The sequence below is a fragment of the Variovorax sp. P1_G12 genome (genome assembly GCF_056405555.1).
In genome coordinates, this window is the sequence record NZ_JBFUBW010000002.1 from 111377 (window position 1) to 225449 (window position 114073).

100 protein-coding genes, 1 tRNA gene and 1 pseudogene (2 of these 102 cut by a window edge) are annotated in these 114073 nt (G+C 66.9%); 34 read left to right on the top strand and 68 right to left on the bottom strand.

What is annotated here, in order from left to right; genetic code table 11:
* From AC1D2O_RS02700 to AC1D2O_RS02815, 24 genes are all read right to left on the bottom strand, one after another.
* Positions 1-80, bottom strand: the 5' end (the start) of a protein-coding gene (locus AC1D2O_RS02700; RefSeq protein ID WP_478087716.1) for an NUDIX domain-containing protein. 511 nt of this gene lie to the left of the window's left edge; 80 of the gene's 591 nt are visible here — the first part of the coding sequence; its start codon is at positions 78-80; the stop codon falls past the left edge of the window.
* 1 nt (position 81) lies between these two features.
* Entirely contained in the window at positions 82-414 is a 333-nt protein-coding gene (locus AC1D2O_RS02705; protein ID WP_478087717.1) for a DUF2818 family protein, read from the bottom strand.
* Positions 415-422: 8 nt separating this feature from the next.
* Positions 423-1910 (bottom strand): NADH-quinone oxidoreductase subunit NuoN, encoded by a 1488-nt coding sequence (gene nuoN / locus AC1D2O_RS02710; protein ID WP_478156127.1) that lies wholly within the window; start codon positions 1908-1910, stop codon positions 423-425.
* Between the two features lie 9 nt (positions 1911-1919).
* Positions 1920-3395 (bottom strand): NADH-quinone oxidoreductase subunit M, encoded by a 1476-nt coding sequence (locus tag AC1D2O_RS02715; RefSeq protein WP_478087719.1) that lies wholly within the window; start codon positions 3393-3395, stop codon positions 1920-1922.
* Positions 3396-3419: 24 nt separating this feature from the next.
* On the bottom strand, positions 3420-5435 hold the full coding sequence (nuoL, locus tag AC1D2O_RS02720) for an NADH-quinone oxidoreductase subunit L (RefSeq protein ID WP_478087721.1): 2016 nt from the start codon (positions 5433-5435) through the stop codon (positions 3420-3422).
* A 13-nt stretch (positions 5436-5448) separates the two neighbouring features.
* Positions 5449-5757, bottom strand: a complete 309-nt coding sequence (nuoK, locus tag AC1D2O_RS02725) for an NADH-quinone oxidoreductase subunit NuoK (RefSeq protein ID WP_286532244.1) — start codon at positions 5755-5757, stop codon at positions 5449-5451.
* Positions 5754-6404 carry an NADH-quinone oxidoreductase subunit J gene (locus AC1D2O_RS02730; protein ID WP_442281527.1) on the bottom strand — a complete coding sequence of 217 codons (651 nt, stop codon included), beginning with the start codon at positions 6402-6404 and terminating at the stop codon, positions 5754-5756. The genes nuoK and AC1D2O_RS02730 overlap by 4 nt, the downstream gene beginning before the upstream one ends.
* A 39-nt stretch (positions 6405-6443) precedes the next feature.
* A complete protein-coding gene (gene nuoI / locus AC1D2O_RS02735) occupies positions 6444-6986 on the bottom strand; it encodes an NADH-quinone oxidoreductase subunit NuoI (RefSeq protein ID WP_286529791.1) in 543 nt (180 codons plus the stop codon).
* 11 nt (positions 6987-6997) lie between these two features.
* Entirely contained in the window at positions 6998-8074 is a 1077-nt protein-coding gene (nuoH, locus tag AC1D2O_RS02740) for an NADH-quinone oxidoreductase subunit NuoH (RefSeq protein ID WP_478087722.1), read from the bottom strand.
* Positions 8071-10215 carry an NADH-quinone oxidoreductase subunit NuoG gene (gene nuoG, locus AC1D2O_RS02745; RefSeq protein WP_478156129.1) on the bottom strand — a complete coding sequence of 715 codons (2145 nt, stop codon included), beginning with the start codon at positions 10213-10215 and terminating at the stop codon, positions 8071-8073. Before nuoG ends, nuoH begins: the two co-directional genes overlap by 4 nt.
* Before the next feature lie 20 nt (positions 10216-10235).
* Positions 10236-11576, bottom strand: a complete 1341-nt coding sequence (gene nuoF, locus AC1D2O_RS02750; RefSeq protein WP_478093602.1) for an NADH-quinone oxidoreductase subunit NuoF — start codon at positions 11574-11576, stop codon at positions 10236-10238.
* Positions 11576-12109: an NADH-quinone oxidoreductase subunit NuoE family protein gene (locus tag AC1D2O_RS02755; protein WP_478156131.1), complete on the bottom strand. Its 534-nt coding sequence runs from the start codon at positions 12107-12109 to the stop codon at positions 11576-11578. Before AC1D2O_RS02755 ends, nuoF begins: the two co-directional genes overlap by 1 nt.
* A gap of 8 nt (positions 12110-12117) precedes the next feature.
* The gene (locus AC1D2O_RS02760) at positions 12118-13371 is read right to left on the bottom strand and encodes an NADH-quinone oxidoreductase subunit D (protein WP_478093605.1); all 1254 of its coding nucleotides are present in this window, start codon (positions 13369-13371) and stop codon (positions 12118-12120) included.
* Positions 13371-13979, bottom strand: a complete 609-nt coding sequence (locus tag AC1D2O_RS02765) for an NADH-quinone oxidoreductase subunit C (protein WP_478156132.1) — start codon at positions 13977-13979, stop codon at positions 13371-13373. Before AC1D2O_RS02765 ends, AC1D2O_RS02760 begins: the two co-directional genes overlap by 1 nt.
* Before the next feature lie 12 nt (positions 13980-13991).
* Positions 13992-14471, bottom strand: a complete 480-nt coding sequence (locus AC1D2O_RS02770) for a NuoB/complex I 20 kDa subunit family protein (RefSeq protein ID WP_021008163.1) — start codon at positions 14469-14471, stop codon at positions 13992-13994.
* 15 nt (positions 14472-14486) lie between these two features.
* Positions 14487-14846, bottom strand: coding sequence for an NADH-quinone oxidoreductase subunit A (locus tag AC1D2O_RS02775; RefSeq protein ID WP_442281535.1), 360 nt, complete (start codon positions 14844-14846; stop codon positions 14487-14489).
* A 58-nt stretch (positions 14847-14904) separates the two neighbouring features.
* A tRNA-Leu gene (locus tag AC1D2O_RS02780) sits at positions 14905-14989 on the bottom strand.
* A 120-nt stretch (positions 14990-15109) separates the two neighbouring features.
* A complete protein-coding gene (secG, locus tag AC1D2O_RS02785) occupies positions 15110-15538 on the bottom strand; it encodes a preprotein translocase subunit SecG (protein WP_478091431.1) in 429 nt (142 codons plus the stop codon).
* Positions 15539-15578: 40 nt separating this feature from the next.
* Positions 15579-16331: a triose-phosphate isomerase gene (gene tpiA, locus AC1D2O_RS02790; protein WP_478091429.1), complete on the bottom strand. Its 753-nt coding sequence runs from the start codon at positions 16329-16331 to the stop codon at positions 15579-15581.
* Between the two features lie 11 nt (positions 16332-16342).
* Positions 16343-17341, bottom strand: coding sequence for an NAD(P)H-quinone oxidoreductase (locus AC1D2O_RS02795; RefSeq protein WP_478091427.1), 999 nt, complete (start codon positions 17339-17341; stop codon positions 16343-16345).
* A gap of 84 nt (positions 17342-17425) precedes the next feature.
* On the bottom strand, positions 17426-19753 hold the full coding sequence (pnp, locus tag AC1D2O_RS02800; protein ID WP_478091425.1) for a polyribonucleotide nucleotidyltransferase: 2328 nt from the start codon (positions 19751-19753) through the stop codon (positions 17426-17428).
* A 207-nt stretch (positions 19754-19960) separates the two neighbouring features.
* Positions 19961-20227 (bottom strand): 30S ribosomal protein S15, encoded by a 267-nt coding sequence (gene rpsO, locus AC1D2O_RS02805; RefSeq protein ID WP_007837783.1) that lies wholly within the window; start codon positions 20225-20227, stop codon positions 19961-19963.
* A 241-nt stretch (positions 20228-20468) separates the two neighbouring features.
* Positions 20469-21737 carry a pyridoxal phosphate-dependent aminotransferase gene (locus AC1D2O_RS02810; RefSeq protein WP_478091424.1) on the bottom strand — a complete coding sequence of 423 codons (1269 nt, stop codon included), beginning with the start codon at positions 21735-21737 and terminating at the stop codon, positions 20469-20471.
* A complete protein-coding gene (locus tag AC1D2O_RS02815) occupies positions 21643-22923 on the bottom strand; it encodes a branched-chain amino acid ABC transporter substrate-binding protein (protein ID WP_478091423.1) in 1281 nt (426 codons plus the stop codon). The genes AC1D2O_RS02810 and AC1D2O_RS02815 overlap by 95 nt, the downstream gene beginning before the upstream one ends.
* A gap of 125 nt (positions 22924-23048) precedes the next feature.
* Between AC1D2O_RS02815 and AC1D2O_RS02820 the strand changes: the two genes are divergently transcribed.
* Both AC1D2O_RS02820 and AC1D2O_RS02825 read left to right on the top strand, forming a co-directional pair.
* A complete protein-coding gene (locus AC1D2O_RS02820; RefSeq protein WP_478091422.1) occupies positions 23049-23420 on the top strand; it encodes an Hsp20/alpha crystallin family protein in 372 nt (123 codons plus the stop codon).
* Between the two features lie 538 nt (positions 23421-23958).
* Positions 23959-24750, top strand: a complete 792-nt coding sequence (locus AC1D2O_RS02825) for an alpha/beta hydrolase (protein WP_478094667.1) — start codon at positions 23959-23961, stop codon at positions 24748-24750.
* On the opposite strand, the gene tsaD is transcribed toward AC1D2O_RS02825, so the two are convergent.
* Positions 24698-25747, bottom strand: a complete 1050-nt coding sequence (gene tsaD, locus AC1D2O_RS02830; RefSeq protein WP_478094665.1) for a tRNA (adenosine(37)-N6)-threonylcarbamoyltransferase complex transferase subunit TsaD — start codon at positions 25745-25747, stop codon at positions 24698-24700. The genes AC1D2O_RS02825 and tsaD overlap by 53 nt on opposite strands.
* Positions 25748-25947: 200 nt before the next feature.
* Between tsaD and AC1D2O_RS02835 the strand changes: the two genes are divergently transcribed.
* From AC1D2O_RS02835 to AC1D2O_RS02850, 4 genes are all read left to right on the top strand, one after another.
* Entirely contained in the window at positions 25948-27225 is a 1278-nt protein-coding gene (locus AC1D2O_RS02835) for a nitrate- and nitrite sensing domain-containing protein (RefSeq protein ID WP_478087962.1), read from the top strand.
* Between the two features lie 323 nt (positions 27226-27548).
* Positions 27549-28793 (top strand): CmpA/NrtA family ABC transporter substrate-binding protein, encoded by a 1245-nt coding sequence (locus tag AC1D2O_RS02840; protein ID WP_478087961.1) that lies wholly within the window; start codon positions 27549-27551, stop codon positions 28791-28793.
* A gap of 10 nt (positions 28794-28803) precedes the next feature.
* A complete protein-coding gene (gene ntrB, locus AC1D2O_RS02845) occupies positions 28804-29715 on the top strand; it encodes a nitrate ABC transporter permease (RefSeq protein ID WP_478087959.1) in 912 nt (303 codons plus the stop codon).
* Entirely contained in the window at positions 29712-30521 is an 810-nt protein-coding gene (locus AC1D2O_RS02850) for an ABC transporter ATP-binding protein (RefSeq protein ID WP_478087957.1), read from the top strand. The genes ntrB and AC1D2O_RS02850 overlap by 4 nt, the downstream gene beginning before the upstream one ends.
* A 70-nt stretch (positions 30522-30591) precedes the next feature.
* On the opposite strand, the gene AC1D2O_RS02855 is transcribed toward AC1D2O_RS02850, so the two are convergent.
* Positions 30592-31887 carry an ANTAR domain-containing protein gene (locus tag AC1D2O_RS02855; protein ID WP_478087956.1) on the bottom strand — a complete coding sequence of 432 codons (1296 nt, stop codon included), beginning with the start codon at positions 31885-31887 and terminating at the stop codon, positions 30592-30594.
* Between the two features lie 254 nt (positions 31888-32141).
* Between AC1D2O_RS02855 and AC1D2O_RS02860 the strand changes: the two genes are divergently transcribed.
* Positions 32142-33410 (top strand): MFS transporter, encoded by a 1269-nt coding sequence (locus AC1D2O_RS02860; RefSeq protein ID WP_478087955.1) that lies wholly within the window; start codon positions 32142-32144, stop codon positions 33408-33410.
* Positions 33411-33523: 113 nt separating this feature from the next.
* On the opposite strand, the gene AC1D2O_RS02865 is transcribed toward AC1D2O_RS02860, so the two are convergent.
* Positions 33524-35233: a bifunctional protein-serine/threonine kinase/phosphatase gene (locus AC1D2O_RS02865; RefSeq protein WP_478087954.1), complete on the bottom strand. Its 1710-nt coding sequence runs from the start codon at positions 35231-35233 to the stop codon at positions 33524-33526.
* A gap of 64 nt (positions 35234-35297) precedes the next feature.
* Here AC1D2O_RS02865 and nirB point away from each other — a divergent pair, with 64 nt between their 5' ends.
* The 9 genes from nirB (at position 35298) to AC1D2O_RS02910 (ending at position 45308) form a co-directional block, all read left to right on the top strand.
* The gene (nirB, locus tag AC1D2O_RS02870) at positions 35298-37754 is read left to right on the top strand and encodes a nitrite reductase large subunit NirB (RefSeq protein WP_478087952.1); all 2457 of its coding nucleotides are present in this window, start codon (positions 35298-35300) and stop codon (positions 37752-37754) included.
* A gap of 20 nt (positions 37755-37774) precedes the next feature.
* Positions 37775-38155 (top strand): nitrite reductase small subunit NirD, encoded by a 381-nt coding sequence (nirD, locus tag AC1D2O_RS02875; RefSeq protein ID WP_478087950.1) that lies wholly within the window; start codon positions 37775-37777, stop codon positions 38153-38155.
* Positions 38156-38168: 13 nt separating this feature from the next.
* The gene (locus tag AC1D2O_RS02880) at positions 38169-40988 is read left to right on the top strand and encodes a nitrate reductase (protein ID WP_478087948.1); all 2820 of its coding nucleotides are present in this window, start codon (positions 38169-38171) and stop codon (positions 40986-40988) included.
* A gap of 25 nt (positions 40989-41013) precedes the next feature.
* The gene (ybiB, locus tag AC1D2O_RS02885) at positions 41014-41946 is read left to right on the top strand and encodes a DNA-binding protein YbiB (RefSeq protein WP_478087946.1); all 933 of its coding nucleotides are present in this window, start codon (positions 41014-41016) and stop codon (positions 41944-41946) included.
* The gene (gene cobA / locus AC1D2O_RS02890) at positions 41943-42731 is read left to right on the top strand and encodes a uroporphyrinogen-III C-methyltransferase (RefSeq protein WP_478087944.1); all 789 of its coding nucleotides are present in this window, start codon (positions 41943-41945) and stop codon (positions 42729-42731) included. Before ybiB ends, cobA begins: the two co-directional genes overlap by 4 nt.
* A 10-nt stretch (positions 42732-42741) precedes the next feature.
* A complete protein-coding gene (locus AC1D2O_RS02895) occupies positions 42742-43980 on the top strand; it encodes a BaiN/RdsA family NAD(P)/FAD-dependent oxidoreductase (RefSeq protein ID WP_478087942.1) in 1239 nt (412 codons plus the stop codon).
* 99 nt (positions 43981-44079) lie between these two features.
* A complete protein-coding gene (gene rpsU / locus AC1D2O_RS02900; RefSeq protein ID WP_007833691.1) occupies positions 44080-44292 on the top strand; it encodes a 30S ribosomal protein S21 in 213 nt (70 codons plus the stop codon).
* Positions 44293-44403: 111 nt separating this feature from the next.
* Positions 44404-44853: a GatB/YqeY domain-containing protein gene (locus AC1D2O_RS02905; protein WP_478087940.1), complete on the top strand. Its 450-nt coding sequence runs from the start codon at positions 44404-44406 to the stop codon at positions 44851-44853.
* A gap of 2 nt (positions 44854-44855) precedes the next feature.
* Positions 44856-45308 carry an NUDIX domain-containing protein gene (locus AC1D2O_RS02910; protein WP_478087939.1) on the top strand — a complete coding sequence of 151 codons (453 nt, stop codon included), beginning with the start codon at positions 44856-44858 and terminating at the stop codon, positions 45306-45308.
* Positions 45309-45438: 130 nt separating this feature from the next.
* Here AC1D2O_RS02910 and AC1D2O_RS02915 read toward each other — a convergent pair whose 3' ends face one another.
* Complete coding sequence (locus tag AC1D2O_RS02915; RefSeq protein WP_478087937.1) at positions 45439-46641, bottom strand: ammonium transporter; 1203 nt, start codon at positions 46639-46641, stop codon at positions 45439-45441.
* Positions 46642-47056: 415 nt separating this feature from the next.
* Positions 47057-48427, bottom strand: a complete 1371-nt coding sequence (gene pmbA, locus AC1D2O_RS02920) for a metalloprotease PmbA (protein ID WP_478093092.1) — start codon at positions 48425-48427, stop codon at positions 47057-47059.
* 58 nt (positions 48428-48485) lie between these two features.
* Between pmbA and yjgA the strand changes: the two genes are divergently transcribed.
* Complete coding sequence (gene yjgA, locus AC1D2O_RS02925; RefSeq protein WP_478093094.1) at positions 48486-49142, top strand: ribosome biogenesis factor YjgA; 657 nt, start codon at positions 48486-48488, stop codon at positions 49140-49142.
* Positions 49139-49732, top strand: a complete 594-nt coding sequence (mog, locus tag AC1D2O_RS02930; protein WP_478093095.1) for a molybdopterin adenylyltransferase — start codon at positions 49139-49141, stop codon at positions 49730-49732. The genes yjgA and mog overlap by 4 nt, the downstream gene beginning before the upstream one ends.
* Before the next feature lie 114 nt (positions 49733-49846).
* On the opposite strand, the gene AC1D2O_RS02935 is transcribed toward mog, so the two are convergent.
* Genes AC1D2O_RS02935 through AC1D2O_RS02955 form a run of 5 tightly spaced genes read right to left on the bottom strand, consistent with a single transcriptional unit; the run spans position 49847 to position 55444 of the window.
* Positions 49847-51283, bottom strand: coding sequence for an aldehyde dehydrogenase family protein (locus AC1D2O_RS02935; protein WP_478093097.1), 1437 nt, complete (start codon positions 51281-51283; stop codon positions 49847-49849).
* 13 nt (positions 51284-51296) lie between these two features.
* On the bottom strand, positions 51297-52226 hold the full coding sequence (locus AC1D2O_RS02940; protein ID WP_478085410.1) for a dihydrodipicolinate synthase family protein: 930 nt from the start codon (positions 52224-52226) through the stop codon (positions 51297-51299).
* Positions 52227-52234: 8 nt separating this feature from the next.
* On the bottom strand, positions 52235-53407 hold the full coding sequence (locus tag AC1D2O_RS02945) for an L-rhamnonate dehydratase (protein ID WP_478156134.1): 1173 nt from the start codon (positions 53405-53407) through the stop codon (positions 52235-52237).
* 26 nt (positions 53408-53433) lie between these two features.
* Complete coding sequence (locus AC1D2O_RS02950; protein ID WP_478085414.1) at positions 53434-54483, bottom strand: 4-hydroxythreonine-4-phosphate dehydrogenase PdxA; 1050 nt, start codon at positions 54481-54483, stop codon at positions 53434-53436.
* 4 nt (positions 54484-54487) lie between these two features.
* The gene (locus AC1D2O_RS02955; protein ID WP_478085507.1) at positions 54488-55444 is read right to left on the bottom strand and encodes a Bug family tripartite tricarboxylate transporter substrate binding protein; all 957 of its coding nucleotides are present in this window, start codon (positions 55442-55444) and stop codon (positions 54488-54490) included.
* Positions 55445-55561: 117 nt separating this feature from the next.
* Between AC1D2O_RS02955 and AC1D2O_RS02960 the strand changes: the two genes are divergently transcribed.
* The 7 genes from AC1D2O_RS02960 to AC1D2O_RS02990 all read left to right on the top strand — a co-directional run bounded on the left by AC1D2O_RS02960 (position 55562) and on the right by AC1D2O_RS02990 (position 66457).
* On the top strand, positions 55562-56509 hold the full coding sequence (locus tag AC1D2O_RS02960) for a LysR family transcriptional regulator (RefSeq protein WP_478085415.1): 948 nt from the start codon (positions 55562-55564) through the stop codon (positions 56507-56509).
* An 8-nt stretch (positions 56510-56517) separates the two neighbouring features.
* Complete coding sequence (locus tag AC1D2O_RS02965) at positions 56518-56718, top strand: putative 2OG-Fe(II) oxygenase (RefSeq protein WP_478085417.1); 201 nt, start codon at positions 56518-56520, stop codon at positions 56716-56718.
* A gap of 18 nt (positions 56719-56736) precedes the next feature.
* A complete protein-coding gene (locus AC1D2O_RS02970; RefSeq protein ID WP_478085419.1) occupies positions 56737-58479 on the top strand; it encodes a SagB/ThcOx family dehydrogenase in 1743 nt (580 codons plus the stop codon).
* A gap of 499 nt (positions 58480-58978) precedes the next feature.
* Positions 58979-59188, top strand: a complete 210-nt coding sequence (locus AC1D2O_RS02975) for a hypothetical protein (RefSeq protein WP_478085421.1) — start codon at positions 58979-58981, stop codon at positions 59186-59188.
* A gap of 262 nt (positions 59189-59450) precedes the next feature.
* Positions 59451-59669: a hypothetical protein gene (locus AC1D2O_RS02980; protein ID WP_478085422.1), complete on the top strand. Its 219-nt coding sequence runs from the start codon at positions 59451-59453 to the stop codon at positions 59667-59669.
* Positions 59666-64945 (top strand): glucoamylase family protein, encoded by a 5280-nt coding sequence (locus AC1D2O_RS02985; RefSeq protein ID WP_478156135.1) that lies wholly within the window; start codon positions 59666-59668, stop codon positions 64943-64945. Before AC1D2O_RS02980 ends, AC1D2O_RS02985 begins: the two co-directional genes overlap by 4 nt.
* A 564-nt stretch (positions 64946-65509) precedes the next feature.
* Positions 65510-66457, top strand: coding sequence for a cupin-like domain-containing protein (locus tag AC1D2O_RS02990; RefSeq protein ID WP_478085426.1), 948 nt, complete (start codon positions 65510-65512; stop codon positions 66455-66457).
* Positions 66458-66628: 171 nt separating this feature from the next.
* On the opposite strand, the gene AC1D2O_RS02995 is transcribed toward AC1D2O_RS02990, so the two are convergent.
* From AC1D2O_RS02995 to AC1D2O_RS03080, 18 genes are all read right to left on the bottom strand, one after another.
* A complete protein-coding gene (locus AC1D2O_RS02995; RefSeq protein ID WP_478156137.1) occupies positions 66629-67246 on the bottom strand; it encodes a sulfatase-like hydrolase/transferase in 618 nt (205 codons plus the stop codon).
* A 621-nt stretch (positions 67247-67867) separates the two neighbouring features.
* A complete protein-coding gene (gene acs / locus AC1D2O_RS03000) occupies positions 67868-69835 on the bottom strand; it encodes an acetate--CoA ligase (RefSeq protein ID WP_478156138.1) in 1968 nt (655 codons plus the stop codon).
* Between the two features lie 42 nt (positions 69836-69877).
* Positions 69878-70786 carry an acyltransferase domain-containing protein gene (locus tag AC1D2O_RS03005; protein ID WP_478085431.1) on the bottom strand — a complete coding sequence of 303 codons (909 nt, stop codon included), beginning with the start codon at positions 70784-70786 and terminating at the stop codon, positions 69878-69880.
* Positions 70783-71649: a triphosphoribosyl-dephospho-CoA synthase gene (locus tag AC1D2O_RS03010; RefSeq protein ID WP_478085433.1), complete on the bottom strand. Its 867-nt coding sequence runs from the start codon at positions 71647-71649 to the stop codon at positions 70783-70785. Before AC1D2O_RS03010 ends, AC1D2O_RS03005 begins: the two co-directional genes overlap by 4 nt.
* Positions 71646-72329, bottom strand: coding sequence for a malonate decarboxylase holo-[acyl-carrier-protein] synthase (gene mdcG / locus AC1D2O_RS03015; RefSeq protein ID WP_478085435.1), 684 nt, complete (start codon positions 72327-72329; stop codon positions 71646-71648). Before mdcG ends, AC1D2O_RS03010 begins: the two co-directional genes overlap by 4 nt.
* Before the next feature lie 14 nt (positions 72330-72343).
* Positions 72344-73045, bottom strand: coding sequence for a biotin-independent malonate decarboxylase subunit gamma (locus AC1D2O_RS03020; RefSeq protein WP_478085437.1), 702 nt, complete (start codon positions 73043-73045; stop codon positions 72344-72346).
* A 17-nt stretch (positions 73046-73062) separates the two neighbouring features.
* Complete coding sequence (locus AC1D2O_RS03025) at positions 73063-73944, bottom strand: biotin-independent malonate decarboxylase subunit beta (protein WP_478085438.1); 882 nt, start codon at positions 73942-73944, stop codon at positions 73063-73065.
* Entirely contained in the window at positions 73941-74276 is a 336-nt protein-coding gene (gene mdcC / locus AC1D2O_RS03030; protein WP_478085440.1) for a malonate decarboxylase acyl carrier protein, read from the bottom strand. Before mdcC ends, AC1D2O_RS03025 begins: the two co-directional genes overlap by 4 nt.
* Positions 74277-74288: 12 nt before the next feature.
* A complete protein-coding gene (gene mdcA / locus AC1D2O_RS03035; protein WP_478085441.1) occupies positions 74289-75971 on the bottom strand; it encodes a malonate decarboxylase subunit alpha in 1683 nt (560 codons plus the stop codon).
* A gap of 11 nt (positions 75972-75982) precedes the next feature.
* On the bottom strand, positions 75983-76747 hold the full coding sequence (gene madM, locus AC1D2O_RS03040) for a malonate transporter subunit MadM (RefSeq protein ID WP_478156140.1): 765 nt from the start codon (positions 76745-76747) through the stop codon (positions 75983-75985).
* A 5-nt stretch (positions 76748-76752) separates the two neighbouring features.
* On the bottom strand, positions 76753-77169 hold the full coding sequence (madL, locus tag AC1D2O_RS03045; RefSeq protein ID WP_478085445.1) for a malonate transporter subunit MadL: 417 nt from the start codon (positions 77167-77169) through the stop codon (positions 76753-76755).
* A 191-nt stretch (positions 77170-77360) separates the two neighbouring features.
* On the bottom strand, positions 77361-78275 hold the full coding sequence (locus tag AC1D2O_RS03050) for a LysR family transcriptional regulator (RefSeq protein WP_478085447.1): 915 nt from the start codon (positions 78273-78275) through the stop codon (positions 77361-77363).
* A gap of 455 nt (positions 78276-78730) precedes the next feature.
* Positions 78731-79117, bottom strand: a complete 387-nt coding sequence (locus tag AC1D2O_RS03055; protein ID WP_478085448.1) for a hypothetical protein — start codon at positions 79115-79117, stop codon at positions 78731-78733.
* A 100-nt stretch (positions 79118-79217) separates the two neighbouring features.
* Entirely contained in the window at positions 79218-80951 is a 1734-nt protein-coding gene (locus tag AC1D2O_RS03060; RefSeq protein ID WP_478156141.1) for an acetyl/propionyl/methylcrotonyl-CoA carboxylase subunit alpha, read from the bottom strand.
* Complete coding sequence (locus AC1D2O_RS03065; RefSeq protein WP_478156257.1) at positions 80948-82561, bottom strand: 5-oxoprolinase subunit B/C family protein; 1614 nt, start codon at positions 82559-82561, stop codon at positions 80948-80950. Before AC1D2O_RS03065 ends, AC1D2O_RS03060 begins: the two co-directional genes overlap by 4 nt.
* The gene (locus tag AC1D2O_RS03070) at positions 82561-83346 is read right to left on the bottom strand and encodes a LamB/YcsF family protein (protein ID WP_478085453.1); all 786 of its coding nucleotides are present in this window, start codon (positions 83344-83346) and stop codon (positions 82561-82563) included. The genes AC1D2O_RS03065 and AC1D2O_RS03070 overlap by 1 nt, the downstream gene beginning before the upstream one ends.
* A gap of 10 nt (positions 83347-83356) precedes the next feature.
* Positions 83357-84313 carry a DUF979 domain-containing protein gene (locus AC1D2O_RS03075; RefSeq protein ID WP_478085455.1) on the bottom strand — a complete coding sequence of 319 codons (957 nt, stop codon included), beginning with the start codon at positions 84311-84313 and terminating at the stop codon, positions 83357-83359.
* A gap of 2 nt (positions 84314-84315) precedes the next feature.
* Positions 84316-85053 (bottom strand): DUF969 domain-containing protein, encoded by a 738-nt coding sequence (locus AC1D2O_RS03080; RefSeq protein WP_478085457.1) that lies wholly within the window; start codon positions 85051-85053, stop codon positions 84316-84318.
* 190 nt (positions 85054-85243) lie between these two features.
* Here AC1D2O_RS03080 and AC1D2O_RS03085 point away from each other — a divergent pair, with 190 nt between their 5' ends.
* Positions 85244-85930, top strand: a complete 687-nt coding sequence (locus AC1D2O_RS03085) for a GntR family transcriptional regulator (RefSeq protein ID WP_478156143.1) — start codon at positions 85244-85246, stop codon at positions 85928-85930.
* Positions 85931-85964: 34 nt separating this feature from the next.
* Here the strand turns inward: AC1D2O_RS03085 and AC1D2O_RS03090 are convergent, their stop codons facing one another.
* The 9 genes from AC1D2O_RS03090 to AC1D2O_RS03130 form a co-directional block, all read right to left on the bottom strand.
* Positions 85965-86966, bottom strand: coding sequence for a Bug family tripartite tricarboxylate transporter substrate binding protein (locus AC1D2O_RS03090; RefSeq protein WP_478085461.1), 1002 nt, complete (start codon positions 86964-86966; stop codon positions 85965-85967).
* Between the two features lie 135 nt (positions 86967-87101).
* Entirely contained in the window at positions 87102-88730 is a 1629-nt protein-coding gene (locus tag AC1D2O_RS03095; protein WP_478085462.1) for a 3-(methylthio)propionyl-CoA ligase, read from the bottom strand.
* Between the two features lie 41 nt (positions 88731-88771).
* Positions 88772-90160, bottom strand: coding sequence for an MFS transporter (locus AC1D2O_RS03100; RefSeq protein WP_478085463.1), 1389 nt, complete (start codon positions 90158-90160; stop codon positions 88772-88774).
* 2 nt (positions 90161-90162) lie between these two features.
* On the bottom strand, positions 90163-91134 hold the full coding sequence (locus tag AC1D2O_RS03105; RefSeq protein ID WP_478085465.1) for a quinone oxidoreductase family protein: 972 nt from the start codon (positions 91132-91134) through the stop codon (positions 90163-90165).
* Between the two features lie 91 nt (positions 91135-91225).
* The gene (locus tag AC1D2O_RS03110; protein ID WP_478085467.1) at positions 91226-92284 is read right to left on the bottom strand and encodes a beta-keto acid cleavage family enzyme; all 1059 of its coding nucleotides are present in this window, start codon (positions 92282-92284) and stop codon (positions 91226-91228) included.
* A gap of 50 nt (positions 92285-92334) precedes the next feature.
* Positions 92335-93258: a TauD/TfdA dioxygenase family protein gene (locus AC1D2O_RS03115; RefSeq protein WP_478085469.1), complete on the bottom strand. Its 924-nt coding sequence runs from the start codon at positions 93256-93258 to the stop codon at positions 92335-92337.
* A gap of 178 nt (positions 93259-93436) precedes the next feature.
* Entirely contained in the window at positions 93437-96127 is a 2691-nt protein-coding gene (locus AC1D2O_RS03120) for a winged helix-turn-helix domain-containing protein (RefSeq protein ID WP_478085471.1), read from the bottom strand.
* 194 nt (positions 96128-96321) lie between these two features.
* Positions 96322-96768 (bottom strand): SRPBCC family protein, encoded by a 447-nt coding sequence (locus tag AC1D2O_RS03125; protein ID WP_478156144.1) that lies wholly within the window; start codon positions 96766-96768, stop codon positions 96322-96324.
* A 97-nt stretch (positions 96769-96865) separates the two neighbouring features.
* A complete protein-coding gene (locus tag AC1D2O_RS03130) occupies positions 96866-98095 on the bottom strand; it encodes an FAD-dependent oxidoreductase (protein ID WP_478085474.1) in 1230 nt (409 codons plus the stop codon).
* Positions 98096-98238: 143 nt separating this feature from the next.
* On the opposite strand from AC1D2O_RS03130, the gene AC1D2O_RS03135 reads away from it, so the two are divergent.
* Entirely contained in the window at positions 98239-98631 is a 393-nt protein-coding gene (locus tag AC1D2O_RS03135; RefSeq protein WP_478085475.1) for a hypothetical protein, read from the top strand.
* Between the two features lie 130 nt (positions 98632-98761).
* Here the strand turns inward: AC1D2O_RS03135 and AC1D2O_RS03140 are convergent, their stop codons facing one another.
* Positions 98762-99676 (bottom strand): AraC family transcriptional regulator, encoded by a 915-nt coding sequence (locus tag AC1D2O_RS03140; protein WP_478156146.1) that lies wholly within the window; start codon positions 99674-99676, stop codon positions 98762-98764.
* 130 nt (positions 99677-99806) lie between these two features.
* Between AC1D2O_RS03140 and AC1D2O_RS03145 the strand changes: the two genes are divergently transcribed.
* Positions 99807-100172 (top strand): nuclear transport factor 2 family protein, encoded by a 366-nt coding sequence (locus AC1D2O_RS03145; RefSeq protein WP_478085479.1) that lies wholly within the window; start codon positions 99807-99809, stop codon positions 100170-100172.
* A 125-nt stretch (positions 100173-100297) separates the two neighbouring features.
* On the opposite strand, the gene AC1D2O_RS03150 is transcribed toward AC1D2O_RS03145, so the two are convergent.
* Positions 100298-101134 (bottom strand): alpha/beta hydrolase, encoded by an 837-nt coding sequence (locus AC1D2O_RS03150; protein WP_478085481.1) that lies wholly within the window; start codon positions 101132-101134, stop codon positions 100298-100300.
* Positions 101135-101479: 345 nt separating this feature from the next.
* Positions 101480-102115 (bottom strand): Crp/Fnr family transcriptional regulator, encoded by a 636-nt coding sequence (locus tag AC1D2O_RS03155; RefSeq protein WP_478156148.1) that lies wholly within the window; start codon positions 102113-102115, stop codon positions 101480-101482.
* A gap of 224 nt (positions 102116-102339) precedes the next feature.
* On the opposite strand from AC1D2O_RS03155, the gene AC1D2O_RS03160 reads away from it, so the two are divergent.
* Positions 102340-104340, top strand: a complete 2001-nt coding sequence (locus AC1D2O_RS03160) for a lipoxygenase family protein (RefSeq protein WP_478156150.1) — start codon at positions 102340-102342, stop codon at positions 104338-104340.
* 31 nt (positions 104341-104371) lie between these two features.
* Here AC1D2O_RS03160 and AC1D2O_RS03165 read toward each other — a convergent pair whose 3' ends face one another.
* Positions 104372-108175, bottom strand: coding sequence for a serine/threonine-protein kinase (locus tag AC1D2O_RS03165; RefSeq protein ID WP_478085485.1), 3804 nt, complete (start codon positions 108173-108175; stop codon positions 104372-104374).
* Positions 108176-108296: 121 nt separating this feature from the next.
* Here AC1D2O_RS03165 and AC1D2O_RS03170 point away from each other — a divergent pair, with 121 nt between their 5' ends.
* The 5 genes from AC1D2O_RS03170 (at position 108297) to AC1D2O_RS03190 (ending at position 112394) form a co-directional block, all read left to right on the top strand.
* The gene (locus AC1D2O_RS03170; RefSeq protein WP_478085487.1) at positions 108297-110030 is read left to right on the top strand and encodes an FHA domain-containing protein; all 1734 of its coding nucleotides are present in this window, start codon (positions 108297-108299) and stop codon (positions 110028-110030) included.
* 401 nt (positions 110031-110431) lie between these two features.
* Positions 110432-110704 carry a hypothetical protein gene (locus AC1D2O_RS03175; RefSeq protein WP_478156151.1) on the top strand — a complete coding sequence of 91 codons (273 nt, stop codon included), beginning with the start codon at positions 110432-110434 and terminating at the stop codon, positions 110702-110704.
* 62 nt (positions 110705-110766) lie between these two features.
* The gene (locus tag AC1D2O_RS03180) at positions 110767-111192 is read left to right on the top strand and encodes a hypothetical protein (RefSeq protein WP_478085490.1); all 426 of its coding nucleotides are present in this window, start codon (positions 110767-110769) and stop codon (positions 111190-111192) included.
* An 85-nt stretch (positions 111193-111277) separates the two neighbouring features.
* Entirely contained in the window at positions 111278-111571 is a 294-nt protein-coding gene (locus tag AC1D2O_RS03185) for a hypothetical protein (RefSeq protein WP_478156153.1), read from the top strand.
* Between the two features lie 97 nt (positions 111572-111668).
* Positions 111669-112394 (top strand): hypothetical protein, encoded by a 726-nt coding sequence (locus AC1D2O_RS03190; RefSeq protein WP_478085493.1) that lies wholly within the window; start codon positions 111669-111671, stop codon positions 112392-112394.
* Here the strand turns inward: AC1D2O_RS03190 and AC1D2O_RS03195 are convergent.
* The 3 genes and pseudogenes from AC1D2O_RS03195 to AC1D2O_RS03205 form a co-directional block, all read right to left on the bottom strand.
* Positions 112346-112675 (bottom strand): annotated as a pseudogene (locus AC1D2O_RS03195) (IS3 family transposase); the annotation flags it as partial. The gene AC1D2O_RS03190 and the pseudogene AC1D2O_RS03195 overlap by 49 nt on opposite strands.
* A gap of 52 nt (positions 112676-112727) precedes the next feature.
* Positions 112728-113660 carry a dihydrodipicolinate synthase family protein gene (locus AC1D2O_RS03200; RefSeq protein ID WP_478085494.1) on the bottom strand — a complete coding sequence of 311 codons (933 nt, stop codon included), beginning with the start codon at positions 113658-113660 and terminating at the stop codon, positions 112728-112730.
* Positions 113661-113673: 13 nt separating this feature from the next.
* Positions 113674-114073, bottom strand: partial view of an IlvD/Edd family dehydratase gene (locus tag AC1D2O_RS03205; RefSeq protein WP_478156155.1) — the 3' end only. 1340 nt of this gene lie beyond the right edge of the window; the window shows 400 of its 1740 coding nt (coding positions 1341-1740); its start codon lies off the right edge, out of view; the stop codon is at positions 113674-113676.

Consider the following 114073-nt stretch of genomic DNA (forward strand, 5'->3'; position numbering starts at 1 on the left):
TCGCGCTTGGCGTGCAGGAAGTTGCCCTTGAACAGCAGTTCGCTCGCGGTGAGCTCTTCCCTCAGGTGCTTGTCGGTCATGTCAGTGTGCGTGGGGACGATGCATCCCGCCGTGTCGGTGCTTCAGGAGATAGCGCCAGGTGAACCCGGGAAAGGCCAGCACGATGAACAGCGCCCCCGTGACGGCATAGAACTCCCAGCCCTGCGACGCTATCTGGCCGACCCGGCGCTCGAACAGCAGGCCGATGCCGCCGGCCGCGACATAGAGCAGCACCAATTCGGCCAGCCGGACGGCGAGCGACTTGGCACGGGCCGGGAGCGGCACCAGCCCGAACAGGCGCTCGTTGAGGAAGGGCAAGTTGGCCGCCAGCAGCGCCACCCCCAGCACCATCCAGACCGACGCGCTTTGTGACACCGTCGCGCTCAGGTGGCCAAGGTGGCCACGATCGCTTTCGCACACAGCGTCATGAGACCACCGGGCAGGATGCCGAGCACCAGGATCAGGGCGCCGTTGAGCGTCAGCACGGTGCGCACGTCGGCCGGCGCCGAGACCGTGCTGGCCGTGACCGGCGCATCGAAGTACATCACCTTGACCACGCGCAGGTAGTAGAAGGCGCCGATCAGCGACATCATGACCGCGAACACGGCCAGACCGATATACAGGGCCTGACCCGAGGCGATCAACGCCTGCAGCACGGCCAGCTTGGCGTAGAAGCCGACCAGCGGAGGAATGCCGGCCAGCGAGAACATCGCGATCGCCATCACGCCGGCATAGAGCGGGCTGCGCTGGTTGAGACCGGCGAGATCGGTGATTTCCTCGCTCTCGAAACCCTCGCGCGCCAGCAGCAGGATGATGCCGAAAGCCGCCAGCGTGGTCAGCACGTAGGTCACGATGTAGAACATCGAGGCGCTGTAGGCGAACTGGGCGTTGTAGGTGTTCCCGTTGACCACGCCCGCCACCAGGCCCAGCAGCATGAAGCCCATCTGCGCGATGGTCGAGTAGGCCAGCATGCGCTTGAGGTTGGTCTGCGCGATGGCGGCCAGGTTGCCGACCAGCAGCGAGGCGATGGCCAGCAGTGCGAGCATCTGCTGCCAGTCGATCGCCAGCGGCAGCAGCCCCTCCACCAGCAGGCGGATGATGATCGCGAAGGCCGCCAGCTCCGGCGCCGCGCCGATCATCAGCGTGACCGCGGTCGGCGCACCCTGGTAGACGTCGGGCACCCACATGTGGAACGGCGCGGCACCGACCTTGAACGCCAGGCCGGCGACGATGAAGACCAGACCGAACACCAGCACCTGGTGGTTCACGTTGCGGCTGGCGATGGCCTTGAACACCTCGTTGATGTCGAGCGAGCCGGTGGCGCCGTACATCATCGACAGGCCGTAGAGCAGGAAGCCGCTGGCCATGGCGCCGAGCACGAAGTACTTCATGGCCGCTTCGCTCGCCACCGCGTTGTCGCGGCGCAGGGCCACCAGCGCATAGCTCGAGAGCGTCAGCAGTTCGAGGCCCAGGTAGATCAGCAGGAAGTTGCTGCCCGACATCATCACGAACATGCCCAGCAGCGCGAACAGGCTGAGCGTGAACAGTTCGCCGCCGCGCAGCATGCCGCGGTCGGCGGCATAGGGCCGGCCGTAGACCAGCGTCACCATCAGGGCCAGGGTCGCGAAGCACTTGAGCCAGCTGCCCATCGGATCGCTGACGACCATGCCGCCGAAACCGTAGATCGTCTTGCCCTCGGCGGCGTTGAAGCCGGTCAGCACCGCGACGATCGCGAGCGTGAGCAGGGTCAGCACATAGGTGCCGGTACGGCGCGCGCTGGTCGCGGACAGATCGACCAGCGCGATGATGCAGGCCATGATCAGCAGCACCGCCTCGGGGTAGATCGTCATCCAGCTGAGTTTGTCAATCATCTTGTTCTCTTACGGCAGCTTGGAGACGGACACGTGCTGCAGCAGCCCATCCACGGAGGCATTCATCACATCGGTGAAAGGTTTGGGATAGAGGCCCATCCACAGCACCGCGATCGCGAGCAGCGACAGCATGAGGAATTCGCGCGCATTGATGTCGCCGAGTTCCTTCACGTGGTCGTTGCCGACCGGGCCCAGGTAGACCCGCTTGTACATCCACAGCGTGTAGGCGGCGCCGAAGATCAGCGCGGTGGCGGCCCCCAGGCCGAGCCAGAAGTTGGCCTTGACCGCGCCGAGGATCACCATCCACTCGCCGACGAAACCGGCGGTGGCCGGCAGGCCGCAGTTGGCCATCGCGAACAGCAGCGCGAAGGCGGCGAACTTGGGCATGGTGTTGACCACGCCGCCGTAGTCGGCGATCTGGCGCGAATGCACGCGGTCGTAGAGCACGCCGATGCACAGGAACATCGCGCCCGAGACGAAGCCGTGGGCGATCATCTGAACGATGCCGCCGGCGACGCCGAGTTCGTTGAAGATGAAGAAGCCGAGCGTCACGAAGCCCATGTGGGCCACCGACGAATAGGCCACCAGCTTCTTCATGTCCTGCTGCACCAGCGCGACCAGGCCGACGTAGATCACCGCGATCAGCGACAGCGCGATCATGAGCCAGGCCCATTCGTGCGAGGCATCGGGCGCGATCGGCATCGAGAACCGCAGGAAGCCGTAGGCGCCGAGCTTCAGCATGATCGCCGCCAGCACCGCGGAGCCGCCCGTGGGCGCCTCGACGTGCACGTCGGGCAGCCACGTGTGGACCGGCCACATCGGCACCTTGACCGCGAAGGACGCGAAGAAGGCGAAGAACAGCAGGGTCTGCGCGGTGCCCGACAGCGGCAGCTTGTGCCAGCTCAGGATGTCGAAGCTGCCGCCCGACTGGTTGTACAGGTAGATCAGCGCGACCAGCATCAACAGCGAGCCGAGCAGCGTGTAGATGAAGAACTTGAAGGCCGCGTAGATCTTGTTCGGACCGCCCCAGATCCCGATGATCAGGTACATCGGGATCAGCGTGGCTTCGAAGAAGACGTAGAACAGCAGGCCGTCAAGCGCCGAGAAGCTGCCGATCATGAGCCCCGAGAGGATCAGGAAGGCGCCCATGTACTGGTTCACGCGCTCGGTGATGACTTCCCAGGCCGAGATCACCACGATCACGGTGATGAAGGCGGTCAGCAGCACCAGCCAGAACGAGATGCCGTCCAGGCCGATGTGGTAGTTGATGTTGAAGCGATCGATCCAGCGCTCCTTCTCGACGAACTGCATCGCGGCAGTTCCGTTCTGGAAACGCGACCAGAGCGGCAAGGTGACCAGGAAGCTCGCGACCGAACCGACGAGCGCAACCCAGCGCACGCCCCTCGCGTGTTCGTCCCGACCGAAGGCCAACAGCACGACGCCGAAGGCGATCGGCATCCAGATGGCAAGGCTCAACAAACCCATTTTTGTTTTTCTCCAGAGAGCCGCTTACCGCTTGAACCAGACGAAGTACGACATCAGAACGAAGATGCCGAGCAGCATCGAGAAGGCGTAGTGATAGATATAGCCCGACTGCAGCCAGCGCACTGCGCCCGCGACGCGGCCGACCAGCTTCCAGGAGCCGTTGACGATGGCACCGTCGATGATCCCCTGGTCGCCGCCCTTCCAGAGGCCGGTGCCCAGCGCGCGGGTGGCGCGGGCGATGACGTTCTCGTTGAACCAGTCCATGTAGTACTTGTTCTCGAGCAGGGTGTAGATCGGGCCGAAGGCGCGCTTGATCGCGGCCGGCACGGCCGGGTTGACCAGGTACAGGTACCAGGCCACCACCACGCCGCCGAGCGCGAGCCAGAACGGCGCCGCGGTCAGGCCGTGGATGGCCATCGCGAACGGGCCGTGGAAGGCCTCGGCCAGTTCCTTCATGGCGTGGTGATCTTCGCCGACGAAGATCGCGCCCTTGAAGAACTCGCCGAAGAGCATCGGCTGGATCGTCATGAAGCCGATCACGACCGACGGGATCGCCAGCGCCACCAGCGGCACCCAGACCACCCAGGGGGACTCGTGCGGCTCGTGGTGGTTATCGTGGCCGTGACCGTGGTCGTCGTGGTGCGCGTCCGGGTTCTGGTCGAAGCGCTCCTTGCCGTGGAACACCAGGAAATACATGCGGAACGAATACAGGGCGGTGACGAACACGCTCGCCAGCACTGCGAAGTAGGCGAAGCCCGAGCCCCAGAGGTGACTCTCGCGCACCGCTTCGATGATGCTGTCCTTGGAATAGAAGCCCGAGAAGAACGGCGTGCCGATGAGCGCCAGCGAACCCACCAGCGAGGTGATCCAGGTGATCGGCATGTACTTGCGCACGTTGCCCATCCAGCGCATGTCCTGGTTGTGGTGCAAGCCGATGATCACGGAGCCGGCGCCGAGGAACAGCAGCGCCTTGAAGAAGGCGTGGGTCATCAGGTGGAACACGGCGACCGAATAGGCCGAGGCGCCGAGCGCCACCGTCATGTAGCCGAGCTGGGACAGGGTGGAATAGGCCACCACGCGCTTGATGTCGTTCTGGACGACGCCCAGGAAGCCCATGAACAGCGCGGTGATGCCGCCGATCACGAGGATGAAGCTCAGCGCGGTGTCGCTCAGCTCGAACAGCGGCGACATGCGCGCCACCATGAAGATGCCGGCCGTGACCATGGTCGCGGCGTGGATCAGCGCCGAGATCGGGGTCGGGCCTTCCATCGAGTCGGGCAGCCAGACGTGCAGCGGGAACTGCGCGCTCTTGCCCATCGCGCCGATGAACAGGCAGATGCAGATCACGGTGATCAGCAGCCACTCGGTGCCCGGGAAGGTGATCTTGGCCAGCGCGTCGGCCTTGGCGAAGGCTTCGCCGTAGTTCAGCGTGCCGGCGTAGGCGGCGATCAGGCCGATGCCGAGGATGAAGCCGAAGTCGCCCACGCGGTTGACCACGAAGGCCTTCAGGTTGGCGAAGATCGCGGTCGGCCGGTTGTACCAGAAGCCGATCAGCAGATAGGACACCAGGCCCACCGCCTCCCAGCCGAAGAACAGCTGGAGCATGTTGTTGCTCATCACGAGCATCAGCATCGAGAAGGTGAAGAGCGAGATGTAGGCGAAGAAACGGTTGTAGCCGTCGTCTTCCTGCATGTAGCCGATGGTGTAGACGTGCACCATCAGCGACACGAAGGTCACGACGCACATCATCATCGCGGTCAGGCCGTCGACCAGGAAGCCGATCTCCATCTTCAGGCCGCCGACGGTCATCCATTCATAGATGGTGGCGTTGAAGCGCGCGCCGTCGTTCACGACGCTGTTGAGCGTCATGGCGGAGATGATGAAGGACACCAGCACGCCGAGGATGGTCAGCGAGTGGGTGACGCGGCGGCCGATGTGGTTGCCGCCGAACTTCGTGCCGAACAGGCCGGCGACGACGGCGCCGACCAGCGGCGCGAGCGGGACGGCCAGGAGGGTGGATGCGGAAAGAGTAGCGCTCATGAGTAAACCTTCTTCAGCCCTTCAGCGCATTCAGTTCGTCGACGTTGATGTTCGACTTGTTGCGGAACAGCAGCACCAGCAGCGCCAGCCCGATGGCCGACTCGGCCGCCGCGACCGTCAGGATGAAGAAGACGAAGACCTGTCCGTGCATGTCGCCGAGGAAGTACGAGAAGGCGACGAAGTTCATGTTGACCGCGAGCAGCATCAGCTCCACGCACATGAGCAGCACGATCAGGTTCTTGCGGTTCAGGAAGATGCCGATGACAGACAGCGCGAAGAGCATCGCGCCGAGCGAAAGGAAGTGTCCGAGCGTGAGCGTCATGCCTTGGTCTCCGCAGCAGCCGCGGGTTGCTCCGCGACCGGTTCAGCCTGGCGCGTGACGGGCACCTGGACGATGCGCACGCGGTCGCGCGCCTTCACGCGGACCTGGTCGGCCGGATTCACATACTTGCTGTCCTTGCGCCTGCGCAGCGTCAGCGCGATGGCGGCGACGATCGCGACCAGCAGGATCACCGCGGCAATCTCCAGCGGATAGAGGTATTGGGAATAGAGCAGCTTGCCGAGCTCGAGCGTGTTCGAGGTCTCCGGCCCCTGGATCGCCGACAGCGTCTTCGGCGAGGTCAGGCGGAAACCGCCCATCAGCACCGCGGCCATCTCGAGCGCGATCAGCGCGCCGACGCCGGCGGCCAGCGGGAAGTGCTTCCAGAAGCCCTCGCGCAGGCCCTCGACATTGATGTCGAGCATCATGACCACGAACAGGAACAGCACCATCACCGCCCCCACGTAGACGAGCACCAGCGTGATGGCCAGGAACTCGGCGCGCAGCAGGAGCCAGATGGCCGATGCCTGGAAGAACGCCAGCACCAGGTAGAGCGCCGCATACACGGGGTTGCGCGCGGTGATGACGCGGAAAGCTGCGAACAGCAGTACCGCGGCAAACAGATAGAACAGACCGGTCTTGACGTCCATGGGTCGGATTCGTTTTCTTCGAGGTTCGGGCCAACCGCCTCAGCGGTACTTGGCGTCCGCCGCCTTGTTGGCGGCGATTTCTTTTTCGTAGCGGTCGCCGACGGCGAGCAGCATGTCCTTGGTGAAGTACAGGTCGCCCCGCTTTTCGCCGTGGTATTCGAAGATGTGGGTCTCGACGATCGAGTCGACCGGGCAGCTCTCTTCGCAGAAGCCGCAGAAGATGCACTTGGTCAGGTCGATGTCGTAGCGCGTGGTGCGGCGCGAGCCGTCGTCACGCACCTCGGATTCGATCGTGATCGCGAGCGCCGGGCAGACAGCCTCGCAGAGCTTGCAGGCGATGCAGCGCTCTTCGCCGTTCTCATAGCGGCGCAGCGCATGCAGGCCGCGGAAGCGCGGCGACAGCGGCGTCTTCTCTTCCGGGAACTGCACGGTGATCTTGCGGCTGAAGGCGTACTTGCCGGTCAGCGCCAGGCCCTTGAACAGCTCGACCAGCATGAAGCTGGACAGGAAGTCCTTGAGCGAGAAAGGCGCGGACGCGGTCGTCGAGGAGCGCGCAAGCGCGCTGGCGGAGGGCGCAGTCATGGCAGTTCCTGTTATTTCCAGATGTTGAAGGGGGTCTGCATCCAGGCGCCCACCACCACCAGCCACACCAGCGTGACCGGAATGAAGATCTTCCAGCCCAGCCGCATGATCTGGTCATAGCGAAAGCGCGGGAAGGTCGAGCGGACCCAGAGGAACATCGTGACCACGCAGAAGGTCTTGAGGCCGAGCCAGATCCAGCCCGGGATGAAGGCCAGGAAGTCGAACGGGGGCAGCCAGCCGCCGAGGAACAGCACCGCGCACAGGATCGAGACCAGCCACATGTTGGCGTACTCGGCCAGGAAGAACATCGCGAAGCTCATGCCCGAGTACTCGATCATGTGGCCGGCGACGATCTCCGATTCGCCTTCGACGACGTCGAAGGGGTGGCGGTTGGTTTCGGCCAGGCCGGAGATGAAGTAGACGACGAAGATCGGCAGCAGCGAGAGCCAGTTCCACGACAGGAAGCCGACGCCCATCGAGGCGAAGTGGCCCCTGCCCTGCCCCATCACGATGTCCGTCATGTTGAGGCTGGCCGAGACCATCAGCACCACGACGAAGCAGAAGCCCATCGCGATTTCGTAGCTGACCATCTGCGCCGAGGCGCGCAGCGCGCCGAGGAAGGCGTACTTCGAATTCGAGGCCCAGCCGGCGATGATCACGCCGTAGACCTCCAGCGAGGTGATGGCCATCACGAACAGCAGGCCGGCGTTGATGTTGGCCAGCGCGACCTCGGGACCGAAGGGAATGACCGCCCAGGCGGCCAGCGCCGGCATGATGGTCATGATCGGCCCCAGCAGGAACAAGCCCTTGTTGGCGACCGTCGGCAGGATGATTTCCTTGGTCAGCAGCTTGAGCGCGTCGGCGATCGGCTGCAGCAGGCCCAGCGGGCCGACGCGGTTGGGGCCGATGCGGATCTGCGTGAAGCCGATGGCCTTGCGCTCCCACAGCGTGAGGTAGGCGACCGCGCCCATCAGCGGGATCACGACGACGATGATCTTGATCAGGGTCCAGATCACCGGCCAGAGGACGCCTGTCCACCAGCCGGCAGACACCAGGCCGAGGCCGAAGCCGTGCAGTGCGTCGATCATGCCGACACCTCCTGTGCGGCCGCTGCCTGGCGGGCATCGGCGGTGAGCTGCAGCGACGGTGCGCGGCGCACGATCGAGTCGAGCTGGTAGATGCCAGCGACCACCGGTGCCGGCTGCGCCGCGTCGCTGGTGTCGATCGCTGCGCGGGTGGTGTTGGCCAGCTTGTCGGCTGCCACCTGGGCGGGCGAACCGAGGTCGGCCAGCACGTCGCCGGTCGACTCGAAAGCGAAGCCCGGCAGGCCCAGCAGGTTGGCCAGCACGCGCAGCACCTTCCAGGCCGGTCGCGCCTCGCCCTGCGGCTTGACGACCGCATGGAAGCTCTGGACACGGCCTTCGGCGTTGACGAAGGTGCCGGGCGTTTCGGTGAACGGGGCGATCGGCAGCAGCACATCGCTGATTTCGAGGTTCGCCTTGAACGGGCTCAGCGTGACAACCATCTGCGCACGCGCGAGGCCGTCGAGCGCGGACTCGCCAGCGGCCGAGTCGAACGCCGGCTCGGTGTTGAGCAACAGCGCAGCCTTGAGGCCGCCCGCGAGCATCTGGCCCGCGTTCAACCCGCCCTGCCTGGGCAGTGCGCCGACCAGCTGCGCGCCCACCGTGTTGGCGGCTTCGGTCAGGTAGCCGACGCTGGCGCCGGTCTGGGCGCCGATCCAGTTGGCCAGCGCCAGCAGGCTGCCGGCACGCGGATGGTGAGCCGCGGCATTGCCGAGCAGGATCGCCTTGCGCTCGCCGCCGAGCAGCGAGGCGGCCAGGGCCTTCGCGGCGTCGCCGGCGGCGCCGTTGCGCGCCACCGGTGCGGTGGCGCCGGTGGTCTCGGCGATCGCGCCGGCGAGTTCGGCCAGGGCGTCGACCCACTGGTCGGCCGGCACGCGCACCGCCTGGGCGAGCGGGATGGCCCAGGCGTCGGCGTCGGCCAGCAGTTCAGGCGAGGTGATGGCGCTCAATGCGCCGCCCTTGCGCACCGACTGGCGGATGCGCTGCGCGAACAGCGGATGGTCCTTGCGCAGGTTCGAACCGACCACCAGCACGCGCTGGAGCTGCGACAGCGAGGCGATCGAAGTGCCGAGCCAGCGGATGCCTTCGGCCGCGCCGAACTCGGCGTTGCGCAGGCGGTAGTCGATGTTGCCGCTGCCAAGGCCGTGCGTCAGCAGCTTGGCCAGGTGAAGCTCTTCGAGCGTGCTGTGCGGGCTGGCCAGCGTGCCGATGCTCTGGGCACCGTGGTCGGCCTTGATCTGCTTCAGGCCGTTGGCGACGTATTCGAGCGCGGTCTGCCAGTCGACCTGCTGCCAATGGCCGCCCTGCTTGAGCATGGGCTGCGTCAGGCGTTCGGGGCCGTTCAGCGCCTCGTACGAGAAGCGGTCGCGGTCGGCGATCCAGCATTCGTTGACGTCTTCGTTCTCGAGCGGCACCACGCGCATCACGCGGTTGTTCTTGACCTGGACGATCAGGTTGGCGCCGGTGGAGTCGTGCGGGCTGACCGACTTGCGGCGCGACAGCTCCCAGGTGCGGGCGCTGTAGCGGAAGGGCTTGCTCGTGAGCGCGCCGACCGGGCAGATGTCGATCATGTTGCCCGACAGCTCGGAGTCGACCGAGTCGCCGAGGAAGGTCTCGATCTCGGCGTGCTCGCCGCGGTGCGACATGCCGAGCTCCATCACGCCGGCCACTTCCTGGCCGAAGCGGACGCAGCGCGTGCAATGGATGCAGCGGCTCATCTCTTCCATGCTGATCAGCGGGCCGACGTCCTTGTGGAACACCACGCGCTTTTCTTCCTCGTAGCGGGAAGACGAGGCGCCGTAGCCCACGGCCAGGTCCTGCAGTTGGCATTCGCCGCCCTGGTCGCAGATCGGGCAGTCGAGCGGGTGGTTGATCAGCAGGAACTCCATCACCGACTGCTGGGCCTTGATGGCCTTGTCGCTCTTGGTGCGGACGATCATGCCCTGCGTCACGGGCGTGGCGCAGGCCGGCATCGGCTTGGGCGCCTTTTCGACGTCGACCAGGCACATGCGGCAATTGGCCGCGATGCTGAGTTTCTTGTGATAGCAGAAGTGCGGGATGTAGGTGCCCGCCTTGTCGGCCGCATGCATGATCATGCTGCCTTCGACGATGTCGACCTTCTTGCCGTCGAGTTCGATTTCAACCATATGTTTTTCTCAGCGCCTCATCAGGCCTTGGCCGGCGTCGGCTGGACGTAGCCCGGAATCAACGCCTCGAACTCGTGGCGGAAGTGCTTGATCATGGCGCGCACCGGCATCGCGGCGGCGTCGCCCAGCGCACAGATGGTGCGGCCCTGGATGTTGTCGGCGACCGAGTTCAGCAGGTCCATGTCGGACGCCCTGCCCTTGCCGTTGTGGATGCGGTCGACCACGCGCCAGAGCCAGCCCGTGCCCTCGCGGCAGGGCGTGCACTGGCCGCAGGATTCGTGCATGTAGAAGTACGAAAGCCGCTTGAGCGACTCGACCATCGAGCGGCTGTCGTCCATCACGATGACGGCGCCCGAGCCCAGCATAGAGCCGGCCTTGGCGATGGAGTCGTAGTCCATCGTGCACTCCATCATGATCGCGGCCGGCAGCACCGGCGACGACGATCCGCCGGGGATCACCGCCTTGAGCTGGCGGCCCTTGCGCACGCCGCCCGCGAGTTCGAGCAGCTTGGAGAACGGCGTGCCCATCGGCACTTCGTAGTTGCCGGGCAGCTCGACGTCGCCGCTGACCGAATAGATCTTGGTGCCGCCGTTGTTCGGCTTGCCGCACTCGAGGTAGGCCACGCCACCGTTGTTGATGATCCACGGCACCGCCGCGAAGGTCTCGGTGTTGTTGATCGTGGTCGGCTTGCCGTAGAGGCCGAAGCTGGCCGGGAACGGCGGCTTGAAGCGCGGCTGGCCCTTCTTGCCTTCGAGCGATTCGAGCAGCGCGGTTTCCTCGCCGCAGATGTAGGCGCCGAAGCCGTGCGCGGCGTGCAGCTGGAAGTTGTAGCTGCTGCCCATGATGCCGTCGCCGAGGTAGCCGGCGGCGCGCGCCTCCTCGAGCGCTTCCTCGAAGCGGTCGTAGGACTGGAAGATCTCGCCGTGGATGTAGTTGTAGCCCACGCTGATGCCCATCGCGTAAGCCGCGATGGCCATGCCCTCGATCACGATGTGCGGGTTGAACTGCAGGATGTCGCGGTCCTTGCACGTGCCCGGCTCGCCCTCGTCCGAGTTGCAGACCAGGTACTTCTGGCCCGGAAACTGGCGCGGCATGAAGCTCCACTTGAGGCCGGTCGGGAAGCCCGCGCCGCCACGGCCGCGCAGGCCCGAGGCCTTGACTTCGGCGATCACCTGGTCGGGCGTCAGGCCCTCGCTGAGGATCTTGCGCAGCGCCTTGTAGCCGCCGCGCGCCTCGTAGTCGGCCAGGCGCCAGTTGGTGCCGTTCAGGCCGGCGTAGATCTGCGGCTCGATGTGGCGGTCGTGGAAGCAGGTCTGGACCCCGGTGGCCTGGAACTGCGAGAGCACTTGCTCGGGCGACATCATTGGGCTCCCTTCGCGGCCGCGCCGCGCAAGCCGTCGATCAGCTGGTCGAGCTTCTCGTTGCTCATGAAGCTGCACATGGTGCGGTCGTTGACCAGCAGCACGGGCGAATCGGCGCAGGCGCCCAGGCATTCGCTCTGCTGCAGCGTGAACATGCCGTCGGGCGTGGTCTCGCCCATGCGGATGCCGAGCTTCTTCTCGAGGTGGGCCAGCGCCACGGCGCCGTCGCGCAGCTGGCACGGCAGGTTGGTGCAGACGTTGAGCTTGTACGCACCCAGCGGCCGCTGGTTGTACATGTTGTAGAAGGTCGTGACCTCGTGCACCGCGATTGGCGCCATGCCGAGATAGGCCGCGATCTCGCGCTCGCGCTGCTCGCTGACGAAACCCTCGTCCTGCTGCACGATGGCCAGGCAGGCCATCACGGCCGACTGCCTGCCCGCCGGCGGATACTTGGCGACCTCGCGGGCGAACCGCTCCAGCGTGGCGGCCGACAGCGGCGCCTGGCTGCTGTGGGAAGAAGTGTCGGAATGCATGGGTTGGCTCATCGATCGATCTCGCCGAACACGATGTCCATGGTGCCGATCACGGCGACCGCATCGGCAATCATGTGTCCGCGCGCCATTTCGTCCAGGGCCGCCAGGTGCGGGAAGCCCGGTGCGCGGATCTTCAGACGGTAGGGCTTGTTGGCGCCGTCGCTCACCAGGTAGATGCCGAACTCGCCCTTCGGGTGTTCGACCGCCGCGTAGGCCTCGCCTTCGGGCACGTGGAAGCCTTCGGTGAAGAGCTTGAAATGGTGGATCAGCTCCTCCATGTTGGCCTTCATCGATTCGCGCGCCGGCGCCGCCACCTTGTGGTTGCTGGTGATGACCGGGCCCGGGTTGGCGCGCAGCCAGGCCGAGCACTGCTGGATGATCTTGTTGGCCTGGCGCATCTCCTCGACGCGAACCAGGTAGCGGTCGTAGCAGTCGCCTGTGACGCCGATGGGGACGTCGAACTCCATGCGGTCATAGACGTCGTAGGGCTGCTTCTTGCGCAGGTCCCAGGCGATGCCCGAGCCGCGCAGCATCGGGCCGGTGAAGCCGAGGTTCAGGGCGCGTTCGGGCGTGACCACGCCGATGCCGACCGTGCGCTGTTTCCAGATGCGGTTGTCGGTGAGCAGCGTCTCGTACTCGTCGACCATCTTCGGGAAGCGCTTGCAGAAGTCGTCGATGAAATCGAGCAGCGAGCCCTGGCGGTTCTCGTTGAGCCGCTCGATCGCCTTCGCGTTCTTGATCTTGCTGACCTTGTACTGCGGCATCGCGTCGGGCAGGTCGCGGTAGACGCCGCCCGGTCGGAAATAGGCCGCGTGCATGCGCGCACCCGACACCGCCTCGTACATGTCGAACAGGTCTTCACGCTCGCGGAAGCAGTAGATGAGCATGTTCATCGCACCGCAGTCGAGGCCGTGCGCGCCGAGCCACAGCAGGTGGTTCAGCAGCCGGGTGATCTCGGCGAACATGACGCGGATGTACTGCGCGCGCAGCGGCACGTCGAGACCCATGAGGCGCTCGATCGCGAGGCAGTACGCGTGCTCGTTGCTCATCATCGACACGTAGTCGAGACGGTCCATGTAGGGCAGCGACTGGATGAAGGTGCGGGACTCGGCGAGCTTCTCGGTCGCGCGGTGCAGCAGGCCGATGTGCGGGTCGGCGCGCTGGATGACTTCGCCGTCGAGTTCGAGCACGAGACGCAGCACGCCGTGTGCTGCGGGGTGTTGCGGGCCGAAGTTCAGCGTGTAGTTTTTGATCTCAGCCATCAGTGCAAGCCACCGTAGTTGTCTTCACGGATCACCCGGGGAGTGATTTCGCGCGGCTCGATCGAGACCGGCTGGTAGATCACGCGTTTCTGTTCCGGGTCGTAGCGCATCTCGACATGCCCCGACACCGGGAAGTCCTTGCGGAACGGATGGCCGATGAAGCCGTAGTCGGTCAGGATGCGGCGCAGGTCGTCATGGCCCTCGAACACGATGCCGTAGAGATCGAAGGCTTCGCGCTCGAACCAGCCGGCGCCATTCCAGACGCTGGTCAGCGAATCGACGACCGGCAGGTCCTCGTTGGGCACGAACACCTTGAGGCGCACGCGCTGATTCAGGCTGACGGACAGCAGGTGGGTGACGACGCAGAAACGCTCGCCCTGCCACTCGCCTTCGCGGTAATCGGAATAGTCCATGCCGCAGAGATCGATCAACTGCTCGAAGCGGCAGCCGGGGGCGTCGCGCAGCAGGGTCGCGGCTTCGAGGTAGTCGGCAGCAGCCACCACCACCGTCACCTCGCCCAGCGCGAGCGTGACGCTCCTGGCCTTGGGTCCAAGCGTTTCGGTGATCTGGGTCTGCAGCGCCTCGGGAGAAATGGCAAAGTCGGTCATGTCTCTCGCTCTTCAGGCGCGCGCGATCGTGTTGGTACGGCGGATCTTCTGCTGGAGCTGGATGATTCCGTACAGAAGCGCCTCGGCGGTCGGCGGGCAGCCCGGCACATAGACGTCGACCGGCACGATGCGGTCGCAGCCGCGCACGACCGAGTAGCTGTAGTGGTAGTAACCGCCGCCATTGGCGCACGACCCCATCGAGAGCACCCAGCGCGGCTCGGGCATCTGGTCGTAGACCTTGCGCAGCGCCGGCGCCATCTTGTTGCACAGCGTGCCGGCCACGATCATCAGATCGGACTGGCGCGGGCTGGGGCGGAACAGCATGCCGAAGCGGTCGATGTCGTAGCGGGCGGCGCCCGCGTGCATCATCTCCACGGCACAGCAGGCCAGACCAAAGGTCATGGGCCACAGTGATCCGGTCTTGGCCCAGTTCACCACCGAGTCGTAGGTGGTGGTGACGAAGCCTTCCTTCATGACGCCTTCAATGGCCATTTTGCGGATTCCTTGTCATTCCCAATCGAGCGCGCCCTTTTTCCACTCGTAGACGAAGCCCACGACGAGGATGGCCAGGAAGATCATCATGGCCCAGAAGCCGACGGCACCGATCTCCTTGAGCGCGATGGCCCAGGGAAAGAGAAAAGCGATTTCGAGATCGAAAAGAATGAAGAGAATCGCGACCAGGTAGTACCGGACGTCGAACTTCATGCGCGCATCTTCGAAGGCTTCGAAGCCGCATTCGTAGGGGGAATTCTTTGCTGCGTCGGGCCGATTGGGGCCGAGGATGTAACCCAGAACCTGCGGAGCGACGCCGACACCGACACCGACCAGGATGAACAGCAGGACGGGGAGGTAGGAATCGAGGTTCATCAGGGGGTTCAATCACCGCTTGACACCGGCAGGAAGTGCTTTTCCTGCCGGTGAGATTTGGTGCGGTCGGCGAGACTCGAACTCGCACAGCTTTCGCCACTACCCCCTCAAGATAGCGTGTCTACCAATTTCACCACGACCGCGGTTTTTGCTGCCCGGATGGCATGAGGAACCTTGTAAGGTTTTGGCTTTCCGGAACAGCTTTAGAGTTTACCCTGAAAAACAGCCGTTTTCACTCACGGCTGAAGAGATCTCGACTGGATTTACTTGGACGGGATCTGCCCCGCACCTGCCGCAGGCGCAGCCGGTGCCGAAGCCGCGGCGGCCGGAGCCGCCGGCGCGCTGCCGCTGGGGATCTGCGCCGCGGAATCCGAGGCCGCGGGCGCCGGTGCCGGCACGGCCGCCGGTGCGCCGATCGCCGCGCGCTCCAGCAGGCTGCCGCCGCCGGCCGGCCGTGCGTGGCCGAAATAGGCCAACAACAAGGTGCAGGCGAAGAACACCGCCGCCAGCACCGCAGTGGTACGCGACAGGAAGTTCGCGCTGCCGCTGGCGCCGAACAGGCTGCCGGCACTGCCGCTGCCGAAGGCGGCGCCCATGTCGGCGCCCTTGCCGTGCTGGATCAGGATCAGCCCGATCATCGCGAGTGCGGTGAGCATCTGCACGCCCACCAGGATATTGAGGACCACGTTCATTCGTTCTAACTCCTAAGTTCTTTCTTCGGGCACGCGCGTTTCAGCGGGCCGCTGCAATGATCTGCAGGAAATCCGGGGCCTTGAGGGAGGCGCCGCCGATCAGGCCGCCGTCGATGTCGGCTTCGGCGAGCAATTCGGCCGCATTGGCCGCGTTCATGCTGCCGCCGTAGAGGATGCGGATGCCGGCGGCGTGTTCGCTCGCCGCGTGGTGCAACTGGGCGCGCAGCACCGCATGAACGGCCTGCGCCTGCGCCGGGGTCGCGGTCTTGCCGGTGCCGATGGCCCAGACGGGCTCGTACGCGACCACGATCTCGCTGATGCAGTGGCCGTTGACGTGGATCACCGCGGCCAGCTGGCGCTTGACCACCTCCTCGGTGTGCCCTGCCTCGCGCTCTGACAGCGTTTCGCCGACGCAGACGATCGGCGTGATGCCGTTGGCCAGCGCAGCGGCGGTCTTGGCGGCGACCAGCTCGTCGGTCTCGCCGTGGAACTGGCGCCGCTCGGAGTGCCCGACGATGGCGTAGCGCACGCCGAACTCCTTCAGCATCGCAGCCGATTGCTCGCCCGTGAAGGCGCCTTGCGGCTGGGCCGAGAGATCCTGCGCGCCGAGCGCGACCGGCGAGCCGGCCACCAGCGACTGCACCTGCGCCAGGTAAGGCGCCGGCACGCAGACCGCGATCTCGCACGCCGGGGTGCCCACGCCGGCCAGCAGGGCCTTCAGCAGCGCCTCGTTGGCAGGCAGGCTGCCGTTCATCTTCCAGTTGCCTGCGATCAGCTTCTTTTGGGTCGTCATGTCTGTCTAGTTCACCAGGTCAGCACGATCTTGCCGATGTGCTGGTTCGATTCCATCAGGACGTGCGCCTGCGCAGCGCCGCTGGGCTCCCCGAGTGCGGCGAAGCGGCTGTGGATGATCGGCTTGACCGCGCCGCTTTCGAGCAGCGGCCAGACCTTCTCGCGCAGCGCCTTGGCGATCGCGCCCTTGAAGGCGATCGGCCGCGGCCGCAGCGTCGAGCCGGTCACCGTGAGCCGCCGTCGCAGCACCAGTCCGGCGTTGATCTCGGCCTTGGCGCCGCCCTGCACGGCGATGATCACCAGCCGGCCGTCCTCGGCCAGGCAGTCGATCTCGCGCGCCACGTAGGCGCCGGCGACCATGTCGAGAATCACGTCGACGCCCTTGCCGCCGGTGAGGCGCTTGGCCTCCTCGGCGAAATCGGCGTTTCTGTAGTTGATCGCATGGTCGGCGCCGAGCTTCAGGCAGGCCTCGCACTTGTCGTCGCTGCCCGCGGTCACGATCACGGTGGCGCCGAGCGCGCGGCCGAGCTGGATCGCGGTCACGCCGATGCCGCTCGAGCCGCCCTGGATCAGCAGGGTCTCGCCCTTTTGAAGCCGGCCCCGCTCGAACACATTGCTCCAGACGGTAAAGAATGTTTCAGGCAAGGTAGCGGCTTCGACGTCGCTCCAGCCCTTCGGAACCGGCAGGCATTGCACGACGGGCGCCACGCAGAGTTCGGCATAGCCGCCGCCGGCGACCAGCGCGCAGACGTGGTCGCCGAGCTTGAAGCCGGCCTCGGCCAGGGCCTTGTCGTCGCCCGCGACGATCTCGCCCGCGACTTCCAGGCCCGGCAGGTCCGAGGCACCCGGAGGCACCGGATAGTTGCCGGTGCGCTGCAGCACGTCGGGCCGGTTGACGCCGCTCGCGGCAACACGGATCAGCAGTTCGCCGGGGCCGGCGACCGGCGCCGGACGTTCCGCCACGCGCAGCACCTCGGGGGCGCCGAACGATGTGATCTCAATGGCTTTCATGGTCTCTTCCTGAATGCGGCGCGCACCGTGCGGCGCGCGCCGACCGACTCGCAATCGCGATGGCGTCGCCGCCATCGCGGCTCGTCAAGCGGAATGATCGCCGCCGCGGCCGCTTTCCTGCAGCGGCAGTTGCTCGGCCATCTGCTCGGGCTGCTGCTCGCCGCCGCGGTCGTTGCTCTCGAAGCGGGGCGCACGTTCGGCGCGCGGCGGACGATCGCCACGATCGCCACGGTCCGAACGCTCGCGGCGCTCGCCACCACGATCGCCGCGGTCGCCCCGGTCTTCACGCGGCGCACGCTCGCTGAATTCCATGCCGGCCGGACGCTCGGTCAGGGCCTTCATGGACAGCTTGACGCGGCCCTTCTCGTCGGTCTCGAGCACCTTGACCTTGACGATCTGGCCTTCGCTCAGGTAGTCGGTCACCTTCTCGACGCGCTCGTGCGCGATCTGGCTGATGTGCAGCAGGCCGTCCTTGCCGGGCAGCAGGTTGATCAGCGCGCCGAAGTCGAGGATCTTGGTGACCGGGCCTTCGTAGACCTTGCCGATTTCCACTTCCGCGGTGATCTGCTCGATGCGCCTCTTGGCCGCCTCGGCCTTTTCCGGATCGGTCGACGCGATGGTGATGGTGCCGTCTTCGTCGATGTTGATCGTCGTGCCGGTTTCTTCCTGCAGGCCGCGGATGACCGAGCCGCCCTTGCCGATCACGTCGCGGATCTTCTCGGGGTTGATCTTCAGCGTGGTCAGGCGCGGCGCGAAGCTCGAGACTTCGGCCTTGGCCTCGCCCATGGCTTCCTGCATCTTGCCGAGGATGTGCATGCGCGCTTCCTTGGCCTGGGCCAGTGCGACCTGCATGATTTCCTTGGTGATGCCCTGGATCTTGATGTCCATCTGCAGCGCCGTGATGCCGTTGGTCGTGCCGGCCACCTTGAAGTCCATGTCGCCCAGGTGATCTTCGTCGCCCAGGATGTCGGTCAGCACCGCGAAGCGGTTGTCTTCCTTGATCAGGCCCATGGCGATGCCGGCCACGTGGGCCTTCATCGGCACGCCGGCGTCCATCATCGAGAGGCAGCCGCCGCAGACCGAAGCCATCGACGAGGAGCCGTTCGACTCGGTGATTTCAGACACCACGCGGATCGTGTAGGGGAACTCTTCCTTGTTCGGCAGCACCGCGACCAGCGCGCGCTTGGCCAGGCGGCCGTGGCCGATTTCGCGGCGCTTGGTCGAACCCATGCGGCCGACTTCGCCGGTGGCGAACGGAGGCATGTTGTAGTGGAACAGGAAGCGGTCTTCGTACTCGCCCATCAGCGCGTCGATGCGCTGCGCGTCGCGCTCGGTGCCGAGCGTGGTGATGACCAGCGCCTGCGTTTCGCCGCGGGTGAACAGGGCCGAGCCGTGAGTGCGCGGCAGCACGCCGTTGCGGATCTCGATCGGGCGCACGGTGCGCGTGTCGCGGCCGTCGATGCGGGGCTCGCCGGCCAGGATCTGGCTGCGGACGATTTTCGATTCGATCGCGAACAGCAGGTCGTTGACCTTGCCGGCGTCGAAGGGTTCGCCGCTTTCCTTGAGCGACGCCATCACGCTGGCGTTGGCTTCGCGCAGGGCTTGCGTGCGGGCCTGCTTGCTGCGGATCTGGTAGACCGCGCGCAGCTTTTCTTCGGCCAGGCCCTTGACCTTGGCGACGAAGGCTTCGTCTTCGACCGGCGGCTGCCAGTCCCAGACCGGCTTGCCGGCGTCACGCACGAGTTCGTGGATCGCGTTGATCGCGATGTTGGCTTGCTCGTGGCCGAAGACCACGCCGCCGAGCATGATTTCTTCGCTCAGTTGCAGGGCTTCGGACTCGACCATCAGCACGGCGGCTTCGGTGCCGGCGACGACCAGGTCCATCTGCGAATCCTTGCGTGCCGTCTGGCCCGGGTTCAGCACGTACTGGCCGTTGATGTAGCCCACGCGGGCGGCGCCGATCGGGCCGCTGAACGGGATGCCGGAGATCGACAGCGCGGCGCTGACGCCGATCATGGCGGCGATGTCGGCGTCGACTTCGGGGTTGAGCGACAGCGTGTGGATGACCACGTGCACTTCGTTCAGGAAGCCTTCAGGGAACAGCGGACGGATCGGGCGGTCGATCAGGCGGCTGGTGAGCGTTTCATGCTCGCTGGGCTTGGCTTCGCGCTTGAAGAAGCTGCCGGGGATCTTGCCTGCGGCGTACGTTTTCTCGATGTAGTCGACGGTCAGCGGGAAGAAGTCCTGGCCGGGCTTGGCCGACTTCGAGGCCACCACGGTGGCCAGCACCACGGTGCCGTCGATGTCCACGGTCACGGCACCGCCGGCCTGGCGAGCGATCTCGCCGGTGGTCAGGACGACGGTCTTGTCGCCCCACTGGAAGGACTTGGTGACTTTGTTGAAGAGGCTCATGGTGTGCTCCTGTTTTGATAGCGGCTCGACCCGTGACGACCACAGGCCCCGCGGGGGCTGGAGCGCTTTTCAGAACACGATGCCATTCCAGGGAAGCTCGGGGAGAACCTCTCTGGAATGACACAGCTTCGCTCTGTTTTGGCGGCTCCGAAGTAAAAAACGCCTGAGCTAGCGGACTAACCCAGGCGTTTTTGCATGCGATTCGACTTACTTGCGCAGGCCCAGCTTGGCGATCAGCGCGGTGTAGCGGTCGGCGTCCTTGGACTTGAGGTAGTCCAGCAGCTTGCGGCGGCGGCTCACCATGCGAAGCAGGCCGCGGCGACCGTGGTGGTCCTTGGCGTGCGTCTTGAAGTGAGGCGTGAGCTCGTTGATGCGGGCGGTCAGCAGTGCGACTTGCACTTCAGGACTGCCGGTGTCGTTGGCGGCGCGGGCGTTGTCCTTGACGACTTCGGCCTTGATGGAGGCTGCGATCATTGTGTTTTCCTTGGTTCCGACCCGAGGTCTTCGGGATGTTTGACTTGCGGTGGGCACTGGAACTGCACCCACCGTGCGCTTGCACGATGCAAAGCTTGTGGATTATAGCTCGCCCCCAGGTTGGGCTCACTGCGTGTAGCCCGCCCACCCCCTGCCGGGGGCAACACCAGAGGCCCGGCGAAGCCGGTTCCTCGGTGTTTCACCAAGGGGCCGGGCTTCGCCGGCCAATTGCTACCGATTGTTATTGTGCGGCGAGCCAGCGCTTGAGGCGGTCGACGCCTTCGACCAGGCGGCCGGGGTCCTTGGAGGCGAAACACCAGCGCAGCCAGCCCTGGGCTTCGGGGGCGAAGGCGTTGCCGGGGGCCAGGCCCAGGCCGGCCTCGACCACCAGGCGCTTGGCGACTTCGAGGGAGTCGCCGAAGCCTTCGAGCTTGAAGAAGGCATACATGCCGCCACTCGCCGAAGCGACTTCGACGCCCGGGATGTCGGCCAGCAAGGGCACCAGCGTGTCGCGGCAGGCCTTGAGGTGGGCGACGATCTTCGGCGTGATCTCCTTGCCATGCGCCAGCGCGGCAATGCCGGCGCGCTGCGTGAACACGCTGGCGCACGAGGTGTTGAACTCGATCAGCTTGCCCATGCCGTCCATCAGGGCCGCAGGCAGCACCAGCCAGCCCAGCCGCCAGCCGGTCATCAGGAAGCTCTTGCTGAAGCTGTGGGCGACCACCAGGCGGTCGTCGGCCTTCGCCACGTCGAGGAAGCTCGGCGCGCAGCCGTTCGGCGTCGGCTCGTAGTAGAGCCGCTCGTAGACCTCGTCGGCCAGAATCCAGGTGCCGGTGGCGCGGCAGTGGTCGAGGATCGCCTGCTGCTCGGCGCGCGTCAGCGTCCAGCCGGTCGGGTTGTTGGGCGCGTTGACGATCAGCAGCTTGGTCGCCGGCGTGACCGCCGCGCGCAGCGCCTCCAGGTCGAGGGTCCACTGCCCTGCCCTCGGCACCAGCGACACGCAGCGCACGTGTGCGCCCAGGATCGCGGGCTGCGCCGTGAGGTTCGGCCACACCGGGGTGATCGCCACCACTTCGTCGCCGGCGTCGACCAGCGCCTGCACCGCCAGCATCAGCGCGCTGACCCCGCCCGAGGTGATCGCGATGCGCGAAGCCTCGATCTTCGGATGCAGGCCGCTCATGTACGCGGCGACGGCTTCGCGCAGTTCGGGCAGGCCCAGGTTGTGAGCGTAGAAGGTCTCGCCGCGCTGCAGCGAGTCGATGGCCGCGTGTCGGATCACCTCGGGCGTGACCTCGTCGCTCTCGCCGAACCAGAAGGCCAGCACGTCGCTGCGGCCGAGGCCGGCATTGGCCACCTCGCGGATCTTGGAGGCTTCGAGGTCTTGGATCGCTTGGCGCATGTCTTGTCCTTGGGGTTCAGGGGCGCTGCATCTTGCAGCTCGAAGGCATTTCGGCACGACTCGCGGGGATCGTCTTGATGACCCGGAAGCCGTAGCCCGAGCCCTCGACATCGAACTTGACGCCGGGCGCTCCCTGCCGGTCCATGACGCCGACCACGAGCTGCTGCTGGAACTGATGGTCCTCGGCGCGCATATGGCCGCGCTGGCCGGCCAGCGTGACGTCGGCCTTCTCGAGGGCCCGCGCCACGGCCACCGTGTCGACGCTGCCGGCCCGCTCGATGGCCTCCGCCAGCGCCTCGATCAGCAGCTGCATGCGCATGTGGACATAGTCGTCGGAGGCCTTGGGGAAGCGGGTGCGGAAGTCGCGGTAGAAGGCTTCGCTCTGCGGCGTCTGCACGTTCGGCAGCCAGTCGGCCACGGCGACCACGCGGCCGATGCCGGCGTCGCCGATGGCCGCCGGCGCGCCCAGGGCATTGCCGTAGAAGGTGTAGAAGCTGCCGGTGAACCCCGCCTCGCGCGCGGCCTTCACGAGCAGGGTCAGGTCGTTGCCCCAGTTGCCGGTGATGACGCCCTGCGCACCGCTGGCCATGATCTTGTTCGCATAGGGCGCGAAATCCTTGACTCGGCCCATCGGGTGCAGTTCGTCGCCGACGATCTGCACGTCGGGACGCGCGGCGCCGAGCTGCCGCCGCGACTCGCGCAGCACCGACTGGCCGAAGCTGTAGTCCTGACCGATCAGGTAGACGCGCTTGAGCGACTTGTCGTCCTGCAGCACCTGCATCAGTGCGGTGACGCGCATGTCGGCGTGGGCATCGAAGCGGAAGTGCCAGAAGCTGCAGCGCTCGTTGGTCAGCACCGGGTCGACCGCCGAGTAGTTGAGAAACAGCACGCGCCGGGCCGGGTCGCGCTCGTTGTTCTTGTCGATCGCATCGATCAGCGCCGCCGCCGTGGCCGACGAATTGCCCTGCAGCACGATGCGCGCGCCGTCGTCCATCGCGGCGCGCAGCGCGGAGAGGGCCTCCTCGTTCTGTCCCTTGCTGTCGTAGCGATCGAGCTGCAGGAAGCGGTTGCCGCCCGGCAGCTTGACGCCGCCGCGCGCGTTGACCCGCTCCACCGCCCACAGCAGGTTGCGGAACACGGCCTCGCCGGTGTTGGCGAAGGGGCCGCTCATGCTCTCGATCAGGGCCAGCCGGATCGGCGGCGCGGCCTGTGCGTGCACCGGCGGCAGCGCCGAGGCGCATAGCGCCAGCGCCGCGAATTTCAAGGCCCTGCGGCGCCAAATAAAGCTGGAGATCATTGTCTTGAAACGCCTTTTGCAGTGCCTAGATGGGATGGCATGCGGCACGCGACTTCTGTTGAACGGCCGCGCAGTGTAAGGGACACACATTCTTGTCCCGTGGTCATCACTCAGGAGTCCTCATCATGTTCTTTGCACCCGCCGTCCGCACCGCCCGCTTCGTTCCGCGCTCGCACGATCGCAGCCTGGAGCGCTTCGTCAACGAGGCTTTCTCCGGCGCGCAACGCTCGCTCAACGTCGAACAGGACGACAAGACCTGGACCCTCACGCTCGACGTGCCCGGCCTGTCGCGTGACGATCTCACGATCGGTATCGAAGGCGCCGTGGTCCGCATCGAGAGCAAGGCCGAAGCCAAGCGCCAGCTCAAGGCCGCCTACGAGCTGCCGCAGGACATCGACGTCGCGACCAGCGAGGCCAAACTCGAGAACGGGGTCCTGAGCCTCAAGCTGGGCAAGCTGGTTCCGGTCAGCAACGTCGCGCAACTGCAAATCAACTAAAGCTCGCCCTGGCTGAAGCTCGCCCCCAGGTTGCCCGCACTTCGTGTCGGGCGCCCACCCCCTACCGGGGGCGCAGTCAGCGGCCCGGCGAAGCCGGTTCCGCGACTGCCACCAACAGGCGCGCTGCGCGCAGCCGTAGAAAACCCCCAGCGCCGATGGCTTTGGCCGGCGCAGCCAGGCCTGTTGGTGAAACACCGCGGAACCGRCTTTGCCGGGCCGCTGGTGTTGCCCCCGGTAGGGGGTGGGAGGGCTACACGCAGTGAGCTCGACCTGGGGGCGAGCGATAGTCGCCGGGCCGCTGGTGTTGCCCCCGGTAGGGGGTGGGCGCCCGGACACGAAGTGCCGGGCAACCTGGGGGGGCGAGCAAAAAAAGTTCATCGAGTAACTTTTTTGCTACCTGTCCGACTTGTTTCTGACTCACAATAAGTGCGAAATTCGTCACGTTCTGTGACGACTTTTTCAATGCTTTCTTCTTAAATCGCGCCTGAATTCGTCGAACTGCAGCGGCAGCCGGCAGCGGCGCCCGATCGAAGCGCCCATGAAAACGCACTTGAAGTTTGCACAGAGCCATGCCCGGTCCGACACGCTGCTGGTGTTTCTTCCCGGGGCTTTCCTGAAACCGGAGGAATTCGAGCGCGAAGGATTCATCGACGCCGTCAGGGAACGCAAACTCGCGGCCGATGCCCTGCTGGTCGATGCCGATGTCTCTTATTACTACGACCAGACCTTCATCGAGCGGCTGCAGAACGACGTGATCCGGCCCCAGCGCGCACTGGGCTATGCGTCGATCTGGCTGGTGGGCATTTCGATCGGCGGCTTCGGGGCCCTGATCCACGAGTTGGCGACACCGGGCACGGTCGACGGCATCGTCGTCCTGGCGCCCTACCTGGGGCGCCGGCCCATCGGCGCAGAAATCCACAAGGCCGGCGGCCTGCGCGCCTGGAAGGCGCCCGGAGGACCGCCGCCGGACGAGGAGGTCGACCGCAAGCTGTGGCCTTGGCTCCAGCAGTACGCGTCGCCGCGGCAGGCCAAGCACCTGCCGCCGCTGTATCTGGGCTTCGGACTCAGCGACCGCTTTGCGTCCAATCACCATCTGCTGGCCGATGCGCTGCCGGCCGGCCGCGTGTTCACCACCGAAGGCGGCCACGACTGGCCGCAGTGGTCGCAGCTCTGGCGCAAGGTGCTCGACGTGCTGCCGCTGCCGACCCTGGCAACCCGGGAAGGCTCTCAGACCGACGCCAGGCGCACTCGAAGCGAGGCTGCGTGTGGGCGACGCATCACGCGCCCTGCTGTGGCCCGCTCAGCGAGGCCAATGGCCATCGCGGCTTGACGTCGAAGGCATAGTGCCCGGTCGGCGCCTGCACGCCGGCCTGAAGCCGCATCGCCGCGGCCATCGCAATCATGGCGCCGTTGTCGGTGCACAGGTGCAGTTCGGGGTAGTGCACGCGCACGCCGCGCTTCGCGCAGGCCACGTCGAGCTGCTGGCGCAGCATCCGGTTGGCGCCGACGCCGCCCGCGACCACGAAGCGGTCGAGGCCGGTCTGTTCGAGCGCGGCCAGCGATTTCTTCAGCAGCACGTCGACGATCGCGGCCTGCGTCGAGGCGGCGAGATCGGGCTTGCGGGCTTCGAGCTGATCGCCGAGCTTCTTGGCCTGCGTCAGCACCGCGGTCTTGAGTCCGGCAAAGGAGAAATCGAGATTGCCGCTGTGCAGCAGCGGGCGCGGCAGCTTGAAGGCCTCAGGGTCGCCCTGCTCCGCCAGCTTCGCGAGCCACGGGCCGCCGGGATAGGGCAGCCCCATCAGCTTGGCGCTCTTGTCGAAGGCTTCGCCGGCGGCGTCGTCGATGGTCTCGCCGAGCAGCGCGTAGCGCCCCACCCCGTCGACCCGCATCAGCTGGGTATGTCCGCCTGACACCAGCAGCGCGACGAAGGGAAACTCGGGCGGGTCGGCGCTCAGGAAGGGCGAAAGCAAGTGGCCCTCGAGGTGATGCACGCCGAGCACCGGTTTGCCGAGCGCGGCGCCCAGCGCGCACGCCACGCCGGCGCCGACCAGCAAGGCGCCCGCCAGCCCCGGCCCCCGCGTGTAGGCGACCACGTCGACATCGGCCAGCCGCCGGCCAGCCTCGTCGAACACCGCCTGCGTGAGCGGCAGGACGCGGCGGATGTGATCCCGGCTCGCAAGCTCGGGCACCACGCCGCCATAGGCCTGGTGCATCGCGATCTGGCTGTGCAGCGCGTGCGCGGCCAGCCGAGGCAGCCCGCTGGCGCCGGCCTCGACCAGCGCCACGCCGGTCTCGTCGCAGGAGGATTCGATTCCCAGTACATGCATCCAGCGAGTGTAGGTGGCGTCCGTCCCGAGGGCACGGATGTTGCTCAATGAGCTCGCCCCCAGGTTGGCTCACTGCGTGTCGCTGCCCACCGCCGGCCGGGGGCAACACCAGCGGCCCGGCGAAGCCGGTTCCGCGGTGTTCCACGAAAAATCCGGCCTGGGTCGTCATGCAACACAGAGAGCAAACTCGAAGAGTCACGATGAAATCCGCTTTGAGCTTCCTGGTCGGCGCCCTGCGATGCGAGATCGACGCGCTGGAGCAGCTCGCGCGCACCAGCGAGCTGGTGGCGACGATCGCCCGGCTGGTCCATGCGCTGCAGCGGGAGCGCGGCATCTCCAATGTCTTTCTGGCATCGGGCGGCCGGCGCTTCGCCTCGCAGCGCAAGGAACAGATCGCCGACTGCCTGCGGCACGAGGAAGCCGTGCGCCTGGCCTTCGACCAGCTCGAGGCCGAAGGCGGCCGGGTCGGCAACGGCGCGCGCCTCTTCAGCCGCATCGCCTGGGTGCTGCCCGGGCTGGACGCCCTGCCCGCGCTGCGGCAGCGCATCGGCGCGATGGAGCTCGATGCCGGCCGTTCGACCGCGGCCTTCGTCAAGCTGGTCGCCGGTCTCATCGCGGTGGTCTTCGAGGCCGCCGACGGCGCCACCGACCCCGAGATCTCGCGCCGGCTGGTGGCGCTGTTCAATTTCATGCAGGGCAAGGAGTTCGCGGGCCAGGAACGCGCCTGCGGCGCCGCGGCCTTCGCCTCGGGCTACAACGACAGCGCGCGCCAGCAGCAATGGCTGCACCTGATCGCCTCGCAGGAACATTGCTTCCAGCGCTTTGCCGAGTTCTCGGCATCCGGCCTGGGCGAGCTCTGGGCCTCGGTCAGGGCGCCGGCGCAAGTCGCCGAACAGGAGCGCCTGCGCCGCATCGCCTGCGCCGCGCCGGCGGGCGTGTGGCTCGACACCGAGTTGAGCCAGGTCTGGTTCGACTGCTGCACGCGCCGCATCGACGCCATGCAGGCGGTCGAGGAGCGGTTGACCGCCGACCTGCGGCAGCTCTGCGAACAGAAGACGGCGCAGGCTCGCGCCGAGCTGCAGGCGCACGAGGCGCTGCTGGCCAGCCTGCAGGATACCGGCGGCGCCGCGGCGGACTTCTTCCTCGATGCGGTGGCGACGCCGGCCGCCGCGGCCACGCCGGCCGCCAGTGCGCCTTACGGCAAGCAACTCGAACGCTCCATTCTCGACATGGTGCAGGAGCAGTCGCGCCGGCTGCAGGCCATGGGCGACGAACTCGAGACCGTGCGCGCCGCCCTCAACGAGCGCAAGCTGGTCGAGCGCGCCAAGGGGCTCCTGATGGCGCACCGGCGCATCAGCGAGGAGGAAGCGCACAAGATGCTGCGCCGGACCGCGATGAACCAGGGCCGGCGGCTGGTCGAGGTCGCCGAATCGGTGCTCGCGATGGCCGAGTACCTGCCCGACGACAGGGCTTCCTGAGTGCGTCGCAGGCCCGGAATGGTGCACTGCACAAGCGATGCGCAGCGCATGCGTTTCGCTCCAGATCCGGTGGATGGCAAGCCCCGGTGAACCATTGACGCTCTCTTTTTCATAGCGCCACGGTTGCTGGCACGCTGCTTGCAATCGCTCGAGGCATAGACCGACGAAGGTCTTCAGGCAGGTGGCATCCAACGGCGGGTGCGGCCCACCGAACCGGACAAAGGCGTCCTTACCCCGCAGGGGCTCGACTTCGAGCGGCCCGTGCGCGGCGAGGACGCCTTTTCGTTTTTCCGAATCGACTTTTCATCTCCGGAGTTCGCCCCATGACCGATGCGCTGAAACCAAAACTGAGTCGCCGCCGTGTGTTGCAGGCCGCCGCCGCGGGCGTGGTCGGGCTCGATCCCGCGCTGCGCGCCGCCGTCTGGGCCCAGGGCTCGGACAAGCCCGAGAAGGAGGAAGTCAGGATCGGCTTCATCCCGCTGACCGACTGCGCCAGCGTCGTGATGGCCTCGGTGCTCGGCATCGACAAGAAGTACGGCGTCAAGATCGTGCCGAGCAAGGAAGCCAGCTGGGCCGGCGTGCGCGACAAGCTGGTCAACGGCGAACTCGACTTCGCCCACGTGCTCTACGGCCTGGTCTACGGCGTGCACCTGGGCATCGGCGGCCCGAAGAAGGACATGGCCGTCCTGATGACGCTCAACAACAACGGCCAGGCGATCACGCTGTCGAAGAAGCTGGCCGACAAGGGCGCGGTCGACGGCGCCTCGCTGGCCAAGGTGATGGCCGGCGAAAAGGCCGAGTACACCTTTGCCCAGACCTTCCCCACCGGCACCCATGCGATGTGGCTCTACTACTGGATGGCGGCCAACGGCATCAACCCGCTCAAGGATGCCAAGGTGATCACCGTGCCGCCGCCGCAGATGGTGGCCAACATGCGCGTGGGCAACATGGACGGCTACTGCGTCGGCGAACCCTGGGGGCAGCGCGCGATCATGGACGGCATCGGCATCACGGCCATCACCACCCAGGACATCTGGAAGGACCATCCGGAGAAGGTGCTCGGCACCACCGGCGAGTTCGTGAAGAAGTATCCGAACACGGCGCGCGCCGTGACCGCCGCGATCCTCGAGGCCGGCAAGTGGATCGACGCCGGCCTGCAGAACAAGAACAAGATGGCCGAGACCATCGCCGACAAGAGCTACGTCAACACCAGCGTGGACGCGATCAACCAGCGCATCCTGGGGCGCTACACCAACGGCCTCGGCAAGAGCTGGGACGACCCGAACTACATGAAGTTCTACGCCGACGGCGCGGTCAGCTACCCGTACCTGTCGGACGGCATGTGGTTCCTCACGCAGCACAAGCGCTGGGGCCTGCTGAAGGAACATCCGGACTACCTGCAGGTGGCAACGCAGATCAACCAGATCGACATCTACAAGCAGGCCGCCGCCGCCACCAGGACCGCGGTGCCGAAGGAGACGATGCGCAGCAGCAAGCTGTTCGACGGCGTCGTCTGGGACGGCAAGAACCCGAAGCAGTATGCCGATTCGTTCAAGGTCCACGCCTGAGGAGCCCACCATGGTCAGTGCCGTCTTCCACTCCCCGCTCGAAGCCAAGCCGGTGATGCCGCCGGCATCGAAGAGCGTCGCCAGGCCGGCGGCGTCGCTCTTCGCCGCCGCGGTCGAGCCCACGCCCCGCGTGCCTCGCGACTTCCGCGCCGTCTGGCTGCGCGTGCTGCCGCCGCTGCTGGGCTTCGCGCTGCTGGTCCTGGTCTGGGAACTGGTGGCGCTCAGGAGCACCACCGGTTTTCCGTCGCCGCTCGCAACCTGGCAGCAGGCGCTCACGGTCTTCAGCGATCCGTTCTACAGCAAGGGGCCGAACGACCAGGGCGTGGGCTGGAACGTGCTCTCGTCGCTGCAGCGCGTGGCGCTGGGCTTCGGGCTGGCGGCCGCGGTCGGCATACCGGCCGGCTTCGCGATCGGACGCTTCGAGTTCCTCTCGCGCATGTTCAATCCGCTGATCAGCCTGCTGCGGCCGGTGTCGCCGCTGGCCTGGCTGCCGATAGGCCTGCTGGTCTTCAAGGGCGCCAATCCGGCCGCCATCTGGACCATCTTCATCTGCTCGATCTGGCCGATGATCATCAACACCGCGGTCGGCGTGCAGCGCGTGCCCAGCGACTACATGAACGTCGCCCGGGTGCTGAATCTCAGCGAGTGGAAGATCTTCACCAAGATCCTGTTCCCCGCCGTGCTGCCCTACATGCTGACCGGCGTGCGTCTGGCGGTCGGCACCGCCTGGCTGGTGATCGTCGCAGCCGAGATGCTGACCGGCGGCGTCGGCATCGGCTTCTGGGTCTGGGACGAGTGGAACAACCTCAACGTCGCCAACATCATCATCGCGATCTTCGTCATCGGCATCGTCGGCCTGGTGCTCGAGTTCGCGCTCATCAGGATCGCCACCGCGTTCACGTTCGAAGAGGTCAAGCAATGAACGACGACAGCAAGTACATCGCGGTCCAGGGCGTCGAGCAGCGCTTCAAGACCGCCAAGGGCAGCTTCCTGGCGCTGCGCGACGTCAACCTGAACGTCGCCAAGGGCGAGTTCATCACGCTGATCGGCCACTCGGGCTGCGGCAAGTCGACGCTGCTGAACCTGATCGCCGGGCTGACGACGCCGACCCAGGGCGTGCTGCTGTGCGCCAACCGCGAGATCAAGGGGCCGGGCCCGGAGCGCGCGGTGGTGTTTCAGAACCACTCGCTGCTGCCCTGGCTGACCTGCTACGAGAACGTCTACCTCGCGGTCGAGCGCGTGTTCGCGGCGACCGAGAACAGGGCGCAGCTCAAGGCCCGCACCGAAGCGGCGCTGGCACTGGTCGGCCTGACGCCGGCGGCACAGAAGCGGCCTGGCGAGATCTCGGGCGGCATGAAGCAGCGCGTCGGCATCGCCCGCGCGCTGTCGATGGAACCCAAGGTGCTGCTGATGGACGAGCCCTTCGGCGCCCTCGATGCGCTCACGCGCGCCAAGCTGCAGGACGAACTGCTGGCCATCGTGCAGAAGACCCGCAGCACGGTGGTCATGGTGACGCACGACGTCGATGAAGCCGTGCTGCTGTCGGACCGCATCGTGATGCTGACCAACGGCCCGGCCGCCACCATCGGCGAGGTGCTGGCGGTCGACATCGCGCGGCCGCGCAACCGCGTGGAACTGGCCGAGGACCCGGTGTACGTGCACGCGCGCAAGGCCGTGATCGACTTTCTCTACACGCGCCAGGCGCATGTGGAAAAGGTCGCGGCCTGAGCGGTCCCTCTCACGGTCCCTCTCACGGCCCCTCGCACGGCCTCTCGCACGGCCTCTCGCGCACCGGGAGTCACGACATGATGACCTGCAGACTGTGCTCGTACGAGGCCGTGAGCTGCTCGAAGGTGTCGACCAGCGCATCGCTGGAGCGCACCAGCGATGCGCGCCCCTCGGCGCTGTCGAGGCCGCGCACGCCGCGCATGAGGTGGAGCCATTCGTCGCGCGCGATCGCCAACGCGGCACGGATCTCGGGCGAGCTCAGCGGCGCCTGTTCGAGTTCCCGCAGCGCGGCTTCGAATTCGTCCATGGTCGGCGCCAGCCGCTCCTGCGATCGCGCCGCGGGCAGCATCGACGCCAGCAGCGCGTCCTTCGCCAGCCGCTGCGCACGCATGCGCTGGCGGCCGCAGAGGTTGACGATGCGCAGCCCCCGGCGCGCGCCGGAGGCTTCGAGCGCGTCGGTCAGCGCTTCGGCGGCCAGGAGCAGGCCCTCGGCCCGCGCATCGATCCCGAGCAGCGCGGGCGCCGCCAGCCGCGCCGACAGTGCCGTTTCCAGGTCTTGCCAGGCGCTGCGCACCCGAGCCAGCGCCCCGGTGCCGGCCTCGCCCAGCGCCAGGGTGGCGAGATGATCCAGGTTGTGCTGCACCCGCTCGACGGATTGCGTGCGCAGCACCCGGGCGCGCCGCGCATCGATGCCGGCCAGTGCCTGCGCCGCCACCCGCACCAGCCGCTGCGACAGCATGCGCAGCTGGCCGGCGCGGTTGATCGCATCGGCCCACTGCGCGGCCTCGAGCACCGAGCGCGAGACCTCGCCGAGCCGCAGGTTGGCATGCATCGCGGCGCCGCGCAGGAGGCCGAAGGCCTCGTCCTCGCCGATGCCGCGCGCCGACATCAGCAGGCCCTTGGCGCGGTCGATCCACTTGCGCTCGTCCAGGCGGGTGCGAAAAGCATCCATCTCGGTGCGCAGCGCGGCCTCGCGCTGCCAGCGGGCCCGGGCACGAACCAGCAACGCAGCCAGCGTTGGCGCATCGAGCCGCTCGACCGGCGTCCAACCGTGCACGCCGAGCGCCACCAGTTGCTCGTGCACGCCGGCGTCCAAGGGCGCGCTGACCAGGCTCAGGGCGCAAGGCGGCCCGCCCGACCAGGCACGCAGCGCCCCGAGCAGCGCTTCGGGCAGCGCTTCGGGCGCACATGCGGGCAGCCAGATCAGGATCTGTCGCGGTGCCGATGCCTCGGCCTGGCGCACCATGTCGCCGCAAGCGACGCAGGCGACGGGCGCGATGCCGCACCCGGCCAGCGCCTGTGCGAGCGCCGCAGGCAGCGCGCCATCGATGGTTTCGGGGGGCAGGACGACAAGAAGTGGGTTCACGGTGGGGCAGGGAAAGCGATGCAAAGCATAGGCCAGGCCAGCAGGCGATTGCTGGCACGCCCCTTGCTTGATTCAAGGCGCGGTGTAACGAAGCACCGCCTTGGTGAAGCGGCAGGATCCTGCCCGCAGTCCGGCAACGCCAAGGCCGGGCACACCCGTCAGGCCACCGGCTGTCGCCGCGGCCACATCTCCCCAACCCTGTCCGACGACACGGCCCTCGCACGGCCGGGCCGCGGCATTTCGCACTGAACACGATGTCCAGCTTCAAGACCTTTCTGCATTCAGGCCACGGCCCGACGCTGTTCGCGGCCTTCCTGTACTTCTCGTTCTCGTGCTGCATCTGGGTGCTCAACGGCGCCATGGCGCCCTTCATCGGCGAGACCTTCGACCTCTCGCCGGCGCAGAAGGGGCTGATGCTGTCGGTGCCGATCATCGCGGGCGCGCTGATGCGCTTTCCGCTCGGCATCCTGTCGCAATACATCGGCCGCAAGAACGCGACCCTGGTCGAGATGGGACTGATCGCGGTGGCGATGCTGTTCGGCTTCTTCATGGTGAAGAGCTTCAACGACCTGCTCGCCATGGGCGTGCTGCTGGGCATCGCGGGCGCCAGCTTCGGTGTCGCGCTGTCGCTGGGTTCGGGCTGGTTCCCGCCGCAGCACAAGGGCCTCGCGATGGGCCTGGTGGGTGCCGGCAACGTCGGCACCGCGGTGTCGGTGCTGGTGGCGCCGCCGCTGGCGCAGTGGCTGGGCTGGCAGAGCGTCTACGGCGTCGCGGCCGGCGCGATCCTGCTGCCGATGATCGTGATGATCGTGTTCGCCAAGGAACCGCCGGACATCGACAGCCACGCCAGCTTCCGCGAGCACATCGCCTGCCTGTTCGAGAAGGACGGCTGGGTGTTCAGCCTGATCTACGGCGTCACCTTCGGCGGCTTCATCGGCCTCACCACCTTCCTGCCCTCCTACTACTACGACCAGTTCGGCGTGAGCAAGGTGCAGGCCGGCCAGCTGACCATGCTGGCCGCATTCATGGGCGCCGCGGTGCGGGTGATCGGCGGCTGGATCTCCGACCGCTGGGGCGGCGTCAACACGCTGACCCTGGTGCTGGCGGTGGTGGCAGTCGGCCTCGTGCTGGTGGGCCTCTCGTCGGCATCGCTGGTGCTCACCACGCTGCTGCTGATCGTCTGCTTCGCGGCGCTGGGCGCGGGCAACGGCGCGCTGTTCCAGCTGGTGCCGCTGCGCTGGCCGGCCAGCACCGCGGTGGCCGGCTCGATGATCGGCGAGATCGGCGCCCTCGGCGGCGGCCTGGTGCCCAACGCGATGGGCCTGTCCAAGCAATACCTGGGCAGCTACACCTGGGGCTTCGTCTTCTTCGCTGCGCTGTCGCTGGTGATGCTCGGCGTGATGCGCGCGATGCAGATCCGCTGGACCCGCACCTGGGCCGAAAAAGGCGGCCGCGCGCGGGTCGTGGCGCATCCACCGGCGGCTGCGAATGCCCCGAAGTCTCCCAAGGCCCGAAACGCATGAACCGCACCATCCTGATGCCAGAGATACCGCGGAACCGGCTTCGCCGGGCCGCTGGCATCGCCCCCGGCGAGGGGGTGGCGAGCGACACGCAGTGCGCGAGCCTGGGGGAGTGCCTATTTCGGCAGGAACAGCAGCCAGAACACGAGCAGTGCGTTGAACAGCAGCGACACGGCCAGCGCGATCTTGAGGAGCGCAGCCGGATCGCGGCGGATCAGGGGCGTGGCGCCCGGCGCACCGATCGGGCGCGAGGCGCCGCGCTCCAGCGCCAGCAGCAGTTCCTCGGCAGTCTCGAAGCGCTGGCGGGGATCGCGCGCCACCGCCTTGCACACCAGGTGGTCGAGCCAGACCGGCACGTCGGGGCGGATGCGCGAGAGCGCGGCCGGGTCGCGCCGGTACCGTGCCAGCTGGTAGGGCTCGATCTCGCCGTAGGGCAGGCGTCCCGCGAGCCATTGGTAGAGCGTGACGCCAAGCGCAAACAGGTCGCTCCCCGCATCGGCGCCGGCGTCCTCCCACTGCTCCGGGTTGATGTAGCTCGGCGTGCCGGCATGCAGTTCGCGCTGCGCGGCACCCTCGCGGCCGGACAGCGCCACGCCCAGGTCCAGGATGCGCCAGCGGCCGTCCTCGCCCAGGTGCAGGTTGCCCGGCTTGATGTCGCGGTGCACCACACCGTGACGGTGCAGCCGGCCCAGCGCCTTCGCGACGGCGATGGCCGCGGCAACCACCTCGGCGGCACTGCTGCGGTGGCCGGATTTCTGCAACTGCTCGAGCGTCCGGCCGCCGTGCCAGTCGAACACGATGTAGAGCGCGCTCGCATCCTCGGCACGTTCGTGCACGCGCACGAAGCCGCTGTCGGCGCGCGCGCTGACGCGCAGGCCCAGCCAGGCCTCGTGCGCCAGCATGGCGCGCTCCTGCGGGTCGCCAGCGCGCGAGGGATGCAAGGTCTTGAGGGCGACCAGTTCCCGCGTGACCGGGTGGCGCGCCTGGTAGAGCAGGTGCACGCCGGTGTCGGCCACCCGTGCCGTGATGACGTAGCCGTCGAGCGTGTCGCCCACCTTCAATGCAGCCGGCGGCGCCAGGCGGCGGACATCGCCGAGTTCGTCGTCGAGCTGGCGCGCATCGAGCCCGATGACGCGGATCACCAGCGCGGTGGCGTTGTCGCGCGTGCCGGCCGCCAGGGCCGCCCGCACCAGCGCCTCGCTCCCCTCCAGCGCCGTGCCCTGCAGCGCGAACCGGGCCAGCTGCTGCGCCTTGAGCACGCCGTGCACGCCGTCGGAACTCAGCACGAAGCAATCGCCGACGCGCACGTCGCCCTGCGCGTAGTCGACCCGCACCTGGTCATCCAGGCCGATCGCACGCGTGAGCCGGCTGCGCAGGTCCGGGTGCTCGAAGGCGTGGTCCTGGGTCAGCGCCACGGCCGGCTCGCCGCCCTCGCGCACCCGCCAGGCGCGCGTGTCGCCGACATGCGCCAGCGTGTAGGTCTGGCCGTGCAGCACCAGCGCGGTGAGCGTGGTGAGCGCAGTGCCGCCGCCCTGCCGGCGCCGGTTGTGGTCGGCCAGCCAGGCGTTCTGGGCGCCGATCAGCCGGTCCAGCGCGGCCGTCGGCTCCCAGGTGTCGGGCGTCGCGAAATAGTCGGCCAGCAGTCCCATCACCGTGGTCTGCGCGGCCTCCAGTCCCCGGCCGCCGGTGGACACGCCGTCGGCGATGGCGGCGATCAGCCCGCGCGTCTCCTCGCCGGGCGGCGCATGCACGGTGCCGGCGAAATCCTCGTTGACTTCGCGCGGCCCGCGCTGGCTGCTGTAGCCGATGTCCACTTCAAAGCTCATGGCGCGATTCTCCACGCGCGCCCTGGGCAACTCGCTTGATTGAATCCAGGAAAGGTCCAGCCCCATGAAGAAGATGAAACTCGTGATGGTCGGCAACGGCATGGCCGGCGTGCGCACGCTCGAAGAGCTGCTGAAGATCGAGCCCGATCTCTACGACATCACGGTGTTCGGCGCCGAGCCGCACCCCAACTACAACCGCATCCTGCTGTCGCCGGTGCTGGCCGGCGAGCAGACTGTCGACGAGATCGTGCTCAACAGCTGGGAGTGGTACACCGAGAACCACATCACGCTGCACGCCGGCAAGAAGGTGGTCGAGATCGACCGCGTGAAGCGCATCGTGCGCGCCGAGGACGGCACCGAGGCCGCGTACGACCGGCTGCTGCTGTGCACCGGCTCCAATCCCTTCATGCTGCCGGTGGCCGGCCGCGACCTGAAGGGCGTGATCGCCTACCGCGACATCGCCGACACCGACTACATGATCGAGACCGCCCGCACGCACAAGAACGCGGTGGTGATCGGCGGCGGGCTGCTGGGGCTGGAAGCGGCCAACGGCCTGATGCTGCGCGGCATGACCGTGACCGTGGTGCACGTGATGCCCTGGCTGATGGAGCGCCAGCTCGACGACGTCGCGGGCAAGCTGCTGCAGAAGTCGCTGGAGGACCGCGGCCTGAAGTTCCTGATGGGCGCGCAGACGCAGGAACTGGTCGGCGGCCCCGAAGGCCGCGTCACCGCGATCCGCTTCAAGGACGGCACCGAGGTCGCAGCCGACCTGGTCGTGATGGCGGTCGGCATCCGGCCCAACACCGAACTGGCCGAGCGCGCCCGGCTGCACGTCAACCGCGGCATCGTGGTCAGCGACACGATGCAGACCGTGACCGACGCCCGGATCTACTCGGTCGGCGAATGCGCGGCGCATCGCGGCATCGCCTATGGCCTGGTGGCGCCGCTGTTCGAGCAGGCCAAGGTGGCGGCCAACCACCTGGCGCAGTTCGGCATCGGCCGCTACCTGGGCTCGCTGACCTCGACCAAGCTCAAAGTCACGGGCATCGACCTGTTTTCGGCCGGCGAGTTCATGGGCGGCGAAGGCACCGAGGAGATCGTGATGAGCGACCCCTTCGGCGGCGTCTACAAGAAGCTGGTCATCAAGGACGACAAGCTGGTCGGCGCCTGCCTCTACGGCGACACGGTCGACGGCAGCTGGTACTTCAAGCTCCTGCGCGACGGCCGCAGCGTGCACGACATCCGCGACAAGCTGATGTTCGGCGAATCGAACATCGGCGACACCGGCCACGAGGGCCACAGCAAGGCGGCGTCGATGCCCGACGAGGCCGAGGTCTGCGGCTGCAACGGTGTCACCAAGGGCACCATCTGCAAGGCCATCAAGGACCGCGGCCTGTTCACGCTCGAGGAGGTCAAGAAGCACACCAAGGCCAGCGCCTCCTGCGGCTCGTGCACCGGCTTGGTCGAGCAGATCCTGATGTTCACGGCCGGCGGCGACTACTCGGCGACGCCGAAGAAGAAGGCGGTCTGCGGCTGCACCGACGTCAGCCACCAGGACGTGCGCGAGGCGATCCGCAAGGAACACTACCTGACCCACGACGAGGTCTACCGCAATCTCGGCTGGCGCACGCCCAACGGCTGCGCCACCTGCCGGCCGGCCATCAACTACTACCTGATCTCGACCTGGCCCAAGGAGGCCAAGGACGATCCGCAGAGCCGCTTCGTCAACGAGCGCAGCCACGCCAACATCCAGAAGGACGGCACCTACTCGGTGATCCCGCGCATGTGGGGTGGCCACACCACCCCCGACGAGCTGCGCCGCATCGCGGATGCCGCCGACAAGTACAAGATCCCGACCGTCAAGGTCACGGGCGGCCAGCGCATCGACCTGCTGGGCGTGAAGAAGGAAGACCTCGAGAACGTCTGGAAGGACATCGGGATGCCCTCCGGCTTCGCCTATGCGAAGTCGCTGCGGACCGTGAAGACCTGCGTCGGCAGCGAGTGGTGCCGCTTCGGCACCCAGGATTCGACCCAGCTGGGCAAGGACCTGGAACGCGCGCTGTGGGCGATGTACTCGCCGCACAAGGTCAAGCTGGCGGTCTCGGGCTGCCCGCGCAACTGCGCCGAATCGGGCATCAAGGACGTCGGCGTGATCGGCGTCGACTCGGGCTGGGAGATCTATGTCGGCGGCAACGGCGGCATCAAGACCGAGGTGGCGCAGTTCCTGATCAAGGTGAAGACCTCCGAGGAGGTGATGGAGTACGCCGGCGCCTTCCTGCAGCTGTACCGCGAGGAAGGCTGGTACCTGGAGCGCACGGTGCACTACATCGGGCGCGTCGGGCTCGACTACGTGAAGAAGAAGATCCTCGAGGACGCCGAGGGCCGCAAGACCCTGTGGGAGCGGCTGCAGTTCGCGCTCGACGGCGAGCCCGATCCGTGGTTCGAGTCGAGCCAGGCCTCGGTCGACGTCCGGCAGTTCACCCCGGTGGCGGTGGTCGACAAGCTGGCACAAACCGTTTGAAGAAAAGGGAGAGCACGACCATGAACGAATGGAAACCCATCTGCCGCGTCGACGACATCCCCGTGCTGGGTGCGCGGCGCGTGGCCCGTCCCGCGGGTGTCGACGTCGCGGTGTTCCGCAATGCCGAGAACCAGGTCTTCGCGCTGCTCGACCGCTGCCCGCACAAGGGCGGTCCGCTGAGCCAGGGCATCGTGTTCGGCACCAGCGTGGCCTGTCCGCTGCACAACTGGGCGATCGGGCTCGACGACGGCTGCGCGAAGTCGCCCGACGAGGGCTGCACGCCGCGCTTCGCGGTCAAGGTGACGGAGGGCGTGGTGCATCTGGACAGCGAGGAACTGGCGAGCCACGCCACCGACCTCGAGCGGCCGGTCGCCGGCCCGAAACGACCCGTCGCAGCTTGACCTCAGGAACACCATGAACCAAACACGCTCCACCTGCCCCTATTGCGGCGTGGGCTGCGGCGTGATCATCGAATCCGATGGCGCGCAGATCACCGGCGTGCGCGGCGACCCGGATCACCCGGCCAACTTCGGCCGGCTCTGCACCAAGGGCTCGACGCTGCACCTGACCGCGAGCGCCGCCGTCACGCGGCAGACGCGGCTGCTGCAGCCGATGCGCCGGGCCGAGCGCACGGCCGCACCCGTTGCCATCGGCTGGGAACCGGCGCTCGACCTGGCCGCCGACAAGTTCGCCCAGGTGATTCGCGACCACGGCCCGGACGCGGTCGGCTTCTATGTTTCCGGCCAGTTGCTGACCGAGGACTACTACGTCTTCAACAAGCTCGCCAAGGGGCTGATCGGGACCAACAACATCGACACCAACTCGCGCCTGTGCATGAGCAGCGCGGTGGCCGGCTACAAGAAGACGCTGGGCGCCGATGCGCCGCCGGCCTGCTACGACGACCTCGGGTTCGCCGACTGCCTGTTCATCGTCGGCAGCAACACGGCCTGGGCACACCCGATCCTGTTCCGGCGCATCGAGGATGCGAAGGCCGCCAACCCGGCGCTCAAGATCGTCGTGGCCGACCCGCGCCGCACCGACACGGTCGAGATCGCCGACCTGTTCCTGCCAATCCAGCCGGGCACCGACGTGATGCTGTTCAACGGCATGCTGCACCTGATGCTGTGGGAAGGCTGGACCGACGCCCGCTACATCGCCGCGCACACCAGCGGCTTCGACGCGCTCAAGGCCACCGTGCGCGATTGCACGCCCGACCGCGTGGCGCAGATCTGCGGCATCGACAAGGACGACCTGCTGCAGGCCGCGCGCCTGTTCGCCACCTCGGCGGCGACACTGAGCCTCTATTGCCAGGGGCTCAATCAGTCCTCCTCGGGCACGGCGAAGAACGCCGCTCTGATCAACCTGCACCTGGCGAGCGCGCAGATCGGCAAGCCCGGCGCCGGACCGTTCTCGCTCACCGGACAGCCCAATGCGATGGGCGGCCGCGAAGTGGGTGGCCTGGCCAACCTGCTGTCGGCGCACCGCGACCTGGCGAACCCGCAGCACCGCGAAGAAGTCGCGGCCCTGTGGGGCGTGCCGGCCGTTCCTGCCACACCCGGCAAGACCGCGGTCGAGATGTTCCAGGCCGCGGCCGACGGCGAGATCCGCGCGCTGTGGATCGCCTGCACGAATCCCGCCCAGTCGATGCCCGACCAGGCGACCGTGCGCCGCGCGCTCGAGCGCTGCGAGTTCGTGGTGGTGCAGGAGGCCTTCTCCACCACCTCGACCTGCGATTTCGCCGACCTGCTGCTGCCGGCCACCACCTGGGGCGAGAAGGAAGGCACGGTCACCAACAGCGAGCGGCGCATCTCGCGCGTGCGCCCGGCGGTGCCGGCACCCGGCCAGTCGCGCGGCGACTGGGCGATCGGCGTGGACTTCGCGCGCAAGCTCGAGGCGCGCCTGGCGCGCCCGGACATCTCCAGCACCCTCTTCCCCTACGCCACCGCCGAATCGGTCTGGAACGAGCACCGCGAGACCACCCGTGGCCGCGACCTCGACATCACCGGCATGAGCTACGCGATGCTCGAGGCCGCGCCCCAGCAATGGCCGCTGCGCGAGGGCGAGACGACGGGCCGCGCGCGGCTCTACGAGGATGGCGTCTTCCCCACCCCCGACGGCCGCGCCCGCTTCGTCGACACGCCCTACAAGCCCGTGGCCGAAGCGCGCGAGGCGCGCTATCCGTTCTCGCTCAACACCGGCCGGCTGCGCGACCAATGGCACGGCATGAGCCGCACCGGCACGCTGGGCCGGCTGTTCGGTCACGCGGCCGAGCCGAGCGTGCAGATGCACCCGCAGGACATGGCGCGCCGCCAGCTGTCAGAGGGCGACCTGGTCCATGTGACCTCGCGCCGCGGATCGATCGTGCTGCCCCTCGCCGCCAGTGCCGAGGTCGGCCTGTCCCAGGCCTTCATCGCGATGCACTGGGGCGGCGAGTACCTGAGCGGCAGCTCGAGCACGGGCCAGCGGCTGGCGGGCGTCAACGCGCTCACGACGCCGAGCTTCTGCCCCGACTCGAAGCAGCCCGAGCTCAAGCATGCGGCCGTCAAGATCCTGAAGGCCGAACTGCCCTGGTCGCTGCTCGCCGCCGCCTGGCTGCCGCAGGATGCGGCGCTGGACACCGCCGGCGTGCTGCGCGGGCTGATGCAGTCCTTTCCGTTCGCGAGCTGCGTGCCCTTCGGCGCCGGCAGCGCGCTGGAAGGCGGCGCTCCCGAACGCACCGGCATCCTGTTCCGCGCCGCGGCCTACGAGGCCCCGCCCGATGCCGTTCTGGCGCAGATCGAAGGCCTGCTGGCACTGGGCGGCAGCGACACCCTGCGCTACGCCGATGTCAAGCGCGGTCAACGGCGCGCGGTGCGCCTCGTGCGCGATGGCGACGACGCCCGTCTCGAGGGGTTCCTGCTCGGCGGCGACACCCGCGCCGAAGCCTGGATCAAGGCGCTGCTGCAGGACCGCCTGCCGGCCCAGGCCTACGGCCGCCAGCTGCTGCGCCCCGGGGCGGCGGCACCGGCCGGCGTGGCCGCGCGCGGCAAGGTCATCTGCAGTTGCTTCGGCGTCACGCAGACGGCGATCGAGGCCCAGCTGGCCGCCGGGTCCGGGACCGACGATGAGCGGCTGGCGGGGCTCCAGGGGGCCTTGAAATGCGGCACCAACTGCGGCTCCTGCCTGCCCGAGCTCAAGCGCATGGTGCGCGCCACTTCCGCCGCGAGGCATAAGCCCACTGCCCAACCGGCATAAGGCATGCGGGACAATCCGGGCACCCATGGGAATCAGTCACTACATCAAGGAAATCGGCCGCGGCGCACGCGGCGCCAAGTCGCTCGACCGCGCGCAGGCCACGGATCTGTTCGGCCAGGTGCTGGACGGCAGCATCACCGACCTGGAGATGGGCGCCTTCTGCCTGGCGATGCGCATCAAGGGCGAGACGCCCGAGGAGATGGCCGGCTTCCTCGACGCCACCCATGCCCGGCTGGCGCGCTTTCCGGCCACCGGGCGACCGCTGGTGGTGCTGCCGAGCTACAACGGCGCCCGCCGGCTGCCGGTGCTGACGCCGCTGCTGGCACTCCTGCTGGCGCGTGAAGGGCTGCCGGTGCTGGTGCATGGCGCGGCCACCGAATCGACCCGGGTGCTGGCGTCCAACGTGCTCGCCGCGCTCGACGTGCCGGCGCTGGCGGCGATCCGCCCGATCGCCGATGGCGAGACGGTGTTCGCACCCACCGAACTGTTGAGCCCCGGCCTCAAGCGCCTGCTCGACGTCCGTCGCGTGGTCGGCCTGCGCAACCCCGGCCACAGCGTGGTCAAGCTGATGCAGCCCGGCCTCGGCGACTGCGTGGTGGTCGGCAGCTACACCCATCCCGAGTACGCGCGCTCGATGGCCGCCACTTTCGAGCTGACCGGCATGACCGCCCTGCTCTCGCGCGGCCTCGAGGGCGAGAGCGTGGCCGACCCGCGCCGCACCGCGCAGGTCGACGGCTTCGTGCGCGGGCAACGCATCGCGCTGCAGGCGCAGCAGCCCGGCACCCAGGCCGAGGTGCCCGGCCTGCCCAGGGAAATCGACGTCGAGACCACCGCCGGCTACACGCGGCGCGTGCTGGCCGGCGAGCTGCCGCTGCCTCATGCCATCGCGCAGCAGATCGCGCAGATCCTTCAACTGGCGCAGCTGGCGCAAGAAACCGAAACCGCGGAGACCCCATGATCCCTCTTTCACTCCAGGGCAGTTGCACGCTGGTCGGGGCCGGCCCCGGCGACCCCGAACTGCTGACCCTCAAGGCGGTCAAGGCGATCCAGGCCGCGACCGTGCTGCTGGTCGACGACCTGGTCAACGACGAGATCCTGGCCTATGCCCGTCCGGGGGCGCGCATCGTCCACGTCGGCAAGCGCGGCGGCTGCCGCAGCACGCCGCAGGCCTTCATCGAGCGACTCATGATCACCGCGGTCCAGGAGGGCGAGACCGTCGTGCGGTTGAAGGGCGGCGACCCCTTCATCTTCGGCCGCGGCGGCGAGGAGGTCGAGCACCTGCGCGAGGCCGGCATCGAGGTGCGGGTGGTCAACGGCATCACGGCCGGACTGGCCGCCGTCACGGCACTCGGCGTGCCGCTCACGCACCGCGACCATGCGCAGGGCGTGGTGTTCGTCACCGGCCATGCGAAGACCGGGCATGCGGCCGGCGATCATCCGACCGACTGGCGGCAACTGGCTGCCACCGCGCGCGACGCCCGCCTCACGCTGGTGATCTACATGGGCGTCTCGGGCGTGGCCCATATCCAGGACGAGTTGCTGCACGGGCTGCCGGGCCCGACGCCGGTGGCCGTGATCCAGCACGCCAGCCTGCCGCAGCAGCGCCACCTCGTGACCACCCTCGCCGAACTGCGCGCGGACGTCGCGCGTGCGGAAATGGCGAGCCCCTCGGTGATCGTGGTCGGCGACGTGTTGCGCGGCCTGGCCGCGGCGGGCGTGCCGTCGACACGCTTCGGCACCTGAGCGCGACGCATTGAACTCCTTCGACGTCGTCGTCATCGGCGCGGGCGCCGCCGGCCTCTTCTGCGCCAGCCTCGCGGGCCAGCGCGGCCTGAAGGTGCTGCTCATCGACCACACCGAGCGCATCGCCGAGAAGATCCGCATCTCGGGCGGCGGCCGCGCCAACTTCACCAACCGCGATCTCGACGTGCGCGCGCCGCAGCGCCACTTCATCGGCGACAACCCCAACTTCTGCCGCTCGGCGCTGTCGCGCTACACGCCGCAGCAGTTCATCGCGCTGGTGCAGCGCCACGGCATCGCGTTCCACGAGAAGCACAAGGGCCAGCTGTTCTGCGACGGCCCCTCGCAGCAGATCATCGACATGCTGCTGGCCGAATGCGCGGCCGGCGGGGTGGCGCACTGGCAGCCCTGCAGCGTCGGCGAGATCGCCTTTTCCGACGAGGGCGGCTATCGGATCGAGACCAGCCGCGGCCCGGTCCGGACACCGCGCGTGGTGGTCGCCACCGGCGGCCTCTCGATCCCACAGATCGGCGCCAGCGACTTCGGCTACCGGGTCGCCGCGCAGTTCGGCCTGCGCGTGGTCGCGCCGCGCCCGGCGCTGGTGCCGCTGACCTTCGGCGGCGAGGCCTGGGAGCCGTATGCGGGCCTCGCCGGCCTTGCGTTGCCGGTGCAGATCGAGACCGGCAGCAAGAAGGAACGGATGACGTTCCACGAAGACCTCCTCTTCACGCATCGCGGGCTGTCGGGGCCGGCGGTGCTGCAGATCTCGAGCTACTGGAAGCCCGGGGCGCCGCTGACCATCGATTTCGCGCCCGGCACCGATGTCGCGGCCGCGCTGGGCGATGCCAAGCAGCGCTCCCGCAAGCGGATCGGCAACGAACTGGCGGCGCTGGTGCCCTCCCGGCTGGCGGACGCCTGGGTCGGCCAGGACGCGGGACTGCAGCGCCCCATCAACGAAGCCGCCGACCGGGCGCTGGCCGCGCTGGCGGAGCGCATCGCGCGCTGGCAGATAACGCCCAGCGGCACCGAGGGCTACAAGAAGGCCGAAGTCACGGCCGGCGGCGTCGACACCCGCGACCTGTCGTCCCAGACCATGGAATCGAAGCAGCCCGGTCTCTATTTCATCGGCGAGGTGGTGGACGTCACGGGCTGGCTCGGCGGTTACAACTTCCAGTGGGCCTGGGCCAGCGCGCACGCCTGCGCTCAGGCACTGTCGCCAGGGCCCCAAGCTGACGCTATAATCTCGGGCTAACTTCGGCCACCCCTCAACGGCCCACCCCTTTTTTCAGTTGAGGAACCCCGGCCCGGGGCTTCGATCTCTCCAGGCCAAATCCAACCAACCGATCCATAAATGACCACCATCCGCGTAAAAGAAAACGAGCCGTTCGACGTCGCACTGCGCCGCTTCAAGCGCACCATCGAAAAGCTCGGCCTGCTGACCGACCTGCGTGCCCGCGAGTTCTACGAAAAGCCGACCGCCGAGCGCAAGCGCAAGAAGGCCGCGGCCGTCAAGCGCCACTACAAGCGCGTGCGCAGCATGCAGCTCCCCAAGAAGCTGTACTAAGCACCTGCAGCGTTGGCCCCCGGGCCGACGCCCGGTTCAGCCCGGATCGAGCCGCGCCAGGGAATACCTGCCGCGGCTTTTGTTTTTTCGCTCCATCTACGAAAGCCTGCCATGAGCCTCAAGGACCAGATCACCGAAGACATGAAGACCGCGATGCGCGCCAAGGACTCCGAGCGCCTGGGCACCATCCGCCTGCTGCTCGCGGCCCTCAAGCAGAAGGAAGTCGACGAACGGGTCGAGCTCGACGACGCGATGGTCGTTGCGATCGTCGACAAGCTGGTCAAGCAGCGCAAGGACTCGGTCACCGCCTTCACCCAGGGCGGCCGCACCGACCTGGCCGACAAGGAAGCCGCCGAGATCAAGGTGCTCGAGGTCTACCTGCCGCAGCGCATGAGCGCCGAAGAGGTCGCGGCCGAGGTCAAGGCGATCGTCGCCGAGCTCGGCGCCAAGGGCCCGGGCGACATGGGCAAGGTGATGGGCGCGGTCAAGACCCGGCTGGCCGGCAAGGCCGACATGGGCCAGGTCAGTGCCGCCGTGAAGGCAGCGCTCGCGGGCGCCTGAACGTGAAGGCGAGCCCGGTCCTCAAGGCCTGCGCCTGCCTGGTCGACGGCCGAGGCCGGCTGCTGGTGTTCCACCACCCCGAGGACCGGGGCATGCAGCTGCCCAAGGGCACCATCGAGGCCGGGGAAGCGCCCGAGGCCGCGGTGCGGCGCGAACTGCTGGAGGAATCCGGCATCGACTACCTGGGTGAACTGCTGCCGCTTGGCACCATCGACCGCGACTGCGAGGCCGGCGTCGAAGGCAACAAGCGCCGCCACCCGCAGCTCTGGCACCTGTACCTGATGCGCGCCGAAGGGCCGCTGCCCGAGACTTTCGAACACGTCGCCTCCGGCAGCCCCGAGGAAGACGGCCTGGTGTTCAGCTTCAGCTGGCTAACGCACGACGCGCCGCTGGACAACTTCGCCGCCCCCTACATCCGGGTCATCGAGAAAGTTCGCTCGGCCCTGGCCCCCTGAATCCGGCCGGCGCAGCCAGGCCCGTTGGTGAAACACCGCGGAACCGGCTTCGCCGGGCCGCTGGTGTTGCCCCCGGTAGGGGGTGGGAGGGCTACACGCAGTGAGCCCGACCTGGGGGCGAGTCAGTCACTCACCAACTCGCTTCGCGCTCCGGCGTGGCGCTGATGTGGTGGATCGACAAATCCGCTCCTTCGTACTCCTCTTCCTGCGACAGACGCAGTCCGAGGGTGGCCTGCAGCACGCCGTAGACCGCGCCGCCCGCCACCAGTGCCCAAGCCACGCCGATCGCGACGCCGATGAGCTGGGCCCACAGGTTCACGCCGCCGATGCCGCCCAGCGCCCGGGTGCCGAAGATGCCCGCCGCGATGCCGCCCCAGGTGCCGCACAACCCGTGGAGCGGCCAGACGCCGAGCACGTCGTCGATCTTCCATTTGTTCTGCGTCAGGGTGAAGAGCTTGACGAAGATCGCGCCGGCCACGCCACCCACCACCAGCGCACCGATCGGGTGCATCAGGTCGGAGCCCGCGCAAACGGCCACCAGGCCCGCCAGCGGGCCGTTGTAGACGAAGCCCGGATCGTTCTTGCCGAGCGCCAGCGCCACCAGCGTCCCGCCCACCATGGCCATCAGCGAATTCACCGCCACCAGGCCGGAGATCTTGTCGATCGTCTGCGCGCTCATCACGTTGAAGCCGAACCAGCCCACGCACAAGACCCAGGCGCCGAGGGCCAGGAACGGGATGTTCGACGGTGGATGGGCGCTCAGCGAGCCGTCGCCGCGGTAGCGGTTGCGGCGCGCGCCCAGCAGCAGCACCGCCGGCAGCGCGAGCCAGCCGCCCATCGCGTGGACCACGACCGAGCCCGCGAAGTCATGGAATTCATGGCCCGTCACCCGCACCAGCCAGTCCTGGATGCCAAAGGCCCGGTTCCAGGCGATGCCCTCGTACAGCGGGTAGACGAAGCCCACGATGACCGCCGTGGCGATGAGCTGCGGCCAGAACTTGGCGCGCTCGGCGATGCCGCCCGAAATGATCGCCGGGATCGCGGCGGCGAAGGTGAGCAGGAAGAAGAAGCGCACCAGCTCGAAGCCGCTGCCGAGCGCCAGCTGCTCGGCGCCGACGAAGAAGTGCGTGCCATAGGCGACGCCGAAGCCGACGAGGAAGTAGACGATGGTCGAGACTGAGAAATCGACCAGGATCTTCACCAGCGCGTTGACCTGGTTCTTCTTGCGTACCGTGCCCAGTTCGAGAAAGGCGAAGCCCGCATGCATCGATAACACCATGATGGCGCCCAGAAGAAGAAATAGCGCGTTCGTGCCCCGAGTCAGTGCATCCATGAAGTTTGGCTTGTTGAAGTTTGCGTTGATGTGGTGCGTTCACGCCGGATTGCCCGGCTGACGCGCCAATCGAAAGCAAAATTGGTGCCAAATCCGCTTCACTGCGGTGCCTCGTGTTCCACATCACTGCATCGCGCACCGAAATGTTGCTCGCCCCCAGGTTGCCCGGCACTTCGTGTCCGGGCGCCCACCCCCTGCCGGGGGCAACACCAGCGGCCCGGCAAAGCCGGTTCCGCGGTGTTTCACCAGCGGGCCTGGCTGCGCCGGCCAAATCAATCGGCGCTGTGGTTTTTCTACGGCTGCGCGCAGCGCGCCCGTTCGTGGGCAGTCGCGGAACCGGCTTTGCCGGGCCGCTGACTGCGCCCCCGGTAGGGGGTGGGAGGGCTACACGCAGTGAGCCCGACCTGGGGGCGAGCTATGCTCCAGCCACCTTCATGCGATTGACCAGCACGGAGCCGGTGGTCTTTGCGCCGTAGTTGTAGGCATCCGCCCCCACCGCCTCGATGCCCAGCAGCATGTCCTTGAGGTTGCCGGCGATCGTGATCTCCTGCACCGGGAACGCGATCCGCCCCTTCTCGACCCAGAAGCCGCTGGCGCCGCGCGAATAGTCGCCGGTGACGTAGTTGACGCCCTGCCCCATCAGCTCGATCACCAGCAGGCCGGTGCCGAGCTTGGCGAGCATGGCGTCGAGGTCGTCGCCCTTCTTCGTCAGGCGCGAGGTCAACGTGAGGTTGTGCGAGCCGCCGGCGTTGCCGGTGGTCTTCATGCCCAGCTTGCGCGCCGAATAGGTGCTGAGGAAATAGCCCTCGAGCCGGCCGCCATCGACCACCTTGCGCTTGCGGGTCACGACGCCTTCGTCGTCGAACGGCGAGCTGCCCTTGCCGCGCAGCACATGCGGGTCCTCGACCACGTCGATGTGCTTGGGCAGCACCTTCTTGCCCAGGGAATCGAGCAGGAAGCTGCTCTTGCGGTAGAGCGCGCCGCCGCTGGTGGCCTGCACCAGGCCACCCAGCAGCCCGGCCGCCAGCGGCGACTCGAACAGCACCGGGCATTCGGTGGTCTTGATCTTGCGCGACTGGAGACGGCTCAGCGCGCGTTCGGCCGCATAGCGCCCGACCGCCGCGGGGCTCGCGAGCTCGTCGGCCGAGCGCATCGAGCTGTACCAGGCGTCGCGCTGCATGTCGTCGCCGCGGCCGGCGATCGGCGCCACCGAGATCGAATGGCGCGAGCTCGCGTAGCCGCCGCGGAAGCCGTGCGTGTGGGCGCTGAAGAAATGGCTCTGCTGGGCCGAGACGCCCGCGCCTTCGCTGTTGGTGATGCGCTTGTCCGTGGAAAGCGCCGCCGCCTCGCATTCGAGCGCCAGCCGGGCCGCCTGTTCGCTGGTGACAGCCCAGGGGTGGAACAGGTCGAGGTCGGGCTGCTCCTTGGCGATGTCGGCCTCGTCGGGCAGGCCGCTGACCGGATCCTCGGCCGTGAAGCGCGCGATGTCGTAGGCCGCCTGCACGGTCTGGGCGATCGCGGCTTCGGAGAAGTCGGAGGTGCTGGCGTTGCCGCGGCGATGGCCGACGTAGACCGTGACGCCGAGCGACTTGTCGCGGTTGCGCTCGACGTTCTCGAGCTCGCCCTTGCGCACCGAGACGCTCAGGCCGCAACCCTCGGACGCTTCCGCGCCGGCATCGGTGGCCCCGAGCTTCTTGGCGTGCGCCAGGGCCGAGTCGACCAGGTTTTCGAAAAAGGGACGGCTGTAGGCGAAGCCGGAATCGGCGCGCGAGGAAGATGTGGTCATGTGTTGGCTATGATACTTGCGCCCCCTGTTCCCGATGGTGCGGCCAACGATTGCCTCTATGTCCCGCAAACCCAAAAAAGGCTACTTCGTCCGTGGCGAGTTCGTCGCCGAAGGCAGCGAACTCGATCTGGAGCTCAAACGCGAGCTCAAGGGCACCGACGCAGCCAGCAAGACCGACCTCAAACGCGAAAGCGCCGAACTGCAGGCGCTGGGCGAAGCCCTGCTCGGCCTGCGCGCCGGCCTCTTCGAAAAGCTCGACCTGGGCGACAAGCTCAGGGACGCGATCGAGGATGCCAAGCGCATCACCAACTTCGAGGGCAAGCGGCGCCAGATGCAGTTCATCGGCAAGCTGATGCGCGGCCTCGACGCCCCGACCCTGGACACGATCCGTTCCGCCCTGGCCGAACAGGATCGCCTGCCGGCCGAGGAAACCGCGGCGCTGCACGAGGCCGAACGCTGGCGCGACCGGCTGATCGCCGACGACGACGCGCTCGGAGGCTGGATCGAGACCCACCCCGCGACCGATTCCCAGCAGTTGCGCGCGCTCGTGCGCCAGGCCCGCAAGGACATCAAGGCCGGCCCGCCGGGCGAAGCGCCGCGCCAGGGCAAGGCCTATCGCGAGGTGTTCCAGATCGTGCGCGCCCAGCTGCGCGTGCATGGCAGCGCGGACTACGCGGACGAGGCCGCGGCCCAGTCGCGCGAGGAGGACGCATGAGTGCGCCGGCGCTGGATCCGGTGCGCATCGGCATCGTCTCGATCAGCGACCGCGCGTCCAGCGGCGTCTACGAGGACAAGGGCCTGCCCGCCCTGCAGGAATGGCTGCAGCGCGCGTTGCGCAATCCGGTCACCTTCGAGTCGCGCCTGATCCCCGACGAGCAGGCCGGCATCAGCGCCGCGCTGATCGACCTGGTGGACGCCGGCTGCTCGCTGGTGCTGACCACCGGCGGCACCGGCCCGGCCCCGCGCGACGTCACGCCCGAAGCCACGCTGGCCGTGGCCCACAAGGAAATGCCGGGCTTCGGCGAGCAGATGCGGCAGGTCAGCCTGCGCTTCGTGCCGACCGCGATCCTGTCGCGGCAGGTCGCGGTGATCCGCGACCGCAGCCTGATCATCAACCTGCCGGGTCAGCCCAAGGCGATCGCCGAGACGCTCGAAGGCCTGCGCAATGCCGACGGATCGCAGGCGGTGGCGGGCATCTTCGCCGCCGTGCCCTACTGCATCGACCTGATCGGCGGACCCTACCTGGAAACCGACGACGCGGTCTGCAAGGCCTTCCGGCCCAAGTCGGCGCTCCGTCCGACCTAGTCCGTTGAGGACAGAGCAAAACTGCTGCGCAGTTCTTGGTCTGTCCCGCAAGCTTAGTCAGTTGAGGACAGAGCAAAAACTGCTTTGCAGTTTCTTGGTCTGTCCCGCAAGGTCTCAGGAGAGCGTATAGGCCGTCTTCACGACGGTGAAGAACTCCTGCGCGTACTTGCCCTGCTCGCGCGGGCCGTAGCTCGATCCCTTGCGGCCGCCGAAGGGCACGTGGTAGTCCACGCCCGCGGTCGGCAGGTTCACCATCACCATCCCGGCCTGGCTGTGGCGCTTGAAGTGGGTCGCGTACTTCAGCGAGGTCGTGGCGATGCCGGCCGACAGGCCGAACTCGGTGTCGTTGGCGGTGGCCAGCGCTTCCTCGTAGTTCTTCACCCGGATCACGCTCGCCACCGGCCCGAAGATCTCTTCCTTGTTGATGCGCATCGAGGCGACGGATTCGCTGAACAGTGCGGGCGACATGTAGAAGCCGTCGGTATCGAGCTTGAGGCGCTCGCCGCCGGCYGCCAGCGTGGCGCCCTCGGCCCGGCCGATCTCGACGTAGTTCAGGTCCTGCCGSAGCTGGCTCTCGCTCGACACCGGGCCGATGTCGGTGCCCTGCGCCAGCGCATCGCCGACCTTGATCCTGGCCATCCGGGCTGTCATGGCCTCGATGAACTTCGGATAGATGCCCTCGGTCACGATCAGCCGGCTCGACGCGGTGCAGCGCTGGCCGGTGGAATAGAAGGCGCTCTGCACGCTGAGCTCGACCGCCTGGTTCAGGTCGGCATCGTCCAGCACCACCTGCGGGTTCTTGCCGCCCATCTCGAGCTGCACCTTCTTGTGGTTCGTGGCGCACTGCACCGCGATGTTGCGGCCGACGCCGACCGAGCCGGTGAAGCTGATCGCATGGATGCCCGGATGGTTCACCAGCGCATCGCCGATCACGCTGCCGCGGCCCATCACGAGGTTGAACACCCCGGCCGGAATGCCCGAGCGGCTGATGATCTCGGCCAGCGCCCAGGCGCAGCCCGGCACCAGGTCGGCGGGCTTCAGGACGACGCAATTGCCGAAGGCCAGCGCCGGCGCGATCTTCCAGGCCGGWATCGCGATGGGRAAGTTCCACGGCGTGATCAGGCCGACCACGCCCACCGGCTCGCGCGTGATCTCSACGCCGATGCCCGGGCGCACCGAGGGGAGCAGTTCACCCGAGAGGCGCAGGCACTCGCCGGCGAAGAACTTGAAGATCTGGCCGGCGCGGGTGGCCTCGCCGATGCCTTCGGCCTTGGTTTTTCCCTCTTCGCGCGACAGCAGCGTGCCGAGCTCTTCCTTGCGCGCCAGGATCTCGTTGCCGATCTTCTCCAGCGCCTCGGAGCGCGCCTGGATGCCGCCGGTGGCCCAGGCCGGGAAGGCGGCGGTGGCGGCCGCGACCGCCGCCTCCACCTGGGCGCCGTCGCCCTGCGCATACTGGCCCAGCACGTCGCCGAGGTTGCTCGGGTTGACGTTGGCGCTGTAGCTGGCACCGGCGCGCCATTCGCCGTTGATGAGGTTGTCGAAATTCTGCATGTCGGCTTTCAATCTATTTGGCCCAACGCAGCACTTGCGCATCGAGGCGTTTGGCAGTTTCGATCAGCAGTGTGCGCGCAGCAGGATGGATCGGGGGGAAAGGATGACGCGGCGCTTCGCAAGCAATCACGCTACCTTCCTTCATCAAGGACTTCGCAGCCAGCGGGCCGCACTGCCGGTTCTCGATGTTGATGAGCGGCAGCCAGCGTTCGTAGTCGGCGATGGCCTCGTCGCGACGGCCTGCACGCCACGCGTCGAGGATCGGGCGAATGCCATCCGGAAAACCGCCGCCGGTCATCGCGCCAGTCGCGCCGGCGTCGAGGTCGGGCACCAGCGTGATCGCTTCCTCTCCATCCCACGGGCCTTCGATGGAGTCACCGCCAAGGCGGATGAGCTCGCGCAGCTTGGCAGCCGCACCAGCCGTTTCGATCTTGAAGTACGCGACATGCTCGATCTCCTTCGCCATGCGAGCGAGGAAGGCAGCCGACAGCGGTGTACCGGCGGCCGGCGCGTCCTGGATCATGATGGGAATGTCCACCGCGTCCGACAGTCGTGCGTAGAACTCGTAGATCTGCGCTTCAGGCACGCGGAAAGTCGCACCGTGATAGGGCGGCATCACCATCAGCATCGACGCTCCCTGGTCTTGCGCACGGCGGCTTCGCGCGGCGCACACGGCGGTGCTGAAGTGCGTGGTGGTCACGATCACCGGTACGCGACCATTGACATGTTCGAGGATGGCGCGTGTGAGCACTTCGCGTTCGTCGTCGGCCAAAAGGAACTGCTCGGAGAAATTGGCGAGGATGCACAGGCCATTGGAGCCGGCGTCGATCATGAAGTCGATGCAGCGCTTCTGGCTGTCGAGGTCGAGTTCGCCGCTTTCGGTGAAGGTCGTTGGCACGACGGGGAACAACCCCTGGTAGCGGGCGGGTCGGTGGGTGCTCATGTCAGTCTCTATTCGATGATGTCGAAGTCCTTGAGAAATTCGGTCTTGAGCGTGAGGCCCAGGCCGGACTTGTTGTCGTCGAGCTGCAGGAAGCCGTTCTCCGCCACCGGCTCGCCGTCGAAGATGTAATAGAACAGCTCGTTGCCCACTTCGACGTCGAACATCGGGAAGTACTCGGCCATCGGCGAGGCCAGCGTGCTCATGGTCAGGTGGTAGTTGTGCATCTGACCGGCATGCGGAATCACCGGCACGCTGTAGGCCTCGCACAGGGCGTTGATCTTGTGCGCAGCGGTGATTCCGCCGACGCGGTTGGTGTCGTACTGCACCACGCTCACCGCCTTGCGTTCGAGCAACTGCTTGAAGCCGTAGAGGCTGAACTCATGCTCGCCGCCCGAGATCGGGATGCTCGTGAACGCATTGAGCTCGGCGTAGCCGTCAATATCGTCGGCGATCACCGGTTCCTCGACCCAGCGAGGCTGGTACTTCTCGAGCTTGGGCAGGATGCGCTTGGCGTATTCGACGTTCCAGCCCATGTAGCACTCGAGCATCAGGTCGTTGTCATAGCCGATCACTTCCCGCATCGCTTCGACGGCCTTGAGGTTCTCGGCCACGCCCTTGGTGCCGTGCGCAGGACCGTAGCCGAAGCGCGACTTGAACATCGTGAAGCCCTGGTCCAGGTACTTCTTGGCCTCGGCCTGCATCGCGTCGAGGTCGGTGCGGTAGAGCTTGGAGTAGTAGCACGGGATCTTCTCCTTGGTGCGTCCGCCCAGCAACTTGAACACCGGCTTGTTGACGGACTTGCCGAGGATGTCCCAGATGGCCAGGTCGATGGCTGAGATCGCCGCCATCGTGACGCCCTTGCGGCCCCATGCGTGCGTGGCGCGGTACATGCGCTGCCAGAGATATTCGTAGTCCCACGGGTCCTGGCCGAGAACCAACGGCGTCAGGTACTCGTCGATGATGGCCTTCGCGATCTTGGGTGCCAGAGCCACGTTGCCAAGGCCGACGATGCCGTCGTCGGTCTCGATTTCGACCACGGTCCACGAGTGAAAGCGGAAGGTGCTCATCGTCTCGGTCTTGGAGTACACGAGATCCATCGCGTTGGAGCAGAAGTTGCCCTGCGGCGGGACGGTCTTGCCCTTCCATTGAAAGACGCGGGCGCGGACGGATTTGATCTTCATGATTTGTCTTCGTTGTGCGATGTGAATCAGGCAGCGACGGGTGCTGCGAGGTGATGCGCCGCGCCCATGCGACTGGCGATGCGGAAGGCTTGCCATGTCGCCTCGACGTTGGCCTTGCCCTGGCCCGCGATGTCGTACGCCGTGCCATGGGCGGGCGTGGTGATCGGAATCGGCAAGCCGCCCTGGACGGTGACGCCGCGGCTGAAGCCCAGCAGCTTGATCGCGATCTGGCCCTGGTCGTGGTACATGGTCACGATGGCCTGGTACTCGCCAGCCTGGGCTTTCAGGAAGATGGTGTCGGCCGGGAAAGGGCCCGCGAAGGGTGACTCGGTCGGCCAGGTGCGCGCCTGCAGTGCCTTCACCGCAGGTTCGATGATGTCGATTTCTTCGCGGCCGCAAACGCCCCCGTCCCCGCCGTGCGGGTTGAAGGCGGCAATTGCCACCTTCGGCTGCACGATGCCGTTCGCCAGCAACGAGCGATAGATGAGTTCGGCCGCCTGCTCGATGCGCGCCACACTGAGGAGGCCGGCCACGTCCTTCATCGGAACATGCGAGGAAATGCGCGACGTCCAGAGGTCGCCGAGCGTGTTGAACTCGCAGAAGTAGCCGGTCACGCCGAGGTGCTCGGCAAAGTGATGCAACTCGTCGTCATGCTGCATGCCGCCGACCTTCATGGCCTGCTTGTTGAGCGGCGCAAAGCAGATCGCATCCACGTCGCCAGCCACCGTGGCGTCCATGCATCGGTCCAGCACCTTCAGCACCGAGCGGCCACCCGCGGGCTCCGCCTTGCCGCGATGCACTTCGGTCGGGTCGATGGTGTCGACGGCGAGAAACGCGGGACGCCGTGTGTCGGCGCGGTCACGCACTTCGACGAGTGAATGCACTTCATCGGTGGCGACCTGCTGGCCTGCGATGCGCTGGCCATCGTCCCACAGCCAGCGGTCACCCACCAGCACGACGTTGGCAAGGGCAGTGGCTTCGGGCTTGGCGAGAAGACGGGCGATGAGTTCGGCGCCGATGCCGGCAGGGTCGCCGAGCGTGACGGCGACGACGGGGAGGCTTGCGTTGTTGTTCATGGCCTCAGTCCATCCGGATGTTGCTCTTCTTGATGATGTCGCCGAAGCGCTTGTATTCGGCCGCATGGAATTCGGCGAACTGCGCTTGGGTCATCGGCGTGATCTCCGCGCCGATGGCGTCGAGGCGAGCCTTGGTTTCGGGCAGGGCCAGCACCTTGTTCACGGCGTCGTGCACCTTGTCCTGCACGGACTTCGGCGTCGAGGCAGGCATGTAGATGCCGTACCAGGCACTGATCGCAACGCCCGGGTACCCTGCCTCGGCCATGGTCGGAACGTTGGGCAACTTCGGGTTGCGCTTGGTCGTGGTCACGGCCAGCGCACGGATCTTGCTGTTCCTGATCTGGCCTAGCACCGAGGGCAGCGTGTCGAAGCTCATTTGCACCTGGCCGCCGATCAGGTCGACCAGCGCGCCGCCGCTGCCCTTGTAAGGCACGTGCGAGATGTCGATGATTGCTGCATCCTTGAACATTTCCGCAGCGATGTGCTGCGTACTGCCCGCACCGCTGGAGGCAAAGTTGAGCTTTCCCGGCTCCTTCCTGGCAAGCGCAACGAGTGACTTCACCGAATCGGCCGGCACGTCGTTGTTGACAACCAGCACGTTGGGCACGGCGCCGACGAAGACCACCGGCACCAGATCCTTGTTGCTGTCGTAGTTGAGCTTGAGCAGATGCGGCGCGATGCCATGCGCCGTGACCACGCCCATCACCATCGTGTGGCCATCGGCCGACTTGGCCGTCGCATCGGCCGCGATGGTGTTCGACGCGCCGGGCCGGTTCTCCACGACGACGGGTTGCTTGAGAAGCGGGCCGAGGCGGTCGGCCACAGCGCGAGCCATGGCATCGGTGCCTCCGCCAGGCGGCGAGCCGACAAGGATCCGAACCGGCTTGCCGGGCCATTCGTCAGCATGCGCCGCACCGACGCCGGCAAGGAGCACCAGCGCTGCGGCGCATGCGGTCATCATCTTCTTCATCTGTTTTGTCTCCAAGCTGTTGGGGGTCAACGAGGCCGATGGTAGGCAAGCGATTGATTGCCGTAAACTGAAAACAGTTGATTAATTGATTACCTGAGGAGATCAAAAATGGGCTCGATCGACCGACAGGACAGCACCCCGCAATTGCTCAACCGTCTGCGCATGCGGCAGGTTGCGTTGATGTTGGCGATCGAGGAGCGGCGCACACTGCGCGCCGCCGCGACGCAGCTCGGGCTGACGCAGCCGGCTGCCACCAAGATGCTTCACGAACTGGAGGACGCGCTGGGCCAGACACTGTTCGAGCGCGTCGGCCGCGGCTTGCAAATCAACGCCGCGGGGGCGCGCGTGACCGGCTATTTCCGTAGCATCCGCGGCAGCATGGAAGCATTGAACCGCGAACTGGGAGAACTCAAGCTCGGCAGCGCCGGCAAGTTTTCCGTCGGCAGCATCATGGCCGCTTCGCCTGGGCGTCTCACGAATGCGTTGCTCGGCCTGAAGGCGATGTACCCGCTGTTGTCATTCGAGATCGCGGTCGACACCAGTGACAAGCTGCTGGCGCAACTCCGCGAAGGCGTGCTGGAGGTGGTGATCGGGCGGCTCGTCGAACATCCGGGCGTCGACTGCACCTTTCGCGCGATCGAAGACGAGGCGCTGGCCATCGTGGTGGGCAATGACCATCCGCTGGCGCGCAAGAGAAAGGTCGAGTTCGAGGCATTGCTCGACCACCCGTGGGTGCTGCAACCTGCAGGCAGTCCGATGCGCACCCTGATCGATCGCGAGTTTCGTGACCATCATGCGGCGTTGCCGAAGGGGCTGATCGAGACAGGCTCGATCCTCACCACGATCAACCTGATCCGCCGCTCGAACCTGATTGCCGTGATTCCCGCGGCCGTGGCAGCGAACGATGCGAAGCACGGCATGTTATGCATCCTGCCTTACCGCTTCCGCCAGACGCTCGAGGCCTATGGCAGCCTGGTTCGCTCCGATCGACCGTTGAGCAAGCCGGCCCTGGAATTCCTCGAACTGCTGCATGGCGGAAAACAAACCGAGATCTGATTCGGGCGGTGTTCAATCGGGCATGCCGTCGATCGCAGAACTCGGTGAAGCGAGTGGTAGTCAAAGTGCGCAACGGAGCGTTTCCAATGTTTGCAGACTTGCTGAAGCACTCGGTCGATGCCAACATGAGCGAGGAAGAACGAATCAGCGTCAGCTTCAACCTGATGTTCTCTTCGTTCACGCAGCAGTTGAGCAAACCGCTCGGGTGACACCAAACGGAGACCCTGATGGACGCTGCCGACAAGCTCGAAGCGGTCCTGCGCTATCACGAACGCACCAAGCACCAGTTCCACCGCTATGCGCGCTCCGCCGGCGCCCTGGATTGGGTGAACCAACCCAACCCGCTCCGCCGTTACGAGGGGGCGCCGCTCACACAGTTGCCCATCCTTGGCGCGGACGAAGAGCCGCTGTCGCCTCGCTACGAAGCTATGTATCGGCGGGGCGCGGTGCCGAGCGCGCCGCTCACGGTCCGCTCACTGTCGCGGTTGTTCGAGTACGCGCTGGCGCTGTCGGCCTGGAAGCAGGCGGGTGGCACGCGCTGGGCACTGCGCAGCAACCCTTCGAGCGGCAACCTGCATCCCACCGAGGGCTACCTGCTGATCGGCGTGTTTCCCGGGCTGGCGCTCACGCCCGGCCTGTACCACTACGCGCCGAGAGAACACGGCCTTGAACGGCGCGCGAATGGCTCCGCCGAATGGTTCGCGCAGTTGATGCGGGAGTTTCCCCCACAGGCCTTTCTGGTCGGTTTCTCGTCCATCCACTGGCGCGAAGCGTGGAAGTACGGCGAACGCGCGTTCCGCTATTGTCAGCACGACGCGGGCCATGCCATCGGCACGCTTCGCATCGCCGCCGCGACTTTGGGATGGAGCGCTGTCGTGTTGCACGGCCTAGCCGATGAAACCATCGAAGCCTTGCTGGGGCTGGACCGCGCCGAGGACTTCGCAGGCGCCGAGCGCGAACAACCGGAACTCGTCATGCTCATCTGGCCGAACGACTCGGCAGGGCCGTGGTGTGCAGGCGCGCAGCGCGCGGTGCCGCTCGGCCTGGATCCGCTGGTGGTGGGCCAGCTCACGAAGCAAGTCTGGTGCGGAACTGCGAACCGGCTCAGCCGCGACGACCCCGTCGCCTGGACCGTCATCGACGAGGTGGCGGTCGCCTCACGTCGAGCGATCGGCGAGCGGTACGGCTTGGACCTGTTCGACACGCCTGCCCCGGCGGATCGATGCGCAGCACTCCCAGACGGGCCACCGGCCGGCCGCATCATCCGCCAACGGCGCAGCCTCCTGGCCTGCGATGGCCGGACCTCGATCACGGCCGAGCGCTTCCACGGCATGCTCGCGCGCGTCATGCCGCGCGTGGAACTGGAGGTGAACCGGCGGCCGATGCCCTGGGATGCCATTGCCTGGGAGCCGCGCATCCACCTGGCCTTGTTCGTTCATCGGGTGGACGGACTCGAGCCAGGGCTGTACGTCCTTGTCCGCGACCCGGCCAAGCTGGACAAGCTGAAGCGCGCCATGCATCAGCACTTCGACTGGTCCGAGCCTCCCGGGTGCCCGGCGGAACTTTCCCTTCGCAGGCTGGAAAGCGGCGATGCAAGGCAGCTTGCGACGCAAGTGAGCTGCTTTCAGGACATCGCGGGCGATGGGGTCTTTTCGCTCGGCATGATCGCCGAGTATCGAGACGCCTTGTTCACGCACGGGCCCTGGTTCTATCGCCAGCTCTTTTGGGAAGCCGGGGTGATCGGGCAGGTGTTGTATTTGGAGGCCGAAGCGGCGGGCATAGGCGCCACGGGCATCGGCTGTTTCTTCGACGATCCGGTGCACCGGGTGTTCGGTTTCAGCAACCTGGAGTTCCAGTCGCTCTATCACTTCACGATCGGCGGCCCGGTGGTGGACAGCCGACTTACCACGCTGGCGCCCTATGGTGTGCGTGATGAAGACGAGTTGAAGCGTCGTCCAGACCGCGGGTGACGCAACGAGCGCGGAGGTCGCGGGGCAAGCACTGCCCGGCGGGTGGCCCGTCTGGTTGGACGAAGCATTGGCCTGCGATCGCCGCACGTAGAGCGACGACGATCGAAGGGTGACTTGCGAAGAAACCCGCTACGAGGCGGGTTTCAGGGCAATGCGGGAGGAAGGGGCGAACCCCTTGGAGCAAAGCTCCCGTGGCAGGATGAGCCACTGAGTCCACCGTTGCATCACGAACGTTTGATCGTCCCCCGCACAGGAAGTTCCGGGCCAATTCACCGTGGGTGTGGGTCGCCGCAATGCGCCGGATTGAAGTGGTCGTCTACATCCAAGGCAATCGAAAGGCCATGCCAGGGTTGGCGGCGCGGTTGTCATGGCCGGGAAACGCGCTGCGCAGGCGTACAGTCGCGCATCAGCATGTCGAATCGGTGCGCACTCGGCTACTGATGGCGGCGTTACCCCGTCCATCGCGGTATGCACCAATCATCTTCCCCGGAGGCTGCCCATGAGCGAAAGATCCGCAATCGACGAAGCACGCTTTGCGCAAGCGGTGCAACTCGTTGTCGCAGCCGTATCAGCCACTTCGCTGAGCAGCGATCGGAGCTTTGATGCGCAAACTCACCAGGACGTCCTTCGAGTAGCGCTGATTCGCGCGTACCAGACGCTTGGGGAAGCGCGTGACGAAATTGAGGGTCATGTGCGCAGTCCGGATTGACCCGGTCCAGTGCGTAGCTTCCCAGCCGCGCAAGCACTCGAATCAGCGTCGGCGAATGCGCCAATCTCATTGCTGCTCGAGTGGTTGCCTCACGAAAGACCAGCAGCGCGACTCTGGTTCTCGCGAAGTGCGCCTTTTCGTACGCCTATTTCCGGCTGAGGAGAAATTAGGGGTATGCAATGAAGAGTACCCTGTCCCCACGTTCACAGCTTTCGCTCGCAATTGCGCGGCGGCCTAAGGTTCGTTCTGAGGAATCTTCGCCATGTCTTCCCCGCAACTGCTTGCCCGTTCCCAAATCGACTTCATCGGCGGCGACTTCGATGCGCTAGCAACCCACATGCGACATTGCGCGCTCGCACAAGGGCGATGGTTTGCAATGGGGCGCCATCTACAGCGGGTGCGTTCAGTCGCCGCCGGCCGCATCGTGACGATGGCCTGCGTGGCCGTGTTGCTCGCCATCGGACTGTTCGCGGTCGTTTGAGCGCTGTCGCGGTCGTCGACCGACTCGACACGCTCAGCCAATACGCACGCGAGCTCCTCCTGCGTCCCCACGAACCGGTCGAACCACCGATCCGCGCCGAGCTCTTCGGCACACAACGCTTCGAGCAGCACGGCCACAGCCTGGCCCGCGCGCAGGTGGTGCAGCGTGGGAGCGCCCACGGCGACACTACGCCTTTTTTTCCGCGGGTCGACAAGAACCTCAAGTCACTGCGCCGCGCCTTCGACTACATCGCGCTGATGTCGCAGAGCGGGCGTTATGTGACACCAGCGGCCGAATGGCTGCTCGACAACTTCCACCTCGTCGAAGCGCAGCTTCAACAGATTCGCGAGGGCGTGCCCCGCAGCTATTACGCGCGCCTGCCCAAGCTCGCCGCGGCGCCGTTGGCCGGCCTGCCGCGCGTCTACGGCATTGCCTGGGCCTACGTGGCCCATACCGACAGCGTGCTGAACGAGGAACTGTTCACCGCCTTTCTCAACGCCTATCAGGACATTGACGAACTCACGCTGGGCGAACTGTGGGCACTGCCGACCACGCTGCGCGTGGTGCTGCTGGAAAACCTGCGTCGCGTCGCCGAAAGCATCGCCGAGAACAAGGTGGCGAGCGAAGTCGCACACGCGGCGTGGGATACGGCCGAGTCGCTTTCCGCGCAAGATCTGGACGTGCTCTACCGTGCGCTCCAAAGCCGCGGCATGCAGGAAAGCTACCTCACCCAACTGTGGCGACGCCTTCCGCTCGAGCACGGCGACGACACCCCCGCTCTCGTGAAATGGACCGAGCAGCACTGCCCGAACGGCCCCTCGCTGATCGCCAACGCGCAGAGCGCGCAGGCCGCCGCCAATCTCACCGTCGGCGACATCATCACCACGCTGCGCATGATCGGTCAGGTCGAGTGGGCCGACCTGATCGAGCCGGTCAGCCGGTCGCTGCGCGTGCTGCGCGAGCTGCCGAGCTTCAGCCGCGAAAGCGAAATCACGCGCCAGCAGATCACGCACGCAATGGAGCAGGTCGCACGTGCCAGCCGCCGGTCCGAGCGCGAAGTCGCTCAGGTGGTGGTGCGGCTGGCCTTCGACGTCGCCGCCGACCCGCACGAGCCGGACGACGACGAGGATCGCTGGTCGCTACCAGAACGAACGGCAGGCTACTACCTCTTTGGCGAAGGCCGCCCGGCGTTGATCGCCGCCCTGGCGCCTGCGCGCGGCAACGGCAAGGCTCCCTTTGCGATGCGACGGATCGCCCATCGCAGCTGGCGCCTCCCGCTCTACCTGCTGACGATCGTCGCCGGCACCGCGCTGTTGCTGGCCACGGCGGTACATGGGTTGAACCGCATCGGCTGGCCGGACGCGGCATGGACTTCGATCGTTGCGCTGGTGCTGCTCGCATGGCCGCTCTCCGAAGCCGTGATTGCGTTGGTGCACCGTATCGTGGCCGAATCGACTCGCGTACGCGCGCTGCCACGACTGGATTTCGCGGCCGGCGTTCCGCAGGCGCATCGGGTGCTGGTGGTCGTTCCGTCGATGCTGGGTTCGCTGGAGGCGAATGCCCAGCTCGCCCATCGCCTCGAACTGCACTGGCTGGCGAACCGCGAGGATCACGCGCAGTTCGCGCTGTTGACGGACTGGGCTGACGCGCCGCGGGCCTCGATGCCGGACGACGCGGCTTTGCTGGACGACGCGACGCGGCGCATCGCAGCGCTCAACGAAACGTACCCTCCACCGGCGGATGCTCCCCCGCGATTCGCGCTGCTGCATCGTCCACGGACCTGGTCCGACACCGAGCAGCGCTGGATGGGCTGGGAGCGCAAGCGGGGCAAGCTCGAGATGCTGCTGCGCCTGCTGGCTGTCGGCGATGCGAGCGGCTTCGTGCCGATGGCCGGGGGAATGCAACTTGCAGCGCGCATCCCCTACGTGATGACGCTCGACAGCGACACCGGCCTGCCTCCAGGCACCCTGCGTGAACTGGTCGCAGTGGCGGCCCATCCGCTGAATGCGCCGCAGATCTCCAAAGCCGGCCATCGCGTGGTGGCCGGCTTCGGCATCTTCCAGCCACGCATCGTCACACCCTTTCCGGAGCGGCGGGAGCGCTCGCTGTTTCACTGGATGTTCGCGGGTCAATGCGGACTCGACCCCTACAGCAACAGCGCTTCCGACATCTACCAGGACGTCTTCGGCATCGGCTCCTTCACCGGCAAGGGCCTGCTCAACGTGCGGGCCGTCCATGCCACGCTGGACCGGCGGGTGCCTGACGGCGCCGTGCTGAGCCATGATCTGTTCGAAGGCACGGTCGCCCGCTGCGCCGTGGTGAGCGACCTGGTCCTGATCGAAGACCACCCGCACCACCCCGGCGTCGCGGCCTCGCGCGTCCACCGCTGGACGCGCGGCGACTGGCAGCTGGTCCCGCTGATGCTGCGCGCGCGACACTTCGGCATCGATGCGCTCGGGCTGTGGAAGATGGGCGATAACCTGCGACGGGCCATGGTTGTTCCGGCATCGACGGCACTTCTCGCGTGGGTCGCCTTCACCGATTCGTTCCCGTTGAACTGGGGACTCGCAGCCGTCGGCGCGGCGCTCGTCCTCGGGCCGCTGCTGGGGGCACTCGCGGGGCTGGTGCCGACGCGACGCTCGATCGAACTGCCCCACTTCTTCGACGTCGGAGCCACCGAGCTGATGCGCACCACGGTCAGCGCGGCGTGGCAATTCGTGCAGCTGGCGGCGCAGACTCGCCTTCTGCTCGACGCGTCCGCCCGCGCCGCATGGCGGCTCGCGGTGAGCCGCCGGCATCTGCTCGAATGGACGACCGCGGCCCAGGCGCAGACACAGGCGCGCTACGACCTCCCTGCGTTCCTGCGCGGCGCGGCACTCACGAGCGCCGTCTGCATCACATTCGCCGTGGCGTCGTTGTGGAGCCCGCATCCGCGGCTGGGCGCCGTTCTCTTCGTACTGTGGGCGCTCGCCCCTGTCGCCGCGTGGTGGAGCAGCCGCACGCCAGCGGAAACCGAAAGCAAATTGACCGCCGAGCAGCGCGACTATCTCGAAGCGTTGGCACACGACACGTGGCACTTCTTCGAGCAGGTGGTCGGGCCCGAGGACAACCATCTGCCACCCGACAACTTGCAGCTCGAGCCCGAGCCCACCATCGCGCACCGCACTTCGCCGACCAACATCGGCATGTACCTGCTGGCAAGCTGCTGCGCGCGCGAGTTCGGGTGGATCGACACGAAGGCGCTCGCCGCCCGGCTCGCGGCGACGCTCGACACCATCGATCGCCTCGACAAGCACGAGGGCCATCTCTACAACTGGTACGACACGCAAACGCTGCGGATGCTGCCGCCGGCCTACGTGTCCAGCGTGGACAGCGGCAATCTCGCGGGCCACCTGATTGCCGTCGCGCAGGCCTGCCGCAGCTTTGCCACCGACAACGCCGATGGCGCCGGACTGGAGGCGCTCGCGCAGCGCTGCGAGACCCTGTGTGCCGGCATGGATTTCCGGGGGCTCTACGACACCAAGCGTCATCTCTTTCACATCGGTCTGCGGGTGGAAGAGAACGCGCTCGATTCGAGCTACTACGACCTGCTCGCCTCCGAATCGCGCCTTTTGAGCTTCCTTGCCATCGCCAAGGGCGACGTGCCGCGGCGCCACTGGATGGCGCTCGGCCGGCCCTTCTTTTCGGTGGGCGTGAAGCCGGGCCTCAAGTCGTGGTCGGGCTCAATGTTCGAATACCTGATGCCGGCGCTCGTGATGGCGGAGCCGGTCGGCGGCTTGCTGCAGGTCGCGAACCTCGCCGCGATCGGCGAGCAGCAGGCCTTCGGCTCGGTGCAGAACCTGCCGTGGGGCGTCTCCGAATCGGCGTATTTCGCGCAGGACCATTCCCTTGCCTACCAATATTCGCCCTTCGGCGTGCCGCGTCTTGCGCTACGTCGCACGCCGCCGACCGACCGCGTGGTCGCGCCTTACGCCACTGCGATGGCCGCACTGCTTCGGCCAGCCGATGCGGTGTCGAACCTGCGCTTGCTCGAGTCGCTCGGTGCACGCGGCGAGTTCGGCTTCTTCGACGCGATCGATTTCACCGTCTCGCGCCAGCCCGCCGAGCAGCCCTTCACCGTCGTGCGCAATGTCATGGCGCACCACCACGGCATGTCACTCGTGGCTTTGTGCAACGCCGTGCGTGACAATGCGCCGCGCCGCTGGTTCGGCAGCGCGCCGCTGGTGCAGGCGCACGAATCGCTGATGCATGAGCGCACGCCGCGGCAGATCATCGGCAGCGCCGATCCGCGCCCGCCGCCCGAGCCCGCGACCGGCGAAGCGCCGCCGATTTTCCAACCGCGCGTGGTCGATCCGATGGCACCCGGCTTTCAGCCCACGCACTTGCTGTCGAACGGGCAGTACACGGTGGCGCTGCGCGCCAATGGCGCCGGCGTGAGCCGCTGGCGCTCGTTCAACGTGAGCCGCTGGCGGGACGATCCGCTGCGCGACGGCTATGGAACCTTCTTCTACGTGCGCGACGCGCACAGCCCCGCGCTCACCTCGCTGACCGCCCTTCCTGCGCCCGGCGAACACTGGCGCTACCGCGCGCGCTTCCTGGCCGACCAGGTTCAGTTCGACGCGAGCGGACCCGGTCTTCAGGCGCGCATCACGGTGCTCATCAGCCCGGAGGACGACACCGAGCTGCGTACAGTCTCGCTGCACAACACGGGCAGCGAGACGCGCACGCTGGATCTCATTTCCTACTTCGAACCGGTGCTGTCCAACCCCAAGGCCGATGAGGCGCATCCGGCCTTCGCCAACCTGTTCGTAGAAAGCCGCTGGGAGCCGGGCTGGCGTGCGCTGCTGATGTCACGCAGGCCCAGCCTGCACGGCGACCCGGTGGTTGCTTCCGCGCACTTCGTCGCATCGGTCGATGCGCAGGTGCTGTCTGTCGACTGCATGACCGACCGACGCGCTTTCGTCGGGCGCAATCGCACACTCGCGGCGCCGGCGATCGATCTGCAGCCGCTGGCGTCCGACGGCAGGCCGATCAATGGCCTCGATCCGATCGCGTGCCTGCGCGTGCGTCTTTCCATCGCACCGGGCGCCACCGCGCGCGTGACCTTCGCGACCGCCGCCAACGACAACGTGGATGCATTGATGCCCGGCATCGACCGCTACCTGCAGCCGATGCACGTGGAACGCGCTACACGCATGGCCGCCACGCTGGCGCAGGTGCGCTTGCGCGATCTCAGGCCAAGAACATTGCGCTGCAGGACCTTACGACCATCCTGACTTACACCACGCCTCGCGTCATGCGCGATCGGAGCCTGATCGACCTGCGGCAGATCTGGCGTTTCGGCATCTCGGGAGACAAGCCGGCCTGAGCGTTCGCGTTGCCCGGCGAGCTGGATCGCCGGCGTCTATCGACCCTGTCCGCCGCGCACGTCCGCTATGCGGCGCCGACTTTGACCTGCCGAATGTCGCTCTTGGGCCCGTTCCGGGCGTTGGCGATGTGGCGGATGAACGTCCGCAATGCAGCGATGAGCTGACCGACGATCGACAGAACCTACGTCCACAGCTTGGGAAGCTGCCGTTCTGCCATTGAACTACACCCGCGAACCGGACCGGATTCTACCGGCAGTCCGGATGCAGGCCAGTCCTCGACTTCGACTGCGAACCCAAGACCCGCCCCATGCGAAACGCCCGCCCCGTAAACCCCTGATGCGGCCAAACGGCGGCTCGGCCATTCGGCCAATTGACCCAGCGCCCGCGCAGTGACAGATTGTGACTTGTGAATGCCAAGTGTTGGCACACGCAGGACGTTGTCGCGGGCGTGCCCGCACGAGGAGTCGAGACATGCTGGGAGAATTCGTCCCGAGGAACATCGCAGCCAAACTCGCAGAGCGGGGGCGCGGGCTGTCCGAGCACCTGATCGATTTCTCACCGGATGCGGTCAAGGATTCCTACAACCGGCGGCCCTTCCTGGTCAGCCATCACCTCGACCAGCATCCCGCTTTCAAGCTGCCATCCCTGTTCGCGTTGTGCCGGCGCCTGCCGCCCACCGAGGTGAAGTACCGTGTCGGCGTGATCCCGGAGACGGCGGACTTCGACTCCTCCTACGCGCGCTTCAGCAAGGGTCTCTCGCTGGAAGACGTGCTCGACCGGTTCGAGCAATCCAAGGCCTACATCTGCATCTACAACCCGGAACGCGACCCCACCTACCGGCCCATTCTGGAAGGCATCCTTTCCGAGGTCGCCGCGGCCATCGACGAATGCGATGCGGTGATCACCTGGTATTCGACCTACATCTTCATCTCGACGCAGGATTCGATCACGCCGTACCACATGGACCGCGAGATGAACTTCCTGCTGCAGGTGCGCGGCACCAAGCAGGTGTCGCTCTGGGACCCTGCCGATGACGAGATCATGAGTCCCGCGGAAAGGGATCGGCTGCTGTCGATGTTCAGCAGCCTGCGAGCGACCTATTCGCCCTCGTTCGAATCGAAGGCCATGAACTTCGACTTGCGGCCAGGCATCGGCGTGCACCACCCCTTCATCGCGCCTCACCGGGTGACCACGGGCTCCGAGCTTTCCATCTCGCTGGCCTTCACGTTCCGCACCCAGAAGTCCGACAAGCTGACGAGCGCCCACGCCTTCAACTACCTGCTGCGCCGGTGCGGCTGGCTGCCCGCGGAAGTGGGTCACAGCGCCGTGGCCGACGAGATCAAGGTGGTGGCATCCCATGCCGCGAAAGTGCCGATCGGCCTGCTGCGGGCCTGGCGCGCGCGGCGGATGGCGACCTAAGGAGACTCTGAAAAAGTCCTCGCGAGAGCGTGCGCCTCGGGTCGGGATGGGATGCAAGACGCAAACCGGAGCCATAGCCAAAGCTATGGCAGGATTTGCAACGCCGCAGACCGCCCGAGCCGAGGATGCGCGGTCCGCGGGGACTTTTTCAGAGTCTCCCTAACGCAGCTGCTATTTGCTGAGCCAGGGAGCGTTGGCGCTCGCGGCCGGATCGGGCCGCGCGAACATGGACAACGCAGCCTGCTGTCGCCACTCGAGCATGCGCATGCGGGCCTGTGCCAACTCGTCTTCCGGAACGTTCTTCACGGGCATCGCTTCGGTCGGATCCTTGTCGAGATCGAAGGTGTCCATTGGCGTTCCATCCAACGGATAGTGGTACTTGCGTGTGCCGCGGCGCATGGCCAGCGTGGTCCCGTCGATGGAGCTGGTGAAGAACACGGCGCGATCCGCGCCCGCCGGTTCCAGCAGCGACCGCCCCGGCAGCCGTGCCCCTTCGACCTGGTAGCCCAGCAGTTGCGCAATCGTCGGAAGGATTTCGATCTGCTGGCGCGCGCCCTGCACCCTTGCGCCCTTCAGGGCGGGCATGCCAGGCGCGTAGATGACGGCGGGGATGCGCAGGCTTTCCTCGTAGACCATGTTGAAAGACTGCTTGGCATCGTGCTCGTCGAGCATCACGCCATGGTCGCCCAGGAACACGAAGATCGTGTCGTCGAGGATGACGTGCACGCTTGGCGCTGTCGCGATGGATCGGTTCATCTGAAACGCTGGCGATAGCGGCGCGGCCTTCAATAGCTTTTTCGATTCCCCTCGGCCGCTTCACCTTCGAACGTTGCACCAGAACCGTCACCGCATCGGTTCCTCTCGATGTGATCGGAGATGTTGAACGATCGCGGAACGCTTCGTGTGCCTGCAAAAGCGCTCAGTGATCGAGAAGCAGCTTCCCAAGCTGTAGACGTAGGTCCTGTCGATCGTCGGTCAGCTCATCGCTGCATTGCGGACGTTCATGCGCCACATCGCCAACGCCCGGTCATGGCCGGGACTGCCTGTTCGCCAAGCTTGCCGACAGCAGTCCTTGGCTAACCAGGCGAACACGCCGAAGGTCAATTGCCAGGCACGCCCGCGAACTGGTGCTCGCGGCCATGAGGAGCCGGTCGTTCATCCGCCACCTACGACCGCTTTAAATGTAAGCCGACATTCGATGCGAGAGGAAGGTTCGGAAGGTCCCGCGCGCGCTCACCGCGCGCTGCGCGGCTCCATCGGGTGGATGTGAAAATCGGCTGTGCCTGCGCCGCAGGAGCCGGCGGCCACCTCGCCCACGGGGCACGAAGCGTCGAGATACTCGATGTCGTTGCCCCTGGCGCTGCGGACATGTGGAAGCAAAAGCCTGAACGTCACCATTTGGCAGCCGCGTCAGTTTTTTTCCGCCAACTGTGCAAGGACAGCCGGGTTCTCCAGCGTCGACGTGTCCTGCGTGATCGCCTCGTCTTTGGCCAGCGATCGCAGCAGGCGCCGCATGATCTTCCCGCTGCGCGTCTTCGGCAGGTTGTCGCCGAATCGGATCTCCTTCGGCTTGGCAATCGGACCGATCTCGCGGCCGACCCAATTGCGCAGTTCGCTGGCGATCCTCTTCGCCTCATCGCCTGTCGGGCGGGCGCGCTTCAGCACGACGAATGCGCAGATCGCCTCGCCCGTGGTGTTGTCAGGCCGCCCGACCACCGCGGCTTCGGCGACCAGGTCAGTGCATGACACCAATGCCGATTCGATCTCCATCGTGCCCATGCGATGCCCTGAGACATTGAGCACGTCGTCGATGCGGCCGGTGATGGTGTAGTAGCCGGTCTTCTCGTCGCGGATCGCACCATCGCCCGCCAGGTAGTAGCCCTTGAGTTCTGGCGGAAAGTAGCTGCTCTTGAAGCGCTCGGCTTCGCCCCAGATGGTGCGGATCATGCTCGGCCACGGCTTCTTCACGACCAGGATGCCGCCTTGTCCGTTCGGTACGTCATTGCCGGTCTCGTCCACGATGGCAGCGGCGATACCGGGGAATGGCAGCGTGCACGAGCCCGGCACCAGTGGCGTCGCGCCCGGCAGCGGCGTGATCATGTGGCCGCCGGTTTCGGTTTGCCAGAAAGTGTCGACGATCGGGCAGCGCCCTCCTCCCACATGCTGGTGATACCAATCCCAGGCGGCTGGATTGATCGGCTCGCCCACGGAGCCGAGGATGCGCAGGCTCGAGAGGTTGTAGCTTTTCGGATGCACTGCGTCGTTGCTGTCGGCCTGCTTGATCAGCGAACGGATGGCGGTCGGCGCCGTGTAGAAGACCGTGACCTTGTGGTCCTGGATCATCTTCCAGAAGCGGCCGGCGTCGGGGTATGTCGGCACGCCTTCGAACACCACTTCGGTCGCGCCCAGCGCGAGCGGGCCGTAGGCGATGTAGGTGTGGCCGGTGACCCATCCGATGTCGGCGGTGCACCAGAACACGTCGTCGTCCTTCAGGTCAAAGGTCCACTTCGTCGTGAGCGCCGCGTGCAGCAAGTAGCCACCCGTCGAGTGCTGCACGCCCTTGGGCTTGCCGGTCGAACCGGAGGTGTAGAGCAGGAACAGCGGATGCTCGGCGCCCACCCATTCGGGCTCGCACACGTCCGGCTGGCCTTGCGTTTCTTCATACATCCAGCGGTCGCGCGCCGGATGCCAGGCAATGTCGCCGCCGGTGCGGCGATAGACGATCACGTCCTTCACCGAATCGCAGCCGCCCAGCGCGATGGCGTCGTCGACGATGGCCTTGAGTGGCAGTTGCTTGCCGCCACGCGCCTGCTCGTCGGCGGTGATCACCATGGCCGCGCCGGCGCCTTCGATGCGGTCGCGCAGGCTTTGCGCCGAGAAGCCGCCGAACACGACCGAATGCGTGGCGCCGATGCGCGCGCAGGCCTGCATTGCGACCACGCCTTCCACGCTCATTGCCATGTAGATGACGACGCGGTCGCCCTTCTTGATGCCGCGCGCCTTCAGCGCATTCGCGAGGCGACAGGTGCGCGCCAGCAGCTCGCTGTAGCTGACGCGGGTTACCCGGCCATCATCGGCCTCGAAGATGATTGCGACCTTGTCGCCCAGGCCACGCTCCACCTGGCGGTCGAGGCAGTTGTACGAGACGTTCAGCGTGCCGTCTTCGAACCACTTGAAAAACGGTGCCTGGCGCTCATCGAGCGAACGCGTGAAAGGCGTCTTCCACGTCACGAACTCTCGCGCAAGCCGGGCCCAGTACGCACCGTGGTCGGCATCGGCCTCGGCGACCAGCGCCTGGTAGGCGGCCATGCCGCGGACGTGGGCGCCTTGCATGACGGCTTCGGGAACCGGATGGATGATTGCTTCGTGGTTGCTCATGGTCTCGTCCTTAGTCTCGGGTCAAAACGGGGGGATGGGAATTCAGGGGTCTGCATGCGCCCGCAGCCAGTTGGCGACCGCGGCAGCACTTCGGAAGTCGTCGCAGGCGCGTGCGGGAATGTGGGGGTGGCGCTGGCTCCACATGCGCGTGAGCGCCTGACCCGGGCCGATCTCCAGCACGCAGCGCACCTGGCGCGCGGCAATGTTTTCCATGCACTCGTCCCAGCGCACCGTCTGCGCGATTTGCGCGGCCAGCGCCGATCTGGCCGCGCCTGCACTGTGAATGCGGTCGGCCGCGTTGCTGAACAACACGACGCGCGGCGGATGGAAGGGCACTTCAGCGAGCGTTTGCGCGAAGCGTTCCGCCGCGTCCCGCATCCATGGCGTGTGGGATGCGACGTTGACCTTCAGGCGGGTGCATTGCCCGCCCTCGGCCGCCGCGATGCGCTGCGCTTGTTCCAGCGCCGCCACGGGGCCGCCGAGCACGACGCTTTCGATGCCGTTGCGGATCGCAATCGACAGGCTCGAGTCGGCGAGTATTCCCTCCAGCGCGCGTTGCGCAAGGCCGGTGATGGCGAGCAGGCCGCCGGGCATGCGCGCGGCACTGCTGTCCATGTCCGCGGCGCGCAAGGGCGCAAGGGCCGTCGCGGTGCCGCTGTCGAAAACGCCCGCCGCGCTGAAGGCGGCGAGTTCACCGACGCTGTAGCCAGCGACCACCGCAGGCGCCGGGACCATCGGCGCCAGTTGGCCCCACGCGGCCAGCGCCAAGCCGGTCAGCAGCGTCTGCGCGTTGGCGTTGTTGGCTGCCCAGGCCGGGTCCGCAAGGCTGCGACGCCAGTCGTCGACACCGAGCCGTGCGCGCATCTCGCCCACGCGCTCATCGTCGGCGAGCCAGGGCAGCATGGCCGCATGCTGGTTGCCTTGACCGGAGAAGATCAGCGCGAAGGTCATGCCGAAAAACAAATGCGCGTGACCCAGCACGCCGCGGCCAAGGTGTCGGCAGCGCCACCGGGCGACAGGCGCCGGGTGACGAAATCATCGGCGATGGCGTATGCGTGTGCGAGTCCGCCGCGCCTGGAGACTCCCCCTTGCTCAATGAACTGGCGTGCCGCGTCCTGTGCGTAACGCAGTCCTGCAAGTCCACCGCGATGCGCAAGGTTGCTGTCGTCCAGCACGGCCATCACGTGGAACAAGGTGTCGAGTCGAGCCAACTGCGGCGACTGCCCGCGTGCAAGCCCTCGCGCCAGGGCGGGCACCGCAACATCGAACAACACCGGAAAACCCAAGGCCGCCTCCTGCGACGCACCTCGCAAGCCCAGCCGCCGTGTGGCGATGCCGCCGGGCAGCGTCGGGACGCGTTGGCTGCGTACCGCCAGCGCCTCGCCCCAATGCCGATGCAGCGCATCGCGCAATCGCGAGGGATCCATCGCACCATTGCATTCGCGCGCAACGGCACCCGCCGCGGCGCACATCAAGCCCAGCATGAAGATCGCGCCGCGATGCGTGTTGATGCCGTTGGTTGCAGCAAGCATGCGCGCCTCGGCGGCGATGCCGCAGCGCTCCAGCTCGGAGAATTCCGCCCCGGCGTGGCCTGCATGTGCGATCCGCACAAAGTAGCTGCGCAGCGCGAACAGGCTGCGCATGAAAGTGTGCGCGTCCATGTCGGAATGGCTGCCGTTGTCGACCAGCGTGACAAGGCCTGGCTTGGGCGCAAGCGCCAGTTCGTCGTGCAACGCGAGCGTGGCGGCACGGCCGATCGCGGCGGGCGTGAGCGACGCGGCAGAATGCTGATGCGAGAAGGCCGCGGCGTTCATGCTGCCCACTTCGCATTCCGAATGGTTGCGCACCACGACGTGTCGTGCTGCAAGGCTGTGCCCGTGAGCCGCTTGACCATGACAGAGCGCGTGCGTGCCGCGCGCCAGTCCGACCACTCGCGCCACGCGACAGCCGTGCCGTCGGCAAACATCAGCTCCCCGTCCAGCCGCGGACGTTCGGCGCCAAAGCAGCGCAGGCGAGCGGCGACGGCATCCGCGTGCGCGGCATCGTCCACCGCCACCCACACGTCCAGGTCGGAACCCGGCCGCACGTGATCCAGGCCGCTCAGCGCCTGCCAGCCAAAGCTGCCGTAGACGTACGGGGTCGCGCCGCAATCCGCAAGCGCAGCCTGCAGTTTTCCGGCAGCGACGCGCGCTGGCAGCGGCAAGAGCGGCAACACGTCGACAAGCAACGGAAACTCCTCGAAGCCCGTCACGGATGAGCGTGGTACCTGCAATGCCAGCCGGCGGCGCGCCCAGCGCGTCGGCGCCGGCAAGCCCATGGCGATGAGGCCGCAGGCGCCCGCGTCAAGCGGTTGCCGCGTCACTACCAATGGCCATTGATGTGCGGCCCAGTGCGCCAGACACTCTCGGGCCTGCGCATCCCAAGGCCGGTCCAACACGGTGGCCCAGCCTTCATTGGAAAGCCGGGCGAGTCGATGTCTGCGCAGCGATTCCATGGCGCGTCCTGCCTTCAGGCCGCTGCCAGCACGCGCTGCACGACAGACGCCGCCAGCTTGCGCCCACCGCGTTCGGCCCCGTCCTTCGCGCGCGCGTCTTCAACGGGCGTGTTGCCCAGCGCATCGCGCAGCGCGGCATGGAGGTCACCGTCCCACAAGGCACGGACGCCACCCATTGCCACGTAGTTGCGCACGCCCGGCGCAAACACCGGGTTCGATTCCGACAAGGCCGTGAGCTTTTCTTCGGACAGCTTGGTCACCCGCGCCATCGCGGGAATGCGCATCACGCGGATCTCCGCTTCGGGCAGCGCATAGCAGCCGTCGGCGATCAGCCCCGAGGTGATGAAGCCGCCCGACAACGCCTGGTCGTACACCAGCCCGATCACCGGATGACCCTGTCGCCGGGCCAGGTCGATGCACATTCCCAGGTGCGCCATCGCGCGGTTGATGCCAAGCGTCTCGTCACGTCGACGCAGCTGCTGGCCCTGCGTGTCGATGAACAGCAGGATCGGCCGGCCAGGATGCTGCGCGATCGTGTCGAGGATCACACGCGCCTGCTCCAGCGCCAGTGCGACGCCGATCGGCGCATGGTTCGTGGTGCCGACGACCGTGATGGGCCGGCCTTCGAACATCACATCGCCTTGCAGGAAATCGCCCGCCGCGCGCATCCCGTGGAAAGACCCGAAAAGCTGGGTCGCGAGTTGGTTCCAGTTCATGGTCGTTTGCCTCGTTGTCATGCGACGACGCGCAGTGCGCGCACCGCGTCTACATTCAGTTCGGGCACGCGCTCGGGCTTGTCGATGCCGAGTTCGCGCCACAGCCAGGTTGCCGCATCGACGCCCTCGGTGTCGGATGGCAGCATGTGCAGGCGCATGTCGAGCAATGCGTGCTCGGCTTCGAGCCCTTCGAGCGTCACCGGCCTCGACGCCTTCAACGCGGCGATGGCCGCCGAGCGAAACGCCTGCACATCGTCCTCGACCAGCGCGTCGCAATCTCCGATGAGCCAGCGATGCTTGCCGCCGCTGGTGCGCCATACCAAGGCACGGTCGCGCGAGTCGTACTCCTCCACGCCGTGCGAGGCCTCGATGACTTCGGGGCCCGACATGGCGAGCCGCCCGACATCGCTCATCACGATGAAGTCGGCGCAGCGCGCCACGATGCCCATGCCGCCGAAGCATCCGTTGGCGCCGCCGATGAGCACGACCACCGGGATGCCGGCGGTGCGCACGTCGAGCACGGCGCGCATCACCTCTGACACCGCAATGAGACCGGCGTTTGCTTCGTGCAGGCGCACACCCCCCGACTCGGCCAGCAGCAGCACCGCTTCCGGCTTGTCTCGCAATGCGCGTTGCAGCAGGCCGACGAGCTTGGCGCCATGCACCTCGCCAACGCCGCCGCCCATGAAGGCGCCTTCCTGCGCGGCGACGAACACCTCGTGTCCGTCAAGCTTCGCGCGTCCGATGGCCACGCCGTCGTCAAACGCCGACGGCACGCCGAGCTGCGCAAGGTGCGGGCTGGTCAACCGCTCGGCCGGCGGAATCCATTCATGAAATGTGCCCTTGTCGAGGAGCAAGGCAAGTCGCTCACGCGCTGAACATTCGGCAAAGCTGATCATGTGGATGCTCCTTGCGGCAGTTCGGCCACGGCCTGGTCCAGGCGCAGGCTGACCACTGCGGGCGTGGCGCCCATGTCGTTGATCGAAACGCGCACGCCGCCGATCGGGTGCCGCGCAAAAAAGTCGTCGGCTACCGCCTGCCAGATCGGGCCGAAGCCGCGCGCCGAGGTTTCGACGCGTACCGCGCAACCATTGCCGGCAGCGGCTTCGAGCATCACTTCGAGATTGCCCGAGCCCACCACGCCAACGAGCACCGGTGCGAAGGCGGCAACACGATAGCCACCTGAGAAAGAGAAGTCCAGGGTTTCGATCCCTGCGGGAATGTCGCTCATGTTTGATGCTCCTTACCAGTTGCGGAAGCGCTTGGGCGGCTGGTACAGCCCGCCCGATGCGCGCACCAGGTCGCGCATGCTGCGTGCGGCCAGCAGATTGCGCGTGGCATCGCGCGGGTCGATGCCGAGGTCCTGGGGACGCCTGATCACGCCGCGGTCGCGCAGGTTTTCCACGGCGCGCTTGTCGCGGCCCAGCCCCACGGTCGTGTAGCCGGCGACACCGCGGATCGCCTGCTCCCGCTCCTCGTCGCTGCGGCACATCAGCAGGTTCGCGATGCCTTCCTCGGTGAGGATGTGCGTCACGTCGTCGCCGTAGATCATGATGGGAGGTAGCTCCATGCCAGCCTGCTCCTGCAGCGTCCACGCATCCAGACGGTCGACGAAAGCCGGCTGCATGTGCTCGCGAAAGGTCTCGACCATCTGCACCACCAGTTTCTGTCCGCGCGGCGTGCCGGCGGCGCCAGTGCGTCCCGCGCGCGCCTCGCGGCCGGCCTTGAGCCACGCGGGACTGGAGTGACGCCGCCCCCGTGCATCGGCGCCCATGTTGGGCGCGCCGCCGAAGCCGGAGATGCGGCCCAATGTCGCGGTCGAACTGTTGCCATCGAGGTCCATCTGCAAGGTCGAGCCGATAAACAGGTCGCAGGCGTAGTGGCCCGCCGCCTGGCAGAAGGCGCGGTTGCTGCGCAGGCTGCCATCCGGGCCGGTGAAGAACACATCGGAGCGCGCCCGGATGTAGTCCTCCATGCCCAGCTCCGAGCCGAAGGAATGCACCGACTCGACCCACCCTGCCTCGATGGCCGGGATCAATGCAGGATGCGGGTTCAGTGCCCAGTGCTTTGCGATCTTCCCCTTGAGCCCGAGCGATTCGCCGTATGTCGGCAGCAGCAGTTCGATCGCCGCCGTGTCGAAGCCGATGCCGTGGTTCAGCCGCTGCACGCCGTACTCGCCGTAGATGCCCTTGATGGCCATCATCGCCATCAGCACCTGGATCTCGCTGATCTGCGCCGGGTCGCGCGTAAACAGCGGCTCGATGAAGTTGGGGCGGGGCGCTTTCACGACGAAGCTGACCCAGTCGGCCGGGATGTCGATGCGCGGAAGCGTGGTCGTCTTGCCATCGACCATCTCGTTGACCTGCGCTATGACGATGCCGCCCGAGAAGGCCGTCGCCTCGACGATGGCCGGCGTGTCTTCGGTGTTGGGGCCGGTGTAGAGGTTGCCCTCGGCATCGGCCGCCTGCGCCGCGACCAGCGCCACCTTCGGCGTCAGGTCGACAAAGTAGCGAGCAAATAATTCCAGGTAGGTATGGATCGCACCGATCTCGATGCGCCCGGCCGACACCAGCTTGGCCAGCCGCGCGCCCTGCGGCCCCGAGAAGCTGAAGTCCAGCCGCGAGGCGATGCCGTTCTCGAAGATGTCCAGGTGCTCCGGCAGCGCCAGCACCGACTGCACCATGTGCAGGTCGTGCACACGCTGCGGGTCGAGCCCCACCAGCGCGTGCGCCAGGAAGTCGGCTTGCTTCTGGTTGTTGCCTTCGAGGCAGACGCGGTCGCCGGGTTCGAGCACCGCTTCGAGCAGCTTGCCGACCGCTTCGGTCGCGACGACCTTGCCCACGCGTTGCGCCCCGAGCGCTTCAGAGACCCGCGCCAGCCGCGCCGTGCGGTTGGCTGTCCGGGTGTTCCAGTTCATGCGATCCATAGTGTTTGACCTCAATGCACGATGGCTTTGACTGCAAAGAACAGCAGCGACGGGCCCAGCAGGCAACCGAGGCCGGTGTGGAAGGTCGCGACCAGCGCGCCGTAGGGCACCAGCTTGCGATCGGTGGCGGCAAGGCCTGCGGACACGCCGCTCACCGTGCCGGCCAGGCCGCCGAAGACCATCGCCGAGCGCGGCGTCTTCAGCACCAGGAACTTCGCGGCGATCGGCGTGCCGACCATCACGATGATGGCCTTGACCAGGCCGGTGGCGATGCTCAGCGCCATCACGTCCGGGCTGGCGCCGATCGCCGCGCCCGTCACCGGTCCGACGATGTAGGTCACCGCGCCGGCGCCGATGGTCGTCATGCTCACCGCATCCGAGTAGCCGAAGCTCCAGGCGATCGCGGCACCGACGATGAAGGGCAGCACCGTGCCCAGCACCAGCGCGACGACGCCGATCATTCCGGCCTTGCGTGCCTCGGTGGCCTGCACTTCGAAGGCGGTCGCGACGATCGCAAAGTCCCGCAGCATCGCGCCGCCCATCAACCCGATGCCGCCGAACAGCGACATGTCGGCCAGGCCCTTGTGGCCGCCGGTCTGCGTGCCGCCCCAGTAGGCGAGCGCGAGGCCGATCACGATGGCAATGGCCGAGCCGTGGACGCGCCCAAAGGTCAGGCGTTTCGAGATTTGTCCCGAGATCAGGACGACAAAGCCGACGATGGCAAAGGCGGTGACGAGGCCGTTCAGGGCCGCTGCTTTTTCAAGGATTTCGAGCATGGTGTTCACTCCGCTTCGGCGAGCAAGGGGTTGTCGTGCAGGGTCGGGGTGGCCACCGGCTCATGGGCCGGGCGCTCCGTGCGATTGATGACCGAGATGACGACGGCGCAGACGCCGACCGCGGCAAATGCCGACAGCAGCGCGACTGGCCCGCCGCGCAGTGCAGAGACCATGTCCTGCTGGGCCGCCATGGCGACGACCACCGGGATGTACATCGCGCCCCAGTACTCCACGCCCAACTCCGTGAGCTTGGGGAGCATGTCTTTCTTCTGCAGGTAGATGCGGGCGAAGATCAGCAGCAGCATCGCGATGCCGACCCCGCCGACGTTGGTCTTGACGCCCAGCGCCTGCCCGAGCAGATCGCCGATGAAGATGCCGAGCAGATGGCAGATTGCCAACAGCGCGGTGCCGTAGATGATCATGGGTTTGTCTCCTGGTTCGCGCCGCGCGACTGCGCAACTCGGAGGAACTTGGCGCCTTGTCTGCTTGGCAGATTCAGTGCTGTTCCCTGGAGACGAAAGGTACCGATGGCCCCGGCTTCGATCAATTAACCACCCGCGCGCAGAACCGCGTGGAGCGAAACGATCGAGGGTTAACCCTGAAGCGCAGCGCGCTACGACAGGTCGGCGCGGACCATCCGGCACACCGCCAGCAGCGCCAGCAGGTTCGGATCGCGCTCGCGCGTGCGCAAGAAGCTGACGCAGATCTTCTGGCGCATGAGGTAGCGCTGCTGCAGGGGAATCAGCTGCACCCGCTGCGGCATCACGCTGCGCACGCGGCCCGGCAACAGCGTGTAGCCGATGCCGCCACTGACCAGGTTCATCAACGAAAAAATGTCGCCGGTTTTCATGACCACATTGGGCGTGAAGCCGGCAATGCGAAACGATTCTTGAAAGCCGGTGTAGGTCACGAAGCCTTCGCCCAGGCTAACGAAGCGCTCGCCGGCGCACGCGCTCAAGTCAACCTCCTGCATTTCCCCGTACCGCGAGCCGGTCGGCGCAGCGAAGAAGATGTCGTCCTCGAACAGCAACTCCGATTCCACGTCGGCCGCGCCTTCGGGCGCGCCGATCAGCGCTGCATCGACCACGCCATCGCGCAGCCGCTGAAGCAGGTCGGCATTGGAGCCGAGCACCAGTTCCAACTGCAGTTCAGGCTTTCGGACTTTCATTCCCATCACGATCGTTGGCACCGTGCGGCTGCTCAGAGAATACAGCGAACCAATTCGAATCCGGTCAGCCGAATAGCCGGCGAGTTCGCGCGTCGCGCGTATCCCGTCGGACATCGTGCGCAGTACATCGCGCGCTGCCTCGGCCAGTGCTTGCGCGGCTTCTGTGGGATGCAGGTTGCGGCCTTCGTGGCGAAACAAGGCGCACCGCAGGCCTGTTTCCAGCGAGTGGAGCGCCCGGTGGACGCTCACCGTGCTGATGTCCAGCCGTTCTGCGGCGCGCGCAAGATTGCCCGTCTCCATGAAGCTCAGGAGGATCTCGAGCTTGCGGAATGTGATGTCCTCGTCGATACGTATGAGCATGGGCGGGTCGTCGCTGAAGCACTCATCGTAGTGCCAATTTCTTGACTGCCAAGCGCACGGACACCAACGTTTCGCTCGGCGAAAGGCAACGGTTGTTGCAATATAGCCGCTGCGGGAACTGGATGACCGCTTCCGCCCGCATACCTATTGTTGAGCGGACAATGCCGACGGACAGCAATGGGCCCGGAGCGTTGGTTGGCGACTTGCGGAAGCAGCCGTTCATGCGCGATGTCGACCTGGTCGTCCATTGCTGCCCGCGATCCGACGCTGGCGTGGAACTCGAACTTCCTAAACGACGTCGGCGAAGTCGGGTTCAAAAGTAGACCGGCCGTTCGTCAAAGAAAGGGCCAAGGTCAGGTTTCGGCGACCGCCGTCGTTCGGCCGCCAAATTCGAAGGACAGCAAACAGTCTTCAGCAGACATATCGGAGCCGCCCTCCCCGCGGCTCCGCCCACCTCACGACCGATCGGGCACCCTCGCCTCAATCTTCTCCCGCACCCCTCTGATCGCACCCCTCAACGCCTGCAGCTGGCGATCCATGTCCGCATTGAGGACAGTCACCAAGCCCCGCAGCTCGGTCGGCTCGATGTGAAATTCTTCGGCACCTCTCAGGGGGTAGCGAGGCGACAGAAAGCTCTGCAGGCACTCGTAGGCACGGTACGAATCAGCCAAGTTGCAGAATGCATCCTCGACTTCCGAGAAGTTCGTCATTGCCGACTCAGGCGGCTCTGGCGCCTCTTGTTTGGCGACTGGCGCGCGGCGCCGCTTCGCAGCGACCGATGGGGGTTTGATTGACTTGGCGATCCTCGGAGAATGCGCGATCGCGCGAGCAGACTTGGCCATGTTGGCCTCCCTGAAGGTTGCGGTTTACTGAAACCGCCGTCCCCGCTTCCAAACGGTGGCGGCAGCTCGAACGGGCACGCGCGCCAGCGCCCCTTGTTGCTCAGCGGATCTCCGCGATGCCCGTCCCCGCCGCGACGTAGGCGCCCTGTTCCGCCTGGAGCGCGATGCGCCCCGGGCGGTGCGCCTTGACCTGCATTTCCATCTTCATGGCCTCCATCGAGCCGATCGTGTCGCCGGCTGCGACAGTGTCGCCGTCGGCCACCGCCCACGATTGCAGGGTGCCGGAGATCGGCGCGGCGACCGCGGCAGGGTCGGCCACCGCCGAAGCCGCGGCGCCCTCGCTCGCTGCGCCGCTGCCCGCGGCCGAAGACAGCCCGCGCAACAGTTCGGCCGGCAGGCCCAGCGCCATCCGGCGGCCATCGATTTCCACCGCCGTGCGCACCAGCGAGACCTCCGCCAGCGGCTCGGGTCGCACCGCCGCGGCCAGCACATTCGCGAAATCCGTCTCGATCCAGCGGGTGTGCACCTTGAAGGCCTCGGCGGAGACGAAGTCGGCGTGCTCCATCACCGCGCGGTGGAACGGCAGGACCGAGGGCACGCCTTCGATGCGGAACTCCTTGAGCGCACGCCGGGCGCGGGCGATCGCCTGCGCGCGCGTGGCGCCGGTGACGACCAGCTTGGCCATCAGCGAATCGAAAGTGCCCGGCACCGTCGAGCCCGACTGCACGCCGGTGTCGACGCGCACGCCCGGGCCCGATGGCGCTTCGAACACGCGCACCGGGCCGGGCGCGGGCAGGAAGCCGCGGCCGACGTCTTCGGCGTTGATGCGGAACTCGAAGGCGTGGCCGCGCGGCACCGGCGTCTCGGTGATCGACAGCGGCAGGCCGTCGGCAATGCGCAGCTGTTCGACCACCAGGTCGATGCCCGTGGTCTCCTCGGTCACCGGATGCTCCACCTGCAGGCGCGTGTTGACCTCCAGGAAGGAGATCGTGCCCGAGGGGCTGAGCAGGAACTCCACCGTTCCGGCACCGACGTAGCCGGCGCGCATGCAGACATCGCGCGCGGCCTGGTGAATGCGCTCGCGCTGCGCGTCGCTGAGGAAGGGCGCGGGCGCCTCTTCCACCAGTTTCTGGTTGCGCCGCTGCAGCGAGCAGTCGCGCGTGCCGAGCACGACCACGTGCCCGTGCGTGTCGGCGATCACCTGCGCCTCGACATGGCGCGGACGGTCGAGGAACTGCTCGACGAAACACTCGCCGCGGCCGAATGCGGCGACGGCCTCGCGCACGGCCGATTCGTACAGGTCGGCGACCTCGTCGAGGCGCCAGGCGACCTTGAGCCCGCGCCCGCCGCCGCCGAAGGCCGCCTTGATGGCGATCGGCAGGCCGTTCTTCTCGGCGAAGGCCACGACCTCCTGCGCGTCGCGCACGGGGTCCGAGGTGCCCGCGACCAGCGGCGCGCCGGCCTGCAGCGCGATCTTGCGGGCCTGCACCTTGTCGCCCAGCGCCTCGATGGCGGCAGGCGGCGGGCCGATCCAGGCCAGCCCGGCGCCGATGACGGCGCGCGCGAAGCCCGCGTTCTCCGACAGGAAGCCGTAGCCCGGGTGCACCGCGTCGGCGCCGCAGCGCGCGGCCACGGTCAGCAGCTTGTCGATGTTGAGGTAGGTGTCGGCCGGGCGCTGGCCGTCGAGGCCATACGCCTCGTCGGCCATGCGCGCATGCATCGCGTCGAGGTCGGCATCGGCGTACACGGCGACCGACTGCACGCCGTAGTCGGCACAGGCGCGCACGATGCGCACGGCGATCTCGCCGCGGTTGGCAATCAGGACTTTTTTCATGGGGTCTCTCGCAGGACGGAGCGGGTGGTCGGATGGAAGGCGCGGATCGGGTTGAAGCGCACGCTGGCGCCGATCGGGATCTGCCCGGCGCGGTCGAGGTGGTGCGGCGCCACGGCGCCGATCACCGGATAGCCGCCGGTCAACGGATGGTCGGCCAGGAACAGCACGGGCTGCCCGCTCGGCGGCACCTGGATGGCGCCCAGCGCCGTGCCCTCGCTCGGCAGCTCGCCGGGCTTGGCGCGCGCCAGCGCCTGTTCGCCCGCCAGCCGCAGCCCGACGCGATTGGACTGCGGCGTGACGGTCCAGAGCTGGCTCGCCAGCAGCGCGACCGCCTCGGGCGTGAACCAGTCGGTTCGCGGGCCCATCACCACGTCGAGCACGACAACGTCCCGTGCGGTGGGCAGATCGGCGGGGGGTTGCCCGGGCAGGCCGACCACGGCGCCGCGCTCGACCGCGCGAACGGGCAGCACGTCGCCGGCCTGGATCGGCGGCGGACCGACGTGGGCGAGCGTGTCGGTCGAACAACTGCCGAGCACCGGCGCCAGGTCGAAGCCGCCGCGCACCGCGACGTAGGAGCGGATGCCCGCGGCCGGTTCGCCGAGCGTCACGGTATCGCCGTCGGCCAGCGCGAAGGCTTCGTGGCGGCGCATGTTCAGCGTCGTGCCATCCGCGGTAACGAGGCGAACCGGCGCATCGGCACCGGTGACGGCCATCACGGCGTCGCCGCGGCAGACGAACTGGAACCCGCCATACACGAGCTCCACGCAGGCCGCGTCAGCCGGATTGCCGACCAGTCGGTTGGCCGCGCGCAGGGCGCCCTGGTCCATCGCACCCGAAGCCGACACGCCCTGCCCGGCCTGGCCGTGCCGGCCCCGATCCTGGAACAGCGCCTGCAGCCCGGTGGCCCGGATCTGGAGCGCGGCGCCTGCCGGCGGCGCAGCCGCGACCGGTTCGGCGGGTGCGATCCGCCGGGGCGCCGGCGAGGCCGACGGGCGCTGTCCGGACACATCGACGAAGCGCACCTTGAAGCCCGGCTGCAGCAGCGCCGGAACCTCGCGGCCCAGGTCCCACATGGGCGTGGCGGTCACGCCGATGATCTGCCAGCCGCCCGGGCTGGCCTGCGGATAGACGCCGCTGAAGGGGCCCGCCAGTCCGACGGCGCCGGCCGGGATGCGGGTGCGCGGCGTTGCGCGGCGCGGCACGTTCAGGCTGGGGTGCCCGCCGCTCAGGTAGGCGAAGCCCGGCGCGAAGCCGGTGAAGGCGACCATGTAGTCGCTGCCGGTGTGGCGGCGGATCACTTCCTCGCGCGAGATGCCCAGCAGCTGCGCCACCTCGTAGAGATCCTCGCCCTGGTAGTCGACCGGGATCTCGACCCGCGTGGCCGCGCGCTCGACCGTCGCATGCAGGCTGCGGCCGCCGATCTGGTCGGCGAGCTGGTCTGGCGTCACCGCCGTGGGGCGAAAGCGGACCAGGATCGTGCGGGCCGCAGGCACCAGTTCCTCGATGCCGGCGATGGGCTCGGCCTGCAGCGATGCGAGCAGGGCCAGGGTCTGCGCCAGGTCGTCGAGTTCGACCAGCAGCGCATTCAGGTTGACAGGCAGGAAACGCATCATCCCCGCGCTCCTTCGACCACTGCCGGATCGACGAAGGAGCCGATGACCACGCCCGAACGCTCTAACAGGCCGCGCACCTGGCGCGCCATCTCGACCGCGCCGGGGCTGTCGCCGTGCACGCAGATCGAATCGGCCTGGACGCGCACCGTGCTGCCGTCGATGGCCTCGACCACGCCCTCGGTCGCCAGCCGAAGCATGCGCGCCGCGACCACCTCCGGGTCGTGCAGCACGGCGCCCTTCTCGCGGCGCGACACCAGCGATCCGTCCGGCATGTAGGCGCGGTCGGCGAAGGCTTCGGCGACGGTGCGCAGCCCGCTCGCCTCGGCCCAGCCGAGCAGCGGCGAGCCGGCCAGCCCGACCAGGGCCAGCCCGGCATCGATCGCCAAGATGGCGGCGATGACATCGCGCGCCTGGCGCTCGTCGTGCGCGATGGTGTTGTAGAGCGCGCCGTGCGGCTTGACGTAGCGCACCGCGGTGCCCGCGGCGGTCGCAAGGCCCTGGAGCGCACCGATCTGGTAGATCACGTCGGCCACCAGGTCGGCGCTGGCCACGTCCATGTTGCGCCGGCCGAAGCCGGCCAGGTCGGGGTAGGCCACGTGGGCGCCGACCGCCACGCCGAGCGCCTGCGCGCGCCGCAGCGTCTGCAGGATGCCGGCCGCGTCGCCGGCATGGAAGCCGCAGGCCACGTTGGCGCTGCTCACGATGCCGAGCATCGCCGCGTCGTCGCCCATGCGCCAGGCGCCCAGACTCTCGCCGAGGTCGCTGTTGAGGTCCATCTTCATCGCGGCGCCCTCAGCGGAACATCAGGAAGTACAGCAGGAACACGTTGCAGGTGAGCAGCGCGAGCGCGGTGGGCACCTGGGCGCGGATCACGGCGTTCTTGTCGGGCAGTTCCAGCAGCGCCGCGGGCACGATGTTGAAATTGGCGGCCATCGGCGTCAGCAGCGTGCCGCAGTAGCCCGAGAGCATGCCGATGGCCGCCATCACCGCCGGGTTGCCGTGGTACATGCCGACCAGGATCGGCACGCCGACGCCGCCGGTCATGACCGGGAAGGCCGCGAAGCCGTTGCCCATGATGACCGTGAACAGCGCCATCCCGACCACGTACACGACCACCGCGAAGAAGCGCACGTCCATGTTGATGTAGCTGGTGGTGATGTGCGCGACGGCCTTGCCCACGCCCGCGTCGGAGAACACCAGCCCGAGCATGCCGAGCATCTGCGGCAGCACCAGCGCCCAGCCGAGCGCATCCGTGAGGCGGCGCGATTCGCGGATGCCCTGCACCGGCGTTTCGTTCGTGAGCCTGCAGGCCAGTGCCAGCGCGACGATGCAGCCGACGCCCAGGCTCACCAGGGTGGTGTTCTTCGGGTCGAGCAACGGCGTGCCGCCGAACACGAGGTACTTGGCCGAGAGGGTGCCGACCATCGTGACCAGCGGAATCGCCAGCGCCGGCATGAACAGCTTGTTGCCCAGCCGCCGCGCGCTCGCCGCGTACTCCGCCGCGGTGCGTTCGCGGTGGCGGCCCACGCCGACGCCGCCGAAGGCGGCGATCAGCGCCATGACCACGACACCGACGCCGACCCAGACCGGCGGCACCTGGTCGCCGATGAGGAACACCAGGGAATACAGGCCCCAGAAGAAGGCGCTCGAATAGCGCTTGGGATGCTGCCGGTCCCTGAGCGTCATCACCGCGGTGATGGCGAGGATGGCGCCGACCAGATAGTAGAGATGAGCGATGGAGAGCGTCATGATCAGGCACCCTTCACTGCAACGGCGTCATCGGTGGCTGGCGCGGGCGCATCGCCGCCGAGTTCGCGCGCCAGCATCCGGTCCAGCCGGCGCAGGCGCCAGGCGTGGATCACGAAGGCGCAGGTGGCGGTCGGAAGGCCCCACAGCGCTACATGGATCGGCTCGACGTCGATGCCGGCCTCGCGCAGGAAGGTGGTCATGAGCACGATGGCGCCGAAGGCCACGAAGATGTCTTCCCCGAAGAAGAGACCCACGTTGTCGGTGGCCGCGGCGTAGGCGCGCAGCTTGTGCCGGATGCGATCGGGCAGCTTGCCGTAGCGCGCCTCGGCCGCACCCTCGGCCATCGGGGCCAGCAGCGGCCGCACCATCTGCGGATGGCCTCCCAGGCTGGTGAGGCCGATCGCGGCCGTCAGCTGCCGCGCGCCCAGGTAGACGATCAGCAGCCGGCCGACCGTCGCGGACTTGATGGTGCTGATCCAGTTCTGGGCATGCTGGCGCAGCCCGTGGCGCTCCAGCAGGCCGATCACCGCCAGCGGCAGCAGGATGATCAGCGGCAGGTTGCGCGTCTTGATGAAGCCGGTGCCGATCGTCGCCAGGATCTTGTCGACCGGGAAGTTCGCGGCAAAGGCGGTGACGACGGCCGTGACGATCACGACCAGCATCGGATTGAAGCGCAGGATGAACCCCGCGATGATGACGGCGACCCCGAGCAAGGGCCACAGGTTGATGTCGGTAGGCAAGGCGGTTACTCCTGAATGAAAGGTGGTTGACTCAACAGATCAAGAATTAGATTGAGTCAACTGGCATGGATTGTTCAACAATTCAGACAAAATTGCTCGCAAGTTGCATGCCAATTCATAGGTAGAAACCCGGATTTCGTTGAGCAAACGGGAGAAAGCGGGGGGCTAGATCTGCTACAACCGTGAACAAATGAGCCTTGTCACGCCCCCCTCCCCCGCCGTCCAGACCCTCAGCGAGCGGATGGCCGAACAGCTGCGCCTGAAGATCACCCAGGGTGAGTTCTCGCCGGGCCAGCGGCTGTCGGAGCAGGCACTGAGCGACAGCCTGGGGATTTCGCGCAACACGCTGCGCGAGGTGTTCCGCATGCTGACCAAGGACGGGCTGGTCAAGCACGCGCCCAATCGCGGGGTGTTCGTGGCCATCCCCAGCATCGCGTCGATCATCGACATCTACCGGGTGCGCCGGCTGATCGAGTGCCAGGCGCTCGCGCAGGCCTATCCGCGCCATCCGGCCAAGAAGAAGATGCGCGAGGCGGTGGAGACTTCGCTGCGCTGCCGCTCCGGTGGCGACTGGCTGGGCGTGGGCACCGCCAACATGGCTTTCCACATGGCCATCGTCGAGCTGGCCGACAGCGAGCGGCTCAACCTGCTGTTCGAACCGGTGCTGGCCGAGTTGCGGCTGGCATTCGGGCTGTTGCGCGATCCCGAGTTCCTGCACGCCCCGTATGTGGACATGAACGTGAAGATCCTGGAGCTGGCGGAAGCCGGCGACTATGCCGGCGCCGCCGCCGCGCTCAACGACTACCTGGTGCACTCCGAGCGCATCGTGCTGGCCGTCTACGCCAGGCACATCAGCGACGCCGGCTGGGAGAGCTGACGCCGGGTGGCGGCGCCGGCTGCGCTGTCCGGCCCTACTCGGGCTTGAAGTCGATCGACTTGAGCACCGCACCCATGCGCTGATAGTCCGCGCTCAGGGACTTCGTCAGTTCCTCGGGGCTGCGCGGCTGGCCGGCCTCGAAGCCGATGTCCTGCAGCCGCTCGCGCACCGCGGGCAATGCCAGCACCCTGAGGGCGGCTTCGCGGACCTTGGCCTGCTGCGCCGCGGGCACGTCCGGCTTGACCCACAGGCCCATCCAACCCGTGGCCTCGAGCTGCGGATAGCCCAGCTCGGTGAAGGTCGGCACATCGGGCAGCAACGCCGAGCGCTTGGGCGTACTCACCGCGAATGCCTTGATCTTGCCGGCCTTGACGAGCGGCAGCGAGCTCGGCATGGCGTCGAACATCAGCGGCACGTGGCCGCCCATCACATCGGTCAGCGCAGGCGTCGAGCCCTTGTAGCCCACGTGGGTCATGTCGATCCCCGCCGCCTTGTTCAGCTGGAGCCCCATCACATGGGAGAGCGTGCCCGCCGTGTAGGAGGCGTAGTTGACCGTGCCGGGATGGGTCTTGACCCACGTCATCAGCTCGCCGAAGTTCTTGGCCGGCACCGAAGGCGAACCGACCAGCACCAAGCCGCCGCGGCTGAGCTCGGCCACCGGCTTGATCTCGGTCGCCATGTCGACGCGCAACTTGACGATGTGCGGAATCTCGCTGACCAGCGAATTCACCGCGACGAGCACGGTATAGCCGTCATGCGGGGCCTGCGAGAGCTCGTTCACCGCGAGCACGCCTCCGGCTCCGGGCCTGGGGTCGACGACTACCGCCTGGCCGGTCTCCTTCGACAGGTTGTCGGCCAGCAGCCGGGCGATGATGTCCGCCGAACCTCCGGCGGGGCCGGCGGCGATGATGCGCACCGTCTTGTCGGGCCATTTCGGCGCATCGGCGTGAGCCATCGATGCTGCCAGGCAGATCGCCGCAACGCTTGCGAGGGACGCGGCGCGTGCAATATGCCGCATTGCCTTCTTCGACTTCATGATCAGTCTCCTTGTGTCTGGGGTCAGGGCGCCCAGCGCAACCGCGCGAGCACCAGTATGACGAGAAATTCGCTCTCGCCGAGCATCGTTGCCACCGGCTTCGAGCCGAGCGTGGCGAGGTCGCGCAACGGCGTTTCAGGCCACAGCCAGCAGGTGGTCCTGGAACGCTTCGCGCAGCTTGTTCTTCTGCACCTTGCCTGTCGGTCCGAGCGGAATGTGATCGACGAACACCACGTCGTCCGGGGTCCACCACCTGGCGATGCGGCCGTCGTAGAACCCGATCAGCTCGTCGCGCGTCAAGGTCGCTCCCGGCTTCCGGGTCACCACCAGCAGCGGGCGCTCGTCCCACTTCGGATGGCGAGCCGCAATGCAGGCCGCCATCGCGACGGCCGGATGGGCCATGGCGATGTTCTCCAGGTCGATGGAACCGATCCACTCGCCGCCCGACTTGATCACGTCCTTGCTGCGGTCGGTGATCTGCATGAATCCGTCGGCGTCGATGGTCGAGACGTCGCCGGTGGGGAACCAGCCGTCGACCAGCGGACCCTCGCCCTCCCCCTTGAAGTAGTTCGAGATGATCCACGGGCCGCGCACCATCAGCTCGCCGGCCGAGATGCCGTCGCGCGGCAGTTCCTCGCCGTCCGCGCCGACGATCTTCATGTCGACACCGAACACCGAGCGTCCCTGCTTGGCCTGGATGGCCAGGCGTGCCTCGGTGTCGAGTGCCTGCTGCCCCGGCTTCAAGGTGCAGACCGTACCCACCGGGCTCATCTCGGTCATTCCCCAGGCGTGCAGCACCTGGACGTCGTAGCGCTCCTGGAAGGCGCGCATCATCGCCGGCGGACAGGCCGAGCCGCCGATGACCGTGCGGCGCATCGTGCTGAACTGCAGGCCCTGGCCCTCCACATGCGCCAGCAGACCCTGCCAGACGGTGGGCACCCCGGCCGACATGGTCACCCCTTCGGCCTCGAACAAGTCATGCAGCGATTTGCCGTCGAGCCAGGGGCCGGGAAACACCAGCTTCGCGCCGACCATGCATGCTACGTACGGCAAGCCCCAGGCGTTGACATGGAACATCGGGACGACCGGAAGGATGACGTCGTTGGCCGAGCAGTTCAGGGCATCGGGCAGCGCCGCGGCGTAGGTGTGCAGCAGTGTCGAGCGATGGCTGTAGAGCGCGCCCTTCGGATGGCCGGTCGTGCCCGAGGTGTAGCACAGCGACGAAGCGCGCTTCTCGTCGAAGGTGGGCCAGGCGAAGTCGGCCGACTGCGCCTCGACCAGCTCTTCGTAGCAGAGCAGGTGGGGCAGCTTCGACGACACCGGCATGTGCGCCCGGTCGGTCATCGCCACGAAGGCCTTAATCGTCGACACGCGCGAGGCGATCGCCTCGACCAGGGGCAGGAAGGTCAGATCGAAGAACAGCACCTGGTCTTCCGCATGGTCGGCAATCCAGACCACCTGGTCGGGGTGCAGGCGCGGATTCAGCGTGTGCAGCACGGCGCCCGACCCGGAGACGGCGTAGTACAGCTCCATGTGGCGGTAGCCGTTCCAGGCCAGCGTGGCGACGCGGTCGCTCTCGCCGATGCCGTGCGCCGCCAGGGCGTTGGCCAGGCGGCGCGAGCGCTCGGCGAGTTCGCGGTAGGTGGTGCGGTGGAGGTCGCCCTCGACCCGGCGCGAGACGATTTCCTGCTCGCCGTGATGGCGCTCCGCGTGGGTGAGCAGCGTCGAAATCAGCAACGGCTGCTCCATCATCAATCCATTCATGGAGATCCTCTTTGGTTCGGTGGGTTGGAGATTCGGCCGCTTCAGGCCAGGGCCTCGCGCGCTGTCTGCGCCGGGCCCCGCTTCGGCAGCTCGGCGTCGTCGGTGGCTTCGGTGGCTTCTGCGGCCTCGCGGGCCCGCAGGAGGTCGGACTCGTAGGTGCGTGCGGCCACCAGCAGCGCGCTGGCCGCCAGCACACTGAAGACGGGCACCGCCGTCAGCGCGAATTCGAGCGACCAGGCGTCCGACAGGAAGCCGGCGACGAGCGGCCCGGCGGCAAGGCCGAACAGGTTCTGGAACAGCGAAATCACCGAGGCGCCGGTGGCGCGGATGCCGGGGTGGATCACGTCGATGACCGCCGCCGGCAGCGGCCCGACCGTGCAGGTCATCAGGAAGCCGCCCACCGCCAGCAGCGCGAACTGCCCCTGCGCGCCGATGGCGAGCCCCAGGCGCGGAGCGCCGAAAGCCAGCATCAGCACCAGCATGGACGCCACGCACAGCAGCGCCACGACGTACAGCTTGGCGCGCGGACGGTGCCGGCCGGCGCGATCGGCCACCGCGCCCCAGACCACGCTGCCCAGCGCGCCGCAGAGCACGACCAGCGCCGCGTTCATGGCGGCCTTTTCCGGCACGACGCCGTGGACGCGATTGAGAAAGCTCGGCAGCCAGGACCAGATCGCGGAGACCACGACCAGCTGCGCCGCACCGGCCACGCAGAGCCACAGCATGGTCCGCGTGCGGATCAGCGCCTGGGCGATGGCGCCGGCGGCGCTGCGCGTCGAGCGCGTGGCCCGGTCGAGCCTCGGCGTGAGCTTGACAGTCGGATAGTCGCGCACCTTGAGGTACAGCAGTGCGAGGATGAGGCCCGGCACGCCCACGACGCCGAAGGCGGCCTGCCAGCCGAAGCGCGCCGCGATCATGCCGCCGAGCAGCACGCCCAGCACCGAGCCGACCGAGGCGGAAGCAAAGAAGCCGGCCAGCAGGGCACCGCGCAGCCGTGCCGGGAAATGGCTGGCAATCAGCGCGGCGCCGACGGAGCCGTAGCCCGCCTCCCCGAGGCCGACCATGGCGCGGGCCGCCAGCAGCTGGCCGTAGCCGCGGCTGAACATGCACGAGATCGATGCCAGGCTCCAGACCAGGCCCATCACGACCACGCTGCGGACGCGACTGCCGCGGTCGGCGAGCAGCGCCACCGGGATGGCGCCCAGGGCGACGGTGACCGACACCGCCGACACCAGCCCGCCGAGCTGCTTGTCCGACAGGGCCCATTCGGCCTTGAGGTACGGAAAGAGCGACACGATGACCTGGCGGTCGATGTAGTCGACCATCATCAGGCCGATGGTCATGGCGAAGGCGAACCAGGCTTGCCCGCGGCTGAACAGGTAGCCGTCCTCGTGCCCTTGCGTCGCTTCGCGAAGCGCAGCGGTGTTCATGCTCAGAGCGCCAGGACCGTGGCGCCGACCGTCCGGCGCGATTCGAGTGCGATGTGCGCCTCGGCGGCATCGGCGAGCGGGAATACCTGCTTCGGCTCGCTGACGATGCGGCCTTCCAGCACATGGCCGAACAGCTCACCGGCCATGTCGAGCATGTGCGCGCGCGGCATGATGTAGTGCATCATCGCGGGCCGCGTGAGCCACAGCGAGCCCTTGGTGGCGAGCGTCATCGTGTCGATCACGACCGGGCCCGACGTGGTGCCGTTGCTGACCAGCACGCCGCGCGGGCGCAGGCTGTCGAGCGAAGCTTCCAGCGTGTCCTTGCCGACCGAGTCGTAGACCACCGGCACGCCCTTGCCGTCGGTGATCTCCCGCACCCGCTCGGCGATGTTCTCCCGCGAGGTCACGATGGTGTGCGCGCAGCCGTTGGCGCGGGCGATCGCGGCCTTCTCGTCGGTGCTGACGGTGCCGATCATCGTCACGCCCATCGCGCGCGCCCACTGGCAGGCGATCAGGCCCACGCCGCCGGCGGCCGCGTGGTACAGGATGGTCTCTCCGCCGTGGAGCGGGAAGACCTGGCGGAACAGGTACTGCACCGTCATGCCCTTCATCATCAGCGTCGACGCGGTGCGATCCGACACACCGTCCGGCAGCGGAATCAGCACCTCGGCGGGCATGACGCGGACGTCCGAGTAGGCGCCCTGCGGTCCGATCAGGTAGCCCACGCGGTCTCCCACCCTGAGGTCGGTCACACCGGGGCCGACGGCCTCGACGACGCCCACGGCATCGGAGCCCAGCCCGCTGGGCTTCGGCAAGGGATAGCGGCCGGTGCGGAAATAGATGTCGATGAAGTTGACCGCGACGTAGCTGTGGCGCACGCGCGCCTGGCCGGGGCCCGGCTCGCCGACCTCGACGTTTTCCAGTTTGAGCACTTCCGGGCCACCGGTCTCGTGCAGGCGAATGGCTCTTGCCATGGATGTCTCCTAATGATTCGAAATGAGGTGGGCGAAAAAACGGCAGGGCTCAACCTGCCGTTCGCAGGCCGCGTTCTTCGCGGCCCTCGGCTCAGGCCGCCTTGCGCAGGAAGCCCTGATGGCCGCCCTTGCGGTTGGGCGCGAAGCCGTTGGCCAGCAGCGACTCCTCCACCGTCTTGTAGAAGACGCCGATCTTGCAGATCTCGCGCGCCTGCCGGGCGGTGGCCACCTCGCGGCCGAACTCGCGCGAGATGCGCACCAGCTGCTCGATCTGCTCGACCGTGCTCATCTTCTTCGAGCGGGCCTGGTTCCACAGGTTGTCTTCGGTGCCGCAGCGCACGTGCAGGCCCATGGCGATGCCCATCATGTTGACCGGCAGCACGTTGCGCATCGAGCTTTCCACCGTCAGCACCGCGCCGTCCGGCGTGGCGCGCACGAAGTTCGCCAGGTTGTAGATGTTCGGCGCGTCCATGCCGCCGCTGATCGCCACCCAGTTCATGACCAGCGGGCCCTTGTAGATGCCGCGCCGCATCAGGCGCTCGACCGACTCGAAGCTGTTGATGTTGTAGCACTGGAAGGCGCTCTGGATGCCGGCTTCGTTCAGGCGGCGAATGTGCTCCTCGGCCCAGCCGGGCTGGGCCGGCACCGTCATCTCCTTGTAGGCGTTGAAGACCGCCGGGTCTTCCATCGAGGTGCCCTTGTAGTCCTCGTACTCCCAGTGCTCGACCACGTTCATCTGCGAGGTGTTGATGGTCACCGTGACCTGGTCGGGCTTGGGGTCGAGCTCGGCCAGCATGTGGCGCGTGTCGTCGCTCAGCCACTTGGCGGCCGCGCCCTCGGACTCCGGCGCGAAGCTGATGGAGCCGCCCACCTGGATGATCATCTCGGGCACCGCGTGGCGCACGCCGGCGATCAGTTCGTTGAACTTGGACAGGCGCTTGCTGCCCTTGCCGTCGAGTTCGCGCACGTGCAGGTGCAGCACCGTGGCGCCGGCGTTGTAGCAGTCCACCGCCTTCTGGATCTGCTGCTCCATCGTGACCGGGATGTCCTCGGGGAAGTCGGAGGGCACCCAGGACGGCGCATAGGGCGCCGCCGTGATGATCAGGGGTTGCTGGTTTTCGGGATACAGGGAGCCGTCGAGAAAGTTCATGGTGTAGACCTCGTGGGAAAGGGAACAGGAGGAAGAAAAGAAAGATCCGCTCAGAAGGTCGCTTCGCCGACGATGCCGGCGCGCTCCATCTTTCGGACCGCGGGCCAGTAGTCCTGCACGGCGTAGTGCTGGGTGCAGCGGTTGTCCCAGAAGGCCACGCTGTTCTTCTTCCAGCGGAAGCGAACCTGGAACTCGGGAATGGCGGCCTGGCTGATCAGGTAGTTCAGCAGCTGGCTGGCGCCGGGCGCGTAGTCCTGGCCGTAGCGCACGTTCTCGGGCGTGTGGAAGTTGACGAAGTGCGTCGCGAACCCGTTCACGAAGAGCACCTTTTCACCGGTCTCGGGATGCGTGCGCACCACCGGATGCTCGGCGTCGGGGTACTGCGCCTTGAGCTTGTGGCGCTGCTCGATCGGCATCGCCGCGCCGAAGGTCGCTTCGATGCTGTGGCGGGCGCGCAGCCCGGCGATCTGCACCTTGATCGACTCGGGCAGGTTCAGGTAGGCCGCGGCCATGTTCGACCAGATCGTGTCGCCGCCGACCTCCGGCGTCTCGACGCAGCGCAGCACGCAGCCGAACGGTGGCTTGTCGCGCCAGGTGGCGTCGGCGTGCCAGGCGTTCTCGTAGTGCTCCTTCTTGCTGTCGAGGTCCTTGTAGATGCGCACCAGCCCCGGGTGTTCGGGGTCGCTGCCGAGCACCGGGTGATTCTCCAGCTCGCCGAAGCAGCGCGCGAAGGCGACGTGCTCGGCGCGCGTGATGTCCTGATCGCGAAAGAAAAGCACCTTGTGCTTGAGCAGCAGAGCGCGAAGCTCGGCCATCAGGCCGGGATCGCGCGAAGCCGCGCCAAGGTGCACGTTGTGCAGTTCGGCGCCGATCGTGCAGGTCAGCGGCTCGACCTTGATGGAGGTCTTCAGCGCTGCGGCCGAGACGACGGCGGGTCCGGCCGGCAGCGGGCTCGGGAGGGTGACTGAGTTCATGGGCCTGTGTGTCTCCGTGGTGAGCCTCTGGACGGATCCGGGCTCGTTGGGGGTGGAGCGAGCCGCGATCCGGCGGCTCCGCAGGCACCGAGAATAGGCAGAAGGCCCCGCCGGCGCCCCCTCCTTGCAGGAGGGGCACCCACCCCACCCCAACCCACCCTGGCGGAGGGCGGCGGCCCTAGTCCGCCGGCTGGATCAGCCCGAGGATGCGGGCACGAAGCACGGCCTGCTTGCGGGTACCCGCATCCAGCTTGGCGAAGAGGTTCTTCACGTGCCACTTGATGGTGGTCTCGCCGACCTGCATGGCGCGTCCGATTTCCTTGTTCGACAGGTTGCGCGCCAGCAGCTCCATCACCTCGCGCTCCTTCGGCGTGAGCACCATGCCGAAGGAGGCGGCAGGCCGTGGCGCCTCCGGCGGCTTCGTCGCGGTCGGCCGCGGCGCCGACGCCGGGCCGGGGGCGAGGGCTTCGCGCCCAGGCCCTTCTGCCGCGACCTTGCGCACCCAGTCGCCCAGATCGGGATGCGCGTCGGCGAACACGCGCCGAAGACCGTAGGTATCCGCCAGGTCCATGGCTTCCTGCAGGCGTGTCTGCGATTCCTCGCCGCACCGGTCGAGGGCGAAGGCATGCAGGCCGAGGATTTCGATATGCAGGCGGCCCTGCTGGAGCGCCCGTGCCAATTCGTCGGCGCGCGACAGCGGCTCCAGCGCAGCACGCCAGTCCTTCGCGGCAATCGCCGCATACCCCTGGGCCACCTCGCGCAGGATGTCCACGCTGCGCCGCCAAAGCCGGCCCTGGGGCCATGCGTCGTCGCGCAGCAGCGCATCGATCCGCTCGCAGAGCTCTCGGCAACTCGCCGAGCGGTATCGCCCGGCATGCATCCGCACCTGCTCGGTCAGGCTTGCGATACGCAGACGCGGCAGCCCTCGGGCAGCGCCGACGGCATCGAGGGCGCCGAGCAGCTCGAGCGCACGGTGTTCGGCGCCCTCGGCCGCCGCAATGCGCGCCATGGTCCGGTAGGCCAGCAGCAAGGACTCCGCGAAGCCGCTGCGCTCGAGGATGTCCAGCCGATCGGCCAGCAGGGCTGTCGCATCGTCGGGACGGTCGCACTCCCAGGCCGCCGCGGCGAGCAGCGCCGCCAGCATGCAGCTGAACCGGTTGCGCCGCCCCAGGTCGGCCTCGGCGCTCGCCACGGCCGGCCGCAGAAAGCTGTCGGCAAGCAGGATCTGCCCTTCCCAGATGTAGCTGAGCCCGACGATGAACTCGCCCCAGCGTCCGATGTACCCCACGCCGCGGCCGAAATCGCCGCGCGGCGCCTGTTGCTCGCGCAGGCGCGCCAGGGCCGGCTCGCCTTCGAGCAGCGCACGGTACGCCGTCCGGTTGGCATGCACCTGCAGGAGCATCGGATCGCGCAGCGGCGCTGCATCCGCCCAGGGATCGTGCAATGTCGCGAAGCGGTCCGGATCGTCTGCGAACAGCGCCGCGCCGCCGAGGATCAGCGCGCATTCGCAGCGAAGCTCGTCGTCGACCTCGGGCTGGGCCAGGATCCGCGCCACCAGGCGCTCGGCTTCCTCGTGGCGTTCGCTGACTCCCAGGGTCCAGGCGGCAGCCAGCAGGAGCCGAGGCCGCCGATCCAGTTCGGCAGCCGGCAGCTGCGCCAGCCATTCGAGCACCGCCCCCTGGCGGCCATGTCTCATGATGGACTCGTAGAGGCTGCGCTCGGCCAGCCCATAGGCCTTCTGCTGCTCGCCTGCGGTCAAGGCATGCCGGGCCGCGTATTCGAGCAAGCCGTGGTCGGCGAGCCATGCCGCCGCGCGCGCATGCGCCTCGCCCTGCTGTGCCTCGGTCAAGGCCGAAAAGAGCTTGCGCAACACGTCGCGCGCGAGGGTGTGCATGCGCAGCCAGTCGCCCCGTTCGGCCGCGGCGAAGACCGGCGTGTCGCGGCTCAGGCGCGCCAGTCTTTCGGTCGCGTCATCGTACTGCGTGACTGCGCGGCACAAGTCCGGATGCAAATGGTCCAGGATCGAGATGCGAGTGAGGAAGTCGCTGTCGCCGGGGTCGAGGTTGGCGAGCAGCAGCTTCACGAAGTGGTCATGCAACTCGCCGCCCAGCGCGGCCATGCTCGCGACATCGGCGTGCGCATCGACACCGCGTGCGACGATCGTCAGTGCAAGCTGAAGGCCCAGGGGCCAACCCTCCGTCAACTCATGCAGCCGGGCGGCGGTGTCGTTGTCGAAGCGAAGTCCCAGCCGGCCTCGCACGAGTTCCAGGGTTTCGGCAAGCCGGAAGCGAAGCGAGGCCGGCCCGATCACGACGCATTGGCCGTAGGCGATGAGATCATCGATGTCCAGTCGGCAATCGGGACGCGCGCCGATGATCACGCGCAGGTTCGGCGGCGCATTGCGCAACAGATAGGCCAGGGCTTCGCGCGAGGCCGGCGGCAGGCGATCGGCCTCGTCGACGATCAGTACGACGTCGAGCGCCGACTGTGCCAGTTCCGCGAGCCACACCGTGACACCCTCGAGGCCGCCGGGGCCGACGGCTTCGAGCAGGGTATGGCCGAAAGTGGACCGCCCGGCTGCGCGCCGGACCGCCAGAGCGAGGCTCTGCGCCAGCCGCTGAGGGTCGTCCTGCGGCTGGCCCGACAACCAGGCGACCACCGACCCGTGGGACAGATGCTCGAGCCGCCACTGTGCCAGCAAGGAGGTCTTGCCGAATCCGGCCGGGGCTTGCACCAGGATGGCGGGAAGATCCCGAATCGCGGCTTCGGTGGAAAGGAGGCGCGCGCGCGAAACCAGATGGCGAGGCACCCGCGGGGGAGCGACCTTGAGCAGCAAGTCATCGTCGACTTCGGCGGGACCACGCGTCACGAAATTCCCTCTGAGAACATGAGGAGGTGCGGAAGTCGACTGCCCGGTGCGATTCAGGTGACTCGACAGCTCCCCGTCGCGCAAAGGCAGCCCTGCAGCTTCGGGAATTCTAGCTTCGCCCTCGACGTGGCTGACGCAGCGAATTCTGCCCCCCCGCGAAAGACGGCCTTCGACGTCGGCCGAACGCGGACTCCTCAACCCGGAATATTCGGCTCGACCAACTGGGCCAGCGCGAGCAGCGACTCCTGCCAGCCCAGGTAGCACATCTCGGCCGGAATCACATCGGGGATGCCTTCCTGCACGACGGACATTTCGGTGCCGCATGACACTGGGGTCAGCGTCACGGTGGTCTTCATGGTGCCCGGCAGGTTGGGGTCGTCGAACGTCGCATCGTAGGCAATGCGCTGGCCGGGGACAAGTTCCAGGTACTTCCCGCCGAACGAGTGGCTGTGGCCGGTACCAAAGTTGGTGAAGGACATGCGCCAAGCGCCCCCGACCACGGGCTCCATGTGATGGACCTGGCCCGTAAATCCGAAGGGTGGCAGCCAGCGCTCGAAAGCGCTGGGTTCGACGAAGGCACGGTAGAGCCGGTCCGGTGAAGTGCGCAGCACGCGGTGCAGACGGATGGTGTTGGTAGCCATGGTGGTTTTCTCCTGAAGTTGCCGAGGATGATCCTCACTGACACGACGAATGAGCCTGCGGAAAATCGACACCGCGCGACGTCGCCCCGCATTTGCATCAGCCGAGGCGTGCCGGCCCGCTGGGCTCGAATGCCTGCAGCGGTACGGCTCCAGTCGCCATCGGCCCGGCGCCTGGGAAGGATGGAGCCGCCAGACTGCGCTTCATCAGCCATGGCACACCCGGCAGGCGCAGGCCCATTGCAAAGAGCGCATCGCGCCAAAGTCCGCCGCCCTGGGCCTGGAAGCAAGGCGTCAATGCCCTGCTGAGGGTCTGGAACGCCTGCGACGGTCGCAGCCGCTGGCTCGAGTACTCCCGCGCGGCTTCGGATGCGCCGTGACCCTCCACGGCTTTGGCAAGGGCGAGGGCATCTTGGATGGCGAGTGTGGTTCCAAGGCCGAGTTGGGGGCTCATGGCGTGCGCGGCATCGCCCACGACGCAAAGAGGCCCCTCGCCCATGGCGCGCGGCCACGTGTGGCGATAGACCGCAAACGACAGGTCGTCGTGGCGTCGAATTTGATTAACCACGGGCGCCGCCTCCGGCCAAAGCGACAGCACATGCGAGCGCCATGCGCAGAGGTCGCCCGCCTGCCATTGGCCATAGCGGTCGACGCGAAGACTCCAGAAGAACGAGAGGCGAACCGCGTGGCCTGAGACCTCGGTCGGCAGAAGGCCCATCATCTCCGACGTTCCCCTGAACCGCTGGAGCAGGACATCCGGCTCTTTCCACTCGGGAACCCAGAACTGGCCCCACAGGGCGCCCCACCGGTAGGTCTTGGAAGGGCCTGCAAGGCCGACGTTCTCTCTCAGGCGCGAAGCGGCCCCGTCAGCAATTGCAAACAGGTCGAAATCTGCGCCCCCTTGATTCGTCGTTGTCCGTGCGCGCCCATCCAGCGGTGTGAGGGATTGGACCTCGCACCCCAAGGAAAAATGGACCCCCGACGCTTGCGCGGCCTGGTAGAGCACTCGGGAAAGCGCAGCCCGGCCGACAGCACGGGCTGGCGAGCCCTCGTAGTCGATGTCGACGACGCGCCACGCGCGGTGGCTGGCCCCAAGAAGCCGCCTGATGGGAACGCTGATGCTGTCGAACTCACGCCGTACACCCAGTTCTTCGAGTGCGCGCAGGCCCTGCGGCTGGATGAGCAGCCCGGCACCCAGCGGTTCGAGAGTCGGATGCTTCTCGAAAACCTGAACCCGGTGGCCTTGCCGGCTCAATGCAATCGCTGTGGCCAGACCGGCAGGGCCGGCGCCGGCAATTCCGATGTTCAGTTTGGTTGACGGCGGTTGCATGCGGTGCTGAGTCGAACCACTTGAGCATATAGCACCGTCGGGTTGCGGTCCTCAAGCAGACTTGGGAGAAGTGGTTCTTTGGCGAGCATTTGACTGTCACTGAGCAGTCATCAAGAATGGCAAGAGCATCCGAGGAGTACCCCATGAAGCAACGACGCGTCAACTGGGAAGTTCCAGGCCCGTTTCCAATTCGTGTGGTTGCAGCAGCCACGCTGGTCGCATGCGCGACGCTGGCCGGTGCACAGACGGACACGCCTCAGCAGCGCTACGACAGCCTCATCGCTCGCTGCAACGATGGCACGATGCCCCGCCCGGAGCGCGATGCGTGCGTGCGGGACGCCGGCCTCGTTCTGCAGCAGGGGCGATGGGGGAGCTCGGGAAATTCCCAGACAGAAGACAGGTCCACGGTGATCTCACCCAGCGGCGCATCACGCACGGGCACCGACTCCAGCACCATCTTCACCTCGCCGGACGGCCGTGCAGTCATCGTGCCGCCGGCCGGCTCCGCGCCGCCCGCCGGCGCCGTGACGCAATAGGCGACCGGCGCCGAGATCAATCACGACAACCCGACTGGGCGTTGGGCTTCGGTCGAGCATCGCGGTGTGCGGAGCGATCTGGATGCGTCTTCGATGCATGGCGCCGTCTCCCTACTCCCTCGCAAATCTGTCAGTCAGCCCCAGGCACAGCGGTCCGTCGAAATCGAACGGGCGCCGCACCACGCCAGCGTCTGAACGCCCGGCTGAAAGAGAACTCCGACTGGTAGCCGACGCGCAGCGCGATCTCGGAAAGCCGCAAGTCGGTCTCTTGCAGCAGTTGCGCAGCAACGCCCATGCGCCATCTCGTGAGGTAGTTGTGCGGCGGTTCGCCCACCGAGGCGTTGAACTGTCGGGCGAAGGTCGCGCGCGAGAGGCCGGCCTCCTTCGCCAGTTCTTCCAATGTCCAGCCGCGCTCGGGCGACTCGTGGATGCAGGCCAGCGCACGTGCCAAGTGCGGGGTGCGCACAGCGGAGAACCAATCGTTGACACGTGGTCCAGCGGAGTTCGCCCAATCACGCATGAAATATACGAAGAGCATGGATAGCAGGTTGCGCACGACGATCTGATTGCCGAAGTTCGGCGTCTCGACCTCGGCCTGCAGAAGGCGCATCGTGTCGCCCAGCGCGGAGTCGCCCGGCTCACTGCCGGGGCGCAGGTGCACCACGGCTGGCAAAGCGCGCATCGCCGGCAGCGCAAGGTGCCGGTCAATGCCGAACTCGCCGCAGATCAGCGTGCATGCCTCGGTCGCGGAATCGGCGACGCCATTGCGCCGTGCCATGAATTCGGCAAGCGGCAGGGCCTTGCCGCGGGCCGAATGGGCCACTTCGTGTGCCCTGCCCCGGGGGAACAGCACCAGTTCACCAGGCAAGACCTCGATGGCTTTCGCATCGGACTGGCGCACGACGGCGCGCCCCTCGGCCACGAAGTGGAACACCGCGGCGTCGCGCGCGTCGACGGCAAAGCCCCAAGGACCGGCCACGCGCGTGCGTACCAGCACCATGCCGTCGGCGCGCACTGTCCTGAGCCAACCGTTCAATGCCTGCATGGCCGCATGGTAGCGAATGAGACGATTGGTTATTGAATCGAGACTCGCACGCATGGATCGTCTGAGCAATTGGCGCTCCAATCGCTGCAACGCCACGCATTCGCGAGGCGTGTCAAAACCCGGAGAAATCATGCAAAGAGCCAAGATTCAAGCCGCAGTGGCCACCATCTACGACCAGATCTTCAATGAAGGCCAAGCCGATCTGCTGCCGGGCCTTGTCGCAGGTCCTTACATTCAGCACAATCCACTGTTCCCGAACGGCACGGATTTCATCACCGGCTTCATCAAGCAGGTCAAGACGGTCCCGTGCGAAGTCAAGCGCGTCGCGATCGATGGTGATCTGGCCTTCATCCATGTGCGGTATCTGGATTGGGGTGGCAAGGAAACCGCGGGCGTAGACATCTTCCGCTTCGATGCCGATGGAAAGATCGTCGAGCACTGGGACGTGCTGCAGCCGGTGCCAGAGACGGCGAACAACACGAACACGATGTTCTGAGCGAGTCGAAATGACGCTCACACCCCAGTGAAGTCGAATCGCAGGTGCGTGCGTGTAGCTGTCTCGCCCGAGCATCTCGAGCAGCTGCTCTTCACCCAACAGTCATGGGCGTGCGCGGCGGCATGTCATGCGACCTTCGGTTCGGACAGGACGGCCGTCAACGCAAAGTCGACAAGATGGAGCCAGGTGGCTTCGAGGCCCATGATGCTGTGGTGGTTGGAGCCGGGAATCGTCTGCACGCTGATGGGCGTCGGCCAGGCGGCGATGAGCTTCTGCGAGCGCTCCGGCAGCACGACGTCGTCCGACTCGGCCAGCAGGACCTGAGTTTTCGCGGCGACCTCCCGGCTGTGAGCGAGCGAATTGAACGGATGCCGCAGCAGGATCGAAAGCGGCACCAGCGGAAAGCGCTTCCTCGCCACCTCCAGCATCGAGTCGTACGGCGTGACCAACTGGAGGCTCGAGAACTCCTGTCGCGCCACCAGCTGGATGGCCACGCCCGTCCCCAGACTTCGGCCGACCACGTGCAGGCGTACCTTCGGCAAGGCCCGGCGCAGGTGATTGGCAAACTGGCACGCGTCCGTGACCGAAGCGACTTCGGAGGGGCGACCTTCGGAATCGGCCACCCCCCGATAGTTGACCGCGGCAAATCCGAAGCCTTCCGGCAGCCAGTGCAGGGCCTTGGCGGTGGCGCGGACGTCCTCGCCTCGACCCGCGAAATAGATGAGCAGGTCCTGCAGTGCAGCCTCGCCCTGGGGGTGATAGACATACCCGCGGACCATCCCGCCCGGCACGGTGTGAGAGTAGGTGGAAAAGTCGTCGGACAGGTGAACGACCGGGTGGCGCTTGCGGGCGTCGAACAGGATATGTCCCTGGCGTGTCGCCAGGAGGGTCCAGTAGGCCGCGATGCTTCCAAGCGCAGCCGCCGAGGCCGAGAGTGCGATGCGAGAGACTTTGGATGACAAGGTTGGATCCTGACCGCCTTCCGAGGCGAGGGGTATCGACCCGAAGGTCCGCGACGGGCCCGACAGCAGTCGGTCGTTCGTGAGCTTAGCAGCACGCTCTTGGCGCTCGCCGCTGTGCGAGCAGGTCTAGCAGTCCTCAATCAGCCGTTCACCTCGGCGTGCATGCTCTCAAATCCATGCCTTCACCGCTCAGCCGTCGCTCGCCGTTGGAGGAGTTTCTGCCATGACCTGCCAAGCCTCCGAACCGCTCGCGTGCCTTGCCAGCGAACTGACTGTCAAGTTGGTGCAGGGCATGATCGAGTCGCTGCACCAGTTATGGCATTTACGTGTCAGCCTACGATTGACTCACCACTTCGGCGGCAACTTTCTGAGCAGCACGATGCGCTCGCGCGAGACTTCGATGTAGCCACCCTTGGCCAGGTCGGTCAGCAGCCGGTTGACCATTGCCTTCGAAGCGCCCACGCGCTCGGCGATGCGCTGCTGGCTCAACGGCCCGGGCACCACGCGCAGGCCTTTGTCGTCGACCGCCAAGGCGTCGAAGAGCCCCACGAGCCGGCCGTAGACGTCCACCGAAGCCAGGCGGCCCACCGTGCGCGTCAGGGTGCGCACGCGCTGCACCAGGCGCTGGATCAACTGAAACGCAAGCTCGGGCCGCTGCGCCAGCACGCGCTCGGCCTCGGCCCGGGTCACGCGGGTCAGCCGCGCTCGGGTGGTGACCTGCACCGTGGCGGAGCGCAGTTCACCACTGAGCATCAGTTCGCCGAAGAGCTCACCCGCGTGCAGCGTATTGAGCTCCACCACGCGTCCGCCGTCCCCGGCCACGAACGCGCGCAGCTCGCCTTCGTGGATGAGGTACATGCAGTCGGCAATGTCGCCCTCGGTCACGACCAGGGCACCAGGCTCCCAGGTACGCGTGTCGCCCAGCCGCGCCAACTCGGCCAGGAAGTCGCCGGAATTCTCTGCCCTCGACCCTTCAAACATGCCTGCTCCTAGCTTGCACCTGAGGCCGAGACTGTACGGCACGGCCCGCCGGTCGCAGGCCTTGCTCGAACGCTCGGAGCCTGGGCGCAACTCGTCAGAGGTCCGCGCATGTGATGGCGGGCCGGGCCTGGCTTTAAATCCACGCAAATGTCCACGGAGCCGTTAGTCTTGCCGACTGCGCCTTTGAAACCGTCTGCGGACCCGGAGAACCCATCATGCCAGCGATGAACGTACCCATTCCCACCTTGCCAGGTCAAGGCACCGCGGCGCGCGCGTTGCAGCTGTCGCTGTCCCGCACGGCCTATAACTACGTTCGAAGCTACCCCCATCTCGAGGCGGTGCCGATGTGCGCGGGCGTGCCGCCTGGCGAGGAGTTCAGCGCCGCCTACAACGCGCTGGTCGCGCAGACCAGCGCGCAGATCGCCGAGAACTTCGCCCGGAATGCGCGCAGGTTCCTGGCGCAGGAGATCGAGAAGGACCTGGACAGCATCCAAAACGACATACCTTTCCATGCCTTGCGACTCAGTACGGATTTACGCCAACTCGAGCAGGATGTTGAAAAGCTGGTCGACGGCATCTTTGCCGCTGCCGCCGAGACGGTGGAAAAAGGTCCCACGGCGATTCTCAAGTCGACCCTGTTCGACCTGGTACGGTCGCCCTTCCTCGAGGCCAAGGCAGAGTCGGACTACGAAAGCCTGATCGCCACGCTGCCCACGCCCCAGATGTTGGCGATCGAGGCGAAGGCTTGGATGTCCGAGAAAGGCAAGCCATGCGAGCAGGATTGGTTCTTCGGTTATCTGCAACTGGCCGGCTTCAACACCACCAACTTGCGCCGCGTGGTGCACGACAACGCGACGGGCAGCAAGGCGCTGGCCTGGAGCGAGCTGAAGGCGAAGATGACGATCCCCGATACAGTGAAAGTCCTGAGCCGAGGCGGCTCCACCCCCCTCTCGCTGGCCGAGATGATCAGCGACGGCAAGCTCTACGCCTGCGACTACGCCGCGCTGATCGGCGACGGGAAGCTGGAACCCAAAGAGAGCTGCCTGCACCGCAAGCACCGCTACCTGCCGTCGCCCATCGCCCTGTTCTATTGGAACGAGTCACCTCCCGAGGGCTATCCGCCGGCCTACGGGAAAGGCCAAGCGGGCGTGTTGCAGCCCATCGCGATCCAGTTGGGGCAGACCCCGGACTCTGCCATCTTCAGCCCGAACGATGTTTTCGATGCGAACGATGCCAATCATCTGAAGTGGAAAATCGCCAAGTACTTCGTCAACGTGGCCTGCGCGATTCAACACGAATCGGTCGCCCATCTCGGGGATTGCCACTTGATCATGGAGGCCGTCGCGGTGGCCACGCACCGCCAATTGGCAAAGGAACACCCGCTGTTCCATCTGCTCGAACCGCATCTGCGGTTCACCATCAGCATCAACGATGGCGCCGCACACAACCTCATCGTCCCGGGTGGCGTGGTGGCCGCCAACGTCGGCGCCCACATCGATTGGACGCTGCAGATGGTCAACGACGCGCGTATGGCCTGGCGCTGGGGCGAGAACAGCCCGGACAAGATCTTTTGCCTGCGCGGCGTAGACCAGCTGGCGGCCTACCCGTTTCGCGACGACACGCTGCTGCTGTGGAAGGCCATCAAGGATTTCGTCACCGGCTACGTGGCGAGCTACTACCTCGACGACGCCTCCGTCAGTACCGACCGGGAACTCATGGCTTGGGTGCACGAACTTGGCTCCCCGCAGCACGGCAATCTGCGAGGGTTTCCCGCGACGCTGAACACCCGTGACCAACTCGTTGAAGTCGTCGCGCAAATGATCTACACCGCAGGCCCTCTGCACGCGTCGGTCAACTACGGTCAGTATCCCTTCGCGGGCTTCGCGCCCAGCGTGGCCGCGGCGATCTACAAAGCCGCGCCGACGCGCGACGACCCGATCGCTGACGAGACGAAGTGCCTGGAGTGGTTCCCGCCGCTGGACGTCGCGCTGTACACCCTGTCGTTCGTGTACCTGCTCAGCAGCATCCAGTTCGACGCGCTGGGGCACTACGCCAGCAACCCGCAATACCCGCACTTCGCGCACCGCCCGGCCCAGAAGGCCCTCGAGGCTTTTCAGGTTGCGTTGGCGCAGGCCGAGATCACGATCCACCAGCGCAACCTCGAACGGCCGATTCCCTATCTTTTCCAGTTGCCGTCCAGGGTACCCAACAGCATCAGCATCTAGGCCGCGCGCAACCAGCGTGCCCCGTGGGTTGTCAGCAGGCCTCGGGCTGGCATCCCGGTGCCAGCATCTCGGTCGTTGCTTCGACGTCGATCACGCCTTGGCTGTGCATGACGGCCTCTCCAGCGATCACCAGCGCGCGGCCTGCCCCGCCGCCCATCCACTGCCCCTGCCTGCGCCGCGCGGCGGCGCTGTACAGCTTCAACCCCGTGGCGTCGAAGGTGGCTGTCGCAGCCTGCAGCCACTCTGCCGCCCGAGCCGGTTGCCGCTTTTCGCACGCCAGGCCGGCTTCAAGCACCGCGGCCCAACCGGGCAGGTGGGGCAGGCGGGTCTTGTTCATCAGCCTGACCGTCGTTCTGGCAATCGCCAGACCTTCGGCGACGTCCGTCGAGCGTTGCCGCGCGGCAGCCAGTGCACAACCGGCTCGGTAATAACTCATCAACCCGAACGCAGTCTTCATGCGCAGGAGCTGCGATTTTTCAAGCGCCGACCACTGTTGCGCTGCCAGCAAGACGCCTCGCGCCGGCTGACCCTCGTAGAGCGCCAGGTTCAGATCGGCCAAGAGGATCAGGTAGTCGGCCCATTGATAGATGCTTTGAACTTGATAGCTGGCCTTGGCCTGGCCGAGCCGCCGGCCCGCGTCGGCAAGACCGCGGTGCGCCAGCAAGGCAGGCGCCGCAAAACCGACCACGCCGCAAGCCAGATACTGGTCGCCCCGTCGCAAGGCGTTCTCGACAATGCCAGGCGCCGTGGTCGAGGTCTGGGCATAGTCTCCAAGATGATTCGCCGCATTCACGCAGTAGAGTTGGGTGCCAGCCAACTCGAACGGCACCTCCGTGCATTGAGAACCCAACCACTCCAGGACATCTTGCAGTACCGGTTGGGCTTCGGCGAACCGACCTTCATGAGCCAGCACGCAGCCGCGAATTTGCCGAACCCATCCCGTCAATTCGTTCTGCGACACCTCGCTGGCCAAGCGCTCGGCTTGCAGCATGATCGGTTCCGTCTTTGCGCGCGTGCCCAGGCCATCGAGGCTGACCATGTAGGCCTCCATGGTCAGGGCCCGCGCCGCATGCGCACGTGAGCCCGTGTTCAGGGCCAGCCGCGCATAGCGGGCCGCCATGTCGACCATCACGAATGCATTGTTGCCGACCGACCCTTGGACCACCGACCACATCGCGCCCAGCCGGGCTTGATCGCCCGGTCCGGGTACTGCGGTGGGGTCGATCTTCAGCCCTCTGCACATGAGCAGAAAGCGCGAAGCCAGCGCCGCGACCATCGCTGCCCGAGGCGACCGCGGCATGGACAGGCCGATGGCGGCCAGCACCTCGCCCAACAGAACTCGCGCCTCGTCGGTAAAGCCACTGGTGCTGAGCAAATGCGCCGCTGCACGCTTGTGTTCGAGCGCTTCCTGCGGCGGCGCACCGATGCTCGCAGCACGATAAACCTCTGCGGCCTCGCGGCTGTTGCCCATCGATGCCAGCATCGCGGCGAGTTTGACTTGCGCCTGCCGGAACCGCGCAGGGTCGGCACCGATGAGGTCCAGGCACTGTCGATACTGGCGGGAAGCGAACTCGAACGCCAGCGCGGCTGCAAAGACATCGCCTGCCTTCTCGTAGTAGACGCTGGCACGCTGGCTGTCCCCGGCGCCATGAAAGTGCAGCGCCAAGTGCTCCGGCTCCGAGTCCTCCTGCGCGGACAGCGCTTCGGCCAGGCGGGCGTGTATGCGGCGCAGGGCGTCGGGGGTCAAGGCGTCGGCCACGGACTCGCGAATCTTGTCGTGATAGCACTCCAGCACGCGACTGTGCGCACTGACCCTTGCGGTGCGTACGAGCCGCTCGAACAACAAGGCGTCGAGGGCTTCATGCGTCGCATCGGCGGCATCCACGGCCAACTGCGCTGCCATCGGGCGGCCTGCCACTGCCAGCACGTTCAGCACATCGCGCGCTTTCGCAGGCAGCAGGCTGACGTGCCTGTCCACGGTCTGGCCCAGCGTGAGCGCGGTCGGGCCGGCCCCCGTCAGCCGGGCCGAGAGCGCCTGGCGAACCAGTTCACCGACGAAGAAGGGACTGCCTCGGCCCTCGGCCGCGATCGACGCGGAGTCCGCGGTGGCGGCCGAACCGAGCAGGCGCTGCGCCAACCGCACCGAAACTGCCGGCGGCAGCGGGCCCACGTGCAGAGAACGGCACTCCACCCGCGGACTTTTGGCCGCGATACCCAGGATTTGCTGCAAGAGCGCGTTGTCCTGGGCGTCTTCGCTGCGGTGCGTCGCCACCCACAGGAACGGCGTCGGTTCCGGCTGGCTCAGCAGGTACTCGAGGACGACGATCGAATCGCTGTCGGTCCATTGCAGGTCGTCCACGAAGATGACCAACGGCCGCCGGTCGCGCATGCGTCCGAGCAGTTCACTCAGCGCGGCGAACGCGCGCAGTCGCAGTTCCTGGAGATCGGGGATGACCTTCTTCGGCCCCTGGGCCACAGCGTCGACACGCTCGAGCACGGGGAAGAGGCGTGCCAAGGCGTACATCTCGCGCGGCATCAGATCGCCGGCTTCTTCGCGCGTCAGCCCGTGCAGGTGGCTGCTGAGCTCGTCCATCACCGAGTCGAAAGCCTTGAAAGGCACGCTTTCACGGTCGTAGCAGCGTCCCTCGAGCGCGACCGAGCGTCCACTGGCTCTCACCTGGTCGAGAAACGCATGCATCAGCGCACTCTTGCCCATGCCTGACTCGCCGCTGACGAACATCGCGACCGGACGGCCGGCCAGCATGGATGCATGGGCGGCGTGCAGTGCAGCCATTTCGCTCTCGCGTCCGAGCAGGATGTCGGCCCGCAGCGCCATGCCCGTCAGTTCCGCGTGTGCAGGGCCCGATACGGGGGCCACTTGGCCTGGCGCGTCCGCCCGGTCGAGGGCTGCCTGCACCTGGGCCGCATCGGGCCGCGCTGCGGGGTCGCGCTGCAGCAGCGCATCGCACAGCTTGGCAAGGTCGTGCGGCGCGTCCGCACTCAGGCTGTGCACGCGGGGTGCGGCCTGGTGCCGTTTGAGCTCGAGCACGTCACTGAGCGGCCCTTCGAACGGCAGCCTGCCGGTCAGGGCAACGAACAACATCGAGCCGATCGCGTACAGGTCGCTGGCGGTCGTCGGAGCCGAATTCGCCGCGCTCGAAGTTTGCTCGGGTGCCAGGTAGCCGGGTGTGCCGCTGAAGCCGACTTCGACCGCCGGGCGCCGGGCCGCGCTGGCATGCCAGTCCACGACCAAGCCGAAGTCCAGGATCACGACCCGCCCGTCCTTTTGAACGAGGACGTTCGACGATTTCAGGTCCCGGTGCAGCATGCCGGCGCCATGGATCGCCACCACGCCCTGCAGCAACTGTTTCAGGGCGGCGCGCAAGCGCTGCGCATCGAGCCGCCCGTCAGGACGCACCCACTCGTCGAAGCGCTCGCCGTCGACGAGCTCCATGCTGAAGAACCAGCCCTCGTCGCTGAACAACTCGTGCAGACGGCACAGGTTCGGGTGGTTCATGTCGGCCAGCGAACGGAACTCGTTCTTCAGCCGGTAGACGCTGCCCGGGTCGAGCCAACTCAGGGTCTTGATCGCGACGACGCTGCGCCTGAGGTCGTCATAGGCTTCGAACACCACCCCCATGCCGCCCTCGCCAATCTGGCGCAGGATGCTGAATCTGCCGTCAAGCACGCTGGTTCCGGGCAGCGGTCGAAAGCCCGAGCCCAACAACTGCGCCCCGGGGATCGGCGAGGCTTGCTGAAGCATGTCCAGAAACGACCCGCCGCGACCCTCGACCGTGAGATCGAGCCGGGCGGGTTCAATTTCTTTTTGTGACATGACGCCTTCGCAACCACCATGGAGTGCTTAAATCATTATCAATGAACATCCAGACAGTCGGTGACCAGTTGCGGGGTTTTGCTACGGATTCACCTCCGCCGCCATCCTTCTCGGGTGTGCCGTGCGCCTGATCCTGGAAGCCACTGCCGCAGGTGCCGTCAAGCGCCTGGAGTTCTGGACCGCTGAACCTGTGACGATCGGGCGCTCGCCCGGCTGCCAGATCCAGATCGACGCCGACCAGGGCAGCGTGTCTCGGCTGCATGCCCAGCTCGTCCCTACCGCACGAGGCTGGGTGGTGGAGGATCACAGCAAGGTCGGAACCCTGGTGAACGGCATGAGGCTTGGGCATGGACAGCGTTGTGCGCTGCGCATGCACGACGAGTTGCGGGTCGGACCCCTGCGCCTGCGGGTGCTTGAGCTCGGGGGCCAGATCGAGCAGACGCTGGCCACCGAGCTCAAGCTGACGGCGGTCAACTTCGCGACGCTGGACCCGCAATTGATCCTGAAGTCGGCGCTGGAACTGCCTCGTTTGTTCGGTGAGGCGCACGCCGAAGGCGAAGTGCTGCAGAAGGCTTGCGCCTTTCTGGTGCAAGTGCTCGCGCCCGTCGTCAGTTCGGCCTATGTCGTGGAAGCGCATCCGGAGAGCATGGAGTCGTCGCGCATGCTCGCAACGTACTCGCTGAACGGAGAACGCGCCCCGGTGCTCAGCCGCAGAGTCATCGGCGGCGCGCTCCACCTTGACGGCTCGGTCGCTTTTTTCAACCACGCCACCTCGACCGAAATCGATGCCACCGTGCACCACACGACGCGAACGGTCGGGGCCTGCCTGATCGAGCGCAGCACCGCCGGCGAGCCCATCGTGATCTATGTCGTCGGCGAGCAAACCTTGCCGAACGACAACACCGACATCGCTGCCGGCTACCTCAGCCTGGTCAGCACGCTCACGCGCCAGCACCTGGTGGCCCAAAGGCAGGCCCATTTGACCCAGTACTTTTCGCCCAAGGTCGTTGATCTGCTGATGCGCCCTGGCGGACGCTCGAGTGCCGAAGGGGACCCTCGCATCATGGAGGCCACCAGTCTGATCTTCGATCTTCGAGGTTTCTGCCTTTCCACCGAGGCGGCGGCGACAGACTTGCTTCGATGGCAGAAAGAACTCCGAAGCACGATGGACACCGTCTCGCGGGAAGTCTTTGCTCACGAGGGAACGGTGATCGACTACCAGGGCGATGGGTGTTTCGCCGCTTGGGGGGTGCCGTTCGAGCAACCCGGCCAGGCCCAACTGGCCGTTGACTGCGCGCTGCGGATTCTCGAGCAGTTGAAGACAACCCCTTTGCAGTCCTTGTCGTCGCCGTCCGGCCCGGTTTGTGGCATCGCCATTGCCAAGGGGCAGGTGCTGGCCGGTTCGATGACATCGAGCCGGCATTTCAAGTACGGGTTGCTGGGCACTTCGGTCAACTGCGCATCCCGTGTGGAGACGCTCACCAAACCCGGCCGACTCGACGCGCCGCTGCTCGTCACCGAAGAGGTGGCCAGGCTTCTGGACGTAAAACGCACGCCATTTGTTCGGGCAGCCCGCGTGGCCTTGGCAGGCATGGAAACCCTCGTCAATGTCTACGAGGTGCTCGATCCCGCACGAAGCCTGTCGTCGGCCGGCCATGCAGCACGCTGGGAAGCCCTTTTGTGCATGCTGGAAGGGGTGCGCCAGATCGCCGATCTGCAAGAGCTCCAAGCGGCGATTGGCGCGCCCGCGTGGGCAGACGATCCCCGCGTGCGCTGGCTGCAAGCACAGTGCAGACAGTTGGAAGACCCGGAGCAGCTGTCCCGGTGGGACGGCGTCGTGCGCTACGAAAAGTAGCGCAGTTGTCAGCGGAGTGGCTTGGAAGCGCCCCGTCGCCCTCTGTCATCGCCGTGGCGCCCGGCTCTCAGGTACGCGTCCCTCGCCCGGCCGCGCCAACTCGGCCAGGCTGTCGCCGGAAGTCTCCGCGCTTGACCGCAAACGATGGCTCTCCAGTGGTGCTGATGCTCGGCAGCCTACCGGCCCGCTTCTGGCGCGGCCGTGCGCGCGCCCGGCCCTGATCTGACGCGTACCTGACTGGGGCGGAGGCCTGTCGCAGGCGCGGCCCGGCCGGCGGCCGTCTGCTTGAGTCATCTCACAACGACGCCAGGGCCCGCCGGTCAGTATTGAACGTTGGCGCGCCGGGCAGCTCAGGCACCACGACCATGCCTCCATCCGTTGTTCAACCCAAGGAGACATTCATGATCACCGCCAAGACCATCCCTTCCGTCGCCAACCTCGAAGTCCTCGACGCCGGCCACGAGACCACACCCCGCGTGCCGGAAGCCTCCACGCTGATGGGAGAACTGCGCAAGGCGGTGACCCACGCGACCCAGTGGGTCACTGGCTTGGACCCCGAGCTGGCCCGCGACCGCTTCCTCGCCGAAGCCACGGATCTGGCCGACTTGGAGCGCCGCAGCGTTGACTGGGAACGCGCGCAGGAGACGCGCCGCGCGCTGCCGCCGGTGCTCTGAAGACGCGCCGGGAACCAAGCTTGCTTCAACTCCACATAGGGCCTCCCAAGGAGAGCTTGTCAATGTTCGATCGATCCATTCGATACCTGACCACTGCCGCACGGCGGAACTCCCCCCGCTACGTCGTGGCGCTGCTCGCCTGCGTTCTGTTGGTGCTTGCCTTGCGCGGTCCGACCGGGCATGTCGAGGCAGCGATGAAGCATCCTCTGCCCAACGGCGGCGCCGCATCCGTTGCCACGGATTCCCGCTTCGATTCACTGCGCAACGAGGCAGCGAGCGGTGACGAACGCTCCAACCTCGAACTCAGCAGTGCCTTGATGGACAGGTACGACCTGACGGGCGATTCGAACGACCTCTATGAGGCGCTGGAATGGGTCGACAGGCGCTGGGACGTGTCCGACCACGCGGAACAGGTCAGCCGCATCGTCGCGCAGTACTGCGGTCATCGCGTCGTGCAGTGGCATCGCCTGTGCGTGCTGGGCGAATGACCGAGGCAGCGCAATGCATGCCGTACGGCTGTCCTCCGGGCTCGCCTATTGGCGAGCGGCAGCTCACCCAAAAAAAGGTTTTGTCATGATCAAGTCGCCTACGGTTCTTCTTGTGCTTCTGCATACAGCCGCTCACTCCCAACGGCTTGCGCCAATTGCGCCTCTCGAGACAGGAAAGTCCACCCCTCAACTCCTCACGTCCGTGATCTACGAGTGCGAGCGGCGCGCATTGCGGCAGCAGTTGAGCGTGGACGACACATACCGGTGCGATGACACGAAGAAGTTCTCAGAGGACCGCATGTTTGGCGGCGATTCGGTTCGCATGCGCACGTGGCTCGCGGAGCAGCGGTACTTCATCGAGGCCGAGTTGACGCCTTGATGCAACTGTTGGGGAATTCCATCAAAGCGAAAAGCGATCTGCCACGATCACACGGCGAGGGCAACCGCGGCAAGGTCGAGGAGACGGGGTCGCGGGCATGAGCTTCAAGCCCGACACCTTCATCGCGGCGAACGATCCGGGCCTCGCGCACGCGGTCGCGAGGAGCTTCCTGACGGCCGACGCCGCGGAGACGGCGGCGCGCCATCGGCGCGTGGAGCGCCTCGGCGCAAAGGCTGGAAGTCTCGCAGCATGGCGCGCCTTCTTCGCCGAGGACATCGTCGCCGAATCGGTCCTTCGTGGCTACGGCGATCGCGCGCTTTGGACCGTCGCCGGCTACGCCGCGATCGATTTCGGTGAGGCGCTGTCGTCCGGTCACGGTCTCCACGTTCACGCTGTCGCGCGGCAGCGCAGCGTCGATTTCTCGCCGATCGCGGTGACGTCCCACGCGGTCGCCCGGATGATGGCGCGCACGCTCCACCAGGCTGATCGACATCTCGTGAAGGCTACGCTGATGCCGTTCTTCCGCGCGTGGTGGGCGCAGCTCGCCAACGCGAACGTCGCCGACGAGCTACCGGAGGGCGCCGAGGTCGCGCTGTGCTGCCCCCGCGGCGCCCTTCTCGGATTCGAGTGTGCCTCGGGGGTTCGCTCGCGGTGGGGTGCGGTCCTGAAGACCTGGGTCGACGCCGAGGGCGCCGCCGATCCAGTTCTGCGTCGGACCTGCGCCGACCTCGCGCCGGCCTTCGTCTGCGGCCTCTACCGCCTCGGGCCGGGTTCACGCTGGGCGCCGTTTACCACGGTGGATACGCTGCCTAGGAAGCTCTGACGCACCTGGCTGCCGAGCACCTCGTCGTCCAGGCTGCACTGGCTTCTGGGCCTACCGAGCCACGCGTAGAAGCCACTTCGCGAGACACCGAGCGCCTCGCACATCATTGCCAACGGCCACGCTCCTCGGTGTTTCGCAACGAAGCCGAACTTCACATCGACTCCTTGGCGAAGTAGGCCGCCGCTTTTTTCAGCAGGTCGCGCTCCATTCTGAGCTTGGCGTTTTCGCTTCCTCAGCCGCTCAATTTCGGCCTGATCGGGCTTCATCACGCCTTGACCTGGGTGTTCTTAGCCAATTGAGCACTTTGGATCGCTGCATCAGCACGCCGGTTTATTAGCTCCAGCGGAGCACGAGCGGATCGAGCCGCTTTGCCGTCTCGATCAGGCCCTTGCGCACCTCGGGATGCATCGCGGGCCAGGGATGGCGCGGCGCCTCGCAGGCGATCACGCCGCCTTCCTTCATGAGCGCCTTGGCCGCGAGGAAGCCGGCTTGCCGGTTCTCGACGTTGATCAGCGGCAGCCAGCGCTGGTAGAGCGCGAAGGCCTGGTCGAGGTCGCCCTGGCGGTGAGCCTCGATGATCGGGCGAAGGCCGTCGGCGAAGGCGCCGCCGGTCATCGCGCCGGTCGCGCCTGCGTCGAGGTCTGGCAACAGGGTGATCGCCTCTTCGCCGTCCCACGGCCCTTCGATCGCGTCGCCGCCGAGTCGGATCAGCTCGCGCAGTTTGCTGGCCGCGCCGGCCGTCTCGATCTTGAAGTAGCTGATCTGTTCGATCTCCCTGGCCATCCTCGCGAGGAAGGCGGCCGACAGCACCGTGCCGCTGGCCGGTGCGTCCTGCACCATGATCGGGATCGACACCGCATCCGACAGCCGTGCATAGAACTCGAAGGTCTGGGCCTCGGGCACGCGGAAGGTGGCGCCGTGGTAAGGCGGCATCACCATCAGCATGGCTGCGCCCATGTCCTGCGCGCGGCGGCTGCGCTCGGCGCAGACGGTGGTGCCGAAATGCGTCGTGGTGACGATCACGGGCACGCGGCCGGCGACGTGCTCGAGGGCGGTGCGGGTCAGCACCTCACGCTCCTCGTCCGACAGCAGGAACTGCTCGGAGAAGTTCGCGAGGATGCAGATGCCGTCGACGCCGGAGTCGATCATGAAATCGAAGCAGCGCTTCTGGCTGTCGAGATCGAGCGCACCCGAGTCGGTGAAGGTGGTCGGCGCGACCGGGAAGATGCCGCGGTAGCGCGGGTTCGAAAGGCTATGGCGCGTCATGGACGACGATGCCTCAGTGCGAATGGCGATCCACGCCAGCGCCGCGGCAGCCGACGAGGAAGTCGAAGTCGCAGCCCTCGTCGGCCTGCAGCACGTGGTCGACGTACAGCCGCTTGTAGCCGCCGTTGGCCGGCGGCATCGGCAGCTTGACGCGGTCGCGCAGGCGTTCGGCGAGTTCGTCGTCGCTGATGTCGAGGTGGAGCCGCCCGCCGGCACAGTCGAGCTCGATCCAGTCGCCGTCGCGCACCGCCGCCAGCGAGCCGCCGTCGGCCGCCTCGGGCGCCACGTGAAGCACTACGGTGCCGTAGGCGGTGCCGCTCATGCGGGCGTCGGAGATGCGCACCATGTCTTTGATGCCCTGGCGCAGCAACTTGGGCGGCAAGCCCATGTTGCCTACCTCGGCCATGCCGGGG

Excerpts from the sequence above, each read along its gene's own strand:
- nuoN (WP_478156127.1), bottom strand. The coding sequence starts at position 1,910 with ATGATTGACAAACTCAGCTGGATGACGATCTACCCCGAGGCGGTGCTG.
- AC1D2O_RS02715 (WP_478087719.1), bottom strand. The coding sequence starts at position 3,395 with ATGGGTTTGTTGAGCCTTGCCATCTGGATGCCGATCGCCTTCGGCGTC.
- nuoL (WP_478087721.1), bottom strand. The coding sequence starts at position 5,435 with ATGAGCGCTACTCTTTCCGCATCCACCCTCCTGGCCGTCCCGCTCGCG.
- nuoK (WP_286532244.1), bottom strand. The coding sequence starts at position 5,757 with ATGACGCTCACGCTCGGACACTTCCTTTCGCTCGGCGCGATGCTCTTC.
- AC1D2O_RS02730 (WP_442281527.1), bottom strand. The coding sequence starts at position 6,404 with ATGGACGTCAAGACCGGTCTGTTCTATCTGTTTGCCGCGGTACTGCTG.
- nuoI (WP_286529791.1), bottom strand. The coding sequence starts at position 6,986 with ATGACTGCGCCCTCCGCCAGCGCGCTTGCGCGCTCCTCGACGACCGCG.
- nuoH (WP_478087722.1), bottom strand. The coding sequence starts at position 8,074 with ATGATCGACGCACTGCACGGCTTCGGCCTCGGCCTGGTGTCTGCCGGC.
- nuoG (WP_478156129.1), bottom strand. The coding sequence starts at position 10,215 with ATGGTTGAAATCGAACTCGACGGCAAGAAGGTCGACATCGTCGAAGGC.
- nuoF (WP_478093602.1), bottom strand. The coding sequence starts at position 11,576 with ATGTCGCCCGAGCAAGTGCTCTCGCAGTTCCAGGCCACCGGGGTCCAG.
- AC1D2O_RS02755 (WP_478156131.1), bottom strand. The coding sequence starts at position 12,109 with ATGCATTCCGACACTTCTTCCCACAGCAGCCAGGCGCCGCTGTCGGCC.
- AC1D2O_RS02760 (WP_478093605.1), bottom strand. The coding sequence starts at position 13,371 with ATGGCTGAGATCAAAAACTACACGCTGAACTTCGGCCCGCAACACCCC.
- AC1D2O_RS02765 (WP_478156132.1), bottom strand. The coding sequence starts at position 13,979 with ATGACCGACTTTGCCATTTCTCCCGAGGCGCTGCAGACCCAGATCACC.
- AC1D2O_RS02770 (WP_021008163.1), bottom strand. The coding sequence starts at position 14,471 with ATGGCCATTGAAGGCGTCATGAAGGAAGGCTTCGTCACCACCACCTAC.
- AC1D2O_RS02775 (WP_442281535.1), bottom strand. The coding sequence starts at position 14,846 with ATGAACCTCGATTCCTACCTCCCCGTCCTGCTGTTCATCCTGGTCGGT.
- secG (WP_478091431.1), bottom strand. The coding sequence starts at position 15,538 with ATGAACGTGGTCCTCAATATCCTGGTGGGCGTGCAGATGCTCACCGCA.
- tpiA (WP_478091429.1), bottom strand. The coding sequence starts at position 16,331 with ATGACGACCCAAAAGAAGCTGATCGCAGGCAACTGGAAGATGAACGGC.
- AC1D2O_RS02795 (WP_478091427.1), bottom strand. The coding sequence starts at position 17,341 with ATGAAAGCCATTGAGATCACATCGTTCGGCGCCCCCGAGGTGCTGCGC.
- pnp (WP_478091425.1), bottom strand. The coding sequence starts at position 19,753 with ATGAGCCTCTTCAACAAAGTCACCAAGTCCTTCCAGTGGGGCGACAAG.
- rpsO (WP_007837783.1), bottom strand. The coding sequence starts at position 20,227 with ATGATCGCAGCCTCCATCAAGGCCGAAGTCGTCAAGGACAACGCCCGC.
- AC1D2O_RS02810 (WP_478091424.1), bottom strand. The coding sequence starts at position 21,737 with ATGTCGAGGGCTCGGGCTACGGCTTCCGGGTCATCAAGACGATCCCCG.
- AC1D2O_RS02815 (WP_478091423.1), bottom strand. The coding sequence starts at position 22,923 with ATGATCTCCAGCTTTATTTGGCGCCGCAGGGCCTTGAAATTCGCGGCG.
- AC1D2O_RS02820 (WP_478091422.1), top strand. The coding sequence starts at position 23,049 with ATGTTCTTTGCACCCGCCGTCCGCACCGCCCGCTTCGTTCCGCGCTCG.
- AC1D2O_RS02825 (WP_478094667.1), top strand. The coding sequence starts at position 23,959 with ATGAAAACGCACTTGAAGTTTGCACAGAGCCATGCCCGGTCCGACACG.
- tsaD (WP_478094665.1), bottom strand. The coding sequence starts at position 25,747 with ATGCATGTACTGGGAATCGAATCCTCCTGCGACGAGACCGGCGTGGCG.
- AC1D2O_RS02835 (WP_478087962.1), top strand. The coding sequence starts at position 25,948 with ATGAAATCCGCTTTGAGCTTCCTGGTCGGCGCCCTGCGATGCGAGATC.
- AC1D2O_RS02840 (WP_478087961.1), top strand. The coding sequence starts at position 27,549 with ATGACCGATGCGCTGAAACCAAAACTGAGTCGCCGCCGTGTGTTGCAG.
- ntrB (WP_478087959.1), top strand. The coding sequence starts at position 28,804 with ATGGTCAGTGCCGTCTTCCACTCCCCGCTCGAAGCCAAGCCGGTGATG.
- AC1D2O_RS02850 (WP_478087957.1), top strand. The coding sequence starts at position 29,712 with ATGAACGACGACAGCAAGTACATCGCGGTCCAGGGCGTCGAGCAGCGC.
- AC1D2O_RS02860 (WP_478087955.1), top strand. The coding sequence starts at position 32,142 with ATGTCCAGCTTCAAGACCTTTCTGCATTCAGGCCACGGCCCGACGCTG.
- AC1D2O_RS02865 (WP_478087954.1), bottom strand. The coding sequence starts at position 35,233 with ATGAGCTTTGAAGTGGACATCGGCTACAGCAGCCAGCGCGGGCCGCGC.
- nirB (WP_478087952.1), top strand. The coding sequence starts at position 35,298 with ATGAAGAAGATGAAACTCGTGATGGTCGGCAACGGCATGGCCGGCGTG.
- nirD (WP_478087950.1), top strand. The coding sequence starts at position 37,775 with ATGAACGAATGGAAACCCATCTGCCGCGTCGACGACATCCCCGTGCTG.
- AC1D2O_RS02880 (WP_478087948.1), top strand. The coding sequence starts at position 38,169 with ATGAACCAAACACGCTCCACCTGCCCCTATTGCGGCGTGGGCTGCGGC.
- ybiB (WP_478087946.1), top strand. The coding sequence starts at position 41,014 with ATGGGAATCAGTCACTACATCAAGGAAATCGGCCGCGGCGCACGCGGC.
- cobA (WP_478087944.1), top strand. The coding sequence starts at position 41,943 with ATGATCCCTCTTTCACTCCAGGGCAGTTGCACGCTGGTCGGGGCCGGC.
- rpsU (WP_007833691.1), top strand. The coding sequence starts at position 44,080 with ATGACCACCATCCGCGTAAAAGAAAACGAGCCGTTCGACGTCGCACTG.
- AC1D2O_RS02905 (WP_478087940.1), top strand. The coding sequence starts at position 44,404 with ATGAGCCTCAAGGACCAGATCACCGAAGACATGAAGACCGCGATGCGC.
- AC1D2O_RS02915 (WP_478087937.1), bottom strand. The coding sequence starts at position 46,641 with ATGGATGCACTGACTCGGGGCACGAACGCGCTATTTCTTCTTCTGGGC.
- pmbA (WP_478093092.1), bottom strand. The coding sequence starts at position 48,427 with ATGACCACATCTTCCTCGCGCGCCGATTCCGGCTTCGCCTACAGCCGT.
- yjgA (WP_478093094.1), top strand. The coding sequence starts at position 48,486 with ATGTCCCGCAAACCCAAAAAAGGCTACTTCGTCCGTGGCGAGTTCGTC.
- mog (WP_478093095.1), top strand. The coding sequence starts at position 49,139 with ATGAGTGCGCCGGCGCTGGATCCGGTGCGCATCGGCATCGTCTCGATC.
- AC1D2O_RS02940 (WP_478085410.1), bottom strand. The coding sequence starts at position 52,226 with ATGAGCACCCACCGACCCGCCCGCTACCAGGGGTTGTTCCCCGTCGTG.
- AC1D2O_RS02945 (WP_478156134.1), bottom strand. The coding sequence starts at position 53,407 with ATGAAGATCAAATCCGTCCGCGCCCGCGTCTTTCAATGGAAGGGCAAG.
- AC1D2O_RS02950 (WP_478085414.1), bottom strand. The coding sequence starts at position 54,483 with ATGAACAACAACGCAAGCCTCCCCGTCGTCGCCGTCACGCTCGGCGAC.
- AC1D2O_RS02955 (WP_478085507.1), bottom strand. The coding sequence starts at position 55,444 with ATGATGACCGCATGCGCCGCAGCGCTGGTGCTCCTTGCCGGCGTCGGT.
- AC1D2O_RS02960 (WP_478085415.1), top strand. The coding sequence starts at position 55,562 with ATGGGCTCGATCGACCGACAGGACAGCACCCCGCAATTGCTCAACCGT.
- AC1D2O_RS02970 (WP_478085419.1), top strand. The coding sequence starts at position 56,737 with ATGGACGCTGCCGACAAGCTCGAAGCGGTCCTGCGCTATCACGAACGC.
- AC1D2O_RS02975 (WP_478085421.1), top strand. The coding sequence starts at position 58,979 with ATGAGCGAAAGATCCGCAATCGACGAAGCACGCTTTGCGCAAGCGGTG.
- AC1D2O_RS02980 (WP_478085422.1), top strand. The coding sequence starts at position 59,451 with ATGTCTTCCCCGCAACTGCTTGCCCGTTCCCAAATCGACTTCATCGGC.
- AC1D2O_RS02990 (WP_478085426.1), top strand. The coding sequence starts at position 65,510 with ATGCTGGGAGAATTCGTCCCGAGGAACATCGCAGCCAAACTCGCAGAG.
- acs (WP_478156138.1), bottom strand. The coding sequence starts at position 69,835 with ATGAGCAACCACGAAGCAATCATCCATCCGGTTCCCGAAGCCGTCATG.
- AC1D2O_RS03005 (WP_478085431.1), bottom strand. The coding sequence starts at position 70,786 with ATGACCTTCGCGCTGATCTTCTCCGGTCAAGGCAACCAGCATGCGGCC.
- AC1D2O_RS03010 (WP_478085433.1), bottom strand. The coding sequence starts at position 71,649 with ATGAACGCCGCGGCCTTCTCGCATCAGCATTCTGCCGCGTCGCTCACG.
- mdcG (WP_478085435.1), bottom strand. The coding sequence starts at position 72,329 with ATGGAATCGCTGCGCAGACATCGACTCGCCCGGCTTTCCAATGAAGGC.
- AC1D2O_RS03020 (WP_478085437.1), bottom strand. The coding sequence starts at position 73,045 with ATGAACTGGAACCAACTCGCGACCCAGCTTTTCGGGTCTTTCCACGGG.
- AC1D2O_RS03025 (WP_478085438.1), bottom strand. The coding sequence starts at position 73,944 with ATGATCAGCTTTGCCGAATGTTCAGCGCGTGAGCGACTTGCCTTGCTC.
- mdcC (WP_478085440.1), bottom strand. The coding sequence starts at position 74,276 with ATGAGCGACATTCCCGCAGGGATCGAAACCCTGGACTTCTCTTTCTCA.
- mdcA (WP_478085441.1), bottom strand. The coding sequence starts at position 75,971 with ATGGATCGCATGAACTGGAACACCCGGACAGCCAACCGCACGGCGCGG.
- madM (WP_478156140.1), bottom strand. The coding sequence starts at position 76,747 with ATGCTCGAAATCCTTGAAAAAGCAGCGGCCCTGAACGGCCTCGTCACC.
- madL (WP_478085445.1), bottom strand. The coding sequence starts at position 77,169 with ATGATCATCTACGGCACCGCGCTGTTGGCAATCTGCCATCTGCTCGGC.
- AC1D2O_RS03050 (WP_478085447.1), bottom strand. The coding sequence starts at position 78,275 with ATGCTCATACGTATCGACGAGGACATCACATTCCGCAAGCTCGAGATC.
- AC1D2O_RS03055 (WP_478085448.1), bottom strand. The coding sequence starts at position 79,117 with ATGGCCAAGTCTGCTCGCGCGATCGCGCATTCTCCGAGGATCGCCAAG.
- AC1D2O_RS03060 (WP_478156141.1), bottom strand. The coding sequence starts at position 80,951 with ATGAAAAAAGTCCTGATTGCCAACCGCGGCGAGATCGCCGTGCGCATC.
- AC1D2O_RS03065 (WP_478156257.1), bottom strand. The coding sequence starts at position 82,561 with ATGCGTTTCCTGCCTGTCAACCTGAATGCGCTGCTGGTCGAACTCGAC.
- AC1D2O_RS03070 (WP_478085453.1), bottom strand. The coding sequence starts at position 83,346 with ATGAAGATGGACCTCAACAGCGACCTCGGCGAGAGTCTGGGCGCCTGG.
- AC1D2O_RS03075 (WP_478085455.1), bottom strand. The coding sequence starts at position 84,313 with ATGACGCTCTCCATCGCTCATCTCTACTATCTGGTCGGCGCCATCCTC.
- AC1D2O_RS03085 (WP_478156143.1), top strand. The coding sequence starts at position 85,244 with ATGAGCCTTGTCACGCCCCCCTCCCCCGCCGTCCAGACCCTCAGCGAG.
- AC1D2O_RS03090 (WP_478085461.1), bottom strand. The coding sequence starts at position 86,966 with ATGAAGTCGAAGAAGGCAATGCGGCATATTGCACGCGCCGCGTCCCTC.
- AC1D2O_RS03095 (WP_478085462.1), bottom strand. The coding sequence starts at position 88,730 with ATGAATGGATTGATGATGGAGCAGCCGTTGCTGATTTCGACGCTGCTC.
- AC1D2O_RS03100 (WP_478085463.1), bottom strand. The coding sequence starts at position 90,160 with ATGAACACCGCTGCGCTTCGCGAAGCGACGCAAGGGCACGAGGACGGC.
- AC1D2O_RS03105 (WP_478085465.1), bottom strand. The coding sequence starts at position 91,134 with ATGGCAAGAGCCATTCGCCTGCACGAGACCGGTGGCCCGGAAGTGCTC.
- AC1D2O_RS03110 (WP_478085467.1), bottom strand. The coding sequence starts at position 92,284 with ATGAACTTTCTCGACGGCTCCCTGTATCCCGAAAACCAGCAACCCCTG.
- AC1D2O_RS03115 (WP_478085469.1), bottom strand. The coding sequence starts at position 93,258 with ATGAACTCAGTCACCCTCCCGAGCCCGCTGCCGGCCGGACCCGCCGTC.
- AC1D2O_RS03125 (WP_478156144.1), bottom strand. The coding sequence starts at position 96,768 with ATGGCTACCAACACCATCCGTCTGCACCGCGTGCTGCGCACTTCACCG.
- AC1D2O_RS03130 (WP_478085474.1), bottom strand. The coding sequence starts at position 98,095 with ATGCAACCGCCGTCAACCAAACTGAACATCGGAATTGCCGGCGCCGGC.
- AC1D2O_RS03135 (WP_478085475.1), top strand. The coding sequence starts at position 98,239 with ATGAAGCAACGACGCGTCAACTGGGAAGTTCCAGGCCCGTTTCCAATT.
- AC1D2O_RS03140 (WP_478156146.1), bottom strand. The coding sequence starts at position 99,676 with ATGCAGGCATTGAACGGTTGGCTCAGGACAGTGCGCGCCGACGGCATG.
- AC1D2O_RS03145 (WP_478085479.1), top strand. The coding sequence starts at position 99,807 with ATGCAAAGAGCCAAGATTCAAGCCGCAGTGGCCACCATCTACGACCAG.
- AC1D2O_RS03155 (WP_478156148.1), bottom strand. The coding sequence starts at position 102,115 with ATGTTTGAAGGGTCGAGGGCAGAGAATTCCGGCGACTTCCTGGCCGAG.
- AC1D2O_RS03160 (WP_478156150.1), top strand. The coding sequence starts at position 102,340 with ATGAACGTACCCATTCCCACCTTGCCAGGTCAAGGCACCGCGGCGCGC.
- AC1D2O_RS03165 (WP_478085485.1), bottom strand. The coding sequence starts at position 108,175 with ATGTCACAAAAAGAAATTGAACCCGCCCGGCTCGATCTCACGGTCGAG.
- AC1D2O_RS03175 (WP_478156151.1), top strand. The coding sequence starts at position 110,432 with ATGATCACCGCCAAGACCATCCCTTCCGTCGCCAACCTCGAAGTCCTC.
- AC1D2O_RS03180 (WP_478085490.1), top strand. The coding sequence starts at position 110,767 with ATGTTCGATCGATCCATTCGATACCTGACCACTGCCGCACGGCGGAAC.
- AC1D2O_RS03185 (WP_478156153.1), top strand. The coding sequence starts at position 111,278 with ATGATCAAGTCGCCTACGGTTCTTCTTGTGCTTCTGCATACAGCCGCT.
- AC1D2O_RS03190 (WP_478085493.1), top strand. The coding sequence starts at position 111,669 with ATGAGCTTCAAGCCCGACACCTTCATCGCGGCGAACGATCCGGGCCTC.
- AC1D2O_RS03200 (WP_478085494.1), bottom strand. The coding sequence starts at position 113,660 with ATGACGCGCCATAGCCTTTCGAACCCGCGCTACCGCGGCATCTTCCCG.